The 115,343-nt window shown below is 69.8% G+C and carries 84 protein-coding genes, 3 tRNA genes and 6 pseudogenes (1 of these 93 running past the window's edge); 42 read left to right on the top strand and 51 right to left on the bottom strand.

The window, feature by feature from the left end:
• Positions 1 to 196 carry the 3' portion of a hypothetical protein gene (locus tag ACZ43N_RS31365; protein WP_468102423.1) on the top strand. 170 nt of this gene lie to the left of the window's left edge, so 196 of the gene's 366 nt are visible here — the last part of the coding sequence; the start codon falls outside the window, past its left edge; it ends in the stop codon at positions 194 to 196.
• Here the strand turns inward: ACZ43N_RS31365 and ACZ43N_RS31360 are convergent.
• The 5 genes from ACZ43N_RS31360 to ACZ43N_RS31340 form a co-directional block, all read right to left on the bottom strand.
• Positions 181 to 1,593 (bottom strand): condensation domain-containing protein, encoded by a 1,413-nt coding sequence (locus tag ACZ43N_RS31360; protein WP_468102422.1) that lies wholly within the window; start codon positions 1,591 to 1,593, stop codon positions 181 to 183. The two genes, ACZ43N_RS31365 and ACZ43N_RS31360, sit on opposite strands and share 16 nt — an antisense overlap.
• A gap of 127 nt (positions 1,594 to 1,720) precedes the next feature.
• Positions 1,721 to 3,046 (bottom strand): glycosyltransferase, encoded by a 1,326-nt coding sequence (locus tag ACZ43N_RS31355; RefSeq protein WP_468102421.1) that lies wholly within the window; start codon positions 3,044 to 3,046, stop codon positions 1,721 to 1,723.
• 73 nt (positions 3,047 to 3,119) lie between these two features.
• Positions 3,120 to 4,277, bottom strand: coding sequence for an alkaline phosphatase PhoX (locus ACZ43N_RS31350; protein ID WP_468102420.1), 1,158 nt, complete (start codon positions 4,275 to 4,277; stop codon positions 3,120 to 3,122).
• 254 nt (positions 4,278 to 4,531) lie between these two features.
• Entirely contained in the window at positions 4,532 to 6,187 is a 1,656-nt protein-coding gene (locus ACZ43N_RS31345; protein WP_468102419.1) for a sensor histidine kinase, read from the bottom strand.
• Positions 6,184 to 7,392 (bottom strand): response regulator transcription factor, encoded by a 1,209-nt coding sequence (locus ACZ43N_RS31340; RefSeq protein ID WP_468102418.1) that lies wholly within the window; start codon positions 7,390 to 7,392, stop codon positions 6,184 to 6,186. The genes ACZ43N_RS31345 and ACZ43N_RS31340 overlap by 4 nt, the downstream gene beginning before the upstream one ends.
• Positions 7,393 to 7,668: 276 nt before the next feature.
• Here ACZ43N_RS31340 and ACZ43N_RS31335 point away from each other — a divergent pair, with 276 nt between their 5' ends.
• The 3 genes from ACZ43N_RS31335 to ACZ43N_RS31325 all read left to right on the top strand — a co-directional run bounded on the left by ACZ43N_RS31335 (position 7,669) and on the right by ACZ43N_RS31325 (position 11,689).
• Positions 7,669 to 8,328, top strand: a complete 660-nt coding sequence (locus ACZ43N_RS31335) for a carbonic anhydrase (RefSeq protein WP_468102417.1) — start codon at positions 7,669 to 7,671, stop codon at positions 8,326 to 8,328.
• 269 nt (positions 8,329 to 8,597) lie between these two features.
• On the top strand, positions 8,598 to 10,559 hold the full coding sequence (locus tag ACZ43N_RS31330; RefSeq protein ID WP_468102416.1) for a SulP family inorganic anion transporter: 1,962 nt from the start codon (positions 8,598 to 8,600) through the stop codon (positions 10,557 to 10,559).
• A 197-nt stretch (positions 10,560 to 10,756) separates the two neighbouring features.
• A complete protein-coding gene (locus ACZ43N_RS31325) occupies positions 10,757 to 11,689 on the top strand; it encodes an oxidoreductase (protein ID WP_468102415.1) in 933 nt (310 codons plus the stop codon).
• A 107-nt stretch (positions 11,690 to 11,796) separates the two neighbouring features.
• Here the strand turns inward: ACZ43N_RS31325 and nirD are convergent, their stop codons facing one another.
• Genes nirD through ACZ43N_RS31310 form a run of 3 tightly spaced genes read right to left on the bottom strand, consistent with a single transcriptional unit; the run spans position 11,797 to position 15,973 of the window.
• Positions 11,797 to 12,147 (bottom strand): nitrite reductase small subunit NirD, encoded by a 351-nt coding sequence (gene nirD, locus ACZ43N_RS31320; protein WP_468102414.1) that lies wholly within the window; start codon positions 12,145 to 12,147, stop codon positions 11,797 to 11,799.
• Positions 12,144 to 14,759 (bottom strand): nitrite reductase large subunit NirB, encoded by a 2,616-nt coding sequence (gene nirB, locus ACZ43N_RS31315; RefSeq protein ID WP_468102413.1) that lies wholly within the window; start codon positions 14,757 to 14,759, stop codon positions 12,144 to 12,146. Before nirB ends, nirD begins: the two co-directional genes overlap by 4 nt.
• Entirely contained in the window at positions 14,756 to 15,973 is a 1,218-nt protein-coding gene (locus ACZ43N_RS31310) for an NAD(P)/FAD-dependent oxidoreductase (RefSeq protein WP_468102412.1), read from the bottom strand. Before ACZ43N_RS31310 ends, nirB begins: the two co-directional genes overlap by 4 nt.
• A 290-nt stretch (positions 15,974 to 16,263) precedes the next feature.
• Here ACZ43N_RS31310 and ACZ43N_RS31305 point away from each other — a divergent pair, with 290 nt between their 5' ends.
• The gene (locus ACZ43N_RS31305; RefSeq protein WP_468102411.1) at positions 16,264 to 17,049 is read left to right on the top strand and encodes a sulfite exporter TauE/SafE family protein; all 786 of its coding nucleotides are present in this window, start codon (positions 16,264 to 16,266) and stop codon (positions 17,047 to 17,049) included.
• Between the two features lie 222 nt (positions 17,050 to 17,271).
• On the opposite strand, the pseudogene ACZ43N_RS31300 reads toward ACZ43N_RS31305, so the two are convergent.
• Positions 17,272 to 17,813 (bottom strand): annotated as a pseudogene (locus ACZ43N_RS31300) (hypothetical protein).
• A 348-nt stretch (positions 17,814 to 18,161) separates the two neighbouring features.
• On the opposite strand from ACZ43N_RS31300, the gene ACZ43N_RS31295 reads away from it, so the two are divergent.
• Positions 18,162 to 18,710, top strand: coding sequence for an NADPH-dependent FMN reductase (locus tag ACZ43N_RS31295; protein ID WP_468102410.1), 549 nt, complete (start codon positions 18,162 to 18,164; stop codon positions 18,708 to 18,710).
• A 289-nt stretch (positions 18,711 to 18,999) separates the two neighbouring features.
• On the opposite strand, the gene ACZ43N_RS31290 is transcribed toward ACZ43N_RS31295, so the two are convergent.
• Positions 19,000 to 21,090 (bottom strand): sigma-70 family RNA polymerase sigma factor, encoded by a 2,091-nt coding sequence (locus ACZ43N_RS31290; protein ID WP_468102409.1) that lies wholly within the window; start codon positions 21,088 to 21,090, stop codon positions 19,000 to 19,002.
• A 274-nt stretch (positions 21,091 to 21,364) separates the two neighbouring features.
• On the opposite strand from ACZ43N_RS31290, the gene ACZ43N_RS31285 reads away from it, so the two are divergent.
• Both ACZ43N_RS31285 and ACZ43N_RS31280 read left to right on the top strand, forming a co-directional pair.
• A complete protein-coding gene (locus ACZ43N_RS31285) occupies positions 21,365 to 22,426 on the top strand; it encodes a permease (protein ID WP_468102408.1) in 1,062 nt (353 codons plus the stop codon).
• A complete protein-coding gene (locus tag ACZ43N_RS31280) occupies positions 22,423 to 23,301 on the top strand; it encodes a TIGR03943 family putative permease subunit (protein WP_468102407.1) in 879 nt (292 codons plus the stop codon). Before ACZ43N_RS31285 ends, ACZ43N_RS31280 begins: the two co-directional genes overlap by 4 nt.
• A gap of 42 nt (positions 23,302 to 23,343) precedes the next feature.
• Here ACZ43N_RS31280 and ACZ43N_RS31275 read toward each other — a convergent pair whose 3' ends face one another.
• Complete coding sequence (locus ACZ43N_RS31275; protein WP_468102406.1) at positions 23,344 to 24,258, bottom strand: aminoglycoside phosphotransferase family protein; 915 nt, start codon at positions 24,256 to 24,258, stop codon at positions 23,344 to 23,346.
• A 187-nt stretch (positions 24,259 to 24,445) separates the two neighbouring features.
• Between ACZ43N_RS31275 and ACZ43N_RS31270 the strand changes: the two genes are divergently transcribed.
• On the top strand, positions 24,446 to 24,868 hold the full coding sequence (locus ACZ43N_RS31270) for a gamma-glutamylcyclotransferase family protein (RefSeq protein ID WP_468102405.1): 423 nt from the start codon (positions 24,446 to 24,448) through the stop codon (positions 24,866 to 24,868).
• A 31-nt stretch (positions 24,869 to 24,899) separates the two neighbouring features.
• On the opposite strand, the gene ACZ43N_RS31265 is transcribed toward ACZ43N_RS31270, so the two are convergent.
• The gene (locus ACZ43N_RS31265; protein ID WP_468102404.1) at positions 24,900 to 27,095 is read right to left on the bottom strand and encodes a molybdopterin oxidoreductase family protein; all 2,196 of its coding nucleotides are present in this window, start codon (positions 27,093 to 27,095) and stop codon (positions 24,900 to 24,902) included.
• A gap of 317 nt (positions 27,096 to 27,412) precedes the next feature.
• On the opposite strand from ACZ43N_RS31265, the gene ACZ43N_RS31260 reads away from it, so the two are divergent.
• Together ACZ43N_RS31260 and ACZ43N_RS31255 are read left to right on the top strand one after the other, a co-directional pair.
• A complete protein-coding gene (locus ACZ43N_RS31260) occupies positions 27,413 to 27,898 on the top strand; it encodes a hypothetical protein (RefSeq protein ID WP_468102403.1) in 486 nt (161 codons plus the stop codon).
• A 621-nt stretch (positions 27,899 to 28,519) separates the two neighbouring features.
• Complete coding sequence (locus ACZ43N_RS31255) at positions 28,520 to 29,056, top strand: hypothetical protein (protein ID WP_468102402.1); 537 nt, start codon at positions 28,520 to 28,522, stop codon at positions 29,054 to 29,056.
• 49 nt (positions 29,057 to 29,105) lie between these two features.
• On the opposite strand, the gene ACZ43N_RS31250 is transcribed toward ACZ43N_RS31255, so the two are convergent.
• On the bottom strand, positions 29,106 to 29,819 hold the full coding sequence (locus ACZ43N_RS31250; RefSeq protein WP_468102401.1) for a SanA/YdcF family protein: 714 nt from the start codon (positions 29,817 to 29,819) through the stop codon (positions 29,106 to 29,108).
• Between the two features lie 227 nt (positions 29,820 to 30,046).
• Here ACZ43N_RS31250 and ACZ43N_RS31245 point away from each other — a divergent pair, with 227 nt between their 5' ends.
• The 5 genes from ACZ43N_RS31245 to ACZ43N_RS31225 all read left to right on the top strand — a co-directional run bounded on the left by ACZ43N_RS31245 (position 30,047) and on the right by ACZ43N_RS31225 (position 37,344).
• On the top strand, positions 30,047 to 30,928 hold the full coding sequence (locus ACZ43N_RS31245) for a sirohydrochlorin chelatase (RefSeq protein WP_468102400.1): 882 nt from the start codon (positions 30,047 to 30,049) through the stop codon (positions 30,926 to 30,928).
• A gap of 170 nt (positions 30,929 to 31,098) precedes the next feature.
• A complete protein-coding gene (locus ACZ43N_RS31240) occupies positions 31,099 to 32,421 on the top strand; it encodes a deoxyguanosinetriphosphate triphosphohydrolase (RefSeq protein ID WP_468102399.1) in 1,323 nt (440 codons plus the stop codon).
• A gap of 133 nt (positions 32,422 to 32,554) precedes the next feature.
• Complete coding sequence (locus tag ACZ43N_RS31235; protein WP_468102464.1) at positions 32,555 to 33,826, top strand: NAD(P)/FAD-dependent oxidoreductase; 1,272 nt, start codon at positions 32,555 to 32,557, stop codon at positions 33,824 to 33,826.
• A 29-nt stretch (positions 33,827 to 33,855) separates the two neighbouring features.
• Positions 33,856 to 35,757: a DNA primase gene (gene dnaG, locus ACZ43N_RS31230; protein WP_468102398.1), complete on the top strand. Its 1,902-nt coding sequence runs from the start codon at positions 33,856 to 33,858 to the stop codon at positions 35,755 to 35,757.
• Positions 35,758 to 35,961: 204 nt separating this feature from the next.
• Positions 35,962 to 37,344 (top strand): RNA polymerase sigma factor, encoded by a 1,383-nt coding sequence (locus ACZ43N_RS31225; RefSeq protein WP_468102397.1) that lies wholly within the window; start codon positions 35,962 to 35,964, stop codon positions 37,342 to 37,344.
• A gap of 221 nt (positions 37,345 to 37,565) precedes the next feature.
• Here the strand turns inward: ACZ43N_RS31225 and ACZ43N_RS31220 are convergent, their stop codons facing one another.
• The 4 genes from ACZ43N_RS31220 to ACZ43N_RS31205 all read right to left on the bottom strand — a co-directional run bounded on the left by ACZ43N_RS31220 (position 37,566) and on the right by ACZ43N_RS31205 (position 43,232).
• The gene (locus ACZ43N_RS31220) at positions 37,566 to 39,503 is read right to left on the bottom strand and encodes an ABC transporter ATP-binding protein (protein WP_468102396.1); all 1,938 of its coding nucleotides are present in this window, start codon (positions 39,501 to 39,503) and stop codon (positions 37,566 to 37,568) included.
• Complete coding sequence (locus ACZ43N_RS31215) at positions 39,503 to 41,236, bottom strand: ABC transporter ATP-binding protein (RefSeq protein WP_468102394.1); 1,734 nt, start codon at positions 41,234 to 41,236, stop codon at positions 39,503 to 39,505. Before ACZ43N_RS31215 ends, ACZ43N_RS31220 begins: the two co-directional genes overlap by 1 nt.
• A 148-nt stretch (positions 41,237 to 41,384) precedes the next feature.
• Positions 41,385 to 42,839 carry an FGGY family carbohydrate kinase gene (locus ACZ43N_RS31210; protein ID WP_468102392.1) on the bottom strand — a complete coding sequence of 485 codons (1,455 nt, stop codon included), beginning with the start codon at positions 42,837 to 42,839 and terminating at the stop codon, positions 41,385 to 41,387.
• An 87-nt stretch (positions 42,840 to 42,926) separates the two neighbouring features.
• Positions 42,927 to 43,232 carry a YtxH domain-containing protein gene (locus ACZ43N_RS31205; RefSeq protein WP_468102390.1) on the bottom strand — a complete coding sequence of 102 codons (306 nt, stop codon included), beginning with the start codon at positions 43,230 to 43,232 and terminating at the stop codon, positions 42,927 to 42,929.
• A gap of 175 nt (positions 43,233 to 43,407) precedes the next feature.
• On the opposite strand from ACZ43N_RS31205, the gene ACZ43N_RS31200 reads away from it, so the two are divergent.
• The 3 genes from ACZ43N_RS31200 (at position 43,408) to ACZ43N_RS31190 (ending at position 43,810) form a co-directional block, all read left to right on the top strand.
• Positions 43,408 to 43,480: transfer RNA gene (locus ACZ43N_RS31200), tRNA-Asn, on the top strand.
• A 5-nt stretch (positions 43,481 to 43,485) separates the two neighbouring features.
• Positions 43,486 to 43,558, top strand: a tRNA-Asn gene (locus tag ACZ43N_RS31195).
• Between the two features lie 178 nt (positions 43,559 to 43,736).
• Positions 43,737 to 43,810, top strand: a tRNA-Ile gene (locus tag ACZ43N_RS31190).
• A gap of 1 nt (position 43,811) precedes the next feature.
• Here the strand turns inward: ACZ43N_RS31190 and ACZ43N_RS31185 are convergent.
• On the bottom strand, positions 43,812 to 44,393 hold the full coding sequence (locus tag ACZ43N_RS31185; RefSeq protein ID WP_468102388.1) for an alcohol dehydrogenase catalytic domain-containing protein: 582 nt from the start codon (positions 44,391 to 44,393) through the stop codon (positions 43,812 to 43,814).
• On the bottom strand, positions 44,354 to 44,563 hold the full coding sequence (locus ACZ43N_RS31180; protein ID WP_468102386.1) for a hypothetical protein: 210 nt from the start codon (positions 44,561 to 44,563) through the stop codon (positions 44,354 to 44,356). Before ACZ43N_RS31180 ends, ACZ43N_RS31185 begins: the two co-directional genes overlap by 40 nt.
• Positions 44,564 to 45,268: 705 nt before the next feature.
• Here ACZ43N_RS31180 and ACZ43N_RS31175 point away from each other — a divergent pair.
• The 10 genes and pseudogenes from ACZ43N_RS31175 to ACZ43N_RS31130 all read left to right on the top strand — a co-directional run.
• Positions 45,269 to 46,573, top strand: a complete 1,305-nt coding sequence (locus ACZ43N_RS31175; protein ID WP_468102384.1) for an ABC transporter substrate-binding protein — start codon at positions 45,269 to 45,271, stop codon at positions 46,571 to 46,573.
• A 4-nt stretch (positions 46,574 to 46,577) separates the two neighbouring features.
• Positions 46,578 to 47,339, top strand: coding sequence for an ABC transporter ATP-binding protein (locus tag ACZ43N_RS31170; RefSeq protein ID WP_468102382.1), 762 nt, complete (start codon positions 46,578 to 46,580; stop codon positions 47,337 to 47,339).
• Positions 47,336 to 48,073 carry an ABC transporter ATP-binding protein gene (locus tag ACZ43N_RS31165; RefSeq protein ID WP_468102380.1) on the top strand — a complete coding sequence of 246 codons (738 nt, stop codon included), beginning with the start codon at positions 47,336 to 47,338 and terminating at the stop codon, positions 48,071 to 48,073. Before ACZ43N_RS31170 ends, ACZ43N_RS31165 begins: the two co-directional genes overlap by 4 nt.
• Complete coding sequence (locus ACZ43N_RS31160) at positions 48,070 to 48,942, top strand: branched-chain amino acid ABC transporter permease (RefSeq protein ID WP_468102378.1); 873 nt, start codon at positions 48,070 to 48,072, stop codon at positions 48,940 to 48,942. The genes ACZ43N_RS31165 and ACZ43N_RS31160 overlap by 4 nt, the downstream gene beginning before the upstream one ends.
• Positions 48,939 to 49,958, top strand: a complete 1,020-nt coding sequence (locus ACZ43N_RS31155; RefSeq protein WP_468102376.1) for a branched-chain amino acid ABC transporter permease — start codon at positions 48,939 to 48,941, stop codon at positions 49,956 to 49,958. Before ACZ43N_RS31160 ends, ACZ43N_RS31155 begins: the two co-directional genes overlap by 4 nt.
• A gap of 53 nt (positions 49,959 to 50,011) precedes the next feature.
• On the top strand, positions 50,012 to 50,512 hold the full coding sequence (locus ACZ43N_RS31150) for a MarR family winged helix-turn-helix transcriptional regulator (protein WP_468102375.1): 501 nt from the start codon (positions 50,012 to 50,014) through the stop codon (positions 50,510 to 50,512).
• Positions 50,513 to 51,364: 852 nt separating this feature from the next.
• Positions 51,365 to 51,598 carry a type II toxin-antitoxin system VapB family antitoxin gene (locus ACZ43N_RS31145; protein WP_033530157.1) on the top strand — a complete coding sequence of 78 codons (234 nt, stop codon included), beginning with the start codon at positions 51,365 to 51,367 and terminating at the stop codon, positions 51,596 to 51,598.
• Positions 51,595 to 52,002 (top strand): PIN domain-containing protein, encoded by a 408-nt coding sequence (locus ACZ43N_RS31140; RefSeq protein ID WP_468102373.1) that lies wholly within the window; start codon positions 51,595 to 51,597, stop codon positions 52,000 to 52,002. The genes ACZ43N_RS31145 and ACZ43N_RS31140 overlap by 4 nt, the downstream gene beginning before the upstream one ends.
• A 516-nt stretch (positions 52,003 to 52,518) precedes the next feature.
• Positions 52,519 to 52,818: a hypothetical protein gene (locus tag ACZ43N_RS31135; RefSeq protein WP_468102371.1), complete on the top strand. Its 300-nt coding sequence runs from the start codon at positions 52,519 to 52,521 to the stop codon at positions 52,816 to 52,818.
• A 165-nt stretch (positions 52,819 to 52,983) separates the two neighbouring features.
• A pseudogene (locus ACZ43N_RS31130) lies at positions 52,984 to 53,919 on the top strand (transposase); the annotation flags it as partial.
• A 226-nt stretch (positions 53,920 to 54,145) separates the two neighbouring features.
• On the opposite strand, the pseudogene ACZ43N_RS31125 reads toward ACZ43N_RS31130, so the two are convergent.
• A pseudogene (locus ACZ43N_RS31125) lies at positions 54,146 to 56,076 on the bottom strand (Xaa-Pro dipeptidyl-peptidase).
• 472 nt (positions 56,077 to 56,548) lie between these two features.
• Between ACZ43N_RS31125 and ACZ43N_RS31120 the strand changes: the two are divergent.
• The 4 genes and pseudogenes from ACZ43N_RS31120 to ACZ43N_RS31105 all read left to right on the top strand — a co-directional run.
• A pseudogene (locus tag ACZ43N_RS31120) lies at positions 56,549 to 56,656 on the top strand (SIMPL domain-containing protein); the annotation flags it as partial.
• A gap of 88 nt (positions 56,657 to 56,744) precedes the next feature.
• On the top strand, positions 56,745 to 56,840 hold the full coding sequence (locus ACZ43N_RS31115; RefSeq protein WP_390945609.1) for a putative ATP-grasp-modified RiPP: 96 nt from the start codon (positions 56,745 to 56,747) through the stop codon (positions 56,838 to 56,840).
• 225 nt (positions 56,841 to 57,065) lie between these two features.
• Complete coding sequence (locus ACZ43N_RS31110) at positions 57,066 to 58,334, top strand: heparan-alpha-glucosaminide N-acetyltransferase domain-containing protein (RefSeq protein WP_468102368.1); 1,269 nt, start codon at positions 57,066 to 57,068, stop codon at positions 58,332 to 58,334.
• A gap of 239 nt (positions 58,335 to 58,573) precedes the next feature.
• The gene (locus ACZ43N_RS31105) at positions 58,574 to 60,229 is read left to right on the top strand and encodes a sensor histidine kinase (protein ID WP_468102366.1); all 1,656 of its coding nucleotides are present in this window, start codon (positions 58,574 to 58,576) and stop codon (positions 60,227 to 60,229) included.
• Between the two features lie 46 nt (positions 60,230 to 60,275).
• Here ACZ43N_RS31105 and ACZ43N_RS31100 read toward each other — a convergent pair whose 3' ends face one another.
• On the bottom strand, positions 60,276 to 60,503 hold the full coding sequence (locus tag ACZ43N_RS31100; RefSeq protein ID WP_468102364.1) for a response regulator transcription factor: 228 nt from the start codon (positions 60,501 to 60,503) through the stop codon (positions 60,276 to 60,278).
• A gap of 2,334 nt (positions 60,504 to 62,837) precedes the next feature.
• Here ACZ43N_RS31100 and ACZ43N_RS31095 point away from each other — a divergent pair.
• Positions 62,838 to 64,715: an RICIN domain-containing protein gene (locus tag ACZ43N_RS31095; protein WP_468102363.1), complete on the top strand. Its 1,878-nt coding sequence runs from the start codon at positions 62,838 to 62,840 to the stop codon at positions 64,713 to 64,715.
• 107 nt (positions 64,716 to 64,822) lie between these two features.
• On the opposite strand, the gene ACZ43N_RS31090 is transcribed toward ACZ43N_RS31095, so the two are convergent.
• The 5 genes from ACZ43N_RS31090 to ACZ43N_RS31070 all read right to left on the bottom strand — a co-directional run bounded on the left by ACZ43N_RS31090 (position 64,823) and on the right by ACZ43N_RS31070 (position 73,059).
• A complete protein-coding gene (locus ACZ43N_RS31090; protein WP_468102361.1) occupies positions 64,823 to 67,099 on the bottom strand; it encodes a discoidin domain-containing protein in 2,277 nt (758 codons plus the stop codon).
• Positions 67,100 to 67,205: 106 nt separating this feature from the next.
• Entirely contained in the window at positions 67,206 to 68,090 is an 885-nt protein-coding gene (locus ACZ43N_RS31085; RefSeq protein WP_468102359.1) for a carbohydrate ABC transporter permease, read from the bottom strand.
• A 6-nt stretch (positions 68,091 to 68,096) separates the two neighbouring features.
• The gene (locus tag ACZ43N_RS31080; protein WP_468102357.1) at positions 68,097 to 69,077 is read right to left on the bottom strand and encodes a carbohydrate ABC transporter permease; all 981 of its coding nucleotides are present in this window, start codon (positions 69,075 to 69,077) and stop codon (positions 68,097 to 68,099) included.
• A 58-nt stretch (positions 69,078 to 69,135) separates the two neighbouring features.
• Positions 69,136 to 70,434 carry an extracellular solute-binding protein gene (locus tag ACZ43N_RS31075; protein WP_468102355.1) on the bottom strand — a complete coding sequence of 433 codons (1,299 nt, stop codon included), beginning with the start codon at positions 70,432 to 70,434 and terminating at the stop codon, positions 69,136 to 69,138.
• A gap of 75 nt (positions 70,435 to 70,509) precedes the next feature.
• Positions 70,510 to 73,059, bottom strand: a complete 2,550-nt coding sequence (locus tag ACZ43N_RS31070; RefSeq protein ID WP_468102353.1) for a beta-glucosidase — start codon at positions 73,057 to 73,059, stop codon at positions 70,510 to 70,512.
• 154 nt (positions 73,060 to 73,213) lie between these two features.
• On the opposite strand from ACZ43N_RS31070, the gene ACZ43N_RS31065 reads away from it, so the two are divergent.
• Positions 73,214 to 73,849, top strand: a complete 636-nt coding sequence (locus ACZ43N_RS31065; RefSeq protein ID WP_468102351.1) for a TetR family transcriptional regulator — start codon at positions 73,214 to 73,216, stop codon at positions 73,847 to 73,849.
• Positions 73,850 to 74,106: 257 nt separating this feature from the next.
• On the opposite strand, the gene ACZ43N_RS31060 is transcribed toward ACZ43N_RS31065, so the two are convergent.
• The 4 genes from ACZ43N_RS31060 to ACZ43N_RS31045 all read right to left on the bottom strand — a co-directional run bounded on the left by ACZ43N_RS31060 (position 74,107) and on the right by ACZ43N_RS31045 (position 79,158).
• Positions 74,107 to 75,069, bottom strand: coding sequence for a carbohydrate kinase family protein (locus ACZ43N_RS31060; protein ID WP_468102349.1), 963 nt, complete (start codon positions 75,067 to 75,069; stop codon positions 74,107 to 74,109).
• A gap of 151 nt (positions 75,070 to 75,220) precedes the next feature.
• On the bottom strand, positions 75,221 to 76,693 hold the full coding sequence (locus ACZ43N_RS31055; protein WP_468102347.1) for a glycoside hydrolase family 32 protein: 1,473 nt from the start codon (positions 76,691 to 76,693) through the stop codon (positions 75,221 to 75,223).
• Positions 76,686 to 78,065, bottom strand: a complete 1,380-nt coding sequence (locus tag ACZ43N_RS31050) for a glycoside hydrolase family 172 protein (RefSeq protein ID WP_468102345.1) — start codon at positions 78,063 to 78,065, stop codon at positions 76,686 to 76,688. Before ACZ43N_RS31050 ends, ACZ43N_RS31055 begins: the two co-directional genes overlap by 8 nt.
• Before the next feature lie 91 nt (positions 78,066 to 78,156).
• Positions 78,157 to 79,158, bottom strand: a complete 1,002-nt coding sequence (locus ACZ43N_RS31045; RefSeq protein WP_468102343.1) for a LacI family DNA-binding transcriptional regulator — start codon at positions 79,156 to 79,158, stop codon at positions 78,157 to 78,159.
• A gap of 438 nt (positions 79,159 to 79,596) precedes the next feature.
• Between ACZ43N_RS31045 and ACZ43N_RS31040 the strand changes: the two genes are divergently transcribed.
• The 4 genes from ACZ43N_RS31040 to ACZ43N_RS31025 all read left to right on the top strand — a co-directional run bounded on the left by ACZ43N_RS31040 (position 79,597) and on the right by ACZ43N_RS31025 (position 84,246).
• A complete protein-coding gene (locus ACZ43N_RS31040; RefSeq protein WP_468102341.1) occupies positions 79,597 to 80,937 on the top strand; it encodes an ABC transporter substrate-binding protein in 1,341 nt (446 codons plus the stop codon).
• 62 nt (positions 80,938 to 80,999) lie between these two features.
• A complete protein-coding gene (locus ACZ43N_RS31035; RefSeq protein ID WP_468102340.1) occupies positions 81,000 to 81,875 on the top strand; it encodes a carbohydrate ABC transporter permease in 876 nt (291 codons plus the stop codon).
• Positions 81,872 to 82,777 carry a carbohydrate ABC transporter permease gene (locus ACZ43N_RS31030; protein ID WP_468102338.1) on the top strand — a complete coding sequence of 302 codons (906 nt, stop codon included), beginning with the start codon at positions 81,872 to 81,874 and terminating at the stop codon, positions 82,775 to 82,777. The genes ACZ43N_RS31035 and ACZ43N_RS31030 overlap by 4 nt, the downstream gene beginning before the upstream one ends.
• 287 nt (positions 82,778 to 83,064) lie before the next feature.
• Positions 83,065 to 84,246, top strand: coding sequence for a NosD domain-containing protein (locus ACZ43N_RS31025; protein WP_468102336.1), 1,182 nt, complete (start codon positions 83,065 to 83,067; stop codon positions 84,244 to 84,246).
• A gap of 702 nt (positions 84,247 to 84,948) precedes the next feature.
• Here the strand turns inward: ACZ43N_RS31025 and ACZ43N_RS31020 are convergent.
• From ACZ43N_RS31020 to ACZ43N_RS30990, 7 genes are all read right to left on the bottom strand, one after another.
• Complete coding sequence (locus tag ACZ43N_RS31020; protein WP_468102334.1) at positions 84,949 to 85,362, bottom strand: PIN domain-containing protein; 414 nt, start codon at positions 85,360 to 85,362, stop codon at positions 84,949 to 84,951.
• Entirely contained in the window at positions 85,359 to 85,622 is a 264-nt protein-coding gene (locus tag ACZ43N_RS31015) for a type II toxin-antitoxin system VapB family antitoxin (protein ID WP_468102332.1), read from the bottom strand. The genes ACZ43N_RS31020 and ACZ43N_RS31015 overlap by 4 nt, the downstream gene beginning before the upstream one ends.
• Positions 85,623 to 85,886: 264 nt before the next feature.
• Entirely contained in the window at positions 85,887 to 86,564 is a 678-nt protein-coding gene (locus tag ACZ43N_RS31010; RefSeq protein WP_468102330.1) for a zinc-binding dehydrogenase, read from the bottom strand.
• A gap of 178 nt (positions 86,565 to 86,742) precedes the next feature.
• Positions 86,743 to 88,395, bottom strand: a complete 1,653-nt coding sequence (locus ACZ43N_RS31005) for a glycoside hydrolase family 13 protein (protein ID WP_468102328.1) — start codon at positions 88,393 to 88,395, stop codon at positions 86,743 to 86,745.
• Between the two features lie 48 nt (positions 88,396 to 88,443).
• Positions 88,444 to 89,286, bottom strand: a complete 843-nt coding sequence (locus tag ACZ43N_RS31000) for a carbohydrate ABC transporter permease (protein ID WP_468102326.1) — start codon at positions 89,284 to 89,286, stop codon at positions 88,444 to 88,446.
• A gap of 2 nt (positions 89,287 to 89,288) precedes the next feature.
• Positions 89,289 to 90,209 carry a carbohydrate ABC transporter permease gene (locus ACZ43N_RS30995; RefSeq protein WP_468102324.1) on the bottom strand — a complete coding sequence of 307 codons (921 nt, stop codon included), beginning with the start codon at positions 90,207 to 90,209 and terminating at the stop codon, positions 89,289 to 89,291.
• Positions 90,210 to 90,214: 5 nt separating this feature from the next.
• A complete protein-coding gene (locus tag ACZ43N_RS30990; protein ID WP_468102322.1) occupies positions 90,215 to 91,606 on the bottom strand; it encodes an ABC transporter substrate-binding protein in 1,392 nt (463 codons plus the stop codon).
• A gap of 302 nt (positions 91,607 to 91,908) precedes the next feature.
• Between ACZ43N_RS30990 and ACZ43N_RS30985 the strand changes: the two genes are divergently transcribed.
• Positions 91,909 to 92,928: a LacI family DNA-binding transcriptional regulator gene (locus ACZ43N_RS30985; protein WP_055538617.1), complete on the top strand. Its 1,020-nt coding sequence runs from the start codon at positions 91,909 to 91,911 to the stop codon at positions 92,926 to 92,928.
• 362 nt (positions 92,929 to 93,290) lie between these two features.
• On the opposite strand, the pseudogene ACZ43N_RS30980 reads toward ACZ43N_RS30985, so the two are convergent.
• From ACZ43N_RS30980 to ACZ43N_RS30965, 4 genes and pseudogenes are all read right to left on the bottom strand, one after another.
• Positions 93,291 to 93,703, bottom strand: a pseudogene (locus ACZ43N_RS30980) (PIN domain-containing protein).
• Positions 93,704 to 94,127: 424 nt separating this feature from the next.
• On the bottom strand, positions 94,128 to 94,685 hold the full coding sequence (locus tag ACZ43N_RS30975) for a TIGR03086 family metal-binding protein (protein WP_468102320.1): 558 nt from the start codon (positions 94,683 to 94,685) through the stop codon (positions 94,128 to 94,130).
• Positions 94,686 to 94,687: 2 nt separating this feature from the next.
• Entirely contained in the window at positions 94,688 to 95,221 is a 534-nt protein-coding gene (locus tag ACZ43N_RS30970; protein WP_468102318.1) for an SRPBCC family protein, read from the bottom strand.
• Positions 95,218 to 95,580 carry an ArsR/SmtB family transcription factor gene (locus ACZ43N_RS30965; protein ID WP_468102316.1) on the bottom strand — a complete coding sequence of 121 codons (363 nt, stop codon included), beginning with the start codon at positions 95,578 to 95,580 and terminating at the stop codon, positions 95,218 to 95,220. Before ACZ43N_RS30965 ends, ACZ43N_RS30970 begins: the two co-directional genes overlap by 4 nt.
• A gap of 307 nt (positions 95,581 to 95,887) precedes the next feature.
• On the opposite strand from ACZ43N_RS30965, the pseudogene ACZ43N_RS30960 reads away from it, so the two are divergent.
• Positions 95,888 to 96,233 (top strand): annotated as a pseudogene (locus ACZ43N_RS30960) (transposase family protein).
• A gap of 115 nt (positions 96,234 to 96,348) precedes the next feature.
• Here the strand turns inward: ACZ43N_RS30960 and ACZ43N_RS30955 are convergent.
• From ACZ43N_RS30955 to ACZ43N_RS30920, 8 genes are all read right to left on the bottom strand, one after another.
• Positions 96,349 to 96,606: a hypothetical protein gene (locus tag ACZ43N_RS30955; RefSeq protein ID WP_468102314.1), complete on the bottom strand. Its 258-nt coding sequence runs from the start codon at positions 96,604 to 96,606 to the stop codon at positions 96,349 to 96,351.
• 365 nt (positions 96,607 to 96,971) lie between these two features.
• The gene (locus ACZ43N_RS30950) at positions 96,972 to 99,908 is read right to left on the bottom strand and encodes a discoidin domain-containing protein (RefSeq protein WP_468102313.1); all 2,937 of its coding nucleotides are present in this window, start codon (positions 99,906 to 99,908) and stop codon (positions 96,972 to 96,974) included.
• A 92-nt stretch (positions 99,909 to 100,000) separates the two neighbouring features.
• Positions 100,001 to 101,473 (bottom strand): glycoside hydrolase family 32 protein, encoded by a 1,473-nt coding sequence (locus ACZ43N_RS30945; protein WP_468102312.1) that lies wholly within the window; start codon positions 101,471 to 101,473, stop codon positions 100,001 to 100,003.
• A gap of 118 nt (positions 101,474 to 101,591) precedes the next feature.
• Entirely contained in the window at positions 101,592 to 103,889 is a 2,298-nt protein-coding gene (locus ACZ43N_RS30940) for a glycoside hydrolase family 3 N-terminal domain-containing protein (RefSeq protein WP_468102311.1), read from the bottom strand.
• Between the two features lie 67 nt (positions 103,890 to 103,956).
• Entirely contained in the window at positions 103,957 to 104,844 is an 888-nt protein-coding gene (locus ACZ43N_RS30935; RefSeq protein ID WP_468102310.1) for a carbohydrate ABC transporter permease, read from the bottom strand.
• A gap of 13 nt (positions 104,845 to 104,857) precedes the next feature.
• Entirely contained in the window at positions 104,858 to 105,664 is an 807-nt protein-coding gene (locus ACZ43N_RS30930; protein ID WP_468102309.1) for a carbohydrate ABC transporter permease, read from the bottom strand.
• Between the two features lie 261 nt (positions 105,665 to 105,925).
• Positions 105,926 to 107,224: an extracellular solute-binding protein gene (locus tag ACZ43N_RS30925; protein WP_468102307.1), complete on the bottom strand. Its 1,299-nt coding sequence runs from the start codon at positions 107,222 to 107,224 to the stop codon at positions 105,926 to 105,928.
• Positions 107,225 to 107,619: 395 nt separating this feature from the next.
• Positions 107,620 to 108,627 carry a LacI family DNA-binding transcriptional regulator gene (locus ACZ43N_RS30920; RefSeq protein ID WP_468102306.1) on the bottom strand — a complete coding sequence of 336 codons (1,008 nt, stop codon included), beginning with the start codon at positions 108,625 to 108,627 and terminating at the stop codon, positions 107,620 to 107,622.
• A gap of 541 nt (positions 108,628 to 109,168) precedes the next feature.
• Here ACZ43N_RS30920 and ACZ43N_RS30915 point away from each other — a divergent pair.
• Positions 109,169 to 111,733 carry a GH32 C-terminal domain-containing protein gene (locus tag ACZ43N_RS30915; protein ID WP_468102305.1) on the top strand — a complete coding sequence of 855 codons (2,565 nt, stop codon included), beginning with the start codon at positions 109,169 to 109,171 and terminating at the stop codon, positions 111,731 to 111,733.
• 519 nt (positions 111,734 to 112,252) lie between these two features.
• Here ACZ43N_RS30915 and ACZ43N_RS30910 read toward each other — a convergent pair.
• The gene (locus ACZ43N_RS30910) at positions 112,253 to 113,224 is read right to left on the bottom strand and encodes a succinylglutamate desuccinylase/aspartoacylase family protein (RefSeq protein WP_468102303.1); all 972 of its coding nucleotides are present in this window, start codon (positions 113,222 to 113,224) and stop codon (positions 112,253 to 112,255) included.
• A 212-nt stretch (positions 113,225 to 113,436) separates the two neighbouring features.
• Positions 113,437 to 115,343, bottom strand: a 1,907-nt coding sequence (locus tag ACZ43N_RS30905) for an aminotransferase class III-fold pyridoxal phosphate-dependent enzyme (protein WP_468102302.1), incomplete at its 5' end; no start/stop codon positions are given.

Here is a 115,343-nt window from a genome sequence, read left to right as displayed (position 1 = left end):
GCGGGACTGGAACGTGAAGCACAGCGGGGCCGGGTTCGTGACCCGGTTCGAGGTCGACACCGGATTCCTGCGCCGGTATCCGGTGCGGCAGGCCGGCGGGGAGACGATCCTGGAGCTGTGGGTGCCCGCCGAGGAACTCGACGAGTTCAACGCGCACATCGTGGGCGCGATCGAGGTCACTCACGAGTTCCGCTGAGCGTCCCCGATCTCCCGCAGCACGCCCACGAGTTCGTCGTGCTGCGCGTCATTGATCTGTTGTGCCTCGGGTGTGTCGACATGCAGCGTGTTGACGTACAGGCCCGCCGCGGTCCGGTGGAACCAGTGGCTGATGCCGTTGCCGCAGGCCGCCCACACGTGCAGCCTGGGATTCCACTGGGGGTGCCGCTCGCCGCCGGGAGCCCTGCGGAAGTCGATGTACGAGAAGAAGTTCGCGGCGTACGGCCAGTGGTGCAGGGAGAAGGTCTCCGGGGCGAGCAGCTGCCAGGCCCGTACGAACGGCACGTCCACGTGCCGTTGCATCTCGGTGTAGGCGGCGCTCGCCCCGGCGATGGTGCCGGCGTGGCCACCGGCGCCCTCCTCGCCCACCTCGAACTCGATGGGCATGGTGTTCACGAACCAGCCCACGGAGTGCTCCCACACCTCCGCGTTCCTCTCACTGACCGGCATCAGGCCCCGGTACACCGCGGGGCCTCCCAGTCGGCGCAGCGCCGTCGCGGCCGCCGCCAGGACACCGGTGAAGACGCTGCCCCCTGCCGCCCGGGTGCCCGCCGCGAGGGCGTTCGTCTCGTCGGCGTCCAGCAGACGGCGGCTCCGGTTCGCCATGGGGTACAGGCGGTCGTCCGCCACCCCGATGTCGAAGGGGAACCGGGGGAAGAACCCGCCGTTCCGGGCGATGAAGCCCTTCCAGTACTCCAGCCGGTCGTCGTCGGCCTGCAGGGACGACCAGCGGCGCCGTTGTGCGTCCCCGAAGGTCAGATAGCTGGCCGCGGGCGGGAGTTCGGGGAGACGACCGGCCGTGTGCGCCGCGTATGCCGTCTGGATCTCGTTCACCACCACGGGCATCGACATGCCGTCGCACACGAGATGGTCGAAACAGAGATAGACGGTGGAACGCGATTCCCGGACCACCGCGCCCATCAGGAGCAACGGCCAGGAAAGCGTGTCGAGACTCTTGAACTCTTTGTCCAGATGGGTGTGCAGTTCCTCCGAGGTGTGGAAATGGCCGACCTGCTCCGCCTCCAGTGAGATGGACTCGGGGGAAAGGGCGGTGCAGGTCAGATCACCGGCCAGCCGCCGGAATTCACAGCGGAGCACCTCATGGCGGCGTACGAGGAGCAGGAGGGCGGATTCCAGGGCCGGAATGTCGAGGCGGCCGTCGATCTCGAAGGTGATGGTGATGGAGCTGGCGACGCAGTCACTCGTGCTCCGCGTCGCCTGGAACGACGAATGGTGCTTGTCCTGGTTGAAGGAGGCGGACTTGGACGCGGCGGCGGGATCGTCCTCCCTGGAACTGGGGGAGCGCTTGGTGCGCAGGGACCAGGAAATGACGGTTCCGGGCGCGATACTGGCATCGGCGAAAGGAATCTGTAGCACTCCGAGGCTCTCTGTTCGTATGTGTGGGGGGATCGGGGGATCGGGGGGATCGGGGGGTTGGGGGATCGGTGGGGGGTGTCGGCGGTGCGGACGCCGGGAGGCGAGGTCCGGGGGTGATCGGGGAGCGTCAAGTGAGGCAGGCCAGCAGGGAACTCACCGCCGCGTCGACGCCGTTCTCGGAGCGGATCAAGGGGGCCATCTCCGTCGCCCGATACCACAGGTGGCGGTCCTCCACCGCCCGGCCGATCGCCTCCGCCAGCCTCGCCGCCGTGAGGTGCCGGGCGGCGAGGGGAGCGTGGGCCACGCCCAGCGCCCGCATCTGTTCGGACCAGTAGGACTGGTCGCCCATGTGGGGGCAGAGGACCTGGGGCCGGCCGGCGGCGAGCGCGGCGCCCACGGTGTCGGGGCCGCCGTGGTGGACGACCGCCGCCGCGCGCGGGAAGAGCCAGTCGTGCGGCGCCTCCTTGATCGTCAGGACGTCCCGGGCGGGGGAAAACGGTTCGGCGCCGCCCCGCCCCGTCGCCACCACGGCCCGGACCCCGGCGAGCCGGACCGCCTCCATGACCAGGGCGTTGTTCCGGGGCGTCCGGGTGCCGGCCATGCTCCCGAAGTCGACGCAGACTGGCGTCGGCCCCTCGGCCAGAAACCGGATCAGCTCAGCGGGCGGTGTCCAGTCGGGACGCGCCGGCAGGAACCAGAAGCCCGTGGTGCGGACGGCGTCGCCCCAGACCGGGTCGACGGGCATCACATGCCGGCTGAACGACTGGAGGACCGGCCGCCGCTTGCCCTCGGGGTCGCGCAGCCACCGCCGGGCGCCGTGTCTGCGCGCCGCGAGTCCCAGTTCCGTCGTCCGCCAGCGCTCCACCTCACGGGACCGCTGGGTCGCCGTCACGACGGCGTACGTGCTGCGGTTCAAAAAGCGGGGCACTTTCGGCAACGGCAGGAGGGGGCAGGGGAATTCATCCGTGGGAATCCAGCCGGGCTGCAGGGCGACGACGACGGCGGGCACCTCCAGCATGTCCGCCACATGCTGGGCGGGAAAAGCCGCCGAATGCACCACCGCGGCCACATCCCCGTGGTCGTGCGCGATCGCGGCGACATCCCGCAGGGGGGGAATCAGCAATTGCTTCAGCCGGACGACCGTTCTTGCGGCCGCGATGTTCCCGCGTACTCCCAGCAGTCCGTGGTCGATGATCCGGCGGGTTTCCGGCTCGTCGAGAATGCGCGTGGGTCCGTCGTCGATCGCCGCGAAATCCACCCCGTACGCGGCGGCTTCGGCTGCGTAGGACGACGGGGCGGCCAATAACGGTGTGTGGCCGTGGCGACGGAGCGCCACGGCCAGTGCGAGGAAGGGGTGCACGTCCCCGCGAGTACCGCATGCCGCGAGGAGAACCTTGCGCGGGCGGATGCCGACTCCAGGGCTCGCCGGCCCCGATTCTTTGGGCAAGAGCACGCGCTGAACCTAGCAGAAGGGAAATCGAACGAGTTTGGCGTGGAAATGGGTTCGAAATTCCCTGGGGGAATTCTCAGGTGCGGAACGGCCCCGTCACCTCGTACGTGATGCCGCCCGACGAACTGCCGCTGGTGCCGCGCTGGCTGGAGAAGTACAGACGGCGGCCGTCGGGGGAGAAGGCGGGGCCGGTGATCTCGGAGGAGGACTGGCCCTCGATGCGGAGGAAGGGCGCGATGACGTCGTCCGGGGTGATCACGCAGATCTCCATGTTGCCGCCGTCCTCCGCGACGAAGAGATCACCGGAGGCGGTGCCGGTGACGTTGTCGACGCCGGTGAGCGGGGCCGTGCCACCGGTCACCAGAGAGTCGTCGTAGGCGAGTTCGATGGTCTGCGCGGCCGCGTCGTACTGCCAGACGCGATTGTCGCCCTTCGTCGTGAACCAGCAGGTGTTGTCGGCGTAGTAGCAGCCCTCGCCGCCGTTGAAGCGCTTGGCGCCGGACACCTGGTTGCGCGTGGCGGTCGCGCCGGACGGGTCGGGCACCCTCGACCAGGTCACCGGGCCGCTGGTGCCGGTGCCGCCCACCAGGACCTCCAGCGTGCCCGCCGACAGATCGCCCCACGTCGTCGGCCGGAAGCGGTAGAAGCAGCCGTCGGAGACGTCCTCCGTCATGTAGACGACCCCGCGTGTCGGGTCGGCGGCAGCCGCCTCGTGCTTGAACCGGCCCATCGCGTCCCGGCGCACCGCCGCCTTCGCGCCCCACGGGTCGGTCTCGTAGACGTATCCCCGGTCGACCTCCTCGCACGACAGCCAGGTGTTCCAGGGCGTCTTGCCGCCCGCGCAGTTCGTCCGGGTGCCCGAGAGGATGCGGTATGCCGAGGTGACCGCGCCCGTCGACGAGAACCGCACCGCGCTCGCACCGCCGGACGGGCTGATCTCCGAGTTGGAGACATAGATCCAGCCGCTGCCGTCCGCGTAACAGGCCCCGCCGTCGGGCGCGTTGTGCCAGGTGTACGACGTGCCGGGTACCGTCTGGCCGGAGCGGGCGATCACCCGGCTGGTGAAACCGCTCGGGAGTCTGATGCCGCCCGCGTCCGGCGCGCCGAGGGCGCCGTACGGGCCCGCGCCCGGCTGGGCGGGCGCGGCGTACGCGGCGCCACGCCACAGGGTTCCGCCGAACGCGGTGGAGGTGCCGCCGAGGACGGCCGCGCGTAGCAGGGTACGACGTTCCACTGTCGCTCCAAGGGTGCGTTGACCGGCCCGCCTGCCGGTCGGCGGCGGGGTCGCGCGGTGATGGAACTTAGGGGAGCGTGATGGACGGCGCATGGACAGCCCATGACATGACCGTGCGGGGGCGTTCCCGGACGCCGACTGCGCCGGGCGTGCGCGGCCGCCGGCAGCGCGCGGGGGGTACGCGGTCGCCGGCTGCGCGCGCCGGGTACGCGGTCGTGGGGCGACGCGCACCCCCGGGCCCGTGAGGTGCCGGCTCACGCGGGCAGGGGCGGCGCCTCGCGCTTGCGCGGACCGGGCCGCGTACCGAAACCGTGGCCACCTGTCTGGGCCGGAGGCTCCGCCGAGGGCAGGCGGACGACGGCGTCCAGACCGCCCGTGGCGGCCTCGTGGAGCGAGACCACGCCGCCGCTGGCGTGCGCGAGACGCTGGACGAGGGAGAGACCGAGCCCGGTGCCGCCCTTGGGGGCGCCGGGAGCGCGCCAGAAGCGGTCGAAGGCGCGGGCCCGCTGCTCGGCCGTCATACCGGGTCCCTCGTCCGTGACATGCAGGTCGACCCAGGCGGGGCGGGCGTCGCGCAGGCCCCGGCGGGCGGGGACGAGCAGCCGTAGTTCCATGGTGACCGTGCTGTCGGACGGCGAGGCCCGCAGCGCGTTGGAGAGCAGGTTGTCGAGGATCTGCTCCACGGCTCCGGGCAGCGCCGTCACCGGGCCCACACTGCCCGCGAAGAGCACCAGCGAGACCCCGTCGCGGGCGAACAACGGGCCCCAGGTGCGGTGCCGTTCCGCGCAGATCGCGCCCACGTCGACCTGGACCGGGATGGCCGCCGCCTCCTCCAGGCGGGCCATCGCGAGCAGTCCCTCGACCATCCGGGCCAGCCGGTCGGTCTCGGTGACGGCGGCGTCGAGGCTCGGCCGGGCGTGCCGGGCGATGTCCGGCTCCAGGTTCTCCAGGCGCAGCCGCAGCGCCGCCAGCGGTGTCTTCAGCTGGTGCGAGGCCTCGCCGGCGAAGGCCCGCTGGGAGGCCAGCAGGTGTTCCAGCCGGGCGGCCGTCGTGTTGAAGGCCGCCGCCAGGCTGAGTACCTCCGGCGGGCCCGAGGTGACCTGCACGGAGGCAGCCGCCCCGCCCTCCGCGAGACGGTGCGTGGCCTCCTCCAGCTGCCGGATCGGCCGCCCCGCCCAGTGCGCGAACGCGAACGCCACCACCGCGACACCGGCGAGCACAGCGAGCCCGGCCAGCACCAGCAGCAGCCACACCGCGAACACCCGTGCGTGCACCATGGCCGTGGGCAGGGTGACGCGGACGGCACCCCGGGGCGCCTCGGCGGACGCCGTACGCCCGGCCGCACCCGAGTTCGTACGCCCGGCCGCACCCGGGCTCGTACGGGTACCCGTCAGCGTGTCCGTGCTCCGGGCCGCGTCGGCGCCCGCGGCCCCGACGGCACCGGCGTGCGTAGCGGCACCGGCGTCCGTGACCGTCGAGGTGGCCGTCGGTGTGTGCCCCACCGGGGCGGCCACGGACAGGTAGCGCACCCCGCCGGTCGTCGTCGTGCGGACGTCGGTGGTGGCGTGGCCCTTGAGCGCGGCGGAGATCTCGGGGAGGGAGGCCAGGTCCCGTTCCTCGTCCTCGGACAGGTCGTGCGAGGTGGCCAGCAGGTTCCCCCGGGAGTCGACGATGACCACCTTGCCGCCGATGCGCTCGGCGCAGTGCTCGGCCCGTTCGGCGAGTTCGTCCGGACGCCGGGCCGCGAGCGACAGCGCGGCGAACGCGGCGACCGACTCGGCCTCGTCGTTGGCGGAGTTGACGATCCGCTCGCGTTCGGCCCTCGAGTAGACGAAGCCCAGCGGGATCTCCAGGCCCAGGAGGACGAGCGCGGCGAGGCTGAGGTAACTCAGCAGCAGGCGGCGGGTCATGACGCCGTCGCCTCGGGCGGGTGCTGCCGGACAGGACCGGCTCCCGGCCCCCGGCCCTGCCCCGGCCCGGGGGCGCGGACGGCGAGCCGGAAGCCGACACCCCGCAGGGTCTGGATCCACGCCGGGTCGCCGAGCTTGCGGCGCAGGGTCGCGACATGCACGTCCAGGGTCTTGGTGGGGCCCTGGTAGTGGTCGTCCCAGACCCGGTTGAGGATCTGCTGCCGGGAGTAGACCGCCCCGGGGTCCTCGGTGAGCAGCGCCAGCAGTTCGAACTCCTTCGGCGTCAGCGCGACCGGCACGTCCCCCACCCACACCTGCCGCGTCCGCCGGTCCACGACCAGCGGTCCGGGCGACGGTACGGCACGGTCGCCCACGGCAGCCGGGTCGGAGGCGTCACGGGGTTCGGCCGGGGCCTGTTCGTAGGCAGGCGGTTCGTAGGCGGGCGGTTCGTAGGCGGGCGGTTCGTAGCCGGGAGACTCGTGGACGGGGGTGCCGTGTGGGGGAGTGCCGAAGGGCGGGCCCGCGAAGAGGCGGCCTCCCGGGGCGGGGGTGCCGTAGCCGGGGGTGCCGTGGGGCGGGGTGCCGAACGCCTGGGGGTGTTGCACGGAGGCCACCCGAGCCGGCGCCCCCTGTGCCGGCGTCCCGTGCGCGGGCGTCTCGTTCGCCGTCGCCCAGTCGTACTCGGGTGAGGCGCCGGCGCCGGTCCGGGCGCCGGCACGCGGCCCCGCCTCCCCGGTCCGGGGCACGGCCGGGGTCCCGGACACCACCTCTCCCCGTACGGTGAACTCCTCTCCCCGGAGCCCGGGGTGGGCGAACGCGTCGGCCGGTGCTCCCTGGCCCGGCCCCGGCCGTTGATGCCGTCGGGACACCGCCCGTATCCGGGCCACCAGCTCGCGGATGCTGAATGGTTTCGCCAGGTAGTCGTCGGCGCCCAGCTCCAGCCCCAGGACGCGGTCGGCCTCCTCGCCCCGCGCGCTGAGGATGATGATGGGGACGTCCGAGGACCGGCGGATGCCACGGCAGACATCGATGCCGTCCATGTCGGGCAGACCGAGGTCCAGCAGGACGACGTCGCCGTGTGGACCTCTCAACCCGTCCGCGCCGGTGGTCACGTGGTGGACCGCCAGGCCGAAGTGGCGCAGCCCGTCGGCGAGCGGTTCGGCGATCGTCTCGTCGTCCTCGATGAGCAGCACTCGTACGCCCATGGCGTCCTGTCTCTCCAAAGGGGTCCGTACAACACGGTTCCCGTGCTGTGGGGTCGACCACGCTACAAGAGACCGAACAGTAATGTGCAGGGAATCCGGAGCATTGTGAAATCACCCTCAGAAACCGCTTGTATTCAGCCGGTCGAGCTATGGAGAAGGGGCGTCTGGCTGAAATCTATGGAAACCCTGGCGGCGTTTTAGTGTTCGCTTAACCTTCCTCTGGTCATCGCCCCCCTACGGTCGTAACACCTGGTCGGAAGCAGCAAGGAGGGCAAGATGAAGGCGTTGCTGGATCGCGCCCGGTCGTTCAGGCGCCGGGTCGACTTCGAGAGCGACGAATACCGGAAACTCGCCGTCGGGCAATTCCCCGAGGCGCTGTTCATTACCTGCTCGGACTCACGGGTGATACCCGCGCTGATCACCGGAGCGCGCCCCGGCGAGATATTCGAGCTACGGAATGCGGGCAACATCGTGCCGCCGCACGACGCGTACGGAGCGGCCTCCGGTGAGGCCGCCACCATCGAGTACGCACTGGAGGTGCTCGGCGTTCAGGACATCGTCGTCTGCGGTCACTCCCACTGCGGGGCGATGGGCGCGCTGAAGTACCGCGCCGACCTGTCCGGCCTGCCCAGGGTGGACGCCTGGCTCGACTACGCCCGCCCCGCGCTCGAACCCGTCCTGGGCGACGGCGGCGCGGCGGACGGTGTGGCCGGCGGGCCCGCCGTGGGGATCGCCGCCGCGTCCGACGACCCCTCGCTGCGCGAGGTCGTCCAGCTCAACATCCGCAGCCAGCTCGCGGTGCTCCGCGAGTACCCCGTCGCCCGGCAGCAACTGGACGCCGGGCGGCTGCGGTTGCACGGCTGGTACTACGAGATCGACACCGGCACGGTCCACGAACTCGACGAGGACGGCGGCTTCCGGGTGCACGGCTCATGAGCGGCGCGCACGGCCGGCACGCGGCGGGCGCCCGAAGGGCCGCCGCCCCGGGTGAATCGGGCGGCGGCCCGCGGGGAGCGGAACGGGGGGCGAAGGTGCCCGGCCCGCAGGTGTCCGTCGAGGGCCCCGGCACCCGCAGGCGCGCGGGAGGCTCCGGTTGGGCCGGGGCCTTTGGGTGGGCGAGCGGCTCGCGGCGCGCGGGTGGCTCCGGACGGGTGGATCGCTCGGAGCGGATGGATGACCGGGAGCGGATGGATGACCGGGAGCGGATGGATGATTCGGAGCGGATGGGTGACTCGGAGCGGGCTGATGCGTCCCGGCAGGCGGGTGGGCCGGGGCAGGCCGGAGCCTTCGAGTGGGTGGGTGGCTCCGGGCACGGGGTTCCCGAGCGGGCCGGTGCCTTCGAGCGGGCCGGTGCCTTCGAGCGGGCCGAGGGATACGAGCGGACCGGTGGCTCGCAGCGGATCGGCGGCTCAGGGCGGGGCCGGGGTGCCGGGCGGATCGACCTCGGTACGGAGATCACCGCCTCCCTCGTCGTGTTCCTCGTCGCGCTGCCGCTCTGCATCGGCGTGGCCGTCGCCTCCGGTGTGCCCGCCGAGCTGGGCATCATCTCGGGGGTGATCGGCGGTCTGGTGGTCGGCGCGGTGCGCGGCAGCACCCTCCAGGTCAGCGGGCCGGCGGCCGGGCTCGCCGCGCTGGTCGCCGAGACGGTGACGGAGTTCGGCGTCGCCATGCTGGGCGTGATCGTCCTCTTCTCCGGCGTCTTCCAGATCGTGCTGGGCCTGGTGAAGCTGGGCCGGATGTTCCAGGCGATCTCCCTCGCCGTCGTCCAGGGCATGCTCGCCGGCATCGGACTGCCGCTGATGTTCAGCCAGTTGTACCCGCTGACCGACGCCAAGGCGCCGGGCACCCCCTTCGAGAACATGGCCGGGGTCCCGGGGCTGATCGCCGGCACCGTGACCGATCCGCAGGCGCTCATCGCCGCCGGGCTCGGAACCGTCACCGTCGTGCTGAGCTTCGTGTGGAAGCACATCCCTGGTCCGGCCGCCGTCAGGAAGATCCCGGCCGCGCTCGTGGCCGTCGGGATCGGTATCGCCGTCGCCTCCCTGCCGGGCGTCGAGGTGAAGACGCTCCAGGTGGGCAATCTGCCGGCCTCCGTGGACGTGCCCGGACCCGGACAGCTTGCCGGGCTCGCCGACGCGGGGATCATCACGGCGATCCTCACGTTCACGGTGATCGCCTCGGCGGAGAGCCTGTTCACGGCCGCCGCCGTGGACCGGATGCACAACGGGCCGCGCACCCGCTACAACACCGAGCTGATCGCTCAGGGAGCGGGCAACACGGTCGCCGGCCTTCTCGGCGCGCTGCCCATCACCGCCGTCGTGGCCCGGAGTTCGGCGAATGTGCAGGCCGGGGCCAAGACCCGGGTCTCCCGCACGCTCCACGGGCTCTGGCTGCTCGCGTTCGCGCTGCTGCTGCCGCAGGTGCTCGCCCTCATCCCGATCTCCGTGCTCGCGGGCGTGCTGGTGCACAGCGGCTGGAAGCTGTTCGCGCCGGAGGAGTTCCCGAAGATGTGGCGGCAGGACCGCGGGGAGTTCGCCGTCATGGCGTTGACGACACTCGTCATCACGGCGACGGCGCTGCTCGAAGGGGTGCTGTTCGGGCTTGCGGCGGGTGTGGTGCTGGCCGCGCTGCGGATGTCGCAGACCGTGGTGCGCCAGCACATCGAGGACGACACGGCGAAGGTCGTCATGGCGGGCAATGCGACGTTCCTGCGGTTGCCGCGGCTGATCGACGCCCTGGAGAACGCGGCGGCCTCCGGGAAGCCGCGGATCCGGCTCGACCTGCTGGGGGTCACGCACCTCGACCACGCCTGCCGCAGCCAGGTCGAGGAGTTCGTGACGCAGCAGCGGGGGGCCGGGGTGCGCGTCGAACTGCTGATGCCGGAGCTGACGGCGACGGGGGCGAAGGCGGTCCCCGAGGGGCCGGGGGCGGGGCGGTCCGCGGCGCCGGTGCCGCCGATGCCGGAGACGTCGCCGACGGCGCAGGTCCCGGTGGTTCCGGAGGTGCCGGCGGGTCCGGCCGTATCCGGGGCGGGCTGGGGGCAGGCGCAGGACCGGGATCTCGCGCCGGTGGGTGCGGGGGCCGGGCCGGGGCCCGATGCCGAGTGGTTCTATCTCGACACGAGGCCGATGCCGGGGAGTGCCGAGGAGTCCCGGTCGTCGTGGTAGGGCGCCTTCCGGCTCGGGGCGCGGGTGCGCCGGCATGTGCGGCGTCCGTCGTGGTCGCTCGCACGGTTCCCCGCGCCCCTGAGAGCAGGGGCCGCGCCCCGCTTCCCTCCGGCCCGCAGGGTCCCCCGAACCGCAGACAACCGGCCCGCCCCCTCATACGCTGAGGGCTTCGGAAACGCTTTCGAAAGGGCGGCGGCATGGCGGGTTGGAACGTGAACGACATCCCGGACCAGCGCGGCCGCGCCGCCGTCGTGACCGGCGCGAACAGCGGCATCGGTTACGTCACCGCCCGCGAACTCGCCCGGCGGGGCGCCCATGTGGTGCTCGCCTGCCGCAGCGAGGAGCGGGGCGTCGCGGCTCTGGAACGGATGAGAGCCGAGGTGCCCGGCGGCCACGTCGAACTGCTGCGGCTGGACCTCGGGGACCTCGCATCGGTGCGGCAGTTCGCCGTCGCGTACGAGAGGACGTACGAGCGGCTCGATCTGCTGATCAACAACGCGGGTGTGATGGCCGTCGCGGAGGGCCGTACCGCCGACGGGTTCGAGACCCAGTTCGGGACCAACCACCTCGGGCACTTCGCGCTCACGGGGCTGCTGGCGCCCCTGCTGCTCACCACCGACGGCGCGCGGGTCGTGACCCTCTCCAGCGGGATGCACCTACGGGCCGACATCGACCTCGACGACCTGGACACCGCGCGCAAGTACGGGCGTTGGCTGGCCTACGGCCGTTCCAAGACGGCCAATCTGCTGTTCACCCACGAGCTGGCCCGGCGGCTGGCGGCGGCCGGCTCCGATGTCGTCGCCGCGGCCGCCCACCCCGGCTACGCGGCGACGAACCTGCAGACCTCGGGGGCCAAGGCGGAGGGCCGCAAGGCGACCGAGCGGTTCATGCGGGTCGGCAACCGGTTCTTTGCCCAGTCCGCCGAAGCGGGCGCCCTGCCCACGCTGTACGCGGCCACCGCGCCCGGCGTCGCCCCCGACTCCTTCATCGGCCCCCGGTTCCTGATGTGGCGCGGTGCGCCCGCCAGGTCACCGCGCGCCCCGTGGACCCTCGACGACCGGGCGGGCGAGCTCCTCTGGGAGCGCTCGGAGCGGCTGACCGGGGTGTCGTACGACCAGCTGAAGTCCTGACCCGGGGCGACCGCAACCCGGGAGCGCGGCCCGGCGAACGCCGCGGCGCCGGAACGGTCCGTGCCCGTTCCGGCGCCGAATGGCGGGAGTCGCCGCCATGACGGGCGTTACGACGCCCGTACCTCGTACGTCCTGATCCGCACCGTCTCGTCGTCGAGGCACTGCCCGTTCTCCAGGTCGAAGCGCTGCTTCAGGAGGGGCGAGGCGACGAACGGCCGGCCCTGGTACGAGCCGGTGAGGCCGCGGGAGAGGACCGCCGCGCCGCTGAACGGGTCGCGGTTGTCGACGGCGTACAGGGTGCCCGCGCGATCGCGGAAGATGGCCACCTGCTCGCCGTCGGGCAGCAAGGCCGCCACACCGCGGCCCGGCAGCAGGGCGCTCAGGTCGCAGACCGTGAGCCAGTCGTCGGCGAGCCGCAGTTGGACCTTCAGGTCGGTCGTCTCGGGTGCCAGGGTCATCGCTGGGCGGTTCCTTCCAGGACGTCTTCGGCGGGGCGCAGGCCGATGGACAGAAGCGGCAGGTCGGGCTTGATCTGGTCGCGCTCGGGCACGAAGCCCACGACCGGGTCGGGGGTGTCCGGCGCGTTCACGAAGGACACGAAACGGGCGAGCTTCTCGGGGTCGTTGATGGTGTCGGCCCACTCGTCGCGGTAGTGGGAGACGTGCGCCGCCATCAGCGACTCCAGCTCCTCGCAGATGCCGAGGGAGTCCTCCACCACCACGTCACGCACGTGGTCCAGTCCGCCGGGGATCCGCTCCAGCCAGGTCGACGTGCGCTCCAGGCGGTCCGCCGTGCGGATGTAGAACATCAGGAAGCGGTCGATCAGCCGGATCAGCTCGGCGTCGGAGAGGTCCTGCGCCAGCAGGTCCGCGTGGCGCGGGGTGGCGCCGCCGTTGCCACCGACGTAGAGGTTCCAGCCGTTGGTGGTGGCGATGACGCCGAAGTCCTTCGACTGCGCCTCGGCGCACTCGCGGGCGCACCCCGAGACCGCCGACTTGAGCTTGTGCGGGGAGCGCAGGCCCCGGTAGCGCAGCTCCAGGTCGATGGCCATGCGGACGGAGTCCTGGACGCCGTAGCGGCACCAGGTCTGCCCGACGCAGGACTTCACCGTGCGCAGGGACTTGCCGTACGCGTGGCCCGACTCGAAGCCGGCGTCCACCAGCCGGGTCCAGATGAGGGGGAGCTGCTCGACGCGGGCGCCGAACATGTCGATCCGCTGACCGCCGGTGATCTTGGTGTAGAGGCCGAAGTCGCGGGCGATCTCACCGATGACGATCAGGCCCTCGGGGGTGATCTCACCGCCGGGGATGCGCGGGACGACCGAGTACGAGCCGTTCTTCTGGAGGTTGGCGAGGAAGTGGTCGTTGGTGTCCTGGAGGGCCGCCTGCTCGCCGTCCAGGACGTAGACGTCGGCGCCGATCGTCGGGGCCAGGGAGGCGATGATCGAGCCGACCGCCGGCTTGCAGATCTCGCAGCCGTCGCCGCCCCGGGCCTCCTCACGGCCGTAACGGTCCAGCAGGTCCTGGTACGTGTTGATGCGCAGCGCCAGGACGATCTCGTACAGCTCCTCGCGGGTCTGCGAGAAGCACGCGCACAGGCCCTTGTCGACGACGACGCCGCCGGCCTCCAGCTCGGCGTTGACCAGCTGGCCGAGGACCTTGACGCAGGAGCCGCAGGTCGTACCGGCCTTGGTGCACTTCTTCACCTCGGGCACGGTGGTGCACTTGTGCTCGGTGACCGCCTCGCGGATCGTGCCCTTGCGGACGTTGTTGCAGGAGCAGATGATCGCGTCGTCCGGCAGCGCGGTCGGGCCGAGCTGGGCGGACTCACCGGCACCGGCGGGCAGCACCAGCGACTCGGGCGAGACCGGCGGGACGGAACCGGTGAAGGCCTTCAGCGTGCCGTACGCCTCCGCGTCGCCGACCAGGATGCCGCCGAGGAGCGTGCCGTCCCGGCCGATGACCAGCTTCTTGTACAGGCCGGAGCGGGAGTCGGAGTAGACGACGTCCAGGCAGTCCTCGGTGGTGCCGTGCGCGTCACCGAAGGACGCCACGTCCACGCCGAGGAGCTTCAGCTTGGTGGACAGGTCGGCTCCCGTGAACGACAACTGCTCCGCCTCGTCGGCGGCGATGGCCGCGGCGGCCGTCTCGGCCTGCTCGTAACCGGGGGCCACCAGGCCGTACACCCGGCCGTCGGCGGCCAGCGCGCACTCGCCGATCGCGAAGACGTGCGGGTCACAGACCGTACGGCACTGTTCGTCGACGGTGATGCCGCCGCGCTCGCCGACGGTGAGACCGCAGTCGCGGGCGAGCTGGTCGCGGGGGCGGACACCGGCGGAGAACACCACCATGTCGGTGGCGAGTTCGGAGCCGTCGGACAGCTTCATACCGGTGACCGCGCCGTCCTCGCCGACGACGATCTCCTGCGTGCCCACCCCGGTGTGCACGGACAGGCCCATCTCCTCGATGGTCCGCAGCAGCGCGGCACCGCCGCCCTCGTCGACCTGCACCGGCATCAGCCGCGGCGCGAACTCCACGATGTGCGACTCGATCCCGAGACCCTTGAGCGCACCCGCGGCCTCCAGACCGAGCAGACCGCCGCCGACCACGGCACCCACCCGCGCCCTGCTCTTCGCGTACTCCTCGATCGCGAGCAGGTCCTCGATGGTGCGGTAGACGAAGCAGCCCTCGGCGTCCTTGTTCGGGACCGGCGGCACGAACGGGTACGAGCCGGTGGCGAGGACGAGGACGTCGTAGTCGAAGACCTGACCGGACCTCGCGGTGACCTTGCGGGCCTCGCGGTCCACGGTCACCGCCGGGTCGCCGATGTACAGCTCGATGCCGTGGCTCTCGATGAACGCCATGTCCGTCATCGACAGGTCCTCGGGCGTCTTCCCCGAGAAGTACGAGGTCAGTGCCACACGGTCATAGGCGGGGCGCGGCTCCTCGCAGAGCACGACCACGCGGTGCGTGGCGGTCAGGCCGCGCTCGGCGAGCGCTTCGAGGAAGCGCTGGCCGACCATGCCATGGCCGACGAGCACGATCGTGGGGTTCGCCCCAGTGGCGGTCATCGAGAGCCTCCATCGTTGGTGAGCAGGTGGAGCAGAGGGCCGTTGTCGGGGAGCGGCTCTGCTCCCTCCCAGGCGCGGGCGAGCGCGCCGACGGTGCCGAGTTCGCCGACGAGCACCCCGCCGACCAGGCGGTCGTCACGGACGACGACCTTGCGGTAGGTGCCACGGGTGGCGTCGGCGAGCTGGATGACGTCGTCACCGGGCCGGGCGTCGGGCTCGCCGAACGCGGCGAGATCGAGGAAGTCCTGACCGGCGAGCGTCAGCCGGGTCAGGGCGCGGGTGCCGGTGTAGCGGGAGCCCGTGTCCCCCGCGAGCAACGCGGCGAGTACGTCGGCCTGTTCGAGCGCCGGAGTGGCGAGCCCGTAGACCGTGCCCTCGAACTGGGCGCAGTCGCCGATCGCGTGGATGCGCGGGTCGGAGGTGCGCAGCTCCTCGTCGACGATGACGCCCTTGTGCACCGCGAGTCCCGCGTCCTGCGCGAGACCCACCCGGGGGTGGACACCGCAGGCGATGACGACGAGGTCCGCGTCGAGCGCGTACCCGTCGGCCAGCGACACCGATCGCACACTCCCGCCGACGCTGCGCACCGCACGTACCCGGGTCTCGGTGTGCACCTCGACACCGAGGTCTGCCAGATGCCGCCGGACCAGCCTGGACGCCGACGGGTCGAGCTGGCGCTCCATCAGCCGCTCGCCCTGCTGGGCGAGGACCACCTGGGCGCCGCGCTGGGCGAGCGCCCGCGAGGCGGAGACGCCGAGCAGCCCGCCGCCGATGACGACGGCCCGTACACCCGGCCGCACCGCCTTCGACAGCCCCAGGCAGTCGTCCATGGTCCGGAAGGCGTGCACACCCTCGGGGAACTCGTGCCGCTCGGGGTCCCACAGGCCGCGCAGCGGGGGCAGCACGGGGTTCGAACCGGTCGCGAGGACGAGGGTGTCGTACGCGACATCCTTACCGTCCGCGAGATGTACGGCTCTCATCTCGCGGTCGATGCGGACGACCCGGCCACGGGTCAGCCGAGGGGGCGCGGGCAGCGCGATGACCTCGGGCGCGTACCGCCCGGCCAGGACATCGGCGAGCAGCACCCGGTTGTACGGTGTGTGCTCCTCCTCGCCCACCAGGGTGGCGGACACACCGAGCTCTCCCAGCCGCCGGGCGAGACGTACGCCCGCAAGGCCGGAGCCGATCACCACCACACGCTCATTCGAGGTCATGTCCTTGAGCGTGCGGTGCCGGTGTTACCCGACCGCATCACCTCTGTTTCCCGTGGGGAACGCTGCCCTCCCCGCGGTTCGTGCCGGAGTGTGAGGGGTTTCCGAGGGGCCGGGGTGGGGTGTGAGAACAGCGCCCGGACCGCCGCTGACCAGGACAGACGACGGTCATGCGGGCGTATACGGCAGAGCGGGGGCCCGGTGGTGCCGGCCGACGGCGGGGCCGCCGCGGAACCTCAGAAAACCCTCAGGTCGATGGACGGCGCACCTATGTGCCCCCGTAGGGTCCGATCATGCCCGACATGTCGCTGACCATGGTGGTCGTCCTCTGCCTCGCGGCCCTCGCGGCCGGCTGGGTCGACGCCGTGGTGGGCGGCGGCGGGCTGCTGCTCCTGCCCGCCCTGCTCCTCGGCCTGCCGAACGGTGCCTCCGCCGCCCAGTACGCCCTCGGCACCAACAAGGCGGTCGCGATCGTCGGCACCACCGGCGCGGCGGTGACCTACGCCCGCCGCACCCCGGTGGACGTACGGATCGCCGTACGCATCGGCCTCGCGGCGCTCGCCGGCTCGACGGCCGGTGCCTTCGTCGCCGCCGGGATGAGCACGGAGATCCTGAAGCCGGTCGTCATGGTCGTCCTGCTGGGCGTGGGCGCCTTCGTGATCCTGCGCCCGTCCTTCGGCACGGCACCCGCCACCGGTCCGGTCTCGCCCCGCCGTGTCCTCGCCGCGATCGGCCTCGCGGGTGTCGGCATCGGTTTCTACGACGGTCTCATCGGCCCCGGCACCGGCACGTTCCTCGTCCTCACCCTCACCGCCGTCCTCCATCTCGACCTCGTCACCGCCTCCGCCACCGCCAAGATCGTCAACTGCTGCACCAACGCGGGCGCCCTCGCCACGTTCGCCTGGAAGGGCACGGTGTACTGGCAGCTGGCCGCGCTGATGGCCGTGTTCAACCTCGTCGGGGGGACGGTCGGCGCGCACACGGCGCTGAAGAAGGGCAGCGGCTTCGTCCGGGTCGTGCTGCTGACGGTGGTGTTCACGCTGGTGTCGAAGATGGCGTACGAACAGTGGGTGGCGTGAGCGTGGCATGGCCGCCATGAATGGTCCGGTCCGGTCAGGGGGCGCGGCTGCCGTGAGGCGGGCGAAGACGACGGCGTTCCCAGGCAGCCGGTCGAGCGGGAGTACCCGCCGCCGCAGGTGATCTTCCCTCCGTCCCGGTTCCTCCCCTCCGGGCCGAAGGGGCGGAGGCCCGGAGGGGAGGAGGGGACGGCGGTACCGGCCACGGACAGCGGAGGGTGTCGGTCAGATCCCGTCGCCTCTCGCCCGGCGATGCGGGAGCCAGGTACCGCCCACGGCGGCGACGGTCGGAGCCGTCACGCTCGCCGTGGTCCGCGCGGGGTCGGAGCCGAACGCGCCGCCGACCCCCGTCTTCACACCCCCCTCCGGCGCGTCGGCCCCGCGCTGTGGGCGCCGGCCAGCGAGACCATGAGGTCCCCGGCGACCCGGCGCCCGCCCCGCGCGTAGGTCGCGACGATCTCGTACGTGCCCGGCTGGGCGCTCGGCGGCACCTAGAACCGCCCGCTGGGCCACGGTTGCCCGGCGCAGGGCGCCAGCCGGAGGGAGCCGGCCCCGACCGCGCCGGCGTCGCCCGTGCCCGCACTGTCCGCACCGCAGGCCGCCGTGGCGGCGGTCGCCTCATCACCTGGGATGACACCGGCAGGGACCGGCTCCGGTCGCCCGCCGCCCTCCCCGCCGTACGCCGGGGCGGTGGCGAAGGCGACGGTGAGGGCCGCGGTGAGGACGGTGAGCGCGGTGCCGGTCAGCGGCCGGGCGGTACGTCGCATCGAGCCTGCTCCTCCCGAGAGTCCGCCTTGGCCTTCCGAGGTGAGGCGCGCACGGACCGAAGCGCTCCCTGAAGGCCCGTCGGAATGCGGGTGTACGGGCCTCGCGGAGAGCGGACACGCGCTGGGCGGGCGTCGTTCGGGCTGGTCATCGATGTGGCGGGCGGACAGGGCGCGAAGGACGGGGCGGGGGAGGTGTGAAGGGGTGACCCGGGGGGAGTTGACCTCAAGTGGAGTTGAGGTATGAGGGTGGTCGCCATGACGACCTCGACAGCAAAAGAGCAAGCCGTTCCCCACACCGCTCCCGGCTCTTCCTAGCCTCTCTCCGCCTCCGTCCCGGTCCGGGTGACGGTGGTCATCGGGAGCAACCGCACGGGGCGGTTCGGACCGGTGGTGGCCGAATGGCTCATGCGCCGGGTGCGTGAGCACGACGACTTCGAGGTGGACGTCGTGGATGTCGCCGAGAGCGACCTTCCGACGACGCTCGCGCCGACCCCCGAGGCGACGGCGCAGTTGGCGGAGGTCACGCCGAAGCTGGCGTCCGCCGAGGCGTTCGTGGTGCTGACACCCGAGTACAACCACTCCTACCCGGCGGCCCTGAAGAACCTCATCGACTGGCACTTCCACGAGTGGCGTGCCAAACCGGTCGCCCTGGTCTCCTACGGCGGCGTCTCCGGCGGCCTCCGCGCGACCGAGCACCTCCGCCAGGTCTTCGCCGAGCTCCACGCCACCACCGTCCGCGACACGGTCTCCTTCCACAACGTGCACGGCTCCTTCGACGAAACAGGCCACCTCAAGGATCCGGCCGGCCCCGACGCCGCGGCGAAGGTGATGCTCGATCAACTGGCGTGGTGGGGGAGGGCTCTGAGGGAGGCGAAGGAGAGGCGGCCGTACGGGTGATGGCGGCCGGACGCGTCGGGCGCGGGTGGTTCGTGGTTTCTCGCGCAGTTCCCCGCGCCCCTGGAGGAGTGGGCCTGCGGCCCGCCCTTCATCGGAAAGCACGGGGCCGCAGGCCCCTGCTTTCCAGGGGCGCGGGCGACTGCGCGCCCAGCCCCACCCACCCGCACCACCGCCGACGAACCCCGGACCCCCGCCCCCGAGGCGCCCAAGCGGGGTCGAAGGGGCGCCGGCCCCAGGGACGGGAACGGGTAGGGGCGGCCGGGGCGAAATGGTGCACCCCCACGCCCTCTCAACCCCCGCAACCGCCCCCGGACCCCCCATGCCCCGGCTCCCCGGGCGGCGGCCCGACCGGCCCGGGCGCCGCACCACCCGGCGAATCGCCCTCAGGAGTGCCCGGCGCCCCCGGATGGTCGGGGACGTCGGGGTTCTCCGGCGTGTCCGGCGCGTCCGGCGCCTCTGGGGTGTCGGGGACCTCGGGGTCGTCAGGTGTCTCCGGGGTGTCCGGGGCTTCCGGTGTGTCGGGGACGTCGGGGTTCTCTGGTGTGTCCGGCGTGTCCGGCGGCGCCGGGGCCTCTGGGGTGTCGGGGACCTCGGGGCCGTCAGGTGTCTCAGGTGTCTCCGGGGTGTCCGGGGCTTCCGGGGTGTCGGGGACGTCGGGGTTCTCTGGTGTGTCCGGCGTGTCCGGCGGCGCCGGGGCCTCTGGGGTGTCGGGGACCTCGGGGTCGTCAGGTGTCTCCGGGGTGTCCGGGGCTTCCGGGGTGTCCGGGACATCGGGGTTCTCCGGTGTATCCGGGGTGTCCGGCACCTCCGGCCCGCCCGGCGCTTCCGGAGTCACCGGTTCGTCCGGCTCCGTCGGCACATCCGGCTCCGCTGGGCCCCCCGGCTCACCCGTGTCACCCGGACCCTCAGGGGTGCCATCACCCCCGCCTTCATCCGCGCCCCCACCGCCCGGCTCGTCCCCGCCGCCCGTCGGCTCCTCCACGCCTCCTGAGTCCCCGCCGTCGGCCCCCTCGCCAGGCACCTGCACGGACTCCCCCTCATCCACCCCCGGATCCACGGCGGCGTCACCGTCACCCTCACCGCTGCCGACACCGTCACCCGAACCCGAACCGGCCCGGACAACGCCATCACCCCCGCGGACGCCACCACCCCCGCCGCCGGCCCACTCAGCCGCCCCCTCGCCGGAAGAGCCCACCGCATCCGTGTCGGCCCCCGCCCGCCCGACGCCTTCGTCCCCGGGCGCATCCGGCACCCGAGGCAACGGCGCCTCGGCCACCGGCACCCGGCGCGGCGGAACCGCCGAGGGGTCGAGGCCACCGAAGGCGATTCCCGCGGCGACTGCGGCGGCAGCGACGGCCGTGCCCATGGCGGCGACGGTCGGCCCCTTGGCCTTCACCCCACCCGTGGCGACCTGCCGCACGGAGTGAAGCAACTGGCCACCATGCCCACCCGAGGCCGCCCCCACGGCGCCACCGCCACCACTCGCACCACCGGCACCGGACACCCCGGCGGCGGCGCCACCCGCCCCGCCGGCCCCGGCGACGAACGACAGCAGGACCTTGCCCCCGGCCCCGCCCACGACAAAGAGGACCAGCGCCGGACCGACGAGCGCGGGAAGCCGGTCGTTCGTGCGCATCAGCACGGCGAGCCGCGTCCGGCAGTCATCGCACGCGTCCACATGGCTGAGCAGCTGCTCCGACTGCCGCGCGGTCGCTGTACCGCGCACATACGCCGGCATCCGCCCCCACCGCACCTGACACGCCGGATCGGCCGGCGCCCCCGGCTGTTCCCGCAGGAACGCCTGGCGCATCCCCTCCCGCGCCCGGTGCAACAGCACCGCCGTGGCGCCCTGCTTGGCGCCGATGCGCTGTCCGACCGCCTCCAGCGGCTGTCCCTCCGCCTCGGCGAGCCAGAGCGCCTGCACCCACCGCTCGGGCAGTTGGCCCAGCACCCGGACCAGCAGATCCACCGACGACACCTGCTCGGCCGGGTCCGCCGCGTCGTCCGCGCGGACGGCGGCCTCCGTCCGCTCGGGGGCGGTCGGATCCTCCGGCGTCTCCCGGGTCGCGCTCCCGGCGGCGGCCGCGAGATGCCGCACCGTCGTCATCAGATACGCCGGTACGTTGTCGATCTCGTGCCCCGCGGACAGCCGCCGCCAGACCCGGAAGTGCGCCTCGGCGGCCAGGTCCTCCGCCGTCCAGCTGTTCCGGGTGAGGGAGCGCGCGTAGGCGACCAGACGCGGATGCTGCTCCTCGTAGATCCGGGTGTACTCCGCGGTGGCGGACCCGGCGAGGGGGCCGGACGCGGGCAGGGAGCCTGGCGCGGACCCCTGGGCGGGCACGGTGGGCGCGGTCGGCGTAGGGGCGGGACCGTCGGTCATGGCAGGAACGCTCTCTTGTCGCCTGCTGATGGGACGAGGTCGATTTTGTATGCGTAGATGACAAAAATCTCAAGCAATCACGCAACGTGATACACGTCACACTGAGTTACCGTCCGAGTTGCCGCCCTGGCCGGCGTCCTCATGCTCCCCGCTCCGTTCCCGCCCATCGAACCACCCGCCGAACCGCCCGCCGCACGCGGTTCCGCCGACCCGGATCCCGTGACGCCGAAGCGCCCGCTATGTTCGATCCGATCATCCGACATTCGGAGCTGGCATGCAGAAGACAGACGGACCGGCCGGGGGGACGGCGCCGACGCGGGCGACCCGCTCGAACGTGACCGACCCGGACACGTCCACCGCGGCGAGCGCCCCCGAGCACTCCTGGCCCCGTCACTGGCCACTCCTGCTCCTCGGCGCGGCCGTGGTACCCGGTGCCGTGCTGTTCCTCGTCGGCCGGGGGCTGGAGGAACCGGCCGTGCAGGCATGGCGGACGGTGTGTCTGTCCATCGCCGTGCAGGCGCTGCCGTTCCTGCTGCTCGGTACGGCCCTGTCGGGGGCCATCAACGCGTTCGTGCCGGCGAGGGTGTTCAGCCGGGTGCTGCCCCGCAACCCCGCCCTGGCGGTCCCGGTGGCAGGCGCAGCCGGTGTCGTACTGCCCGGCTGCGAGTGCGCGTCCGTACCGGTCGCGAACAGCCTGATACGTCGTGGGGTGGACCCGGCCGCCGCGTTCGCGTTCCTGCTGTCGGCCCCGGCCGTCAACCCGATCGTCCTGATCGCCACGGCCGTCGCCTTCCCCGGCAGCCCCGAGATGGTGCTGGCACGGCTGCTCGCCTCGCTCCTCACCGCCGCCGCGATGGGCTGGCTGTGGCTCTGGCTGGGCCGGGCGGAGTGGCTGAAGCCGACCGCACGGCACACGGGACACCGGCCGGGGCAGAGCCGGTGGACGGAGTTCCGGCTCGGCTTCCAGCACGACTTCCTGCACGCGGGCGGCTTCCTGGTCGTCGGTGCGATGGCGGCGGCCACCTTCAACGTGGTGGTCCCGCGTTCCGTACTCGACACCTTCGCCGACTCGCCCTGGCTCTCGGTGCTGTTCCTCGCCGGGCTCGCCATCCTCCTGTCCGTCTGCTCCGAGGCCGACGCCTTCGTCGCCGCCTCCCTCTCCGGCTTCTCGCCCCTCGCGCGGCTGACCTTCATGGTGGTCGGGCCGATGGTCGACCTGAAGCTGATCGCCCTGCAGACGGGCACCTTCGGCCGGGCCTTCGCGATCCGCTTCTCCGCCGCGACCGTCGTCGTGGCGATTCTCGCCGGCGCCCTGATCGGAGGCGTACTGCTGTGAAACGACCCCTCCAGGCCCTCCTGCTCCTCCTCAGCGGCCTCGGCCTGCTCCACGCGACGGTGTTCACCGATCTCTACCTCAGATACGTGAAGGAGGGCATGCGCCCCCTGCTGATCGCCTCAGGAGCCCTGCTGCTCCTGCTGGGCGCGGCGGAGGCATGGTCGCTCCGAAAGCCGACCGTCCCGAACCCGGCCGTCCCGAACCCGGCCGTCCCGAACCCGGCCGTCCCGAACCCCACCGCCCGGGAAGCCGGCCCCGAAGCGACCCCCGCAGCCGGGACCACCGACCACGACACCGGCCCCGAAGGCCCCGGCACCCACGACCAGGATCACGACCACGCCCACGGCCACGATCACTCCACCCCACCCCGCATAGCCTGGCTCCTGCTGTTCCCCGCCCTGAGCCTGCTCTTCTACGCGCCTCCGGCCATCGGCGCGTACAGCGCGTCCCGTGAGGCGCCGAAGGCCGTGGCGGTCAAGGACCAGGACGAGTTCGAGCCGCTCCCCGCGACGTCCCCGCTCCCGATGACGCTGACGGACTTCACCACCCGCGTACAGCAGGACCGTGAGAAGGCCATCGAGGGACGAGTGATCCGCATGACCGGCTTCGCGACGCCCGACAAGAGCGGCGACGGCTGGTACCTGACCCGTTCGATCTTCAGCTGCTGCGCGGCGGACACCCAGTTCGTGAAGGTCCGCGCCCACGGCACCCCGGCCCCGCCCGCGGACACCTGGGTCACGGTCACCGGAACCTGGCACGCCGGCGGCACCCTCGGCACGAGCTCCGCCGACGTCGCCCTCGACGTCCGCACGCTCGAGAAGGTCGCCCGCCCGACGAACGGCTACACGGATGCCCTCCCGCCCCTGCCCGGCTGACGTCCGCCCCCGCACCCCATGGCCCCGACGTCCGCCCCCGGTTCACACCGCCCGCGCGAACGCCGCCTCCGTCAGCACCTCGTCGACGGTCCGCCGCCCGACCTCCGCGAGCACATGCCCCTTGTCGCGGTAGTAGTGCACGGCGGTGAGCCCGAAGCACAGGGCCCATCCCCGTCCACGTGCCCAGGTCGCGTCGTCGACGTCGCAGGCCGCACGGAACGCGGCGCGGGCGCCGCGGGTGAACAAGGTCCAGGCGGGCATCAGATCGCAGGCGGGATCGCCGACGCCGAGCCCGCCGAAGTCGATGACGGCGGTGAGGCGCCCGGCGTCCGTCAGCAGGTTGCCGGGCAGGAGGTCCGCGTGCACCCACACCGGAGCTCCCGCCCACTGGGGCAGCCGGAGGGTCTCCTCCCAGACGGCGGTCGCGAGCGCCCCGTCCACCGTCCCGTCCGCGCCGAGGTCACGGATCGCGTCCCGGACCATGTCGTCCCGTGTGCTCACCGGCCCACCGCGGAAGGACACCGGCCCGCCCGTGGCGTCCACCGTCCGCAGGGCCGCCAGGAACCCGCCCAGGTCCTCCGCCGCCCGGTCCTGGTCGGTGACCGGCGCGTCGTACGCGTTCTCCCCGTCCAGCCACCGCAGCACCGACCACGGCATGGGGTACCCCTCACCGGGCCGCCCCTTGCCGAGCGGTTCCGGTACGGCCAGGGGCAGCCGGGGCGCGAGCAGCGGCAGCCACTGGTGCTCCTTGTCGACGTGCCCGGCGTCACCGGGCTTGCGCGGCAGCCGTACGACCATGTCGTCGCCCAGCCGGTACATGACGTTGTCGGTGCCCGCTTCGGCCACCGCCGCCAGCGGCAGCCCGGCCCACTGCGGAAACTGTGCCGCGACCAGCCGCCGCACGAGCGCCTCGCCGATGTCGAACTCGTCGTCGTGCAGCTTCCCCTGGGATGACATGCGTCTCCGTACGTTCCGTGGCCGTGGGAGGACAGCGCCGGAGCGTATCCAGCCGCCCGCCCCCATGGCCAGGCAATTACGTGCCCGACCCATGGGTCTTCAGGGGACCGCGGTGTCCACCGCGGATGCAGGACGGCTCAGAATCGTTTCCGCAAAGCCCCGCACCCCACAGTTGGAGAGGAGAACGGTGCTCCCCTTCTTCGTCTACGGCACGCTGCGCCCCGGCGAGCACAACCACGACCTCTTCCTCCGGGGCCGCACCGGCTCCGAGGAACCGGCGACGATGCGGGGCCTCGCCCTCTACGACGGCCCCGGCTACCCGTACGCCGTCGAGGCCCCCGGCGAGGCGGCAGTGGTGACGGGCGACCTGATCACGGCACGCCCCGAGGCGTACGAGGCCCTTCTGCGGTCCCTGGACCGCCTGGAGGAGTACAGCCCCGGCGACCCCGCAAACCTCTACGAACGGGTCCGACGGGCCGCCGTGCTCGCCGACGGCACGCCCGTACACGCGTGGGTCTATGTGGCCGCGCCGACGGTCGCCGCGCGGCTGCGGGCACGGGGCACACGGATCGAGAGCGGCGACTGGTGGGGTGAGGGCCGGTCCGCGTGAGGGCCGCCGAGGAGACCCGCCCCCCGAGCCCTCACGCGCCCGAAGGCAACACGGCCTCCACCCGCACCGCACACGCCTTGAACTCCGGCATCCGGGACGTGGGGTCGAGCGCCGGATTCGTCAGTGTGTTGGCACGTCCTTCCCCCGGCCAGTGAAACGGCATGAACACGGTGTCGGGCCGAATCGCCGTGGTGATTCGTGCGGGCGCCACCGCCCGCCCCCGCCGTGACACCACCGCCACCGGGTCGCCCTCCGCCGCGCCCAGCCGCTCGGCCAGCCGCGGATGCAGTTCCACGAAGGGCCCCGGCGCCGCCGCGTTCAGCTCGTCCACCCGCCGCGTCTGCGCACCCGACTGGTACTGGGCCACCACTCGCCCAGTGGTGAGCAGCACCGGATACTCGTCGTCCGGCTCCTCGGCCGACGCCCGGTGCGAGACGGGTACGAACCGCGCCCGCCCGTCCTCCGTGGCGAACCGTTCGAGAAAGAGCCGCGGGGTGCCGGGATGCGCACCGGAGGCCCGGACGAGGTCCGCACCGGCGCCCGGCGCGAAGTCCGCCCCGCCGTCCGGTACGGGGTCCGCTCGGCCGCCCGGTACGGGGTCCGCTTCGCCGCCCGGCGCGGGACAGGGCCAGAACACCCCGTTCTCCTCCGCCAGCCTCCGGTAGGTGATCCCCGAGTAGTCGGCCACTCCACCGGCGCTCGCCCGCCGCAGCTCCTCGAACACCTCCTCGGGATCGGTCGGAAAGCCCTTCTCGACGCCGAGCCGGTCGGCCAGCTCGCGCATCACCTCCAGGTCGCTGCGGACACCCTCGGGCGGCGTGATCGCCCGCCTGCGCAGCAGTACCCGCCCCTCCAGGTTGGTCGTCGTGCCCGTCTCCTCGGCCCACTGCGTCACCGGCAGCACGACATCGGCCAGCGCCGCCGTCTCCGACAGCACGACATCGCACACCGCCAGGAACTCCAGCGACTTGATCCGCTCCTCGATGTGCGCGGCCCGCGGCGCCGACACCACCGGGTTGGACCCCATCAGCAACAGCGCCCGGATGTCGGTGCCCAGGGCGTCCAGCAGCTCGTACGCGCTTCGTCCGGGCCCCGGCAGGCTGTCCGGGTCGACGCCCCACACCTCGGCGACGTGCCGCCGCGCCTCGGGGTCGACCAGTTTGCGGTAGCCCGGCAACTGGTCGGCCTTCTGCCCGTGCTCACGCCCACCCTGCCCGTTGCCCTGCCCGGTGAGGCATCCGTACCCGGACAGCGGCCGCCCGGCGCGCCCCGTCGCCAGCGTCAGGTTGATCCACGCGCCCACGGTGTCCGTGCCCTTGGACTGCTGCTCGGGCCCGCGCGCGGTGAGCACCATCGCGTGCTCCGGCTCGCAGAACAGCCGTACCGCCTCGCGGAGATCGGGAACGGACACCCCCGTGATCCGCTCCACGTACTCCGGCCAGTGCGCCATGGCCGCGGCCCGCGCCTCCTCCCAGCCGCTCGTCCGCTCGCGGATGTACTCCTCGTCCGTACGTCCCTCGGCGACGATCAGATGCAACAGCCCGAGCGCCAGCGCCAGGTCGGTGCCGGGACGCGGCGCCAGATGCAGGTCGGCCTGCTCGGCGGTCCGGGTGCGGCGCGGGTCGATGACGACCAGCTTGCCGCCGTTCTCCCGCAGTTCCGTGAAGTAGCGCAGTGCCGGCGGCATGGTCTCGGCGAGGTTCGACCCCACGAGGACGACGCATCCGGTCCTCGGGATGTCCTCCAGCGGGAACGGCAACCCCCGGTCCAGTCCGAACGCCTTGATGCCGGCGGCCGCGGCCGAGGACATGCAGAAGCGCCCGTTGTAGTCGATCTGCGAGGTCCCGAGCACGATCCGCGCGAACTTGCCCAGCGCGTACGCCTTCTCGTTGGTCAGGCCACCGCCGCCGAACACTCCGCACGCGTCCGGGCCATGCTCCGTACGCGTGCGGGTGAGCTCCCCGGCGATCCGGTCGAGTGCCTCGTCCCAGGAGGCGGGCTCCAGGACGCCCGCCCTTCTGACCAGAGGCGTGGTCAGCCGCACCCGGGACGAGAGCACCGCCGGCGCCGTACGGCCCTTCCCGCACAGCGCGCCCCGGTTCACCGGGAAGTCCGCGCGCTCCGAGACCACAACGACACCGTCGGTCCCGTCCGCAGCGGGCGTCAGGTTCATCCCGCACTGCAGGGCGCAGTACGGGCAGTGGGTGGGCGTCGCGGAGTTCGGCATACCACTCAGCGTGCGTCGGACGTGTTACGTGCCGGGACGCCCTCCGTTACACGACCGGCACGGGGACCTCCCGCCGGGCTCCGGGCGGGAGTGAGGAGCGGACGGCCGGGGCGGTGAACGAACGGTTCGGGCGATGTCCCAGTTCTGTCACCGTGCGCGGCCGTCCGGGCGCTCACCGTCCAAGCGTTCGGTCCCGCGTGCTAAGAACTACGGGCGCACCGACACGGGGGCCGTGTCCTGGTCCCCGTGGTGTCGCACGTCCTGTCACGTGGCCCGTGAGGGCCGTAGGGGGAAGAAGGATCATCATCGTGAACCGCATGCGTACGACCGTCGCCGTTCTGGGCGCAGCCGGGGCCCTGACCGCCGCCCAGCTGGGCCTCGCCGGGACCGCCGCCGCGGCCGGCGCCGACACCCAGGCCGGCGGCTGCCCGCTCAAGATCTCCACCCCGAAGCGTTTCTACGTCGACGCCAACGGCTGGGTGACCAACGGCGGCCTCTACTTCGGCCTGAAGAACACCAGCAAGACGAAGAGCTTCTCCAGCGTCAGCCTCACGATCAGCAAGCCCAAGAACCTGACGTTCGGCTACGCGACGCCGACCAAGGGCAGCAAGATCACCAAGCGGACGACCAAGACCGTCACCGTCTTCACCAAGAAGCTGAAGGCGAAGGGCACCAGCGGCTTCCGCGTCAAGACGCGCATGGGCAACGTCAACAGGGACTACGAGGTCAAGCTCACCGTCCGCGGCAAGGGCTGGGACTGCGCGGTCGACCAGGGCTGGTGGGGCACGATCGACCACAACTAGGAGTCCGTCATTCGGATCACGCCTGGGCCGCGGGGCGGTCCACGGCACCGGTCCGGCAGTCGGCGTGATCCAAACGACGGACCCGGGCCCTTCCGGACCCGGGCCCTTCCGGACCCGGTCCCTTCCGGACCCGGTCCCTTCCGGACCGGTCCCTTCCGGATCCAGTCCCTTCCGGACCCGGGCCCTTCCGGAGCCGTGATTCCCGGACCGCACGCCGAAGCGGGGTGGCTGGTGGCGTGCGGACCGGGAGGTGATCGACGCGATCGCGTTCAGGCGGTCGCGGCGGGCTCCGTGATCGTGTGCCCGCCAACACGTGGCCGGGGCCTGGAAGAAGGGCCCCGGCCGACGCATGTCGGCGCCCACGCCGGCGGCGGCTCCCACCGCGGGCCGACCACGAAGCCCCCGCGCTGCCGACTCGGGCCGGGCCGTTGTCGGTCCCGCCACCGCCACGTCGGCGGCGAGGCGGTGGCACAGGCGGTCGTGAGGTGCCCGGCTCGTGTCCTCGGCACGCCACCAATGGGGCGCAACGCGCATGCCGGCACCGCGTGGCGCCCTGCTCTCCGGGAGCCCGCGGGTGAGCATGTGCCGATCCAGCCCCCCTTCCCGTACCGAGGCGATGCGATGCCCGACCGCGCCGGCCACGTCCGCACCGAAAGCGCCGCACCGGGGTGGATCTCACGGCACCGACCGCCGGAGCAGTCCCTGTTCAACGGCATCTACGGGCTGGTACTGGCCAGCGCCCTGGTGGCCGCGCTCGACGCGGCGGGTGAGAAGGCCGACCCCGGCCCGGACGCGCTGTGGGTCCTGCTCACCGCGCTGGCGTCGGGCGCCGCCCATGGGTACGCGCACGTCATCGCGCAGCGGGCGTCCGTCGACGGGGCGGTCACCACGAGCAGACTGCGGCTGGCGCTCGACGAGTGGCCGCTGGTGGCCGCCGTCCTGCCCACGGTGGCGCTCCTGCTCGCCGCGATGGCCGGGTGGTGGTCCGAGGCCGTCGCGGTGGACGTGGCCCTGCTGTTCAACACCGTCGCCCTGTTCGGCTGGGGCGTCGCGGCTGCCCGCACCGCCGGGTACGGATGGCCGTCCTCGTGCCGCGCGGGGGCCATGGACATGCTGATCGGCCTGGCGATCATCCTGGCGAACGCGCTGATCAAGTAGTGACGCCGGCCAGGTGGTGACGCGGCCGGCGCGGGACCGGGCCCCACGTCTAACGCGCTGACGCGAGCGCCCTCGCGACCCCCGGTTCCTCGGGCCCGAGGAACCGGGGGTCCGGCTCGAAGAGCGCGTCGAGGGATGCCTTGCCCGCGGCGAACAGTTCGCGGGTGGCGCCGTAGTACCAGGTCTCGTCGTGCCGGTCCTGCACCCCGACGCCGTACGACTCGACGCCAGCCTCCTGGCACAGCGCGACCGCCCGGCGTATGTGGAAACCCTGGCTGATGAGCACCGCCCGGTCGACGCCGAAGATCTTCTTGGCGCGGACGCAGGAGTCCCAGGTGTCGAACCCGGCGTAGTCGCTGACGATGTGCCGGTCGGGCACCCCGTGGCCGGTGAGATAGGCGCGCATCGCGTCCGGCTCGTCGTACTCCTCCCGGCTGTTGTCGCCGGTGACCAGCACCACCTCTATCCGGCCCGAGCGGTACAGCTCGGCCGCGGCGTCCAGCCGGCGCGCCAGATACGGCGACGGCTCGCCCTGCCACAGCCCCGCCCCGAAGACCATCGCGACATCCGTGCGCGGGACGTCGGCAGTGGTGCGCAGCCGGCCGTCGGCGGCGGTGAACATCCAGGTCGAGGGCAGCAGCGCCAGCACGCACAGCCCCATCACCATCTGCACCGCCCGCCGCCGCCCCGTACGGGTACGCGGCAGCCGGAGCACCCGCCTCACACGTCTCACCGCAAGCCCCCGTCCGTCGCACGCACGCATGTGTCGTGCCTGTTTCCGACGGACCCGACCGCGCCCGCCATTCCGACCAACGAAGACGTCATCCACAGTGATCCGGTTCACCGCGCAGCGTGACAAGTTTCACTCGATCGTGTTGAAATCCCAGGTCAAAGAGGTTCACACCGCCGCGGGGAGCGCCGTGAACCGCTGGAAAACACCCGTCACCACGGTGCAACGGGGAGGCAACCTCCCCCCGACACCATTGACGCATGACGGCGACGACGAGCATGACGACGAGCCAGTCGAACGCGGACCTCGCCAGTACGGCGCACCTCATGAACCGGATCGGTGACCAGTTGGCCAGCCAGCTCAGCCTCGTCTCGCTCAACGGGACCCGGCGCCCCACCCCGCCCGCCCCCGCTCTCGTCCTGGTGGCGCACGGCAGCCGCGACCCCCGTGCGCTGGCCACCGTCCGCACCCTCATGGACCGCGTGCGCGAGCAGCGCCCCGGCCTGTCCGTGCACCTCGGCCACATCGAGCTGAACGAGCCCCTGCTCCCCGACACCCTCGCCGCCCTCGGCGACCGTGAGGCCGTCCTCGTCCCCCTGCTCCTCAGCCGCGGCTACCACGTCAAGCGGGACATCCCGGAGATGGCCGCCGACACGGCGGTTCGCGCGCGCGTGGCCGCCCCGCTCGGCCCGCACCCGCTCCTCGTGGAGACCCTGTACGCCCGCCTGGTCGAGGCCGGCTGGCGCACACCGGCGGACGCCGGGACCCGCCGTACCAGCGCCGTCGTCCTCGCCGCCGCAGGCTCCCGCGACCCCGAGTCGAAGGTCGACACCGGCCGCACCGCCCACCTGCTCGCCGAACGCCTCGGCGTCCCTGTCGTCCCCGCCTACGCGACCACCGCCGCGCCCACGGTCCCCGACGCCCTGTGCGCCCTCGCCGCCCGAGGCCGCACCCGGGTCGCGATCGCCTCCTACTTCACGGCGCCCGGCCGCTTCGCCACGGAGTGCGCGGAGGCGGCCCCCTGGATCGCCTCCGCCCCCCTGGGCACCCACCCGGCGATGGCACGCCTGGTCCTCCACCGCTACGACGAGGCGCTGACGGCCCGGGAGAGGGCCGTGGAACGGGCCTTGGCGTCCGCGTAGGGCATCCACTCAGCGAGGGTGGCCGCATCGCCGCCTTCCGGGCGGGCGCGGGGAACAGCGCGACCAGCACGCCGCACCCCCACCCCCACCCGCACCCGCCCCGGACGCCAGCACCAGCCCGGCAGACGAGTAGGCACCCATTTGTCACACCCGCCGCTTACTGTCGAGACATGGAAGGCACACCCCACCCCCACGAGAACCACGTCCCACCCCCCGGCTATGACCCGACGTCAGTCGACCGCTGGGCCCCGGAACACGACAAACGCCCCGGCCGCACCGCCTTCCAGCGCGATCGCGCCCGCGTACTCCACTCCGCGGCGCTGCGCAGACTCGCCGGCAAGACCCAGGTGGTCACACCCGGCACCCGCACCCCCGCCTGGGACGCCAGCCCCCGGACCCGGCTCACCCACTCCCTGGAGTGCGCCCAGGTCGGCCGGGAGCTCGGCGCGGCCCTCGGCTGCGACCCGGACCTCGTCGAGGCCGCCTGCCTCTCCCATGACCTCGGCCACCCCCCGTTCGGCCACAACGGCGAACAGGCCCTGAACGAATTCGCCGAGGACTGCGGCGGTTTCGAGGGCAACGCCCAGTCCCTGCGCCTGCTGACCAGGCTCGAACCCAAACGCTTCGCGCGGTCCCCCGAATCCGGCGACCCCGTCAGCGTCGGTCTCAACCTGACCCGCGCCACCCTGGACGCCGCCACCAAGTACCCCTGGCCCCGGGGCGCCCACCCCACCGACCCGGCGTCCCCCAAGTTCGGCGTCTACGAGGACGACCGCCCCGTCTTCGACTGGGTCAGGAAGGACGCCCCCGACGGCCGTACGACCTTCGAGGCGCAGGTCATGGACTGGTCCGACGACGTGGCGTACTCGGTGCACGACGTCGAGGACGGCCTGCACGCCGGGCACATCGACCCGGGCTGCCTGCACGCGGAACCCGAGCGGCAGTCGGTGTTCGAGGTGGCGCTCGGCCGGTACGTGCCCGCCGACACCGACCCCGCCGAGCTGGCCGAGGCCCTCGACCGGCTCCTCGACCAGGAGTGGTGGCCGCACGGCTACGACGGGACGGCCGTCGCGCAGGCCCGGTTGAAGGACGCCACCAGCCAGCTCATCGGCCGCTTCTGCCTCGCCGCCGAGGGAGCGACCCGGCAGACGTACGGCAGTGGCCGCCTCACCCGGTACGCCGCCGCACTGGTCGTCCCGCGCGGCACCCGCCTGGAGTGCGCGGTCCTCAAGGCCGTCGCCGACCGGTATGTGATGCAGCGCGCGGAACAGGAGCGGCTCCGCGCCGACCAGCGTGTCGTCGTGGCGGAGTTGGCGCAGGCCCTCACCGCCCGCGCACCGGACGGACTCGACCCGCAGTTCCGCGCGCTGTTCGACACCGCGCCGGACGACCGGGCCCGCAAGCGGGTGATCGTCGATCAGATCGCCTGCCTCACCGACGCGTCGGCCCGCTCGCTGCACGCGAGACTCACGGGCGCGCCCGGCAGGATGTGATGCCCGATGTGACCGACGGGGCGCATGGGGCATCCATGTGACCCTCCGTGGCCTGATCGGGTCACTACCTCTTCCCGCATCACGCTGTGTGCGGGAGGCTCGCATGTGGACGCACCCTCAGGAGGAGGCATCAGTGGTCGACGCGGATCAGACATTCGTCATCGTCGGAGGCGGTCTCGCCGGCGCGAAGGCGGCCGAGACGCTCCGAGCGGAAGGCTTCACCGGCCGCGTGATACTGATCTGCGACGAACGCGACCACCCGTACGAGCGCCCGCCGCTCTCCAAGGGCTTTCTGCTGGGCAAGGAGGAGCGCGACAGCGTCTTCGTCCACGAACCGTCCTGGTACGCGAGCAACGACATCGAGCTGCACCTCGGCCAGACCGTCGACAAGATCGACCGCTCGGCGAAGACCGTGCACTTCGGTGACGACGGCACCTTCGTCCACTACGACAAGCTGCTGCTGGCGACCGGCGCCGAGCCCCGCCGCCTGGACATCCCCGGCACGGACCTCGCGGGCGTCCACCATCTGCGCCGCCTCGCCCACGCCGAACGCCTCAAGGGCGTCCTCGCCGCCCTCGGCCGCGACAACGGCCACCTGGTCATCGCGGGCGCCGGCTGGATCGGCCTGGAGGTCGCGGCGGCGGCCCGCGAGTACGGCGCCGAGGTCACCGTCGTCGAGCCGGAGCCCACGCCCCTGCACGGCGTCCTCGGCCCCGAGCTGGGCAACCTCTTCGCCGAGCTGCACCGCGAGCACGGAGTGCGCTTCGCCTTCGGCGCGAAGCTCACGGAGATCGTCGGACAGGACGGCGTGGTCCTCGCCGCCCGTACGGACACGGGTGAGGAGCACCCGGCGCACGACGTCCTCGCCGCGATCGGCGCGGCGCCCCGCGTCGCTCTGGCCGAGGCCGCCGGGCTGGAGATCGCCGACCGCTCGCACGGCGGGGGAGTGGTGGTCGACGACCGGCTGCGCACCTCCGACCCCTCGATCTACGCCGCCGGTGACGTGGTGTCCTTCCCGCACACCCTGTTCGACACCCGGCTGCGGGTCGAGCACTGGGCCAACGCGCTGAACGGCGGCCCGGCCGCCGCCCGGTCCATGCTCGGCAAGGACGTCACCTACGACCGGGTGCCGTACTTCTTCTCGGACCAGTACGACATGGGCATGGAGTACTCGGGGTGGGCGCCGCCCGGCTCGTACGACCAGGTGGTGATCCGCGGTGACGCCGGGAAGCGGGAGTTCATCGCGTTCTGGGTGCGGGAGGGGCGGGTGCTCGCCGGGATGAACGTGAATGTGTGGGACGTCACGGAGCAGATCCAGAAGCTCATCAGGTCACGGGCCCGGATCGACGTCGACGCGCTCTCCAGCCCCCAGGTGCCCTTGGAGGGGCTGATCGCGACCCCGTAGCTGTCGGTCCGCCCCCGTAGAATCACCGCGTGGCAGGACGGATCAACGACGAGGACGTGAAGGCGGTACGGGACGCGGTCCCGATCGACGCCGTGGTGTCCGAGTACCTCCAGCTGCGCAACGCCGGCGGGGGGAACCTGAAGGGGCTGTGCCCCTTCCATGACGAGAAGTCGCCGTCCTTCCAGGTCAGCCCGAGCAAGGGACTCTTCCACTGCTTCGGCTGCCAGGAGGGCGGCGACACCATCACGTTCGTGATGAAGGTCGACCACCTCTCCTTCTCGGAGGCCGTCGAGCGGCTCGCCGCCCAGGCGGGCATCACCCTGCGGTACGAGGAGGGCGGGTACAACCCCTCGCACCAGCGTGGCGAGCGGATCCGCCTCGTCGAGGCGCACAAGATCGCCGCCGAGTGGTACGCGGAGCAGCTCGCGACCAGCCCCGAGGCCGACACCGGGCGGATCTTCCTCGCCGAGCGCGGCTTCGACCAGGCCGCCGCCGTCCACTTCGGCGTCGGTTACAGCCCCCAGGGCTGGGACCACCTCACCCGCTACCTCCGCGGCAAGGGCTTCACGGACAAGGAACTGGTCCTGTCCGGGCTCGCGCAGGAGGGCCGCCGGGGCCCCATCGACCGGTTCCGGGGCCGGCTGATGTGGCCGATCCGCGACATCGGCGGCGACGTCGTGGGCTTCGGCGCCCGCAAGCTGTACGAGGCGGACAACGGCCCCAAGTACCTGAACACCCCCGACACCCCGATCTACCGCAAGTCCCAGGTGCTGTACGGCATCGACCTCGCGAAGAAGGACATCGCCAAGGCCAGCCGGGCCGTGGTCGTCGAGGGCTACACCGACGTCATGGCTTGCCACCTCGCCGGCGTCACCACCGCCATCGCCACCTGCGGCACGGCCTTCGGCGGCGAACACATCAAGATCCTCCGCCGGCTGCTGATGGACAACGGCTCGGCCCGGGTGATCTTCACCTTCGACGGCGACGCGGCCGGTCAGAAGGCCGCCCTGCGCGCCTTCGAGGACGACCAGAAGTTCGCCGCCGAGACCTACATCGCCATCGCCCCCGACGGCATGGACCCCTGCGAGCTGCGCCTGGCCAAGGGCGACGACGCGGTGGCCGAGCTGGTCGAACCCCGCACCCCGCTCTTCGAGTTCGCCCTCCGTCACATCGTGGCGCGGTACGACCTGGAGACCGCCGCCGGGCGCGCCGCCGCCCTCGACGAGGCGGCGCCCGTCGTGGCCCGCATCAAGAACAGCGGCGCCCAGCACGAGGTCGCCGTGCAGCTCGCCGGCATGCTCGGCATTCTCGACACCCAGTTCGTCGTCAAGCGTGTCGCCCAGCTGGCCCGCTGGGCCCGCGACCGCGGCGGCAAGGGCCCCGCCCCCACGCCGCAGCACCCCCAGCAGCCGTACGAGGCCGCCGCCCGCCGCCCCTCGGGCCCCGCCCTCAACCTCCGCAACCCCGTCTACGCCACCGAGCGTGAACTCCTCAAACTCGCCCTCCAACGGCCCGAGTTGGTCGCCCCCGCGTTCGACGCGTACGGGGTCGACGAGTTCACCGCCGCGCCCTACGCGGCCGTGCGCGAGGCCATCATCGAGGCGGGCGGCGTCGAGTTCGGCGTCGAGGACCCGCAGGAGTACCTGGTCCGGGTCCGGGAGGCCGCACCGGACGACGCGGTACGGGCCATGGTGACCGAACTGGCGGTCGAGGCGATCATGCGCAAGACGGTCGACGAGATCTACGCCGGCGCCCAGCTGGTCACCGTCCGCCGCCGCGCTGTCGAGCGCCGCGTACGCGACGTCCAGAGCAGCCTCGCCCGCCTCGGCGCCCACGGCGACCCGGCCCAGCTGGCCGCCGTGCAGAACGAGTTGTGGGTCCTCCAGCAGTACGACCAGGCGCTGCGCGAGAGGGGCGCAGAGGCGCTCTAGAAGGGGTGAACATCCCCCGCGCACTTGCCAATCACGCATGGGGTCCCCGCAGGTCGCCCCGGTCCCGTATGCGGTTCAAGCTGTTTCACGCCCTGTCAGCGGCCCACTCGTCCGTCAGAGTAATCGCGAGGTCACGGACCGGACGCAAAAAGTCACCGCACGCCCCTCGTGGCGGCTGTGTGTCGTACTCCACACTGGGTTCCGGTGCCTGAGTCCTCGGAGCGCGGCCGGCCCGTCCCCCATGGGTCCGAGATCCCCGCGGTTCCGCTCGATGAGTACGGGATGGAGGGTGGAGAGGCCGCCCGCGCCATCCCCGACATACCGCTGCCGTACGCCCCAGCAGCGACATCCCTGGAGGTCGCCCCCGTGCAGACCCAGACCCTCGTACAGAACGAGAGCAGTACGGCCCTGAGCAACGACGGCGCGGAGCCGGGCGTTCAGACCGGTGGCATCACCGCGGTCCCCGCCCAGAGCCGCGCCGTGCACCACCCCGAGGTGGCGCCGGAGCCCCCGGCCGACGCCGACGAGCCGCCCGCGGCGGCCGTGGAGGCCATCGAGACGGCCGCGCCGGAGCCCCCGGCCGACGCCGACGAGCCGCCCGCGGCGGCCGTGGAGGCCATCGAGACGGCCGATCCCCCCGAGCCCGTGGAACTGCCGCGCCGCACGGACACCAGCGGCCCGTCCTCCGACCTGTTCCGCCAGTACCTGCGGGAGATCGGCCGCATCCCGCTGCTGACGGCGGCGGAGGAGGTGGAGCTGGCCCGCCGGGTGGAGGCCGGCCTGTTCGCCGAGGAGAAGCTCGGCAGCACCCCCGACCTCGACAGCCAGCTCGCCCTCGACCTCGACCGGCTGGTCGTCATGGGCCGCGTGGCCAAGCGCCGTCTCATCGAGGCGAACCTGCGGCTCGTGGTGTCCGTGGCCAAGCGCTACGTCGGCCGCGGCCTGACCATGCTGGACCTGGTGCAGGAGGGCAACCTGGGCCTCATCCGGGCCGTCGAGAAGTTCGACTACGCCCGCGGCTACAAGTTCTCCACGTACGCCACCTGGTGGATCCGCCAGGCCATGTCCCGCGCGCTGGCGGACCAGGCCCGCACCATCCGCGTCCCGGTGCACGTGGTGGAACTCATCAACCGCGTCGTCCGCGTCCAGCGCCGCATGCTCCAGGAACGGGGCTACGAGCCCACGCCCGAGGAGGTCGCCGCCCACCTCGACCTGCCGCCCGAGCGGATCAGCGAGGTGCTCCGCCTCGCCCAGGAGCCGGTGTCCCTGCACGCCCCCGTGGGCGAGGAGGACGACGTGGCCCTCGGCGACCTCATCGAGGACGGCGACGCGGCGAGCCCCGTGGAGTCCGCCGCGTTCCTGCTGCTGCGGGAACACCTGGAAGCGGTGCTGTCCACGCTGGGGGAGCGCGAACGCAAGGTGGTGCAGCTGCGCTACGGCCTCGCCGACGGGCGACCCCGGACGCTGGAGGAGATCGGGCGGATCTTCGGTGTGACCCGGGAGCGGATCCGGCAGATCGAGTCCAAGACGCTGAACAAGCTGAGGGACCACGCGTTCGCGGACCAGCTGCGGGGTTATCTGGACTGAGAGCGCCTGGTAGCTCGGGGCGCGCCCTTGTTCGGCGGGTGCGGGTGGTGTGTGGTTTCTCGCGCAGTTCCCCGCGCCCCTGGAAGGTCGGGCCTGCGGCCCGCCTTCCCCTGAAAGGCACGGGGCGCAGCCCCGGAAGCGTTTCAGGGGCGCGGGGAACTGCGCGACCAGCCCCCCACGCACCGCACCCGAGAACGTCGCGCCCCCAGAAGGCCGGCGCCTCAGTCCACCTCGGCGACCGCCTCCGCGAACTGCGCCTGGTACAGCCGCGCGTACGCCCCGCCCGAGGCCAGCAGCTCCTCGTGCGCGCCCTGCTCGACGATCGACCCGTTCTCCATCACCAGGATCGTGTCGGCGTCCCGGATCGTCGACAGCCGGTGCGCGATGACGAACGACGTACGCCCGTGCGCCAGCTTGGCCATCGCCTTCTGGATCAGCACCTCGGTCCGGGTGTCCACGGAACTCGTCGCCTCGTCCAGTACCAGGATCACCGGGTCCGACAGGAACGCCCGCGCGATGGTGATGAGCTGCTTCTCACCCGCGCTCACCCCGGTCCCCTCGTCGTCGATCACGGTGTCGTACCCGTCCGGCAGCGTCCGGATGAACCGGTCCGCGTGCGCGGCCCGAGCCGCCTCCTCGATCTCCCCGCGCGTGACCTTGCGCGTGGTGGACGCCCCGTACGCGATGTTGTCCGCGATGGTCCCGCCGAACAGCCAGGTGTCCTGGAGGACCATCCCGATCCCGTCCCGCAGCTCGTCCCGGGACATGGACGCGATGTCCACCCCGTCCAGTGTGATCCGCCCGCCGGTGACCTCGTAGAACCGCATCAGCAGATTCACCAGGGTGGTCTTCCCGGCGCCCGTCGGCCCCACGATCGCCACCGTGTGCCCGGGCTCGACCACCAGCGACAGATCCTCGATCAGGGGCTTGTCCGGCTCGTAGCGGAAGGAGACGTTCTCCAGCGCCACCCGCCCGCGCAGCTCCTCCGGCCGCACCCCGGGCACCGCGTCCACGGCCTGCTCCTCCGCGTCCAACAGTTCGAAGATCCGTTCGGCGGAGGCGACACCCGACTGCACCAGGTTCGCCATGGACGCGACCTGCGTCAGCGGCATCGAGAACTGCCGCGAGTACTGGATGAAGGCCTGCACATCGCCGATGGACAGAGCACCGGTGGCCACCCGCAGTCCGCCGACCACGGCGACCAGCACATAGTTGATGTTCGACACGAAGAACATCAGCGGCTGCATGATCCCGCTGTTGAACTGGGCCCTGAACCCGGCCTCGTACAGCCGCTCGTTCTCCTCGGCGAACTGCTTCGCCGACTCCTCCTGCCGCCCGAACACCTTCACGAGGGTGTGACCGGTGTACATCTCCTCGATGTGCGCGTTGAGCTTCCCGGTGGTCCGCCACTGCGCCACGAAGTGCGGCTGCGACCGCTTGCCGACCCGCGTGGCCACCACGAACGACAGCGGTACGGTCACCAGCGCGACCAGTGCCAGCAGCGGCGAGACCGAGAACATCATCACCAGCACACCGATGATCGTCAGCAGCGAGTTGACGAGCTGCCCCATCGACTGCTGCAACGTCTGGCTGATGTTGTCGATGTCGTTGGTGGCCCGGCTGAGCACCTCACCGCGCTGCCGCTTGTCGAAGTACGACAGCGGCAGTCGCGACAGTTTCGCCTGCAGCTCCTCGCGCATGCGGTACACGGTCCGGTTGATGGCCCGGGTGGAGAGCCGAGTGGCCCCCGCCATCAGCAGCCCCGCGACCAGGAAGATGCCGAGGGCAACCAGCAGAACGCCGCCGACGGCCTCGAAATCGATGCCCTTGCCGGGCGTGAAGTCCGTGCCGGACAGCATGTCGGCGACACCGCCGTCACCGCGCTCGCGTAGCCCTTCGAGGACCTCGGCCCTGGTCCGGCCGGCCGGCATCTCCCGTCCGACGACCCCTGCGAAGACCAGGTCGGTCGCCCTGCCGAGGATCCACGGGCCCAGCACCGACAGACCGACGCTGATCACCGCGCACACGATCATCGCGTACATGGTGAACCGCTCGGGCCTGAACTGTGCGAGCAGTCGTTTCCCGGACCCCTTGAAGTCCATGGACTGCTGATCGGGGCCGCCTCCGACTCCCGCCATCCGCGCCAACGGCCCGGCCATCAGGCTGCCTCCGCTTCCGTCAGCTGGGAGAGCACGATCTCCCGGTACGTCTCGTTCTCGGCCATCAGCTCGTGGTGCCGTCCGGTACCGACCACGCGCCCCTCGTCGAGGACCACGATCCGGTCGGCGTCGCGGATGGTCGCCACCCGCTGGGCCACGATGACGACGGTCGCCTCGGCTGTCTCCTGCGAGAGCGCCGCCCGCAGCGCCGCGTCCGTCGCGTAGTCGAGCGCGGAGAACGAGTCGTCGAACAGGTAGATCTCCGGGCGCTGCACCAGCGTCCGCGCGATCGCCAGCCGCTGCCGCTGACCGCCCGACACATTGGTGCCGCCCTGGGAGACGGGGGCGTTCAGCCCGCCCTCCAGCCGCTCGACGAACTCCTTGGCCTGCGCCACCTCCAGAGCGTGCCACAGCTCCTCGTCGGTGGCGTCCGGATTGCCGTACCGCAGATTCGTCGCCACGGTCCCCGAGAAGAGATACGGCTTCTGCGGCACCAGGCTCACGGTCCTGGCCAGCAGGTGCGGATCGAGCTCGCGCACATCGACGCCGTCCACGAGCACCTCGCCCTCGGTGACGTCGAACAGCCGTGGGATCAGTCCCAGCAGCGTCGACTTCCCGCTGCCGGTCGACCCGATGACGGCGGTCGTCTCACCCGGCCGCGCCACGACCTCGATCGACCGGAGCACCGGCTCCTCGGCCCCCGGATAACGGAATCCCGCCCCCCGGATCTCCAGGAACCCGTGCCGCCGCAGCTCCCGTACGGGAGAGGTGGGCGGCACGACACTCGTCCCGGTGTCGAGGACCTCCTGGATGCGCTCGGCGCACACCTCGGCCCTCGGCATCGTCATGAACATGAAGGTCGCCATCATCACCGCCATGACGATCTGCATCAGATAGGCGAGGAAGGCGGTGAGCGCGCCGATCTCCATCCCGCCGCTGTCGATCCGGTGGGCGCCGAACCACACCACGGCGATCGACGAGAGATTGACGACCGTCATCACGATCGGGAACATCAGCGCCAGGATCCGGCCGGTGCCCAAGGACACCTCCGTGAGCTCGGCGTTCGCCTGGCGGAAGCGGTCCTTCTCGTAGTCGTCCCGCACGAAGGCGCGGATGACCCGGTTGCCGGTGATCTGCTCACGCAGCACCCGGTTCACGATGTCGAGCCGCTCCTGCATGGTGCGGAACAGGGGGCGCAACCGGCGCACGATGAGGCTGACGGAGATACCGAGCACCGGGACGACGGCCAGCAGCACTCCCGACAGCGGCACGTCCAGACCGAACGCCAGCACAATGCCGCCCACACACATGATCGGCGCGGACACCACCAGCGTGAACGTCATCAGCACCAGCATCTGGACCTGCTGGACGTCGTTGGTCGTCCGGGTGATCAGCGACGGCGCCCCGAAGTGACCGAGCTCACGCGCCGAGAACGACTGCACGCGGTCGAACACGGCCGCCCGGATGTCCCGGCCGACCGCCGCGGCCGTGCGGGCGCCGTAGTACACGGCCCCGATGTTGCAGACCACCTGGACCAGCGAGATCCCGATCATCAGCGCGCCGTAGGCCAGGATGTAGCCCGTGTCCCCCTGCACGACACCGTTGTCGATGATCTCCGCGTTCAGCGTGGGCAGGTAGAGCGTGGCGCACGTCTGCACGAACTGCAGCAGCACCAGCAGGGTGATGGGTTTCTTGTACGGACGTAGATGACTTCTTAGCAGTCGTATGAGCACGCGAGATCTCTCGGAGTCGGCGACGGGACGGGATGCACCACCCCCCATCGTCGAACACCGCACCCGCGTTACCTCAACCGAATTAACCCAACGGTGAAGGATCGATGCCGAGTCTTTGAAGCTCGAGGGGCGCATCCCGCCGGGAAGTTCACCCCCGGAACGCCCCCGGGTGCGTCTGCTCGCGGACCGCCACGTACTGCTGCCGCACCGCCTGCCCCACGGCCAGTTCCTCGCCCGGCTCCAGCACCTGTGCGGCCGCCCCGGGCCACATCGGCGGCGTACGCGGGTCGAGCGTGCCCTGGGAGACCCCGAGCGCCCAGGCCGCCTGCCGCGCCGCGCCGACCGCCGCGTAGTCCGCGGGCTGGGGCACGACCACCTGCACCCCGAACAGCGCCGGCGCCGCCGCCTGCACCGCGGGCAATTCGGCCGCCGCACCGAGCATGAAGATCCGCCGGACGTCCACGCCCCGCCCCCGCAGCACGTCCAGCGCGTCCGCGAGCCCGCACAGCATGCCCTCGAACGCGGCCCGCGCGAAGTGCTCCGGCTTCATCGACTCCCGCCGCAGCCCGGCCAGGGTCCCCGCCGTGTGCGGCAGGTTCGGCGTCCGCTCGCCCTCCAGATAGGGCAGCAGCACCAGCCCGTGCGACCCAGGCGTCGACTTCAGCGCCAGGTCCGACAGACCTTCCAGATCCGGCACCCCGAGCATCTGCGCGGCGCCGCGCAGTGTCCGTACGGCGTTGAGCGTGGTGACGACCGGCAGATGCATCCCCGTGGCGTCCGCCAGTGAGGTGATCATCCCCGAGGAGTCGACGAGCGCCTCGGTGTGCACCGCCATCACGGACCCGCTGGCCCCCAGCGACACCACCGCGTCACCGAGCCCGATGCCGAGACCGAAGGCGGCGGCCATGGTCTCGCCGGTGCCGGCGGAGATGAGGAGCCCCTCCGGCGTCGTCCCGGCGGCGTCCGAGGGACCCAACACCTCGGGGAGCATCACCTGGTGGCCGAGAGCCATCTCGACGAGATCGGTCCGGTACTGGCCGGTAGCCGCGTTCCAGTACCCGGTGCCCGAGGCGCCACCCCGGTCGGTGGTCCGCCTGACGGGCCGCCCCAGCAGCTGCCAGACCAGCCAGTCGTGCGCCTGCAGCAGCACGGCCGTCCGCATGGCCGCGTCCGGCTCCGTACGGCTCATCCAGCGCAGCTTGGTCACCGGCTGCGCGGCCCCCGGCACGGACCCGACGGCCTCCGCCCACGCCCCGCGCCCCCCGAGCGCGTCGATGAGGTCGGCCGCCGCGACCTGCGCGCGCTTGTCACCGCCGACCATCGCCGGACGCACGGCGTTGCCCTGCGCGTCCAGCGCGATCAGCCCGTTCTGCTGCGAGGACACGCCGATCGCCTGCACGCCCTCCAGCAGCCCGCCGCCGGCCGCCTCCCCCAGGGACAGCAGCCAGGCCTGCGGATCGACGTCCGAGGGACGCCCCCCGTGCGGCGCCGGCTCCAACGGGTGTGGGGCATACCCCTGCCTGAGCACGGCCCCTGTGTTCGAGTCACAGACCACAATGCGCGTAAATTCGGGCGAACTATCCAGCCCGGCGACTATCCCCATGACAGAAATTCTGCCGCACGGGGAGGGGTGGGGCGTGCCGCGGAACCGGGGTCAGGGCCCGGGGCTCCGCCCCTCCGTGTCGGGCGGCTACGTGTTGCTGGTGCCCCAGTCGTCCGGTCCCGCGCCGTTCGTGTTGCGTTCCCGCAGGGAGCGGACCCGGTCGGCAACGGACTCCGGCACACGGTCGCCGACCTTCTCGCTGACCGCGTGGTACGCCTTGCCCGCGAAGACACGGCCCTGCTGGGCCGCCGACTCCGCGGTGTTGCGCACGGCCGGGTTCTGTGCGATCTGCCGGGCGGACTTCTTCAGCTGTTCGTAACGCTCGCGTCCGGCGCGTGTGCCCAGGACGTAGCCCAGGGCCAGTCCGGCAAAGAACGTGAGCCGATACCGCATGGCGGCCACCCTTCCCTTACGTCTGCGTCGGTCCCTTGCGTTGCCCTGCGCGGGCGTCGGGCGTGGGGGATACCGATTGGCGGAGCACCCCCCAGCTTGCGCTAATGTATGTGTCGCAGCGAGCGCACGCCCCCTGGCGAATACCCAGGTAGGTACGTTCGATGCAACGAGGCATTCCTCCGTAGCTCAATTGGCAGAGCAGCCGGCTGTTAACCGGCAGGTTACTGGTTCGAGTCCAGTCGGGGGAGCTCGGTCCTCCGTAGCTCAATTGGCAGAGCAGCCGGCTGTTAACCGGCAGGTTACTGGTTCGAGTCCAGTCGGGGGAGCAGCCTGAACGAGGACCCCGCCGGGGTCCTTTTTCATGTCCTGGGGAACCGCGCGGGTCGCCTCGCGGTCTCCAAGGTCAAGAGGCGCACGCGTGAAGCCGACCATCCGAAGCAGGAGATCGTATGAGCGGCTATGCTGCGGCAGACGGCGCGCACAAATGTGCGCGACACGCCGTACGGGGCGGTAGCTCAGCCGGTTAGAGCAGCGGACTCATAATCCGTCGGCCGTGGGTTCGAGTCCCACCCGCCCCACCTATGCAGGCCTCTGACCTGCGGAAACGTTCATTTTGTCCTGTCGGGTGGTCAACTTCGCTTGAACGGACGGAATCCGCTGCGCGCAAGTTCGGCCTTGTTGCCGGTGTCGGGAGTGTGGGCGCTCCTGACCTGCACGGATGTTCCAGTTCATAGCGGTTGAACTTGCGGTATATGGCTCCTGTGGTCGGCTGGGCACTGGAGTCTGGACGCTGGCTGGACGCGGGGAAACCGGAAGTGGTCGCTCCGGTGCTGAGCCATTCACTCTGCCAGGGGCGGAGAAGATGCCGGTGCACTGCCGCCAGTCCCGCGGAGCCGGCCGTAGATCACGAGACTGGAGCCTGTCTCTGGACGCGGCGTGTTCAAGACGGCGCCTGCGCCGGTCGACAGCCCGTTGGCGGGGGGTCCGAGCAGGTCGAGCAGCAGGTCGAGCAGGAGGTCGGGCGGGACCTTCACAAGGCTGTTGGCCCGCGTGGCACTCGCCGCACCAGGTCCAGCCGATGACGACGTGGTCACCCTCCCGCACCGACGGGACACCGGGACCTACCGCGATAACGACACCAGCGCCTTCGTGGCCGAGCACCCCGAGGGCGGGAAGGGAAGATCACCGCAACGTGCCAGGCCGTCGCTGTGGCAGATGCCGGTGGCCGCGACCTGCACGAGGACCTGGCCCGCTCCCGGCTCATCAAACTCGACGTCCTGGAGCTGGAACGGGCCGTCCCGCTTGTCGAACACGGCGGCTTGTACACGCATGGCGGCCTTCCGCGCACAGGGAAACATTGTTCGCATGGTGAAGTAATCTCCACACGCCTGGCGCCGTGAGTCTGCGCGCGTCCGGAGCCGGTGTCAATGAAAAGAGCCCATGCTGTCCCGCATGAGGACGCTCTTGAGCCTCTCCCGCACCACACTCGGGCCGCTTCACGCAGGTCAACGCGGCGCCGGCGGCCCCGTCGGAACGCGAAGTCGCGAGGCTCCCCGCGCAGAACCAGCGCAGCAGCTTCGTGATTGCGACGACGTCGGCGGCGAGGATGAAGGCGGTGGACGGGAGGTGGCGGCGGGCCTTTGTGCCGATCTGCCTGCGGAGTTCGGGGCCGACGGTGCTCGCTGTGGCCGTTGGGCCAGTCGAACTCGGCGACGAAGGCCCGCCGGAGATCGTCTCCGTCTGCCGACAGTTGGGCATCAGTGAGAGGCGTCAAGTCCTTCGCCGCAACTTTTCCGCTGGGTGGCGGGATGGTGCGCGCAGGTCACGCCTCGGTAACCCCCTTGTCATCCGGCGTCGGTGTATGCATCATCATGGCCATCATCAGGGTTCCTGATATTGGGATGCTGCCCCGCCCCACCGGTGCGCTACAGGACCCGGCACCGCTTCCCGCTTCTTCCTGCCGGTTCGGCCTTCCTGCAGGTTTCACCACCCCTGCTTCCCCCTTGACGTGCCCGGAGGTATCCATGAGTGCACCCATGAAAAGTGATTTGTCCCGGAGATCCGTTCTCCGGGGCACGGCCGGAGCGGCTGGGCTGCTCTCCGCAGGGGGTCTGCTGACCGCCTGCGGCGGCATCAAGGAGTCCTCCGCGCAGAGCGACGCGGTGCTCCGGATCGGCTACGTCTCGCCCAGCACGGGCCCGGCCGCTGGCTTCGGCGAGCCGAACGCCTATCTCCTGAAGAGGGTGCGCGCCACCCTCAAGGACGGGCTGAAGATCGGCGGCAGGAAGTACTCCGTCGAGATCATCGACCGCGACAGTCAGTCGAACCCGCAGACCGCCGCGCAGGTCGCGACCGACCTGATCAACGGTGAGAAGATCGATCTGATGCTCGTCACCTCCACGCCGGAGACGGTCAACCCCGTGGCCGACGCGTGCGAGGCGGCCAAGATTCCCTGCCTGTCGACTGTCGTGCCGTGGGAGGCCTGGTACTTCGGCCGCGGTGCCACCCCCGAAAAGCCGTTCACATACACCTACCACTTCTTCCTGGGCGTCGCCGAGCTGCATGCCGCGTACACCTCCCTGTGGACGAAGGGCGGGGTGGAGACCAACAGGCGGGTCGGCGTCATGTGGCCCAACGACCCCGATGGCAAGGCGATCCGAGAGGGGCTCGGGCCGCAGCTGAAGAAGAGCGGGTTCAGGATCGTCGACCCGGGGGCGTACGAGGACGGGACGAACGACTTCTCGGCGCAGATCGCGGCGTTCAAGAAGGCGGACGCGGAGATCTTCAACACTTTCCCGCTGCCCCCCGACTTCGCCACCTTCTGGAGGCAGGCCCGGCAGCAGGGTTACCGGCCGCGCATCGCGAGCATCGCCAAGACCGGCCTCCTACCCTCCCAGGTCGAGGCGCTCGGCTCGCTCGGACATGGCCTCACGGCCGGCTTCTGGTGGTCGCCCAAGTTCCCGTACTCCTGCACCCTCACCGGCCAGACGGCCCAGCAACTGGCCGACGACTACGAGAAGTCGACAGGCAGGCAGTGGACCCAGATCATCGGATCGAACATGGCGCTTTTCGAGGTCGCGGTTCACTCCCTGAAGGCGACCTCCGACCCCAAGGACCGCAAGGAACTGGCGGCCGCCCTCGGCGAGGCCAAGCTCACCACGGTCGCCGGGCCGCTCGACTGGACGTCCGGGCCGGTGAAGAACGTGTCGACGGAGCCCCTGGTGATGGCGCAATGGCGCAAGGCCACGGGGAGCAGCAAGTTCGAGGTCGAGCCGGTCATCGTCGACAACGGCGCCTTCCGTGACATCCCTCTCGGAGGCAGCCTTGAGCCCCTCCGTTGAGCCGATGACCGCGAGCACCGACGTGGTGGTGCCGGCCGGCCAGGCTGCGCCGGTGCTCTCGGCGACCGGTATACATCGTCGCTTCGGGAGCCTGGTCGTCCTCGAAGGTCTCGACATCACCCTCGCCCCCGGCGAAGCTCTGGGCATCGTCGGCCCGAACGGCGCCGGGAAGACGACGCTGCTCGACATCCTCTCCGGGGCCCAGACGCCGTCCGATGGCAGCGTGACGTTCCGGGGCCAGGATGTGACCCGCTGGAAGGCGGACCGTCGTTGTCGCAGCGGCATCGGGCGCTCCCACCAGGTGCCGCGCCCCTTCGCCGGCATGACGACGTACGAGAACGTGCTGGTCGCGTCGGTGCAGGGCGGATCGCACCGTCGCCGGGCGGCCCAGCGGCACGCTCTCGCCGTACTCGAACGCTGCGGCATGCTCGCGCAGGCCAACCGGCCCGCTGCCGCGCTCACCCTGCTGGAGCGCAAGCGGCTGGAGATGGCGCGGGCGCTGGCGACCGATCCCCAGGTGCTGCTGCTGGACGAGATCGCCGGTGGTCTCACCGACGCCGAGACGGACGAACTGATCACCACCATCCAGCAGTTGCGTGCCGACGGCATCGCCATCATCTGGATCGAGCACGTCCTCCACGCACTGCTGCGGGTGATCGACCGGCTGGTCTGCCTCGCGCAGGGCCGGGTCCTGGCCGAGGGCGAACCGGACGCCGTCATGTCCGATCCCCGTGTCGTCGAGGCGTATCTCGGGAGCGCGGCATGAGTCTGCTGTCGGTAGAGGGTGTCGAGGTGCGGCACGGTCTGCTGCGCGCGGTCCGTGACGTGTCGTTCACCGTGGACGAGGGCGAGGTCGTGGCGGTGGTCGGCGCCAACGGCGCCGGCAAGTCCACCCTCATGCGGGCCATCGCCGGAGCACACCGGCCGGCCGTCGGCCGTATCGGCCTGGACGGTGTGGATGTGACGGCCCGAAGGGCCCACGACCGCGTCGCGGCCGGCATCGCACTGGTCCCGGAGGGGCGGCGGCTCTTCGCCGATCTCACCGTGAAGGAGAACCTGCTGGTCGCCTCCCGGGTAGGGCGATCAGGACCATGGGATCTGGCTGCCGTCGTGGCCGCCTTCCCCCTTCTCGACGGGCTGCTGAAGCGGCGTGCCGGCAACCTCTCGGGCGGTGAGCAGCAGGCTGTGGCCATCGGCAGGGCGCTGATGGCCAACCCCCGGCTGCTGCTGCTCGACGAGGTCTCGCTGGGCCTCGCGCCCATCGTGGTCGACACCCTCTACGAATCGCTCGGCACGATCCTGTCCGGCGGTACGACGGTGCTGCTGGTGGAGCAGGACCTCGGCCGCGCCCTGGGGGTCGCCCGGCGCGTGCTGTGCATGCTCGAAGGCCGCGTCGTCCTGGACGAGCCCGCCGACGCCGTCAGCCGCGAACAGGTCGTCGAGGCGTACTTCGGGCTGAGCCGCGCCGCGGCCGCCACCGTGCGGGAGGAGTCGGCATGAACTGGATCAACGCCATCGTGCAGGGCGTCATGCTCGGCGGTGTCTACGCCCTCTTCGCCTGCGGCCTGTCCCTGATGTACGGCGTGATGCGGACGGTCAACCTGAGCCACGGCGACCTCGCGGTCCTCGGCGCGTTCCTCGTCGCGGTGCTGGCCGCCGCCGTGGGCATCAGCCCGTTCTTCGCGGTCCTGCTGGTCCTGCCCGTGATGGGCCTGGTCGGAGTGGCCTTGCAGCGGGGCATCCTCAGCAAGGCGCTGCGCACCGGCGAGATGTCGTCGATGCTGGCGACGTTCGGTCTCGCCATCGTGCTGCAGAACGTACTGCTGGAGATCTTCAGCGCCGACTCCCGCTCCCTGGACGTCGGTTCGCTGGCCACGTCCGGTTTCCAGCTCGGGTCGTCGGTGAGCGTCCCGTACCTCGGCCTGCTCACCGTGACGGTGGCGGTCGCGCTGCTCGGCGGGCTCCAGGTGCTGCTGGCCCGTACGGGAATCGGCCGGGCGATCCGCGCCACCGCCGCCGACGCGGACACCGCCGAGCTGGTCGGTATCGACAGCCGCCGGGTGTACGCCTGGGCCGCCGCCATCGCTGTCGCCACTGCGGGTCTGGCGGGCGCGTTCTTCGCGATGCGGTCGTCGTTCAGCCCGTCCATGGGACCGACCCAGCTGCTCTTCGCCTTCGAGGTCGTCGTGATCGGAGGGCTCGGTTCGCTGTGGGGGACGCTCGCCGGGGGCATGGTCCTCGGCATCGCCCAGACGGTCGGTGCACAGGCCGATCCGCGCTTCTCCATCGTGGCCGGTCACGCGGTGTTCCTCGCGGTCCTGGCCTTCCGCCCGCAGGGACTGCTCGGCATGAGAAGGAGCCGCACATGACCACCGCATCACCGGTGACCCTCACCACCGCCACCGTCCACCGGTGGACCCCCGTCTCCCGTACGGCGTCCGGTGCCCTGACCGCCCTGCTGCTCGCCCTGGCGTTCGCGCCCCTCGTCTTCGCGCCCGAGGTGACCGCGAAGCTGACGGTACTGTTCGTCCTCGTCATCGTCGCGGCCATGTGGAACGCGCTGGCGGGCTACGCCGGTCTGGTCTCCGTCGGCCAGCAGGGCTTCATCGGTCTCGGCGCGTACGGTGTCTTCCTCCTCGTCGACCGAGGAATGAGCCCTTTTCCCGCGGTCGTCCTGGCGGCCCTGCTCGTCGGCGCCGTCGCCGTCCCCACTTCACTGCTCGCGTTTCGGCTCACCGGCGGGCAGTTCGCCATCGGCATGTGGGCGATCGCCGAGTTCTTCCGGCTGGTCGTGGTGAACACCCCTTCGCTGGGCGGCGGTTCCGGTCGCTCGCTCACCGATCTGTCGGCCACCGACCCGGCGGTGCGGCAGGCCCAGGTGTACTGGCTCGCCCTGGCACTGATGAGCCTGCTGCTGCTCGCCGTGTTTCTCCTGCTGCGCAGCAGGACAGGGGCTGCGCTGGAGGCGATCCGCGACGACCCGGTGGGCGCGGCCTCCGTCGGCGTACGGGTCACCTCGGCGAAGCGGCTGGTCTTCGTCCTCGCGGCGGTGGGCTGCGGGGCGGCCGGCGGACTCACCCTCGCCAACACCCTGCGTGTGCAGCCGGATTCCATCTTCGGGGTCCACTGGTCCGCGTACATGATCTTCATGGTGGTCATCGGTGGTCTCGGCACCTTCGAGGGACCGATCATCGGAGCGATCGCGTTCTTCCTGGTGCAGGACTGGTTCGGCGACAGCGGAGGCACCTGGTATCTGATCGGGCTCGGTGCGCTGGCCATCGGCATGACGCTGTGGATGCCCCACGGCCTGTGGGGTACCGTGGCACGCCGACGTGACCTGGAACTACTACCTGTCGGCCATCGGGTGAGGACACCAGCCGCCTGACTTCGTCACGGACTGGCCCGACCTCCCGACGACCGACCAAGAAGGTGCGCACGATGGCGGAGGCAGCCGATCGGGATCCGGCTTCGGGGGCGGGTCCGGACTCCGATCCGGACCCGCAGGGCCGCAAAGGTCCGCTGACGATCTATCTCGTCAAACAGCTCGAACTGGCCATCCGTTCCTTCATGGACGAGGCCCTGCGACCCTACGGGCTCACGACGTTCCAGTACACGGCCCTGACGGTGCTTCAGCACCGAGGCGGGCTCTCCTCCGCCCAGTTGGCCCGCCGCTCATTCGTCAGAGCCCAGACGATGCACGAGATCGTGCGGTCGCTGGAGGAACGCGGACTGATCGAGCGCGCCCATACGGCGGGCAACCGGCGGATCATGGAGGCCCGGCTGACGCGGAACGGGGAGGAACTGCTGGCGGCCTGCGCACCCGCGGTGCAGAAACTGGAGGACCGGTTGCTGCTGGACATGCCAGAGGAAGAACAGTCCGCTTTCCGGCAGGGCCTGGAGGACGGGTTCGCCTCCTTGACGGGGCGGCTTCACACCTGACGGCTGGGATCGCGGCCAGGAAGTCCGGGTCCGACACACGGGAAAGAGACGTCGTGACGACAGGGGGAGCCTGTCCGCTCGGCAAGCGGAGGCGCGAGACGCCGGACGCGACCTCACCGGGGTGAAATGGCACTGCCGCACTTCGACCTGTCAGTCGGTCGGCAGCAACGCCCGTAGGGCTGTGGTGGCGTGCGCGAAGTCCGATTCGGCGCAGTGGCGCAGGTGCTCCCAAGGAACCCGGAAGGCGACGCGACGCCATGCGCACCGCAGGATGCATTCAGGCGGTCCGGCCGAGGGTGATCTGAGCGGCCGGCCGCTGTCCCCGTCAGAGGTGGTGGCCGTGGCCTGTTCGGCCCCTCCCCGGTGGAGCTGAGCAAGGGCCAGTTGGGCGGTGACGAGCGCGCCACCAGCCACTGAGAGGGCGTCCGACGTAGGGCCTGAAGGAGCGTTGAGGCCGCAAGGACAGGCACAGACTGACCATCCGTCGGCCGTGGGTTCGAGTCCCACCCGCCCCACCACTCGCCAGGCGAGGAGAAACCTTCTGATCAGGCGTTTTCCTGGTCCGGGCGAGAGTCTGTGGGTCATGGCGGCCCGTGATGATCACGATTTCTTGATCGTCTGGACAAGGACTGGACGCCGATTCCGGTTAAGTCGGTCATGGCGCTTATGGGGCGTTTCGTGTCGGCGTCGGGCAGCTCTTCGCCGGCCCGTCCCGCAGTGAGAAGTGGGTCCATGTGGACGCCTTGACGACGGCGCGCCTCCCCTGCGGGGCCTGTTTGTGATTGATGGTCGCGCTCGATGTTGGTGATGTATCCTGGATGCATACATCGTGGATGTTGGTGGAGGTGTCCGGTGTCCGTCACGCAGATCGATCTCGACGACGAGGCGCTGGCCGAGGCCATGCGGCTTATGGGTGCCACGACGAAGAAGGAGACCGTCAACGCGGCCCTTCGGGACTACGTGGCGCGGATCAGGAGGCTGGAGGCCGCGGAGAAGCTGGCCGCGCGAGGTGAGCGCGGCGAGTTCGAGCAGGCCGCAGCGGCGCATGAAGCCGAGAAGCGTGCGCGGCGCGAGGCCTTCGAGTGATCACGTATCTGGTCGACACCTCGGCTCTGTGGCACCTGTTCCGTACCCCAGGTGCGCTACGCCCCTGGGAGGGACACATCGCCGCCGGGGTATTCCACCTCTGCGAGCCGACACGTACCGAATTCCTGTACTCGGCGACCAGCCCGTCTCACCGAGATGAGCTGGCAGAGGAACTGGACGCGCTCTGTCTGCTCTCTCCGGTTCCGAAGAACGCCTGGCGGTGGGCCGACACCGCCCAGTACAAACTGACCCAGAGGGGCCAGCACCGGGCGGCGGGAGCGATCGACCTGTTGGTGTGTGCGACAGCTGTGCACCATGGGCACACCGTCCTCCACGTGGACAATGACTTCGCGACGGTGGCCGGAGTCCTCAAGGAAGTGCAGCAGCGAGACGCACGAGCCTGATCTCCTGAGGCAGGAACACGTCTGTCGGCTTCTGACCTCGGTGATCGATGTCTCCGGGGTGCATCACTACGACCTATCCCCACATGCGCGAGGCCGATGGCTACGGCGCACCGAACGAGCCCGCCAACTTCGAGCTGTCCCCACGTGCGCGGGGCCGAGCGGCGGGCATTCGGAGGCGGCAGGAAGAACATGGAGCCATCCCCGCCCAAGCGGGGATGGCTTCCTGCGCGGAGACGCGGTATTGGCGTTCGCCGGGTCGTTTTGCGCACGCGGGGATGGCCTCGCCTACACGGGCGGAGTCTGCAGCAGCGCCGAGTGCTAGCACGATCGAGTCCCGTTGGCACCGACCGTGTCATGGGACGGAAACCGCCCCACTGCCCCCCATCGAGCGGTGATGGCCGATCGGCTCGATGTCCTCTGCCGTTCGGCGGGGGCGGGTCTGGAAGCTCGGCAGACGCGTCAGGGCGTGCGGACCACGCATGATCCCATCGACAACACAACGTCCTTGGAGGCACCATGCGCACTCGCACAGCCGCCTGCGTCGTACTGCTCGCCGTCACCGCCTTCACCACCGGCTGCGGAAGCTCCGAGAGCACCAACAAACCGAGCAAGCCCAGCAGCACCCCGGCCACCGCCGGCACCACACCGGCAGCCGCCAGCGCCGAAGACCTGAAGGCCTGTACGAAGGCCCTTAAGGCCGCAGTCGATGCGGACCCCGAGATCGACCAGTTGAACAAGCTCCCCGAGTGCGACGGCCTCAGTGAGAGCGACTACGAGAAGGCCGCGGCTGGAGTCATCAAGGACTTGAAAGGCTGAGACGCACTCCAGGACGCCATCGACGAGCCTCCACGACCGCTCCAGCCCTGGCCGGCCCCGACGAGCCGTGCACGAGCCGGCCCGACCGTCGAGGGCTGAAGGCCCCTGCTTCGCCCACACCTTCCGTTCTGGTGGTCGTCGCAACACCCCAGTTCAGGGGATGCGATGGACTTCGAGATTCGGAAGGTACGGAGCCCTCAGGGCCGCAAGAAGCTCTCTGCTGAGCGAGCTGCATACTTCCAGCTCACGCAGCAGGGTGTGAGCAACGAGGACGCGGGCCGATTCGTCGGGGTGAACTCGAAGACCGGCAGGCGCCGGCGCAACGGACGCAGACCGTCCGGCCGGGAACAAGGCGGCATCACTGATTCGTCCGGTGGTGCCGCCGTCCGCTTCTTCGTCGCGATGCCTGAGCCAGGACGAGCGATCTGCATCGCCGACCGGTGCGGGAGAAAGCGCCGGTCAGGGCCATCGCCGTTGAGCTGGGCCGCAGCCCGTCGACCGTCAGCCGCGAGATCCGCCGCAACCGCACCCCGGGCACCACCGGCCAGTGGCACTACCAGCCCTACGCCGCTCAAGCCCGTGCGGACAGCCGCTGCCCCCGCACCAGGCCCCGGAAGATCCACCAGAACCCCGAGCTGCGGGTCTTCGTCCAGGCCGGCCTGGACCGCCGGTGGAGCCGGAACGGATGTGCCTCGCTCTGAGGGCACAGTGTCCCGACCGGCCGGAGACGCATGTGGTTCACGAGACGGTCTACCAGGCCCTCTACGTCCAGGGCCGCGGGGGAACTGCGCCGTGAGCCGGCTCGCGCACTGCGCTCGGGACGGACCCGCCGCAAGCCCCAGCGGCAGACCCGCTTCCCGGACCCCATGGTCGTGATCAGCGAACGTCCCAGCGCCAGAAGGCGCTTCGGCGATCGGCACCCTCGTCGAACGCGCCACCCGCTGCGTGATGCTCCTGCACCTGCCCGACGGCCGCAGCGCCGAACATGTCCGGGACGCCCTGGTGGACACCGTCCGGACGCTGCCCGAACACCTGGTCCGCTCTCTCACCTGGGACCAGGGCGCAGAGATGGCCACCCGCAAGAGCTTCAGCATCTCTTCCTGCCCGGCACCTCCTCCGTCGGCGTCCCGGCCCGTTGTCGTGGCCGGGACGCCGACGGAGGCGTGGATGCTCTGGGTGTCCAGGACCACCAGGCTCGCCGCTCGGGTCGGCTGATCGTTTCCGTTTCTCCCGCAGCTGCCAGCGCAGCAGGTCGTGGATGATCCCGGACTCTCAGAACAAGCACCGCGGCCCTGGAAGGCTCGGTGGGTGCCGGCGCCCGAGCCGGTCAGTTGCCGGGGACGCGCTGGGCGGTGTGCGGTGCCCGCACGCCGTCCAGGACGCTGGCCTCGTGTGCGGCGGAGGTGCCGCCCGAGGTGGCGCGGGTGAACGCTGCGGTGCCGCCGAGGAGCGGGACGCGAACCGATGTACGGGCCAGGTCGAGGGTGAGCGTCGGGGTGGTGGACGGCGGGTCGATGAGGTTCTTGTCGGTGCCCGCGATGATCAGGGCCAGGCGGTGGCCCTTGGGGACGACGTGGTCGGTGGCCGCGAGGTCGAGCGTGATGGTGTAGGCCTTGCCCGGGGTGAGCCGGGCCCCCTTGCGGTCGGAGGCGTGGTTGCCGAGGTCGGCCCACCCGCGGCTGAACACGGTGTGGTCGACGGACTTCTTCTTCGTCCGCGTTGCTTTGAAGCAGGCGCTGTCGCCCCTGGTGCTGCTGCCCCAGCAGGTGCGGTTGGTGAGGGTGGTGATGCCCTCGGCCTTGTGGGCGTAGTCCCGGATGGTGGCGGGGCCGAGGTCGACGAGGACGGCGGAGAGATGGGCTGTCGAGGTGGTCGGGGTGGCGGTGGCGGTGACCTTGGTGGAGCCGGACAGACGCAGGTCGCTGGTGAGCGGCTTGGTCAGGAAGCCGGCCTTCTCGGGCGTCGTGCTGCCGATGTGTGCCGCCCAGTCGGTTTCGCTGCGCGCCCGGTTGTCTGTGAACGTCTCGGTGCCGGTGCCCTTGTTCAGGCCGAGGGTCCCCACGCCCGGCCGGCTGCCGGTGCCCGGGTACAGGGTGGTGGTGTGCGTGGCGCGCGGCGGCCAGAGCTTCGAGGTGACCCACTGGGCGGGGTGGCGCTCGATGTCGGCCATGGGCTCACGGTCGATGCCGTTGTCGTAGCCGAGGAGTTCGTGGTCGAACCAGCGGTGCAGGGTATGGACCCAGTCTGCGCGCCGGAAGTCGAAGGGGTCGACGTGACCGGTCTGGGAAAGCCAGATCTTGCGCTCGACGCCGTTCTTGGCGAGGGCTGCCCACCACTGCCCGAAGTGCTTGGCGCGGACGTTGAGGTCCTGCGTCCCGTGCACGAGGAACACGCTCGCGCGTATCTTCGCCGCGTCCTTGACGTAGTCGCGCTGGGTCCACAGTGGCGTCCAGTCACCGCTGCGCGGGGCCCCGTTGATGAGCTTGCGGTCCGTGGCCGCACAGTGTCGGGAGGCGTCGTCGCTCTGCACTGCGAAGGACAGCCAGTCGGGGCCGAACTCGGACAGCGGGGCACCCTTGGCGAAGTAGTAGTCGTACCAGGAGGAGATGGCGCCGATCGGGACGATGGTCTCCAGGCCCTCGACGCCGGTGGCGGCGACGCCGTTGGCGATGGTGCCGTCCCAGCTCTTGCCGATCATGCCCGTGCGGCCGTTGGTCCAGGTCGCCTTGACGGCGGTGCCGCCGCGGCGGCTGGTGTAGGCCCTGGCGCGGCCGTTCAGCCAGTCGATGACGGCCTTCGCGGACCGGATGTCGCTGCGGCCGCCGACATCGACGCACCCGTCGGAGCGGTTGGTGCCGGCGAGGTCGACGCCGACGAAGGCGTAGCCGCGGGGAACGAAGTAGTTGTCGTAGAACAGCGGCATCCGGCTGACGCGACCGCGCGTGTCGTACGTCTTCTTCTGGTCTTCGTTGCCGCGCCCGCAGCAGGAGTAGTACGGGCTGGCGTCCATGATGACGGGGACCTTGCGGCCGAGCCGGGCGGGTTCGCGGGGCCGGACGATGTCGGCGGCGACGCGGTCGTTCCTGCCGTCGCCATCGCCGTCGAGTCCGGTGTCCACCCAGACGGACTCACGGACGGCATGGGCTAGGAGTAGACCGGTCGGCTCTCCTTCGGGGCGGGGGCGGCCTGGGCCGCCGCCGGGGTGAGGAGGGCGGCCAGCAGGGCGGCGACCGACACGGTCGCGTATGTTCTGATCATGCGCCCAACGTCGCCGGTCCGGACGCCCTGACGCCTCTGCCAAGCTTCCGGACCACGCCCCGACGAATGGCGGAGGACGCGGAGCCGATCGGCCATCACCGGGAGCGACTCCGGTGCCGCAGCGGGAGCCGAGACGCGCCTGCATCGTGCCCTCGCAGCCCCTCCGTCCGGGCCGGTAGCCCGCGCCGTGCAAGAGGCGTGGGCCGTAGTCGGCGCGCACACCTGGCATGACGATCAATCAGAACGACGACAATCCAGAGCACGAGTACTGCACCGGACACCGGCCTCGACGGCGATGGCGGCGACGATGCCGCCGGTAGAGCCTGGAAGAGCACCGCAGTGATCAGAGTGTGGGAACCCTGGGCTGGCCCGCCCGGGCAATGCTCAGTTCCGCTGTCCCGTTGGCAGGCGTGCACCCAGTGGGCGGGCGGCAGCCTTCTGAGCGGCGTCGACGGCGTAGGCCGACGGGGCAGCCCAACTCACCGACTTCACCGCCCTCGGCGAACTCACCACCCGCCTCGCCGAGCTCGACCTCACCAGCGTCGACGGTCCCTGGTGGGCCCCCGACAGATCGTCACCGCCCGAGTCGAAGCCCACATCGTCATGACCCCACCACGACTGCGACCGGAAGCCGCTCCACTCTCCGGCGCTCACCAGAGGGCCGCACTGTGCAAGACGACACAGAAGTCACCGACGCCGCCGGTCAGGTGGTCGAGATGGGCAAGCACCGTACGTCCCGAACGACCGGCACGGCGTCACCGTGAACCACCCGGGGGGTGTGGTACCGACCGCGGACTTCATCGCGTCAGCCCCTCCTGCCCTTTGCCGGCTGTCGCGGGCGGGAGATGGCGCCGCTTGTCCGGGCCGAGGTCGAACGTTCACTGGTGCTTGGTGATGGCCGATCGGCTCGGTGTCCTCTGCCATTCGGCGGGCGTGGTTCGGAAGCTTGGCAGAGGCGTCAGGGGGTCCGGACCGGCGACGTTGAGCGCATGACTCAGATCGAGATCTCGCACGAAGCGCCGCCTCCGCTGCACGGGGCACCGGTTGAGCCCGCCGGCGTGGTCGAGCAGGGGCCGTCGGTGGGGCGGTTGGTCGGGGTGGACCTGGCCCGCGCGCTGGCGGTGTTCGGCATGTTCGCGGTACACGTCGCCCCACCTGCCGAGGACGTGGGTGGCTTCGGCGGCCGGCTGCTGGAACTGACCGAGGGCCGGTCCTCGATCCTGTTCGCCACCCTCGCCGGGTTCTCGCTGATGCTGATCGCCGGCCGGCGGGAGCCGAAGACGGGCCTGGCCGGCCGGCAGGCGAGGGCCCGGATCGTGATCCGGGCTGTGGTCCTGCTGGTACTGGGCACCGTGCTGACGATGCTCAAGACCGGCATCCTGGTGATCCTCGCCTTCTACGGGGTGTACTTCCTGCTGGCACTACCCCTGATACGGCTGCGGGCCAGGACCCTCGCGATCATCGCGGCCGTGCTCGCGGTCGTCGGCCCGCAGGCGGCGTTCGGCCTGAAGTGGCTGCTGGGGGAATCGACGGCGAAGAGCATCGACGCGTACGACCCGATCGCCCGGCTCGGCGGCGACGGACTGCTGAGCCTGCTGCTCCACGGTTACTACCCCGCGATCACCTGGATGCCGTTCGTGATCGCGGGCATGACACTGGCCAGGCTCGACCTGGCCGCCGTCACGGTGCAACGGCGGCTGGCCGCGCTCGGCCCCGCGCTGATGGCGCTCGGATACGGCACCGCCTGGCTGACGGTAAGGCTGTACCCGCCCATTCAGGCGGACAAGGCCGCTCTGAAGGACATCTTCGCGAACCTGGATCCGAACTCCATCGAATCCCTGCGACCGGGATCGCCGGCCTACGACTACATCCACAACAAGGTTACGGACAGCGCGAACTCGGCCGCGTCGCTGCTGGGAGCCGAGCCGCACAGCGGTACCACCTTCGAGATCATCGGCGGCCTCGGCGTGGCGATCACCGTGCTCGTCTGCGCGACCGTGGCCATGGCCCGGCTGACGTGGCTGCGCCGGCTGGCGAGCCCGCTGATCGCCGTGGGCACCATGTCCCTGACCCTCTACGTCGCCCACGTCGCCGCCTACGCCATGCTGCCCGACGGAGCCACCGCCACCTTTGTGCCGCTGCTCGGGTTCATCGCCGGGGCCATCCTGTTCGCCACCGTCTGGTCGCAGTTCTTCCGCCGCGGACCGCTGGAGTACCTGCTCAACAGCACCACCAAACTGGCGAAGTTCGTCCGGTGAGACGCGGCGAGTCAGGGCACGTTCGCCCTTCGCCCGAACCAGTTCGGCCCTGGCCGGGTCCGGATACGATGACCACGGGCCCCGTCCTCGGGCACGGTCGGCGCCCATCACGGGCTACCGGTCATCACCGCTCCACTGCTGCGGCTGGTGACCCCGGCCGGCGTGGCCCGGAGGCGGCTGCGCCCATCGGTCGGGCGACCGCCCGGCTCGCCGGCCACCGCCGCCGTCGTGGAGGTGCCGTGACAGGCCACGCAAAACTCGCCGAGGTCGTCACCGCCGAGGTGGTGACGGCCTGGCAGTACCTGGCAGGACAGGGCAGGTTGCTGCTGGCGTGGTGGTTGTTCCTGCCCGCCACGGCGATCGTCATGGCCGTCATCAACGTGCCCGGGCAGCCCGCAACAGCGATCGGCCTGTTGGCCGCCGCTGTTGCCCTGCTGTGCCGGTTCACCTGGCCGATCACCTCGCTGCTGGCCGGGACCGGCGTCGCGGCAGTGGCGTTGATCTTGCAGAGCACGACCCTGTTGGCTTTTATCTGGCCGGTGAGCGTGATGCTCGCCTATGCGGTGGGCCGCCAGGTCCCGGACACCCGCCTCGCCGTGGCCGCTCTGGCGCTCGCCACCGGCGTGCAAACCGCGGCCGGCCTCGTCGAGCTCGCCGGGCTGACGGTTGACCTTCAGGATGTCGGCCTCATCGTCGTCATCACTGTGCTGCTGGTGGTACTGCCGGGCGCCATCGGTATGCGGCAAGGGGAGCGAGCCCTGGCCATGGATGCCCTGCACGAACGCAACGCCCTGCTGGAACGCGCCAACCTGCTCGGCGAGTCGCAGGCCCGGATGCAGGAACGGGCGCGCATCGCCGGTGAGATGCACGATCTGCTCGGGCACCGGCTCAGTCTGATCGTCCTGTACGCCGGGGCACTGGAGATGCGCACCCGCACCGTGGCCCCCGAGATCAACGAGCAGGCCGACCTGCTACGGGCCACCTCCCGGACCGCACTCGAGGAGCTTCGCACCGTGCTGGGCATCCTGCGCCTCGACGGCGCCGAACCACCGGACGGCACCGAATCGGTGGTCGGCACGCGCGAGGATGTCACCAACCTGGTCGCCGAAGCCCAGCACGCGGGCCTGCCCCTCACCCTGTCCTGGCGCGGCGGCGACCTCACCGACGCCGACATCGGCATCCGCCGAGCGGTCAACCGCATCGTGCGCGAAGCCCTCACCAACGTGCACAAACACGCCCCGGGTGCGCCAACCCGGCTGACCGTCACCGTCGACACCGAAAAACTCACCATCAGCGTACGCAACGCCGCACGCCCGCCCGCCGTCCCACCGCCCAGCAGCGGCCTGGGACTGGCCGGCCTGCGCGAACGCGCCCGCCTGGCCGGCGGCGGCTTCACCGCCGGCACAGACCCGCTCACCGGCAACCACACCCTCACCGCCACCCTCCCCCTACGCCATAAAAGCCCCGGAGCCATGAGCCCCACCATCGAGCAATCCGCCCCGGCCGACGCGCAGATGCTCCCCTCCCGTACCGGGGCCGCAGACGGGCCCCACCACGACGCATCACGAAGGAAGACCAAGACGGCCTTCCTCGCCCTCGCTGGAGCCGCCGTCGTGGTCTGCGGCGGCCTCGGCTTCAGCGTCCACGACTACTTCCAGTCCGCCGTCTCGCCGCACACCTACCGGCAGATCAAGATCGGCGACACCCAGCACAGAGTGCGCGAGCTGACCGGCGGCGACAACATGACCGCCCGCGCAGCGGGCCAGGCAGAGCAACCGGCGGCGCCGGCCGGCACCACGTGCGAGTACACGCTGGCCGAGAGCTTCGGGCACGTGTTCCGGTTCTGCTTCAAACACGGCAAGCTCACACAGAAGGACGAGCTTGGGAGGTCGTAGGCGGAACCCGGCAAGCCGCCGCTTCGCGTGGGCACGACAAGACGGATCAGGAACGGCTGCCCGGCGGAAGAACTCCGGCATCGTGCGCCAGAATCGCCGCCTGAACCCGGTTGGTGCAGCCAAGGACGCAGAGAATGCGATTGCGAGCGAGCTCGACGGCGCCCGCACCGTCGTCCGCCTCGGCCACGATCTCGATGTCATCGGCGACCTCGAGCACGAACCGGATCCCGGCGCGGATCAACACCTCGTCGTCGGCCAGGAGCACCCGAATCACTTGCCACCCCCCTCAGCCAGCCGACGTCCCCGACGGCCGACGCGCGAGCCGACTCCGGTCAGAACGCGGCGAGTGCCGCAGGGGTTGGCACCGCACCCAATTATCGGCGGACGGCATGGCCGGGCGCACCGAACGGCAAAGGGCGGCATTGCAGGCTGGTCTGATGGCCATTTCGCGCCCCGTCGCGCCGGCACCGCACCAAGGGTCAGCTCCCCGCCGGTCATGCGGTGCGCCGAGCCGGCGTGGTCGCCCCGGTCAGCCGGCGCCGTGTCACCGCGGTCATCGCCCAGTACATACTCGCTGGGGCGGTGTGCGTGGTCGTCCAGCGGCAGGGTTGCACGGCACCAGGTCGTGCGGGTCGTGTGTCCATTGCACGTGGCCTGGTGGACCGGCGGGGGCCTGTGGGTTCTCGCTCAACGCTGCGCCTCCAGCTCACGGGCAGCGACTTCCCGCACCACCTCTGGCACACCGGCACCGACGAGAACCCTGGCTCGCGGTACGGGGGCGCCCCAGTACTCAGATGCTCTCCGCAGGCGGCGGTCTGCGCAGCCATCTGCGGCTCACCGTGCTCGACATGGAGGAATGATGCCCACGCTACCCAGGTCGTACTGACCGCGCGGGACGGCGAAGAACTCCGGGTCCAACTCCACGAGGCCGCCGGAGCGCCGACGGAAAAGATGCTCCGCTTCGACTCCCGTGTGGAGCTTCAGCGGATCGGAAGGGGAACCCGCTGCTCGCAGTTTCGGAGCCCTTCTCTCACCCGCAGGGACGGAGGCTTCGGCATCTGAAATCGCTTATCCGGGACGCGTTCTGGACGCAGGTTGGACACAAGGATCGGAAAAGACTGACAAGGGCCGAGAAGGTCTGAGGCGCCAGACCTCGTCTGACCTGGGAAAACGACCAGGACGAGCATGGATCGACAAGGGTCACCAAGATCCTCAAAGGACTCATAATCCGTCGGCCGTGGGTTCGAGTCCCACCCGCCCCACCAGTCACATCCGTGACCTGCGGAAACGTCTCAGCGGGCGTGCGGATTCAGGGCTTGGCGTGAACGGACTGAATCCGCTGCTCGTGAGTTCAACGGCGATGCGGTGAGCTGCAGTTGGGCGCTGCGTTGACCTGCGGTCATGCCTCGTGCGGAAGCTCTCGCGGGCTGGATCGGACGCTCTGATCGGCGGGCGAGAGCCGTGGTTGGGACGCTGATGGGACGCAGGGAATGGGAAGTGGCTGCCTTGGGCCCATCCTGTTGACGTCGGCCGGTGGAAGACAGCGGAAGGTGTCGGTAGCAGCAGACACAGTGCTCCACGCCTCCCGAACAAAGCCGCTCGCCGTGACTGGCTGCTGTGCGTAAACGGCCCGTACTGAAACGGCCCAGCCGGTCTGCGGGCAAGCTGACCTTCCCGCCAGGGGGCATCGTCGCGGAACGGAAACCGGACGGGTCGAGCCATCGTCGTCGATGCTCTTCCTGCGCGGCGGATTGGGGCCGGTGGCGTCCAGGCTGATCACCGCGAGCCGCGTCCCGGGCGGCGTGCCAGGTGTCGCACGCCTGCTCGGGCGGGATGCCCGACATGGTGGTCCTTGCTGAGCCGCAGGATGTCCGCGAGGCCGCACCACTGTTTCAGCCGTCGTGGGAGCAGGTGGGCCGCCGAGAAGTGCGTGTCGATCGGGATGACAGCCAGGTCTCCGCCATCGGCGTGCTCGTCGTTGGTGCATAGAGTCGGTGGGGATCGCTGCCGCCGGACACGAGTTCGACCACGCCGTCTTCGCCGAGGCCGAGGATCACGGTGGCGGAGCGGAGGGTCCGGGTGGCGAAGTCGTGGTGCCGGGCGTCCGCAACGCACACCGGCGACACAGGCAACCGCCCCCTGGAGCCGGGCAAGCAGCTCGCACTCGCAATCGAAACTGAGCTCTTGATTTACGCCCCCCACCACTTACTAACTACTCAGTAAGCGTGCTTTCATGTCACCGTCACATGGTTGAAACCCCACCGTCATGGGTGGAAGGGATCCGCATGCCCTCCATGTCGCCCCCAGTTGCTCCTGCGCCGGTCGGAGTGGGCCCGCCTGCCGACCAGACAGTCGACGAGAGCCGATGGGCTGTGCTGATCGGCGTCCTTGACCTCACCTCGATCGCGCGCCCACCACCACTGGCCAGAGTTTCGCTCCTCTTGGCGTCGCCCCGGCCGTCGCCACGCCGCCGCCAGGCGAACACTCCTGGGACTCCTGAGTTCCGCGTGCACCCCCTTCGAAGCCCCGGCCCATCCGCAGCGCCCACCCGCGCCCGAGTGGGCCGGTGTACCGCTCCCATCAGGTCGAACCGAAGGAGAGCCGCACCATGTCACCCAGAACCACAGTCCGGGCTCGCGCCGCCGGCGCCGCCCTTGTCCTGGCCGTCGGCGGGCTCGGCGTCGTCGGCGCCGGCACCGCGCGGGCAGCCGATCCCACCGCGCAGGTGTGGGTCACCACCCCGGACGGCGCGAAGAAGCTGGCCGCTGAGGGCAGCGTCCCGTTCACCAGCACGCCGCAGGCCATCGACATACCTATCGACACCGCCAGCAGGGGCCAGCGGTTCACCGGTGCGGGTGCCTCGGTCACCGAAGCCTCCGCCCACCTCATCCAGGGCCTGCCCGCCGACAAGCGCGCCGACCTGATGAGGTCACTGTTCTCCGCCGGTGCGGGAATCGGGCTGAACTACCTGCGCCAGCCACTCGGGAGCACGGACTTCAACGCCACGAACAGCTTCTCCACCTACGAGGACACACAGGGGCAGTTCTCCATCGCCCGAGACCAGGCGGAGATCATCCCGGTCCTCCGGCAGGCCATCGCGGTCAACCCGGCGATCCGTTTCATGGGCTCTCCGTGGTCGCCGCCCGCCTGGATGAAGACCGGTAACTCGCTGGGCGGCGGGAGCCTGAAGACCGAGTACCGCCAGTCCTACGCCGACTACCTGGTCAAGTCCATCAAGGCGTACGAGCAGCAGGGCATCACGCTCACCGACCTCACGGTCCAGAACGAGCCCGAGTTGGCCACCAGCTACCCGTCCATGTCGATGACCTCCGCCGAGCAGGCCGAGTTCCTGAAAGTGCTCGACAGCACCTTGAGTGCCAACGGGCTGCCGACGAACATCCTCACGTACGACCACAACTGGGACCACCCGAACTACCCGCTGGATGTGTTCTCCCGCACGTCGGGCATCCGACGCGTCATCGGCGCCGCCTTCCACTGCTACGGCGGCACCCCCGCCGCGCAGCAGCAGATCGTCGACGCCGGCAAGCGCGTCTTCTTCACCGAGTGCTCCGGCACCGACAGCGCGGACGCGTCCAGGACCTTCGGCGACACGCTTCGGTGGCACGCCGAGAACCTGGTCGTGCAGAACATGCGGAGCGGCGGCGAGACGGTCGTCAACTGGAACCTCGCCCTCGATCAGAACGGCGGCCCTCACCAGGGCCACTGCGGCAACCGCTGCAACGGCGTCGTCGAGATCGCGAACGGCAACGTCACCCCCAGCGCCGAGTACTACGTCCTCGGCCACGTCACCAAGTTCATCAGGGCCGGCGCCACCCGCATCGGCTCCACCAGTCAGGGCAGCGGAGGCGTTCAGAACGTCGCCTTCCAGAACCCCGACGGCAGTCGAGCCACCTTCGTCGTCAACACTGCCGCCGGTGCACAGCGGTTCTCCCTCACCGAGAACGGCAAGTCCCTCTCCTACACCCTGCCCGCAGGAGCGGTCGCCACCTTCGTGTGGAACGGCACCGATGGCGAGCCCACCGAGCCCATCGACCCGACCGCCTGGTACCGCGTCTCGGGCGAGAACAGCGGGGCATGCCTCGACGCGGCCGACTGGGGCACCGGCAACGGCACCGCGCTACAGCAGTGGGCCTGCGGTACGGGAGCCAACCAGTCCTGGCAGTTCCGACCCACCAGCGATGGCTTCTACCAGGTCGTCAACCGGCACAACACCAAGGTCTGGGACGTGGACGGCGGCCCCGGCGCCACCGCCGACGGAACGAAGGTCCACCTGTGGAGCTACGAGGGCGGCACCAACCAGCAGTGGCGCCCCGAGCCGGCCGGCACCAACGGGCAATACCACTTCACGGCCCGCCACAGCGGCAAGTGCCTCACCGTCGACAACGGCTCCACCGCCAACGGCGCCCGGCTGTCCCAGCAGCCCTGCACCAACTCAACCGCCCAGACGTTCACCCTGACCGGCTGATCCCAGCCCAGTGACGCGCTGGCGGGGAGGGCGAGGGCCCGCGCAGATTCGTCTGCGCGGGCCCTTGGTGTCTGAGCTTCATACAGACGCTTTCCGCAGGCGTGCGGTCAGGCAGGCCGTGTGGTGAGGATCGCGGCGGCACCGGCGGGCAGCCGGTAGCTGTACGTCGTGTCGCCCCACGGGACGTCGAACGTGGCGGTTCCGCTCCCGGAGTTGTACGTCGCCGACAGTCGGGTGCCGTCGGGGAGTTGAGTGCTCTTGCGCTGAACGCCCTTGCCGATGTGGGAGTTCGGGGTGGCCTTGCCGTTGGGGGCGAGGACGGAGAGGTCGTGGATGGACCACCAGCTTCCGGAGTTGGACTTGTTGACCACTCGGATGTAGCGGGCGGTGGTGGAGGGCAGCAGAATCCGGGTCACCGTGCTGCCCGGCCCGGTCGCGATCGGCTTGCCCCACGTGGAGCCGTCGTCGGAGGCGTACAGCTCGTACTGGCGGGCGAAGTCACCGGACGAGGCGCTGGTGTCCAGGACGATCTGGTTGAAGGTCTGTGCGGAGCCGAGGTCGAGCTGGAACCAGTCCCCGGACTGCATGCCGTGGCCGGAGCTCCAGCGCGTGGCGGCGTCGCCGTCGATGGCCTTGGTGGGCGGGTCGTCAGAGCTGCTCGCGGAGGCCGTTGCCTGCCAGCCGTCACGGGACAGGGGCGTCTCACCGGTGGGCGGGGTGAGCGATGCGCCGGTGGGCAGGCTGTAGCCGAGCCACCTCTCGCCGATGCGGACCTGGGGCTGTCGGGCGAGCAGCTTGCTGTCGTAGGTGATCAGGGCCTTGCTGCCGTCGGGGTTGCGGAACGGGATGTCGACCGAGCCGATGGCGGCCGGGGCGGTGCTGCCCTGCTGGGTGCCGGTCCACGTGAAGGTCGCGGCCGCCCCTGCGGCCAGGGTGTAGGTGAAGTGGCGGTTGCCCCAGCCGACGGTGAAGGTGCGTGCCGTGCTGCCGGAGTTGTAGGTGACCAGGGCGGTGGAGCCGTCGGGGTTGGTGAAGGCGACGTCCTCGATGCTGCCCTTGCCGAGGGTGTTGGAGGCGACCCTGTGGGCGCCCGGCTGGACGAACTTGCCGGCCTGGGCGAGTCCCCAGTAGTCGGCCGTCGGCGTGTACGACCACGTGCCGTCGGCGTCCTGGGAGACGGTCACCACCGGGCGGCAGCCCTGGCATCCGTTGTTCCTGGGGCCGCCGTCGGCGTCCAGGGCGATGTTCCAGCGGACGATGCTCTGAACCCAGTTGCGGGGGCCGTTGATGACGTTGTCCATGACGCCGGCGAAGGCGCCCCGCGCGTCGCCCTCCCAGCTGCCGCCGGAGCACTCGGTCTGGAAGGCCGGCTTGTTGGGGTAGTCGTTGTGGACGGCGGTCTGGTTCACGACCAGCTCGGCGCCGGCGTAGCAGTGCCAGGCCGTACCGGCGACGTTCCGGGCGGACGCCGGGTCGGCGTAGAAGGATTCGGGATAGCTGGTGACGTCCCAGTTGTGGTCGTAGCCCAGGATGCCCGTGGACAACCCCTGCTTTCTCAGGGTCGGGGCGAGGTTGCGGGTGACGAAGGTCTTCGCCTCGTCGGCGGACAGGAGCATGCCCGGGTAGGTCGACGGCTCGTGCAGCGGCTCGTTCTGCGGGGTGACGTAGCGCACCGGAACACCGGCCGCCGCGTACGCCTTGAGGAACTTCGCGAAGTAGTCGGCGTACGGCTGGTAGGCATCCGCTCGCAACCGCCCGGCGACCATCGAGTCGCTGGTCTTCATCCATCCCGGCGGGCTCCACGGGGTGGCCATCACCGTCAGTTTCGGGTTGAGCGCGCGGGCCTGCTTCAGAAGGGGGATGGTGTACGCCCGGTCGGGGGCGATCGAGAAGTTCGCCAGGGAGGGATCGCTCTGGCCGGCGGGCATGTCGTCGTAGGAGTAGTTGCCGTTCACGGTGAAGTCACTGGCGCCCATGGGCTGGCGCAGGACGCTCAGGCCGATGCCGTCGCGGCGGCTGAACAGATCGCGCATCAGCGCGGCACGCTGTGTCTTGTCCAGCTTGGTACCGACCAGCCAGGCGGACGAGTCGGTGAACGACGCCCCGAAGCCGGTCATCGGCTGGTACCTGCGGGTGGTGTCCACGGTGATCGTCGAGCCGGATGAGCCGGATGAGCCGGACGGGACGGGTCCGGCCTTCCAGGCCACGGGCTGCTGCTTGGCGAGGTGAGTGTCGGTGGACAGGTCGGTGAGCCAGACGGACGCCTTGGCGGGCGCGGCCCCGGCTGCGGCCGGGGCGGCTGCCGGTAGGACGGGGAGCGTGGCGAGCAGGGTCGCGGCGGCTGTCAGGGCGGTCCGGCGCCGTTGCCGGGTGGTGGTTCTCATGGTGCGGCTCCTTGCGTGCAGGACTGCCATGCACGACAGGTGTGCATGACGGCGGTGGTGCGAGACCGGCGCGTGGGGGCCGGGACGGGCGCCGGAGCTGAGGTGCCTACTTCAGGCCGGTGGTGGCGATGCCGGCGACGAAGTGGCGCTGGAAGAGGAGGAAGACGACGGTCACCGGGAGGAGGACGACGACGGCGCCGGCGAGGAGGATGCCGAAGCGGGTGAAGTCCTGTCCGCTGCTGGCCAGGGCCAGTCCGACGGGGAGGGTGTACTGGCTCTCGTTCTGGGCCACGACCAGCGGCCACAGGAAGTTGTTCCAGGAGCCGAGGAAGGTGATGATGCCCAGCGTTGCGAGGGCCGGTTTGGCCAGCGGAAGGATGATCTTCCAGAAGATGGCCAGTTCGCGGCAGCCGTCGACGCGGGCGGCGTCGATCAGTTCGTCGGGCAGGGTGGAGATGAACTGCCGCATCAGGAACACCCCGAAGGGGGTGGCCAGGAACGGCAGGATCAGCCCGAGCAGGGAGCCGGTCAGCTGCAGGTTGGCCACGAGCACGTACAGCGGTACGAAGGTGACCAGGCCGGGGACCATGAGGGTGGCAATGACCACGGTGAACACGGCGCGCTTTCCGCGGAACTCCAGCTTCGCCAGGGCGTATCCGAGCATCGAGCAGAAGAGGAGATTGCCCGCGGTGACGGCGAGGGCCACGATCACGGAGTTGGCGAACATGCTGGTGAAGTCCAGGCTGCCGAACAGCTCACGGTAGTTCGCGAGCGTGGGCCTGGCGGGGACCAGGTCGGGTGGGATCTTGCGGATGTCGGCCTCGGGCTTGAACGACCCGGACAGCATCCACAGGAACGGCGTGACCATCAGCAGCAGGAGGCCGGTGAGCGGCAGGTACAGCCACGGGCGGCCCCACTCCTGGCGGATGCGGCGCCGCCGCAGGACCTGGTCGGTGGCCGGTCGTGTGGGCGTGGGAGCGAGGGTGGTCATGGGGCATCAGTCCTTGTCGCGCAGCATGCGGAACTGCAGCACGGTCAGCGCGATGATCAGAACGAAGACGACGTAGCCGGCCGCCGACGCGACGTCGTAGTTGCCGTTGCCGAACTGCTTGTAGGCGTACAACGTGGCCGACAGGGTGGAGTCCAGCGGTCCGCCGTCGGTCATGACGAACGGTTCGTCGAAGAACTGCAGGTAGCCGATGCCGGTGGTGACGGCGGTGAGCAGCAGGGCTGGACGCAGGAGTGGGAAGGTGACGCGCCAGAACCGCTGCCAGGGGCCGGCGCCGTCGAGTTCGGCCGCTTCCATCAGGGACTGGGGGACGGACTGCAGACCCGCCAGCATGATGATCATGACGGTGCCGAGGTTGCGCCACACCGCCATGAGGATCATGACGGGCAGGGCGAAGCGGGTGTCCGCCAGCCAGGCCGGGCCGTCGATCCCGAACCAGGCCAGCGCCGTGTTCACCAGTCCCGCGCGAGGTTCGAGGAGCGTCTTCCAGACCACGGCGACGGCCACGATGCTGGTGATCACCGGCAGGTAGAAGCCGACCCGGAAGACGGCGCGGAAGCGGCGGATGCCGCGGTCGAGGGCGACTGCCGCGGCGAGCCCGGCGGCCAGCGTCAGGGGCAGGGCGGCCAGGACGAACACGGCCGTGTTGCGCAGGGCGGTGAAGAACTGCGGGTCCTGGAAGAGGCGTACGTAGTTGTCGAAGCCGACGAACGCCACGTTCAGCGGCGTGCGCAGGTCGGCGCTCTTGGTGTCGGTCAGGCTCATCAGCGTCGACCAGACGACCGGCAGCAGCATGAAGGCGAGGAACAGGGCGAGGAACGGCGCGGCGAGAAGCCACGCGGCGCGGGCCTGGCGGCGGCCCCGCGCGGTGCGTCGCCGCAGCGAAGGAGTGCGGCGGCGCACCGCCGGCTGCTTGCCGGCGGTGTCACGCTCCTGGGTGCCCTGCCCGGCGATAGTGGTCGGGGGCATGGTGGTCATCCGTCCGTACGAGGGATACGCGCGTACGAGAGATGCGCGCGGCGGCGCTTCAGCGGCCGGTGCCGATGCTGGTGGCCTTGGACTGCAGGGTCTTCTGCACGTCGGCGACGCTCACCTTGCCGTAGGCGAGCTTCTCCAGCTCGGAGTCGATGGTGTCGGCGATCTGCTGCCAGGTGGTGATGGCGGGCGGGGCCTTGGTGACCTTCAGCTGGGTCTCGAAGGCCGCCATCTTCGGGTTCTCACGCAGGTCGCCCTCCGACCAGGACTGGACGGCGGCGGGCAGGTTGCCGCTGGCTTCCGCGTACTCGGCCAGGTTCTTCGGCTCGGTGAGGAACCGGATGAACTTCCAGGCAGCGTCGGCGTTCTTGGCGTCCTTGAAGACGGCCAGGTCACTGCCACCTGCCAGCCCGGCGGACTGCGTGCCCTTCGGCAGCGGCATGGTCTGCCACTTGCCGTCCAGGTCAGGGGCGTTCTTGTGGAGGTCGCCGCCCATGCTGGGGCCCTGCTGCACGGTGCCGATCAGCCCGTTCTGAAGGTTCTGACGGGAGTCGGTCTTGTCATTGGGCGTCAGCTTCTCCTTGAAGAAGCCGCTGTAGTACTCCAGGGCCTTGGTGACCTCGGGCGAGTCGAAGGTGAACTTCTTGCTGCTCTGGTCGTAGATGTCACCGCCCTGCTGCCACACCATCGGCAGCCAGAACAGCCAGGAGTTGAAGCCGACCTGCAGCTGGGTGGCGTTGCGCAGCTTGGGGTTCTGCTTGCCCGCGGTGGCCTGGATGGCTTTCAGATCCTTGAGGTAGCCGTCCCAGTCGCCGGCCGGGGCGCCCTTGATGCCGGCCTTGGTGGTGATGTCGGTGCGGTAGTAGATCACCGAGGTGTCGGCCGTGAACGGGACGCCGTAGGGGGTGTCCTTGTACTTCGTGGTGTCCCACTGGCCGGGGAAGAACGTGGACGCCTCGAACGATGACGGGGTGGCCTGGAAGCCGTTCATGGCGGCCATCTCGGCCATCCAGGTCGAGCCGATCAGGGACATGTCCGGGGTGTTGCCGCCGGCGATCGAGGTGGTGAGCTTCTCGTGGGCGGCGTCCCACGGCACCGCGGTGATCTGGACCGTCACGTCCGGGTTCTGCTGCTCGAACTTCTTCGCCAGGCCCTGAAGGTCCTTGTCGGCCTTGTCGCCCATGGACCACATGACCAGCTTGCCCTTGGCCTTGCCGCTGCTGATCTCCGCCGGAGCCTTGTCGGCGGCCGAGGAGTCGTCGCTGCGGCCGCAGCCGGTGGCCAGCAAAGCTCCCGCGACGGTGGCGCAGGCTATCTGGAGGGCTCTGGTGGTGGGACGGGTGATGTGCATGGTTGCGGCTCCTTGCGGTCGTGCTGGACAGGGCGCGGGGGGTGGCTGGGACAGAAGGGGCTGTGGTCGGGTGGGTCAGCCTGCGGGGTGCGGGCGGCTGTCGTCGACGGTCACCTCGGCGGTGAGGCGCGGGTCACGGCTGGAGCGTCCGACGTGGAGGCGGTAGCGGCCGGGCGGGGTACGCCACGCGCGAGTTTCGCTGTCCCAGATCTCGAAGGCGCGTTCGGGCACGTGTACCTCGGCGGTGACGCGGGCGCCCGGTGCCGCCTGGACCAGGGCGAAGCCGGCGAGGAGGCGCACCGGACGGTCGGGGCCGTCCTGCGGCGGCTCCAGGTAGACCTGGACGACCTCACGGCCGGCCCGGGGGCCGGTGTTGGTCAGCTCCACGGTCACGTCGAGCCCGTCTCCGCCCGCGGGGCTGGGCAGAGTGGCGGAGACGGGAGTTGGGGAGAGGGTCACGGACTCGTACGTCCACCGGGTCCAGCCGAGCCCGTGGCCGAAGGGGAACGCCGGGACGAGGCCGCCCTTGTCCCAGGTCCGGTGACCGATGTGGACGCCTTCGCTGTAGTGGACGATGCCGTCGCGGGGGCGGGCATCGGGGACGGGGACGTCTTCGGCGCGGGCGGGCAGCGTCCACGGCAGTCGGCCGGACGGTTCGATGCGGCCGAGCAGTACGTCGGCCAGGGCGTGCCCGGCCTCCTGGCCCGGCAGCCATGCCCACAGCAGGGCGGGCGCCTCGTCGGCCCAGGGAAGCAGCACCGGGGCGCCGGCGTTGACGACCACGATCGTGCGCGGGTTGGCGGCGAGCACTTTGCGGACGAGCTCGTTCTGGTGGCCGGGCAGGTCGAGGGAGGCGCGGTCCCAGCCCTCGGACTCGACCTCCTCGTTGGTGCCCACCACGACGACGGCCACATCGGCCGCCTGGGCCGCGGCGGCGGCTTCGGCGATCTCCTCGTACGGCGTCGGCCCGGGCGGTGCGTGCCGAACCTGGGCGGTGACGAAGCGGCCGTAGCCGCCGGCGTCCACGACGGTCAGGTCGAGGCCGAGAGCGAGCCTGCGCCCTTCCGGCCCCACCTCGACGTCGATCCCGCGCAGGGGCGGGTGGTTGTGGCTGGATTCCAGTACCAGTTCCACGCCGCGCTCGTCGTCCCCGGTGAGGACCTCCTCGCCGTCCACGCTCAAGCGGAAGCGCCCCGCGCAGCCGAACTCCAGGCGGTGGGTGCCGGGTTCGGTGAGGGTCAGCTCCGTGCGCAGCACCACCCGGTGCGTCGCCGGGTCGAAGCCGTCGTACGTGGTCCAGTCCCCGGTGGCGCGGACCTCGCCGGTGATCCGGTGTCCGTCGGCATCCAGATGATCGGCGCGCACCCCCGTCGCACCGGTGTCGGGATCGGCGAGTAGCGCGGTGGAGGCGAACGGCAGGCGCAGGCGGGCATCGCCGCCCCGGTGCACGGTCAGCCGTACGCCCTGGGGCAGCGCGGCCCGCAGCCCCTCCTCGAACGACACGGTGCGCACCGCCGGGACGTAGGCGCTGCCGCCGCCCTGGAGGTACGGCGCCACGGCGTTGGGGCCGATCAGCGCGACGCTGCGGATGCCGTCCGGCGCCAGCGGCAGCAGGTCCGCCTCGTTGCGGAGCAGAACCGTGCCTCGGGCGGCGACCTCGCGCAGCAGACGGAACTCCTCCGGTGCGGGCTCGGCCGGAACGGCGGACGGCGGTACAGCTGTCGGCCCCGGCTCGTCGAGCCGGCCGACGTGGCGGGCCAGCCGCAGCAGCCGCAGCACCTTGTCGTCGATGAGCCGCTCGTCCACCTCGCCCGCGCGCACGGCCGCCACGAGGGCATCCCCCCACGGTCCGTCGGGGCCGGGCATCACCAGATCCAGACCGCCGGCCGCCGAGGCCACGGTGGATCGGGTCGCGGCCCAGTCGCTGACCACGGGCCCGGCGAAACGCCACTCTCCCTTCAGCACCTCGCGCAGCAACCGCGTGTTCTCGGTCATCGGCGCCGATTCGGTTCCGTCGTCGACGCCTGAGTAGGCGGCCATCACGCTCCACGGCGCCGCCTCGGCGAGGACCTGCTCGAAGGGGGCCAGGTAGACCTCCCGCAGCGTCCGCTCGTCCAGCCGGGCGCGGTAACGGGTGCGGTCGGTCTCGGTGTCGTTGGCCACGAAGTGCTTCAGGCAGGCGCCCACACCCTGGCTCTGCAGACCGCGCACCTGGGCAGCGGCCAGGGTGGCGGTGAGCAGCGGGTCCTCGGAGGAGTACTCGAAGTGCCGCCCGGCCACCGGGGTGCGCTGCAGATTCACCACGGGAGCGAGCACGACGTCGACACCTTTGCGGCGTGCCTCCGTCGCGAACAGCGTGCCGAGCCGCTCGGCGAGCTCGGTGTCCCAGGTGGCCGCCAGTGCGCTGGGAGCGGGGGCCAGGAGCCCGGTGGCGGAGGGGTCGTCACCGGTCCCGCGCACGCCCTGCGGGCCGTCGGACATCGTCACCGCCGACAGACCGAGCCGGGGCTCGGCCGGAAGTCTCCACAAGGTCGCGCCGGTCAGCAGCCGGATCTTGGACGGGAGGTCCAGGGCGCGGATGCGGTCACGAAGCTCGGTGTCATCAGGGAGGGCAGGGCGGCTCATGCTCGTCCTTCCAGGCCGCGACGCGGCACGAAGCGGGTGGAACGGGAGCAGGAAAGCACACTTACTAAGTACTTAGTAAGTCCTTGTGTGCAAGTTCTTTCCAGGCTTTGATGAGAAGGTGACCACTGATCGACAGCCCCGTAGACTCCGCACGATGAGCGAGAGCAGGCCGAACGGGGAGCGGCAGCCCCGCACAGGGAAGAGCCTCAAAGCCCAGCAGCGACGGCAGGAGATCCTGCAGATCGCCATGGACACGTTCGCCGCACGCGGCTACAACAACGCCTCCCTGCAGGAGATCGCCGACCGCGCCGGAGTCACCCAGGCCGGCGTCCTGCACTACTTCCGCTCCAAGGCCCAGTTGCTCACCAGCGTCCTCGCCCTGCGCGACGAAACCGACATCGAACAGCTCGGCCCCGAGCGCCCCCGGGGGTTGGCCTTCCTGCGCCACCTCGTCGACACCGTCCGCCGCAACGCCGAAAGGGAAGGCATCGTCCGCCTCTACGCCGTCCTGTCGGCGGAGAGCGTCACCGAAGGTCACCCCGCGCAGGACTACTTCCGCGACCGCTACACCGGACTGCGCGTCTTCGTCACCGAGGCCCTCGCCGAAGCAGGCGAACTCGGCGAGATCCGGGCGGATGCGAACCTCGAGGACGCGGCCAACGCGATCATCGCCGTCATGGACGGCCTCCAGATTCAGTGGCTGCTCGCGCCCGGCTCCGTCGACATGGCCGCCTCCACCGACCGCGTCATCTCCGCGATCCTGGCAGACCTCACCGAATCCGCCCCCTGAGGCGGTTCTCCGCGGGGGCCGTCCGGGTGGGTGCTAGCCGACCGCACGTTGGTGGGCCGTGCAAACAGCCCCGCGTGGGACGGGCCGCCACGGCCCCATCCCACGCGGGGTTCGTCCCACACAGGGTTCACTCACAGATCACCGGCGCGGCTTCGGGAATGATCTGCTGGGCCGGCGGCGCGAGCCGCCCGCGCCCCTCACCGTCCCGGCCCGGGGACGACCTGTCGGCCAGGATTGCACCGGCTGCGGCTTGTTCGTCATACCTCACCGGCGGTCGCGAGTTGCGCCAGCTGGCGCTGCCACGGCGGGTTGGGGCCAGCGACCGAGCAGGTCAGGGCTGCGACGCGGGTGGCGAACCGGCAGGCTTCCGCGACGTCGTCGAGCCGGAGTTCGGCCAGCCGCCCACCGAGGAGCCCGCGAGCGCCAAGGTGGTGCAGCAGTCCGGCGGTGAAGGAATCTCCCGCACCGACAGTGTCGACGACCTGCGTGGTCACCGCGGGCACCCGCACTCGTTCCCCGTCGAGTGAGACGAGGGCGCCGTCGGCGCCGAGAGTGATCACTACAAGCCGTGCTCCGGCGACGTGCCAGGTGTCGCACGCCTGCTCGGGTGGGGTGCCCGGCAGCAGCAGTTCCAGGTCGTCCTCGCTCAGACGGAGGACGTCGGCGAGGCGGCACCAGTGGGCCAGCCGGTCGCGGTAGAACTGGGGATTCACCAGCAGCGGTCGGACGTTGGGGTCGATGCTGATGGTGGCCTGCGGAGCGGCTGTCGCCAGGAGTTCCTCGACGACCGCCGCACCGGGCTCACGGACCAGTGCCAGGGAGCCGGTGTGCAGACAGGCTGTCCCGGACAGGTCCACCTTCACCAGTTCTTCCGCGGTCCACTGCCAGTCGGCGGTGTTGTGTGCGTGGAAGGAGTATGTGGCTTGTCCCGTGGCGTCCAGTTCCGCCACGGCCAGCGTGCTGGGCTCGGCGGCGGCGACGGCGTACGACAAGTCGACGCCGGACGCCTCCAGGTGGGCCCGGAACAGGCGGCCGAACACGTCGCCGGACAGCCGTGCGAGGAAGCGGGCCGGAGTGCCGAGGCGGGCCAGGGCGACCGCGGTGTTCGCGGGTCCGCCGCCCGGCAGTACCCGCAGCGCGAGTTCGTTCACGGCCCCTGGAAGTTCGGTGAAGGCGTCAGCGACGCACTCTCCCAGGACGGTGATCTGGCATGGGCTCATGGGGTGCTCGTCTTTCGGAATACGGATGAAGGGGCTTCGCGGCCTCGCTGCCCGCTGCGCGGACAGCGGCTACGGAAGTCGACGTCAGTCGGCCCCATATGACAGGCCCCGCCGAGGTCGCTGTGCGTCGGCGGGGCCTCTCGTGTCGGTGTCAGGTGTCGGCGGGCCGGCCATCGTGTACTTCGGGCCGTGTCAGGTCCCATGCTCCGGCCGTGTACGCGGCGGCGTCGACGCCCGCGGCGTCCATCCGCACGTGCCAAGGGCCGTCGCCGACCGGGTAGAAGCGCACGGTGAGGGTGCGACCGGACGCGGTGAAGATCTCCGCGACCGAGTGGTCCAGCAGCAACCGCAGGGTCGCGGTGGGCCCCTCGGACGGGAGGCGCCAGCTGCCGCCCTTCGCGCGCGGGTCGAGGGAGGCGTGGTCGCGGTCGACGACCAGTTCGCCGCTGACCGGGTGGTGGACGATGTCGAGGTACTCGGTCCCGTCGGGTGAGGTGAGCAGCCGAAGGCGGCCACCGCGCTCCAGGGTCACCGTCAGGTCGGTGGCCCGGGACACCTCGCCGAGATCCGCGGGCTGCTCGGCGCTCGCCTTGCCCGCGGCGGCGATCCGCCGTTCACCCCGCAGGGCGAGCAGCTCGCGAGCCGGCCGCTGGATCAGTTCACCGTTCGGGCCGGGGGTCAGTTCGCGGGGCAGGGAGAGCATTCCGGCCCAGCCGGCCTCGTCGGTCCAGGTACTGGGGGCGCCGACGCGTTCTTCATCCCGGGCCTCCCAGATCCAGGCCCACATCAGCCAGCGTCCGTCGGGGGCGTGGAGCAGGGCGGGGGCGTAGAAGTCGGGGCCGTGGTCGAGGAGGTGCGGCGTCGCTGCGGCCTGGAACTCGCCGGCTTCCTCACGCCCCGGCCAGTAGATCGCGCAGCTCGCCCCCTCCTGCGGGTCCCAGGCGCTGGCGAGGACCGCGCCGGCACCATCGGGGAAGGCGGCGTACTGGGCGCACTCCCAGCCCTCCTCGGTGTTGCGGCCGTCGCGCAGGGGGTGTGGCGGGCGGGCCAGGAAGACGCCCTCGTACGACCAGTCGTCGAGGTCGGCGGAGGTGTACTGCAGAGCTGCGCCGCGCCCGTCGGCCAGGGCGGCGCCGACGAGCATGCGCCAGCGGTCGCCGTCCCTCCACACGTACGGGTCGCGGAACATCGTCGTGCCCTCGGTCGCGTCCGGGATCAGGAGACTGCCGCGCTTGGTGAAGGTCGTACCGCCGTCGACCGACACCGCCGAGGTCACCGGCTGGTGCCAACGGTCGTCCCGCTTGGCGGAGTAGAAGGCGGTAAGCCGGCCGTCGTGCGAGACCGCGTTGCCGGACCACACTCCACCTTCGTCATCGCCGCCCGACGTGGGGGCCAGGGCGACCGGCAGCAGCTCCCAGTGGATCAGGTCGCGGCTGCGGTAGTGGCCCCAGTGCATGTCGGCGTGGCGGGCGCTGTGCGGGTTGTACTGGAAGTAGACGTGGTAGTGGCCGTCGTGGAAGACGAGGCCGTTGGGATCGTTGATCCAGTGGGCCGGCGGGCGGAGGTGGACCGCCGGGAAGTGGGTGTCGCGCGCCACCGCCGCGCGGGTCTCGGTCTCAGTCATTGCCGCGCTCGTCGTAGCGGCGGCGGACGGCGGCGGCCTGCTTGATGTTGGCCGCGGACTCCTGCAGCGAGCGTTCGCCGCGCTGTCGGGTGCGCTCGGCGAGGTTGTTCATGTGGCGTTCGAAGCGGGCCTGGTACCGCTCGCGCATCACGGCGATCTCCTCGGCCACCACACCGGAACGCGCAGCGGGAACCGGCATCGGCTGACCAGCCGGCCGTACGGGCAGACGCTGCTCCAGCGGCAGGATCGTCGCCTTCGGAGAGGGCAGGGTCTGGTACCAGTACGCCGTCGACGCCCAGTCGTCGGAAAGGTGATTGCCGTGGCCGTGCTCGATGGAGACCTTGATGCGTTCCTCGAAGCGGATCGGGTCGGCCACGTGGAAGCGGTAGTTGACGGAATAGCCGGGGACGTCGGCCTCGTGGAGGATCGCGCCGTGGTAGAGGTAGGCGTTCTTCTGCATGCCCCAGGCATGGTTGAAGTAGTCCTCGGTGCCGGTGCCGTGCAGGGAGGGCGGCCAGCTGGTGGAGCCGTCGGGCAGGAAGTCGTCGTCGATCCAGATCATGTCGTTGCCCTCGCCCCACCAGCTGCCCTGCCGGTGGTGGACGGAGAGGCTGCAGCCGACGTAGTGGCCCTTGCCCTCGGTGTCGAGGATGACGTAGTTGTCCTCGCCGGTGATGTCGACGATGTTGACCTCGGGGCTGTTGGTCTGGATGTCGGGAGCCCAGCCGTTGCACGGGTTGCTGCGGTTCCAGCGGGCGTGGAAGTAGAGGGTGTCCTCGGGGAGGTCCTCGGGGAACAGCTCGTAGTCGATGTAGAAGTATTGCTGGATGGGCAGGTCGTTCTCGTTGACCAGCTCGATGCGGGCGCGCTTGTTGAACGGCATCGGCGCCCAGCAGTTCAACGCGGCGCTGCCACCGAAGATGAGGGACTCCTCAGGCTTGGCGGAGACGGTGAACAGGGCCGACTGGTAGCTGTTGGGCATGCAGTGGCCGATGCCGAAGAAGTCGCCGAGCGGGACGAGGACGGCGGGCTCCTCCTCGTCGTCCCAGGTGATGCGGATGAGGACCTTGCGGTAGTAGTCGGGGTCCGGCTCCTCCCAGTTGACGCCGAGCGCATTGTGGATCTCCATCACGGGGGCGACGGTGTCGGCTTCGAGGGGGTCGATGAGGCCGGGGCCGAGGGTGCGGCGGCAGAACTGGGTCATCCAGATATGGGTGATCCGGCCCGGGCCTTCGAGGTCGGCCAGGACGCGGCTGGAGTGGGCGGGGGTCGTCCAGTAGTCCTGGTTGCGGCCCCGCTGGTCCCAGCTGGAGACACGGGCGGTTCGGGCCCGGGTGGGGCGAGTGAGGTGTTCGAGGGCGTGCGAGGGCATGGGAGACTGACCCTTTCAGTGATGGTTCGCTGAATTCGGGCGGCGGGAGACTGGACCTCTCCCGTCGCCCCCTTGCTGTGGTGGATGTGGCTCAGGCCGGGCAGCCGCAGGACTCCCGGTAGGTGATCTCCGGCTCCAGGCGAATGGTGCGGGGGCGGGTCGTGAGGCTGCCGTCGATACGACTGAGCAGCAGCTCCATCGCCGTGGCACCGATCTCGTGGGCAGGCTGGGCGACCGCGGTGATGCCGGGACGGAACAGATCGGTGTGCGGGAAGCCGTCGAAGGTGGCGAAGGCGAAGTCCTCGGGTGTCGTCAGGCCGAGGCCCTTGGCCGCAGCCAGCACACCCACCGCGGTCTCGGTACTGGCGGCGACGACCGCCGACGGCCCCTGCCGTAGCACGCCCGTCATGCGTTCGCGGGTGTCGTCCGCCCGGCCGCTGCCGGTGACGATCAGGGTGTCGTCGACGTCGATCCCGGCCTCGTCGAGTGCTTCGAGGTAGCCGCGCCGCCGCTCCGCGATGGTGGACACCGCAATGTCGCCCGCTGCCAGCGCGATCCGCCGGTGGCCGTGCCGTTCCACCAGGTGCAGCACCAGCTCCCGCATGGGCGCGGTGTTCTCCACACCCACTTGGTCGGCCTTGACCCCGCCCAGACGGTCGATCAGGACGACCGGTGTGCCCTGGTCGATCACGGCGGTGATCGCATCCCGGTGGGACCGGGCGACGGGAGCGATGAGCAGGCCGTCGACCCGGCGCTCGGCGAGGACCTCCAGCGCCCGGGCCTCCAGCTCCGCGTCCTCGCCCGAGTTGGCGAGCAGCACGGTCAGGCCGGCGGCCATGGCCTCCCGTTCGACCCCGTGGGCCATCGCCGCGAAAGCCGGCTCGGCGACGTCCGTGAGGATCAGCCCGACGGAGTCTGTGCGGGAGCGGCGCAGGGCGCGGGCGAGGCTGTCGCGCCGGTAGCCCGTGGCCCTGATCGCCTCCTCGATCCGGGTGCGGGTCTCGTCCCGGACCGGCCGTGTGCCGTTGATGACGTGCGACACGGTGGACGTGGAGACGCCCGCCATCCGTGCTACGTCGGAGATCGTGGCCACTGCCGCTCGCCGCCTCCTCGTGTCGTCGGACCCGATCTCTGATCGGTTCCGTAACTGCATAACCCCACACGGTCCACCGGTCCATGCGGTTGGCCGGTTCTCCGTCCACTCGTTTCGCGCAACTTCAGGTCCATCGAAACGATTGCGCAGACCTTCGCACGTCGTCACGCAGCCAGTCAATGGCTGTGGCCAGCACGAAGTGGCTCATCCCTGGAAACTTCTCCGTCACATGGTATTGACATGCCGAGGTTCGCAAGGCACCTTTCATCGAAACGTTTGCGTCACGAGCGCAGAGCCGCCCCTTTGGCGAGCATTCGACCACACCGGACATCCGAGCCGGAACAGGCGGCCTGCACCAATACCGAACATCTCCCCGGAGCCCTGTCACCCCCACGCCGGTTCCGCCTCCCCATCCAGTTCCCGGAAGGCAACAGCACCATGGCGACCTCCCCTCAGCCCGCGCCCCAGACGCCGAGACGACCCTTCGGCATCTCGCGCCGACTCCTTCTCACCGCCACCGCGAGCGCCCTGTTCGTCACCGCCACGGCCTGCGGCTCTGCGGTGAACACGGCGGGCGAATCGTCGCCAGACGGACTGATCACGCTGTCCATGCACAACCCGGACAGCAAGACCCAGGACCCGGCGACCTGGCAGATGGTGCAGGAGTTCCACAAGAAGCACCCCGACATGAAGATCAAGCTGGAGGGCCAGCCGGTCGACCAGCACGAGCAGCGCATGACCATCGCCGCGCAGTCCGGGACGCTGCCGGAGATCTTCTGGGTGTACGACTCGCTCGCCAAGACCATGGTCAAGAGCGATGACCTGCTGGACCTGAGCCCGATCCTCGCCGAGAACGACCTCAAGTCGAAGTTCGCCCCGAGCATGCTCGCCGGCTTCCAGCAGAACGGCGTCCAGTACGGCCTGCCATACCAGGCGCTCGTCACGGGCTTCTACTACAACAAGGCCATCCTCGACGAGCACAAGATCGCCGTCCCGGAGACCTTCGAGGATCTGCTCGCCGCGGTGAAGAAGCTCAAGGCCGCCGGCGTGGCGCCGATCGCGCAGGGCGCGAACAACTCCTCCTTCAGCGTCTGGGCCTTCCTGACCATGCTCGACCGCTTCGGCTACGAGTCGAAGTACCAGGACATCCTGTCCGGCAAGGCGAGTTACGACAACGCCGACTTCCTTCGCCTGTACAAGCACGTGGAGGAGCTGGCGAAAGCCGGCGCGTTCCCCTCGAACATGAACACCCAGACCTACGCCCAGGCCGTCGCCTCCTACACGGACGGCAAGGCGGCCTTCCTCGACGCGGGTGTCTGGGAGGCGGCAAAGATCCAGAAGAGCGGCGTGGGCAAGGACACCGGCTTCTGGGCCGGGCCGACCTTCTCCGACGGTGTCGGCGAGCAGAAGCTCGTGATGAACGTGCCCTCGGCGCCGTTCGTCGTCAGCGCCAAGGTCAAGGACGACAAGAAGAAGTACGCCGCGGTGAAGGCGTTCATCCAGTTCTACTACAGCGACGCGGGCCAGAAGATCCTCGTCGACAACGCCCAGCCGCCGGTCACCACCTACAAGCCGGAGGTCGACGCCGCCAAGAACTCGGTGTTCGCCGCCGTCCTGGCCGAGGCATCCAAGCCGGGCTGGAAGAGCCCCAAGGCGCAGCCCGACCTGGTGGTCTCCGCGGCCACCGCGAGCGCCATGTACGACAGCTTCTACGGCGTGATGGGCGGCAGCCTCAGCCCCGAAGAGGCCGTGAAGAACGTCCAGAAGACCATCAAGTAGTCACGCTGCCGGCGCCCGCGTGCCGCACGGGGCGGCGCGCGGGCCCGGACGACGGGAACAGCATGAACTGGCTCACCACGCGCCGGCACTTCACCCTCATGGTCGCGCCGGCCCTGATCATCTACAGCCTGTACATGATCTATCCGATCCTGTACTCGCTGTACTACAGCTTCACCAACTTCGACGGCGTCTCCGCGAACGGCTTCGCGGGCCTCGACAACTACGAGCAGATGGGCCAGGACGACGCCTTCTGGACGTCGATGCGCAACACCGGGATCATCCTCGGCATCGCCCTGTTCCTGCTGATCCCCCTGGGCTTTCTGCTCGCGATCCTGCTCAGCGGCCGGGTGAAGGGCAGCGGCGCGATGCGGGCGCTGGTCTTCGCCCCGGCGATCATCGCGCCGATCCTCGTCGGACTGGTCTGGATCTTCATCCTGGACCCGAAGATCGGCCTGGTGAACGCCTTCCTGCTGGCGATCGGCGTGCCCGCCCACCCGCAGTGGATCGGCGGTCAAACGCTCAGCCCGTACTCGATCGGCTTCGTCTACCTCTGGCAGCAGATCGGCTTCGTACTGACCATCTTCTACGCCGGCCTGCGCATGCTGCCCCGTGACGTGATGGAGGCCAGCAGCCTCGACGGCGCCAGCCGCTGGCAGCAACTGCGGTACATCCAGATCCCGATGATGCGCGAGACGTTCGGCATCGTCACCGCGCTCGTCGTCACCGGCGTCTTCAAGGTCTTCGAGCTCGTCTACGCCCTCACCGGCGGCGGACCCGTCCACCTCTCCGAGGTCATGGTCAGCTACATGTACCACATCACCTTCACCACCCAGCAGTACGGCTACGGCATGGCCCTGGCAGTGGTGGTGTTCGTGGTCGGCTCACTCGCCTCCGCGGCCACGTTTTTCGGCAACCGCCGTAAGGGAGCAGTCCGTTGAGCATCGACACCGAGGTCAAGACGTCCCACACGTCCTCAACTGCTTCCGGCGAGGCCCCGAGCAGGCCGCGACGCCGCAGCCGCGGCAGGATCATGGTCTCGGCGATCGCCTACCTGATCACCTTCGTGATCCTGTTCCCGCTGCTGTGGATCATGCTGTTGTCGTTCCAGAGCAACGACAACATCCTCAACGACCCGTTCTCGCTGTCCGATCTCACTCTGGACAACTACCAGCAGGCTATGGAGACCCTGAACCTGCTGGTGATGTACAAGAACACCTTGATCCTGGCCGTCGTGTCGGTCACGGTCGGGCTGGTCATCTCCTACATGGCCGCGTTCGCGCTCACCCGCATGGTCTTCCGCAGCGGTAAGCGCCGTACGCAGACCACCCTGCGCTTCTACTTCCTGGCCGGCCTCGCCATCCCGGTGTACATCCTGCTGTTCCCGGTGTACCGGCTGGACATCGCCTTCGGCCTGTTCGGTACCTATTTCGCGTTGATCCTGCCGTACATCGCGGTCACCATCCCCTTCAACATACTGCTGCTGACCGGGTTCCTGCGGGACTTCCCCGAGGAGATCGAACAGGCCGCCGTGATGGACGGCGTCGGGCTGTGGCGCATGGCCTGGAAGGTCGTCTTCCCGCTCATGCGGCCGGTCATCGCGACCCTCGCGATCCTCAACGTCATCTACGTCTGGAACGAGTTTCCCTTCGCGGTCACCCTCATCAACGACCCGAACATGACCACCGTCTCCCTCGGCGTCTCCCAGTTCCAGGGCGTCTACAGCGTCAACTACGGCGCCATGATGGCCTCCGCCACCCTCGTCCTGCTGCCGCAACTGGCGATCTACGCGGCCTTCCAGAAGCAGGTCATCGCGGGCATGACCGCGGGCGCCGTCCGCTGACCCCCACGCACAACCACTCCCCAGTTCGCGAGGAGCCGTCATGCACCCTGCCCAACCACTACCCGCCCCGTCCCGCCGCGCCCTCCTCCGAGGCGCCGCCGCCACAGCCCTGACGACCGTGGCGTTCCTGGCCGCCGCACCAGCACAACCCGCCGCCGCAGCCGTCCCGGAAATCCCCCAGTCGGCTGTGCCTCAGGCCGACCCGCCAGCGGATTACGACGCGATCGTCGGCCTCCTCTGACCGCCCTCCCCAGCGCGCAGCAACCTTCAACCGGAAGGACACCCCCGTGGCCCGCACCGTCTACGACGTCACCACCTTCAACGGAAGCGTCTCCCCGCACACCGACATCGGCAAGGTGATCAACGAGATCATCGCGGACATCAAGTCGAAGCAGAAGACCCAGAGCACCAGACCCGGCGCCGTCATCTACATCCCGCCGGGCCACTACGACCTGCTCACCCGCGTCGTCATCGACATCAGCTTCCTGACGATCAAGGGCTCCGGGCACGGCTTCATGTCCGAGGCCATCCGCGACGACACCTCCGACACCAGCAAGTGGATCGAGATCCAGCCCGGCTCCAGCCACATCCGGGTCAGGCACACCGACGGCAACAACGAGGCATTCCTGGTCAAGCGCACCGGCGCCCCCACCGAGATCGGCCGGCTCAACGGGATCGTCTTCCAGGACTTCTGCATCGACGGAGTGGAGGACACCAAGCCGTACGTAGAGGGCAACCACAAGATCGGCATCTCGGTGCAGTCGGACAACGACTCGTTCCGCTTCGAGGGGATGGGCTTCGTCTACCTCACCCAGGCCATGCTGGTGAACGGTGCCGACGCCTGCAGCTTCACCAACAACTTCGTGGCGGAGTGCGGCACTTCGATCTCCCTCACCGGTGCCTCGCAGGTCGCCAAGATCACCAACAACTACCTGATCAGCGCCTGGGCAGGCTACTCCGTCTTCGCCGAGAACGCCGAAGGCATCCTCATCACCGGCAACACCATCCTGTGGGCCTGCAACATCACCCTCATCAACGCCAACCGCTGCAACATCTCCGCGAACAAGCTGCTCAGCAACTTCCCCAGCATGATCGCCCTGACCAACGGCAGCTCGGAGAACCTCATCTCCGGCAACCACTTCCGCCGCGTGTACGGCGACGGCACCAGCACCCGCTACGACGACCTCTACGGCCTGGTCCACATCAACGGCAACGACAACTCCGTCACCGCCAACCAGTTCTCCTTCTCCGTCCCAGCCGCCAACATCACCCCGTCCGGAGCCGACCCGACGGTCATCCTCGTCGCCGGCGGTGCCCGGAACTACCTGGCCACCAACAAGATCAAGGCCAACCTCGACATCAAGGTCGTCCTCGACTCCTCCACCACCAAGACCAAGATCCTCTACAGCGCCGAGGAATCCGAACTGCAGGCGTACACCGAAGACTACAAGCTCGTAGCCACCCCCTGACCCTGCCCCCAGCAAGGGCACCGACAGCACCAGCAATCAACCGAAGTGGCTCCGCCCCGACACAGAGGGGCGGAGCACTGCGCGTTGGAAAGTGAATCCGCTGCGGAAGGGTTCGAACCTCGCCTCCGCGCTGGCGTTATCGCCCGAAACTCCGGTCTTCCTGGCCCGTCCGGCACAGTGTCGGGACGCAGTTGGGACGCAAGGACAGGAACAGACTGGCAAAGGCTGAGGGGCGAAGGCATAGCGCGCCCCAGCTGACCAGCAAAAACGTCACGAACGGGCACTGATCGGCCAGGCCCGCCAAGATCCTCAAAGGACTCATAATCCGTCGGCCGTGGGTTCGAGTCCCACCCGCCCCACCAGGCACGCCTGTGACCTGCGGAAACGTCTCATCTGGCGTGCAGATTCGGGACGTTGGTCCACGGGGCTGAATCCGCTGCTCGTGAGTTCAACTCCGTAGCCGTCAGTGTGCGTTGGGATCGCTTTGACCTGCGCAGTCGCATCGGCCTACGGCTGGAGGATGGCGTCGTGGGTGGGCTGTGCGAGGGTCTGGACGTCGAATTCTGGACGCTGGCTGGACATGAGGATCCGGAAGTGGTGCCCGGTGACCCTGGGGGTCGGGAGACGATCCAGGCCACCGCGGGCTGACCGTCAGGCGGCCGGGTCGGCAGAAGCTCGGTGCCCGTCGGCACCGCGCGAGCTCTACTGCCTGAGGTCGATCGTGCGGACCGGCTGCCCTGTCGTGCGGGCGATGGTGTCGAAGTCCCTGTCGTAATGGAGCAGGGTGAGTCCCGCCTCTTCCGCGGCGGCGGCCACCAGGAGGTCAATGGGGCCCGCGCTGCGGTGCTCCCCTTTCGCGGTCAGTTGTTCCTGGACGACGCGGGAGCGGCGGTAGACACCGTCCGGCATGGGGCACCAGGCGTAGTGGGCGTCGAGGGCTGCCTTCAAGCGGGTGCGGTCCTGGGTCGAGCGGGCCGAGTAGAGGACTTCCAATTCGGTGAGGTCACAGATCGCAACGAGGCCGGCGCCGATCCTGTCGTCCCATTCGGCGGTGTTCTGGCGGAGCAGGACGCGGGCGAGGGCGGAGGTGTCGATCAGGTAGTCGGCGACGGTCACGCGTCCGCTCCGGTGCCGCGGTCTTCGGTCGCGACGCCCGCGCTTGTGGGGCGGTAGGCGCGCTTGTCCAGCAGCAGGCCCATGTCCAGGGCGCCCTCGGCCACCAGTTCACGGGCTTCTTCAAGTGCCCGCAGGCGCCGGTACCGGGCCGTGACTTCCCGCAGCGCGGTGTTGATGGTGTCGCGCTTGGTGGTCGTACCGAGTTCTCTGGCGGCTGCTTCCAGTGCCTCGTCGTCGAGATCGATGACCGTCCGACTCATGATGGCCTCCTCTGCTGGGATGTATCAGTCGGAGTCTATCAAGATACATGATCCTTTATATATTGCTGCTTCCGCGGATGCGTGACGGCGATGGGCCGGTCCGGGACGGTGAAATGGGCAGAGGTGCCCGCTGCCCTCGCGGTGATGGGAGTTCCTGCGCTTCCATCGGTCACGAACAGCGAGGCACCTCTGACCTGGAGATCTCGTGCGCCGACCCGGCAGCCTCCCGCGAGCTCGCAATGCGGTGCTGAGGTAGGACAGTTCTCATTCCATGGTGAGGACGATGCGGCCGCGGAGCCCGCCGGCTGCCAGGCGCGCGTGTGCCTTGGCGGCCTCCTCCAGCGGGTAGGTCTCGGCCACGCGCAGTGCCAGCTCTCCGGCGGCGGCCAGGTCGGACAGGGTGGTCGGCATGGCGCCGTCCGCACCGACCTGCGTCACCCGCAAGCGGATACCGCGCTCGGCTTCGGGCATGGCGTCGGGCCGTGTGGTCACGAAGGTGCCGCCGTCCGCGATCGCCCCGATGACGGTCTGCCCGAGCGTGGCCGTGTCCAGAACGGCGTCCACACCTTCGGGATACCGGGCGCGGACGGCCCCGACCAGATCCCCGCCGCGGGGTACGTACGCGTCGGCACCGGCCACCTCGGTGGCGAACTGTCCCTCGGCGGACAGGTCGCTGGCGATGACCACGAGTCCCCGGCGCTTGGCGAGTTGCACGGCGTAGCCGCCGACGGCCCCTTCCGCGCCGGTGATGAGAACCGTCTGCCCGGCCTGGAGGCCCAGGAACTCGACGGACTGCGCGGCGGTCAGCCCGTTGAGCGGGATGGTCGCCGCATGCACCGGGTCGATGCCTGCGGGCGCGTGGGCGATCGCCTCGCTGGGGACGACGACGTATTCGGCCTGCGCCCGGTTCATCCCCGTGAAAGCGCGGCTGAGGGCGATCACCGGCTGCCCGGGCTCCCACACCACAGGCTCGGGCCCGTCTCCGGCAACTCCATCCGGCTCCTACAGATGGACCAGGGCCTGTCCGGTCGGTGGGGAGGAACACCGGACAGGCCCTGGTGGATCAGGGGGGCGGGAGGGCTGTGGGCCGGTGTCGCCGGGGTGACCTGGTCGCGGTCCGTCAGTCGCGGTAGAGCAGGGCGGCGGTGTCCGGGGGCAGTAGTCCGTTCTTGTCCAGGGGGCCTGAGATGAGGAGGGGGCTGTGGCCGGCGGGGAGGGGGACGGGCTGGTCGGTGAGGTTGACCGCGCACAGCAGGCCCTCGCCCCGTTCGAAGAGCAGCGTGCCCTCCGGGCTGTCGAGCCAGCGGAACTCCTCGCCGGTCAGACCGGGGTGGGTGCGGCGCAGGCGTAGGGCGGTGCGGTAGAGCTGGAGCATGGAGGTGGGGTCGGCCTGGTTGGCTTCGGCGGTGTACTCCTTCCAGTCCTCGGGCTGGGGGAGCCACGGGGGTGCTCCGGAGGTGCTGAAGCCGAAGGGCGGGGTGTCGCCGGTCCAGGGGAGGGGGACGCGGCAGCCGTCGCGGCCTCGGACGGTGTGGCCGGTGCGTTCCCAGATGGGGTCCTGCAGGAGCTCCTCCGGGATGTCCTCGACCTCGTAGAGGCCGAGTTCCTCGCCCTGGTAGACGTACGCGCTGCCGGGCAGGACGAACATCAGGAGGGCGGCGGCGCGGGCGCGGCGGGTGCCGAGGGCGCGGTCGGTGGGGATGGGCTTGTCGCGGAACAGGGCCTGGACGCCGGTGTCGGCGCGGCCGTAGCGGGTGACGTGGCGGGTCTCGTCGTGGTTGGACAGCACCCAGGTGGCGGGGGCGCCGACGGCGGCGAGGCTGGTGATGCTGCGGTCGATGACCTCGCGCAGCTTGCCGGCGTCCAGGGGGCACTTGAGGAAGTCGAAGTTGAAGGCCGTGTGGAGCTGGTCCGGGCGGAGGTACTCCGGCATGCGGCTGGGGAGGACGTGGGCCTCGGCGACGAAGACGCGGGGGTCGGGGTAGCTGTCGGCGATGGCGCGCCAGCTGCGGAAGATGTCGTGGAGGCCGTCGCGGTCCCAGTGCGGGTGGTCCTGCTGGTCCTCCCCGGTCAGGACGGAGAACTCGGTCAGGCCGAGGTCGGGGAGAGTGGGGTCCTTGATCATGCCGTGGGCGACGTCGATGCGGAAGCCGTCGGCGCCGAGGTCGAACCAGAACCGCAGGATCGACTCGAACTCGGCGCGGACCTCCGGGTTGTCCCAGTTGAGGTCGGGCTGTTCGGGGGCGAAGAGGTGGAGGTACCACTGGCCGTCGGGGGTGCGGGTCCAGGTGGGGCCGCCGAAGGCGGCGTGCCAGTCGTTGGGGGGCTGGGAGCCGTCCTCGCCCTTGCCGTCGCGGAAGATGAACCGGTCGCGTTCCGGTGAGCCGGGTCCGGCCGCCAACGCCTCCTGGAACCAGGCATGCTGGTCGGAGGTGTGGTTGGGGACGATGTCCAGGATGACCCGCAGGCCCACCTCGTGCGCCTCGGTGATCAACTGCTTCGCCTCATCGAGGGTGCCGTAGACCGGGTGGATGTCCCGGTAGTCGGAGACGTCGTAGCCGCCGTCGGCCAGCGGCGACGGGTACCAGGGGTTGATCCAGATCGCGTCGACACCGAGGTAGGCCAGGTACTGCAGGCGGGAGCGGAGACCGGCGATGTCGCCGGTTCCGTCGCCGTCGCCGTCGGCGAAGCTGCGTATGTAGACCTGGTAGATCGCGGCCGTACGCCACCAGTCGGCGTCGGGGTGCGGCGAGGTGGGGGTGGGGTTGGTCATGGTGCTCGGTCCTGACTGTCTCAAGAAAAAAGGGTTGGGGGGTGGGGGTCAGCCCTTGACCGAGCCCTGGAGCAGCGCCTTGACGAAGTGGCGTTGCAGGAACAGGAACACGAGGATCGTGGGGGCCATGATCAGCAGGGCGCCGGCGTTCAGCAGCACCTGGTCGGTGGCGTACTTGGTGGTGAACGCCTGTAGCGCGCCGGCCATCGTCCGCTTGTCGGGGTCGTCGATCAGCACCAGGGCCAGCAGGAACTGGTTCCAGGTGGAGAGGAACATCAGCAGCGACAGGGAGGCGATCGCGGGGCGGGCGAGCGGGAGGTGGATGTGGAACAGGGCTCGCCACGGTCCGGCGCCGTCCATGCTCGCCGCCTCGGACAGCTCCTTCGGTACGCCGGCGAAGTGCGCCCGCATCCAGAACACCGCGAACGGCATGTTCATCCCGATGAGCGGGAGAATCAGTGCCCACTGGGTGCCCAACAGGCCCATGGCTTTGGTCTGTTCGTAGAGCGGGACGATGACGATCTCGTACGGCAGCGTCAGCGTCATCACCAGGATGATGTAGAAGACGCGGCCGAGGGGAATCTCCAGGACCGCGATCGCGTACGCGGCCATCGTGGAGATCAGGACCGCCACGGGTACGACGCCGAGCACGATGAGCGTGCTGGACTTCAGCAGCGTCGTGATGTTGGCGACGTTCCAGGCGTCGACGAAGTTGTGCCAGTGCGGATCGGAGGGCCAGCTCAGGCCCGAGGGGAAGGTTCCCTGGGGTGCGAGGGCCGCACTGACCATGCTCAGCAGGGGGACGACCGAGTAGAGCGCGGCGGCCGTGATGAGGACGAGTCCGGGGGCACGTCGGCGCAGAGCCCGTGCGGTCTGCGTGCGTTCGGGCATGGTCACTTCTCCCGGAACAGGCGCTGGAGCGGTACGACGACGGCGATCACGACCAGGGCGAGGACGACGGCGAGGGCGGAGGCCGCGCCGAGGCGGGCGTCGTTGAAGGCCAGGTTGTAGACGGCGACGCCGGGGACCATGGTCTGGGTGCCGGGTCCGCCCTGGGTGGAGAGGTAGACGACGTCGAAGCTGGCGAGGGCGGCGATGATCGTGATGGTGACGCAGACGCCGATCTCGTTGCGCAGTCCGGGCAGGGTGACGGCCAGGAACTGGCGGATCGGTCCGGCGCCGTCGATGCGGGCGGCCTCGTACAGGCTGCCGTCGATCTTGCCGATGCCGGAGAGCAGCAGCATCGTGCACAGCCCGGTGGACAGCCAGGTGCCGATGAAGCCCACGGCGGTCAGGGCCCAGGTGAAGTCCGCCAGCCAGGGGCGGGCGACGTCGTCGAGTCCTACGGCACGCAGGAGCTGGTTGATCACGCCGTTGTCGGAGTACATCCAGGTCCAGGCGACGCCCGCCGCGGCTCCCGGGATGATCTGCGGGAGGAAGAGGAGCGTGCGGGCCAGGGCTCCGGTGAAGCGGCCCTCCAGCTGCCTCAGGACGGAGGCGGTGATCAGGGCGATGGTCACCGGCAGGACGGTGAAGAAGAGGATCAGGTAGAAGGCGTGGAGCAGGGTGGTGAACTGCTCGGAGTCGGTGAAGACCGCCGTGTAGTTCTCCAGGCCCACCCAGGTGGAGGCGCCGACGCCGTCCCAGTCGTAGAACGAGTACTGGATCGACAGCAGGACGGGGTAGAAGTTGAAGACGCCGTAGAAGGCGAGGGCGGGGAGGGCGAAGAGCCAGCCGGCCCACCGCCTCGCCCGGAGCCTGCGGCGGCTCCGGGCGGCGACGGCGCCCACCGTGGTCGGTCGGGTCGAGGACATGATGCTCAGCTGCTCTTGAGGGCGTCGGTGTAGGTGGTCTGGAGTGTCTTGACCATCGCGGCGGGCTGGACCTTGCCGGAGACCAGGAGCTGGAGCTGCTGGGTCAGCTTGGTGCCGACGGCCGGGGCGGAATTCTGCAGCCAGCTGTCGAAGCCGTTGTCGGCGGCGATGGCCGCGTAACCGGTCTGGATCTGCTCGGTCAGCGTGCCGGAGAGGGAGGGCTCGGCCGCGTCCGACGCGCCGGAGGTCAGGGCGGCGTATCCGTTGTCGACGGCGACTTCCGCGGCCTTGGGGGTGGTGAGGAAGTCGAGGAACAGCGCGGCGGCGTCCTTGTTCTTCGAGCGGGCGGCGATGGAGAAGGCGAGCGTGTTGCTGGTCATGCCCGCGTACTTGCCGCCCTTCTCGGCGGGCGGCATCGGGAAGACGCCGTACTCGCCCTTGAAGTTCTGGTCGAGGGTCTGGGTGATCCAGCTGCCCTGGAAGAAGAACAGGCCCTTGCCGCCGGTGAACTTGCCGTACGACGCCTCCTGGTTGAGGGCGTTGACGTCGGACGCGAAGTACCCCGCCTTGATCCACTTCTGGAGCGTCTTGGTGGCCTTGACGGCCTCCGGGGTGTCCAGGCTCGCGCCCGGCTTGTGATGGACGAGGTCGCTGAGTGCCTGGGCGCCCATGTAGTCGCCGAGCAACAGGTTGTAGAAGTGTCCGATCAGACCGTCCTGGTTGGAGGCGACGATCGGGGTGACCCCGGACTTCTTCGCCTTGGCCATCACGTCTTCGAGCTCGGAGATCGAGGAGGGCACGGTCTTCATGCCGACCTTGTTCGCCAGCTCCTTGTTGTAGAAGACGCCGACGAGAGGGCCGGCGGAGCCGCCCGCCTGGTACAGCGGCCCGGAGCCGATCACGCCGTCGGACACCCGGCCCGGGGCGAGGGCCGACGCCGGGACCTTCCCACTCCAGCCGTACGCCTCGTCGTAGGCGTTGAGGTTGGTGAGCAGGTTGTCCTTCACGCCTCCGAGGAGGTCGTAAGGCTGGACGATGTCCGGCGTGGAATCGGAAGCGAGAAGCCGCGGCAGCACGGTGTTGTAGTTGTTGTCCGCCTCGACCCGCAGCTTGACCTTGATCTTCGGGTACTTGGCCGTGAAGGCGTCCGCGAGGCCCTGCTCGTACTTCTCCAGACCGGCCGCGGAGAACAGCGTCAGGGTCGCGGACTTGTCGGCGACGGCCGTGTTCACGGCGGTCGGGGTCGCGTCCGCCGAGCCGGAGTCCGAGTCCGAGCCGGGGGCTCCGCACGCGGCCAGGGTGACCAGCGCGGACGCGGCGGCCACGGCTGCCAGCGGGGTGCGCAGACGGCGGCGGGCGGTTCTGACGGGGGAGGTGGGGTGCTGCTGCTTGGGCATGATGCCTCCTCGCATCCATGCGGCTGCCGCTCCACATCAATGGTCGGCAGACAGAGGGTCGGCGCGCTTCCCCTGACTGGACCGCTGGATGCGTTGAGCAGGTTTCGGAAGCGTTTCCGTTGCCGAAAGATTGAGCGGATCAACCCGACCTGTCAAGTAACGAAAGCGCAACATGCGTGTGACATGCGGCAATGATCAGATGTCCGTGCGAGATGGCCTTCAATGTCACCCGCGACATCGGAAGCCCTTTCAAAAATCTCGGAAGCGTTTCCGAAACCCAGGAAGTGGGTTAGCCTTCCCGCATGACGCAGAGCTCCCAGAAGATCAACATGGCGGACGTGGCCCGTGCCGCCGGCGTCTCGATGGCCACCGCCTCACGCGCGCTCAACAACGACTACGGCGTATCCGAGGCCACCCGCCGCCGCGTCCTCGCGGTCGCCGAGGAGCTCTCCTACGTCGTCTCTCCCGAGGCGTCCCGCCTGGCCGGCGGCGACACCGGCCGCGTCGCGGTGGTCGTACCGCACATCTCCCGCTGGTTCTTCGCGGCACTGCTGGAGGGCCTGGAGTCAGTCCTGCGGGCCGCCGACCTGGACGTTCTCCTGTACCACGTCGACGGCATCGAAGACCGGCATGACTTCTTCCACCGGCTGCCGGCGAGGCGAAAGGTCGACGCGGTGGTCGTGTTGGCCTTTCCGGTCGGTGAGGAGGAGCAGCGGCGCCTGGAGCTGATGGGCGTGACGGTCATCGCTGCGGGCGGTCAGCACGCGCCCTATCCGAACGTCTCCATCGACGACGAGACCGCAGGCCGCCAGGCCATGGACCACCTGCTCTTCCTGGGCCACCGCCGTATCGCCATGATCGCCGCGGTCGACCCCGACCAGCCGGACGAGGTGCAGCCGTCGGGCCGCTCGAACGCGTACTACGCCGCTCTGCGCGACGCGGGCGTACCGATCGACGAACGCCTCGTCGTCACCGTCGACTGGGGCGGCGCCCAGGGTGCCGACGCCATGGCCAAGCTGCTCAGCCAGCCCGAGCCGCCCACCGCCGTGTACGCCCACTCCGACGAAGTCGCCCTCGGTGCGATCCGCACCCTGCGTCGCGCTGGCCTGCGCATCCCCGAGGACATGTCCGTCATCGGCATTGACGACCATCCCGTCGCAGAACTTTCCGATCTCACGACCGTCCGCCAGCCCGTCCGGGAGCAAGGCGAGCTCGCCGGACGCATGCTCCTGAGCATTCTCGGCGGCGAAGACACTGACCACGACGTTCTCGTTCCCACCCAACTCGTTATCCGGGGAAGCACAGCGCCACCGCGGGCGTGACCGCGACGCGATGGAAGGGGAATCCGCTGCTCTCGGTTCTGGAGCCTGTCTCTCAGCTGGGGCGACGGCTGTTGCGGCAGTCGGACGTGTCCATCCGGGACGGGTTCGGGAAGCAGGTTGGACACAAGGATCGAAAATGACTGGCACGGCCCGAGAAGGGCTGAGGCGCCAAGCCTCGTCTGACCTGGGAAAACGGCTAAGTTGAGCCTGATCGACAAGGGTCGCCAAGATCCTCAAAGGACTCATAATCCGTCGGCCGTGGGTTCGAGTCCCACCCGCCCCACTGTGCAGGTCTTTGACCTGCGGAAACGTCTCAGCGGTCGGCGAGTGGCTTGGTGTCCGTCCGTGTGACCGCGCAGGCTCTACTGTCTGAGGTCGATCATGCGGACCGGCTGGCCTGTCGTGCGGGCGATGGTTTCGAAGTCGCGGTCGTAGTGGAGGAGGGTGAGTTCCGCTTCCTCCGCGGCTGCGGCCACCAGGAGGTCGACGGGGCCCGCGCTGCGGTGTTCTCCTTGGCGGTCAGCTGTTCCTGGATGATGCGGGAGCGGCGGTAGACGCCGTCGGGCATGGGGCACCAGGCGTAGTGGCCGTCGAGGGCCGCCTTCAATCGGGTGCGGTCCGTGGCGGAGTGGGCCGAGCAGAGGACTTCCGGTTCGCTGAGGTCGCAGATCGCGACGAGGCCGGCGGCGATCCTGTCGTCCCATTCGGCGGCGTTCTGGCGGAGGAGGACGCGGGCGAGGGCGGAGGTGTCGATGAGGTAGTCGGGGACGGTCACTCGTGCGCTCCGGTGCCGCGGTCGTCGTCCGCCGCGCCCGCGTTCGTGGGGCGGTAGACGCGCTTGTCCAGCGGCAGCTCCAGGCCGAGGGCGCCGTCGGCCGGGCGGCAGCGGGCACACCGACCGCTACCTGGTCAACACCCACCTGCACGGCACACAGTGAGGTCTCCGTAGCGGAACCGTGGGGCCGGCGGCGGGGTGTCCCCGTGTCGGCGCCCTGTGCCTGGACGGTCAACGCCTTTCATGTCGCCCACCTCGACCTGCTCCGCCGCCTCAGCCGCACGACACAGGCGGCGGAAGCGTACGAGAAGGCGGTGGAACACACCGACAACGCCGCCGAGCGGGCGTACCCGTACCGCCCCCCATGTCTTCCTGCACCGCCTCCCATGTCTTGCTGACCCCGCCGACGGTGCCTTCCGGCTCGTCAGGGCTTGCGGCCGATGAAGGCGAGCAAGCGGGTCTGGACGTCGGCTCTCTCCGGCACATCGACCCTCGGTCCGTACTGCCCACTCGCACGGAGCACGTCGTCGAGCGGCAGCATCCCGTCGAGCAACTGGGCGCATTTGGCGGGATCGAGGTGTTCGTCCTGGCCGGTGGCCCGTGCCAGGTCCCAGGTGTGCATGAAGACATCAGTGGTGTAGAACCGGTCGACCGCCTGGGCCAGTGGGATCTCTCCGATGTGCGGGTTCGACAGCAGCTTGTGTGCGGTGGTCGGATCGTCGAGGAGGGCCTGCACTCCATCGCGGTGCGTCGCCCAGGCGGCCACCGGGTCATCGTCCACCGAGGGCCCTTTCGGCAGTTCGACTCCGGCGCCGGCTTTCACGAAGGCGGGGAACCACTCGACGAGGTGACGGACGACGTCCCGGGCGGCCCACCCCTCGCACGGCGCCGGGTTGTCCCATGCCTCGGGATCCGTGCCGCGCACGCGGTCGGTGAATACACGTGCCACGGTGCGGTGCTCATCGGCTGGTGTGCTCACCATGATCAAGATTCCTTTTCTGTGTGCCGGTCGGCGTTGTCGCTCAGTTGGCCGCCGAGCAGTTCGTCAAGCCGCTCGTAGCCTTCTCGGACGCCGTGATCCATGCCGCTCTTGAGCATCGAGTCGCGGGCTTCGATGGATTCCATGAGTGACTTGCCGGTGACGCGAGTGCGACCGCCGAGGTCCTCGAACACGGCCGTCTCCAGGCTGACGCCGTCCGGAAAGCCCTCGTAGGTGAAGGTCTGCACGATGCGCTCGTTGGGGCGCACCTCGTGGAACACACCGTGGAAGCCGTACTCGGTTCCGTCATCGTCGCGATGCACATAGCGATAGGAGCCACCGCTGCGCGCGTCGTAGTGGTCGATCCGCATCGTGAGCCGGCGCGGGCCGAGCCACTGGACGACCAGATCGGGGTCGGTGTATGCGCGGAACACGCGCTGCGGCGGAGCGTCGAACTCCCGGATGATCAGGATGGTGGGCAGATCCGGATCGGCCACGATCCGCGTCTCGTTGTGGTGGTGCCTGTCGGTGGTGCTCATGATGCCGCCTCTTTCGTCGGGGTGCCCGTCGCCGGCTGCTCGCCCATCTGTTCAAGGAGGGCGTCGAGACGGCGGAAACGGTCCTCCGCCTCGCGTCGGTAGCGTTCGATCCACTTCGTCATCAGGTCGAAGACCTCTGCCTCGAGGTGGCAGGGCCGTCGCTGGGCGTCTCTGCTGCGACTGACCAGGCCCGCGTCCTCCAGGACCCTGATGTGTTTGGACACGGCCTGCACCGTGACGTCGTACGGCTCGGCCAGTTCGTTGACCGTGGCGTCCCCGGCGGCGAGCCGGGCCACGATGTCGCGCCGAGTGGGGTCGGCCAGTGCGGAGAACACCAGCGACAGCCGGTCGTCGGCCACCTTGCACCTCTCGTATTCAACCGATTGGTTAAATACGCTACGGCCGGATTCCCGGCTTGTCAACCGATCGGTTGAATAGCAGGTTGTCATCAACGCCCGGCAAGAAGCGCAGAGGCATGCCAGTCCCTCGGCGACGCGAACGACGTGACGGACCTCGATCCCCCGATCACGCCGACGTGCTGGGGTCGGCTGGCCTGGCCTGGCCTGCGGCAGTCGGCGGCCGAGGCGCGGCGGCGTGGCCCGCGGCTGGGCGGAGCGGTGTCTGAGCATGAACGTGCAGGTCATTGCTGATCCGCAGGGGCGTCTGATGTGGGCTTCACCAGCCTTGGCCGGCGCCGTTCACGACGTCCGTGCCGCGCGTGAGCACGGCATCATCGAGGTACTCGCCGCGGCCAACATCAGCTGCTGGGCAGACAAGGGCTACCAGGGCGCAGGCGGCACGGTCCGTCTCCCTCACCGCGGCCGATGGGGCAGCCTCTCCACCGGTCAGCAGGCCGTCAAACCGGTCCCACGCAAAGATCCGCGCACTGGTCGAGCAGGCCATCGCCACTCTCAAGTCCTGGCGCCCCCTCCGTGAACTCCGCTGCTCGACGACCCGGATCACCAGCCTCGTCCAAGCCGTCCTGGTCCTCCAGCTCACTGCCACGGGCTGAGATCAACCCGCAGCATTCACCAAGTCCGTCAATTCGGCTTCCGTCGTCCCGGCCCGCACAGGGACGTCGAAGGTGTAACCCTCATCGCAGAACACCAGGTCGAGGTCCAGAGGTGTCAGCCTGCGGAAGACGATCGCCAACCAGATGGCGTCTTCTGCCGGACGTCCATGTACAGGCAGTTACCGTCCTCGTGCAGATACGCCTCACCGGGACCGTCCTCGGTCTCGAACTGCCATATGAGGCTGCGCACTTCGCTGCGTTGCGTCGAGTCGATCTCGACCCCGGACCACCGGGCACGGATCGCGTCAGTCAGACCATGCCGATCGATGCGCCATCCGCCCGCATCACCCTCGACCACCGCCAAGAACGTCATAACCAGGGTCTACCAGACGCCCGTGGCACAGCGTCGATCGGCTGTCGCCTGAAGTTGGAATGGGCTCAGTGTTCCTCACCGTGGACGGAGCGGTGACGACGAGCGTCCGCAGCTCGTTGGTGGTGGGTGCTGGCCTTGATCATGCGCCGAGGAGCCGGTCCCCTTGCCCCGATGGCGGGATGTCCTCGAGTTGCTCGGTAGTCGGGTGCGGACAGTGACGCGACGGAGGAGAGTCAAGGCCACGGGCTATGCCGTGGGCCTTGCCTCACCCCTCAGGCGTCGGCATGCCGGCCTTTGCCGGGCAAGGGCCGGCCGTCCGTGAAGGTCGCTGGTCACCAGGCGGTGGAGGAGACCGCCGCCCGAGGTCAGTCGTAGACGTTGAACTCCGCGACTGACCACCAGCTGCGCGCGACATTTCCGGTGTTGACGACCTTGATGTAGCGAGCTGTCTGCTTCGGGAAGGAGATCAGGTGGACGCGTTGGCCGTCCGCTACGGAAGAGACCTTGGTCCAGTCGGTTCCATCCGTGGACACGTGTACGTCCGCGCTCCGCGCGTAGTCGCTCACGCTGGCGCCGACGTCCAGCACGATCTTGTCGAAGGTCTGCGTCTGTCCCATGTCCACTTGGATCCACAGGCCGTCGTACTGCCCTGTCCCGGAGCTGTAGCGAGTGTCGGAATTGCCGTCGAGCATGTTTCCGGGCGCGTCCCCCTGGCTCGCGTCCGAGGCCGTCGCGGTCCAGCCTGTGCGCGGCAGCGCGGGGCCCAGATTCATGACGTCGAACGACGATCCGCCCGCGTCCGCTCCGCTGGCTCCCTTCACGGAGACCCTGACCTTCCCCGCGGGCAGCCCCTTCGGAACGTAAGCGGTGATGCTCGTGTCCGACCAGGTGTCAATTTCGGCATAGCTCGATCCGAAGTACACCGTGCCCAGCCCCTGCGCATCGCCGAAACCGGAACCGCGAATCGTGAACCTGGAGCGCGGCATGCCTCGCTCCGGCTTCAGATCGTTGAAGGTCGGCGAGGGGAAGCTCGACAGCTTCTTGGTCGTGAACATCGCCGAGGTGCCGCCCGGCAACGTGTAGGTGTACGACCCGTCGGTGGACATCTTGAAGCTCTTGCTCTCGGTGGTCCCGTTGAAGACCACGGCGACCTGCTCCCCCTTCCTGCTGGTCCAGGTCTTCAGTTGGAGGCCGTTCGATACCGCTGTCGGAGCTGTGATCGAGCCGGTTCCGCGCGAGGACCCGTACACCTCGATGTCGCCGATGGCCCACCAGAAACCGGATGCCGCAGTGCTGACGATGCGAACGTACTGTGCCGTTCGCGTCGGCAGTGTGACGGCTGTCTTCCCGATGCCCCCGCTGCCGCTCGCGATCGCGCTGCCCCAATCGGCACCGTCGTCCGACACGTAGATCTGGTACTTCGTGACGTAGTCGAACGAATTGTTCACGCCGGTGTCGAAGACGATCTTGTTGAAGCTCGTGGGGCTCCCCAGGTCGATCTGGAACCAGTCGCCGCTCGTCGTCCCGTGCCCGAGGCTCCATTTGGTGTTGATGTCGCCGTCGATCGCGTTCGCGGCCCTACCCCAGTCCGGCTGCGCGGAAGCCGTGGCGGTCCACTTGGCACGGCTCAGCGCCCGTCCTGTCGTCTGGACGGAGGCTCCGACCGGAAGGGAGTACGTGACCAGCTTGTTTCCGGTACGGACGGAGTTCTGATGGGGCAGCAGTGCCGGGTCGTACGTGACAGTGACCGGACCGGACGCCGACTTGAACGTGAAGTCATGTGTCGGGTCCGGGACCTTGGTCGCCGCGGGGGTGTGGCCGCTCTGCGCGGGCCCGGAGTACGTGAAGGTGACGGCGTCGCCGGCGTTCAGGGTGTAGTCGAACGAGTGTGTCCCGTCCGCGACGCTGAAGGTTTTCGCCGTCTTTCCCGAGTTGTGCGCGATCAGGACCTTCGAGCCGTCCGGGTTCTGGAACGCGACGTTCTCTATGCTGCCTTCCCCGAAGGTGTTCGAGTAGATCCGGCGGGCTCCGGGCTTGACGAACCTGCTGGCGTGAGCAAGGGCGTGGTAGTCCACGTTGTAGGACACTCGGCCGGCGGCCGGATCGATGGTGAGCAAGCCCCGAAGCATGGGGATGCCGGACGTGTCGCTGTTGAGGGGGCCCCGATCGGGGTCGAGTGCGATGTTCCACAGCATCACCCCGTTGGCCCAGTTGCGCGTGCCGTTGATGATCCACGTACCCAGTGCTTCGGTGAACGCCGTCCGGTTGCTGTCCTGCCAGACGCCTCCGGTGGCTTCCGTGATGAAGGTTTCCTTGCCCGGATAGTCGTTGTGGACCAGCGTCTGGTAGGTCGGGTCGCCGCTGTAGATGTGCCATCCGGTTCCCGCGGTGTACTTGGAGGCTGCGGGGTCGCTGAAGATCGTCTCGGGGTACGAGGGCACGTCCCAGTTGTGGTCCCAGGCAAGGATCTTCGTGGAGATTCCGTTGGCTTCGAATGCCTTGCCGATCTTCTGGATCAGTTCGGCTTCCTGGTACGCGGACAGAAACATTCCGGGCCAGGTGGGGGTGCCCATGGGTTCGTTCTGCGGGGTGATGTAGGAGATGGGCACGCCGGCTTCGCCGTAGGCTTGCACGAACTTGACGAAGTAGTCGGCGAGCGCGGAGACGTGCTCGCTCTTGAGGGTGCCTCCGATCAAGGAGTCGGAGGTCTTCATCCATCCTGGTGGGCTCCACGGGTTGGCCATGACCTTGAGGGACGGGTTGAGTGACAGGGCCTGCCGCAGGGCCGGAATGATGTACGGCACGTCATGCTGGATGGAGAAGTTGGACAGCGCCGGGTCTGCCTGGCCGGCGGGCATGTCGTCGTAGGAGTAGCTTCCGGACGCGTTGAAGTCCGTGGCGCCCATCGGAGAGCGGAGCAGGCTGAGGCCGATTCCCTTCGAGGGATCGAACAGCTTCTTCATCAGCCTGGTCCGCTCGGCAGGGGCCAGTTTGTGGATGAGCCAGGCGGCGGAGTCGGTCATGGCCGCGCCGAAGCCGTGAACCTTCTGGTACTTGACGCTGTCATCGATCTTGATCGTCAGTGGGTTGGCCGTTCTCCTCGCCTTGAACAGCACGTCGTCCTGGCCGGCGACCCACTTGTCGGCCGATACGTCCGTCAGCCACACACGGACGGAATTGTCACGTGAGGCTTGCTTCAGTGGCGGGGCGGCGATGGACTTCCCGGAAACCTGGGTCCACGCGGCGGCGACGCCGACCGCGGTGGCCAGGAACCGGCGTCGTCCGAGACCGTACGAGCTCATGGAAGATCCTCCTTCGGACCAGCTTGTTCTGTACTTGGGTGAGGGGATGGGACACGGTGCCGAGGTGGGGGATCGACCGGGTGGAGTCGGTGCTACGGCGACGTCGGCGCCGACTTCGCGGCGCTGGTGCTCGGCTCCTTGATCACGAGCGGGTGCAGTTCCCAGGCGTCGACCGCGAAGCCGAGGCGCGTCCCCGGTGCGGTGCGGGCCCGCAGTCGCCAGGGGCTCTGCCCTGTGGGGTAGAAGCGCAGGGTGAGGACCTGGCCGGTGGTGATCAGGAAGATTTCGGCGATGGAGTGGTCGACGACCACGCGCAGGTCGACGGGCCGGTCCGCCGGGCAGGGCATCCGGTGGGAGCCGCCGCGGGCTCTGCTGTCCAGTGAGGAGTGGTCGCGGTCGACGACCAGTTCATCCGCGTCGGTGTCGAGGCGGATGTCGAGGTACTCGGAGCCGTCCGGGGTGGTGACCAGCCGTAGGCCGGCGTTTCCGGTCGGCTCCAGACGTGCTGTCAGGTCGAAGGCGCGGCCCACGGTGCCGAGGTCCACCGGCCACGGGCCGTCCGTCGTGCCCACGGCGTTCAGAATGTGTCGGCCGCGCAGGGCGAGCAGCTCGGCGGCGGGCTGCTGGCGCAGTGTGCCGTCGTCGTGGACGTGGATCTCGCGGGGCAGCGTGAGCACACCGGCCCAGCCGTCCGCGACGGCCCAGCCTTCGTCGCGGGCCTCCCATGACCAGGCCCACAGCAGCCACCGGTCGCCCGGTGCGCGCAGCAGGGCCGGTGCGTAGCAGTCGGGGCCGTGGTCGGCGGGTACCGCCGGGCCGGCTTCGAAGTGGCCGTCGTGTTCTTCGCCGATCAGGGCTGCGACGCTCAGCGGGCCGGTGGGTTCGGTCCATGTGCCGAAGATGAGGGCGCCGCGCCCCTCGGCCGCCGGAAGGTACTGGGGGCACTCCCAGCCCTCGCCGGAGAGCAGCTCGGTGTCGCCGACGGGCTCAGGGCGGCGGGCTGCGAAGGGCCCTCGATAGGTCCAGATCTCGAGGTCGGGCGAGTCGTACAGGAGGGCGGCGGCGCGGCCGTCCCTGAGGGCGGCGCCGACTAGCATCCGCCAGCCGTCGCCGTCCCGCCAGACATACGGGTCGCGGTACATGGTGCAGCCCTCGGGCAGCTCGGGGATGAGCAGTTCGCCCCGCGGGGTGAAGGTGCGGCCGCCGTCGCGAGAGACGGCGGCGGTGACCGGCTGGTGCTGGAAGGAGCGGTCCTCGCGGTGCGCGGAGTAGAAGGCGACCAGATGTTCGCCGTCGGAGACGGCGTTGCCGGAGAAGCAGCCGTCGGCGTCCGGGCCGCCTGGGGTCGGGGACAGGGCGATCGGCAGCGGTTCCCAGGTCAGCAGGTCGGGGCTGCGGAAGTGGCCCCAGTGCAGGTTCGCGTGGGTTGCTCCGTACGGGTTGTACTGGTAGCTGACGTGGTAATGGCCGTCGTGGAAGACCAGGCCGTTGGGGTCGTTGATCCAGTTGTGGGGCGGGCGCAGGTGCGCCACGGGGCGGTGCGGATCACTGGGTGTGGCGGACACACGCGTGCCTTTCGGTGGGTCTGAGGGCCCGCCCCGCCGGCCCTCGATTCGGCGGGGCGGCTGGGTCGGCGGGGCGGGGGTCTTCGAGTCCGCGTACGGCCTTGTGGTGCGGAAGCGGTCAGGTTCGGATGCGGAACCGTGCGCTCAGCTGCTGCTCCCGTCGTGAGCTGGGCCCGACGCGGAGTGCGAACTCGCCCGGTTCGACCACTCGGCGGTTGTCGGCGGTGACGAGTGAGCACTGCGCGGCGGGGATGCTGAGGGTGGCGTCCAGGCTTTCGCCTGGAGGGATCTCGACCTGGGTGAACCCCTTCAGTTCCTGCTCGGCCCAGGTGACGCTGGTGGTCAGGTCGCTGATGTACGCCTGGACCGTTTCCAGGGCCGGGCGGCTGCCGCTGTTGGTGAGTCGTACCGTCGCGTCGACGGTGCCGTCGGCGGGGATGTCCGGGTCGTGCACGACGAGGTCGGAGTAGGTGACCGTGGTGTAGGTGAGGCCCTCGCCGAACGCGAAGAGGGGTTCCTGGGTGAGGTCGGCGTAGCGGTTCCCGTGCTGGCCTCGCACCTGGTTGTAGAAGACGGGCTGCTGTCCGACGTGGCGTGCGAAGGAGACGGGCAGCCGGCCGCCGGGTTCGATGAGTCCGAGGAGCAGTTCGGCGACGGCGCGGCCACCGCGCATGCCCGGGTTGAACGCCTCGACGAGTGCGGCCGCGTTCAGTGCCGAGTCCGGGAGGGTGCTCGGCTTGGACTGGGCGAGTACGACGATCATGGGTGTGCCGGTGGCGGCGACCGCGTCCAGCAGCGCGATCTGGCCTCCTTGGAGGTCGAGTGTGGCTGTCGACCGCACCTCTCCGGTCAGGGCGATGGTGTCGCCCACGACCACGACGGCGTAGTCGGCGGCCTCTGCGGCGGCGATGGCCTCCCCAAGTTGTTCCTGGTCGACGGGGGCGGGAGTGAAGACGTCCGGCTGCGGTTGGCCGTCGGGGCCGAGGGACCACCCGGTGTCCTGGTGGGGGCTTGCGATGTCGGCTCCGCGGGCGTGCGTGATGGTCCAGTCGGCGGGTGCGACGGCGCGAAGGCCGTCGAGGACCGTCTCCACCGACTCCCGCGGATGGCCTTCGGGCATCCACGGGACCTGGCCGGTGGCGCCCGCCCAGTCGCCGAGCATGGCTTCGGTGCTGTCGGCGTTGGGGCCGATGACAGCGATCGTCCGCGGAGTACCCCGGCTCACTGCGCGGCCGGTTCCGTCCGAGGTCAGCCCGCCTTCGAGGGGCAGGATGCCGTCGTTGCGCAGCAGTACGAGGGAGCGTCGGGCGGTCTCCAGGTTGAGATCGGCGTGGGCGCGGCAGCCGATCACTTGCGCCTGCCGCTCGGGGTCCGGCGTGCGCGGGTCCTCGAAGAGCCCGAGCTCGAACTTCAGCCGCAGCACCCGCCGTACCGCGTCGTCGATCTGCTTTTCCTCGACCAGGCCGCGGGCGACCGCCTCCTGCGCGCCTTCGAAGAAGGCGGGGGTGGCCATGATGAGGTCGTTGCCGGAGTTGACGGCGACCGCCGCCGCCTCGGCGTAGTCGGCGCAGGTCCGCTGGTCGTAGACCATCCGGCCGACGTTGTCCCAGTCGGTGACCAGCGTGCCGGTGAAGCCCCATTCTCCCTTGAGTACGTCGTTGATCAGCCACTCGTTCGCGGTGATGGGCACCCCGTCAATCGACTGGTAGCCGAGCATGAAGGCCCGGCAGCCGGCCCGGGCCGCCTGTTCGAACGGGGGAAGGAACCATGAGCGCAGCTTGCGTGGGCTGAGATCGGCTTCGCTCGCGTCGCGCCCACCCAGGGTCTCGGAGTAGCCGGCGAAGTGCTTGGCGTACGCCAGTACGGCGGTCGGGTCGCTGAGGCCCTCGCCCTGATAGCCGCGTACCATCGCCGCCCCGAGTTCACCGATCAGGAAGGGATCCTCGCCGAACGTCTCGTTGATCCGGCCCCAGCGCAGATCCCGGGTGATGCACAGCACTGGGGAGAACGTCCCGTGGATTCCGGTCGCCGCGATCTCGGTCGCGGCCGCACGGGCCACCCGGTGGACCAAGGAGGGGTCCCAGCTGCAGGCCATGGCCAGCTGGGTCGGGAAGATCGTCGCACCGGGCCAGAACGAGTGCCCGTGGATGCCGTCGTCGGCGGTCAGCAGCGGAATGCCGAGCCGGGTCCGCCGGGTGAGTTCCATGGCCTGAGGCATCAGGTCGGGTGACACGTGCAGGACCGATCCGGCCAGCTTGGCCGACACGATGTCGTCCAGGTCCCCGTGTTGTGCGTCGAGCATCAGCAGCTGCCCGACCTTCTCCGGCAGGGTCATCCGTGACAGCAGGTCCTCGGTTCTCGCTTCCACGGTCGCTTCCGGGTCCAGGTACACGGCAGGGCGGACCGGCTGTCCCACGTTGTTCTCCCAGTGATCGAGTGGTGAGGGGCGGAGTGTCGAAGTCCGGCGGCGGGGCGCCGGGGCGTCACTTCAGGCCGGTGGTGGCGATGCCGGCCACGAACTGGCGCTGGAAGAGGAGGAAGACGAGCATCACCGGCAGCAGGACGACCACGGCGCCGGCGAGCAGGATGCCGAAGCGGGTGAAGGACTGTCCGCTGCTGGCCAGGGCGAGGCCGACGGGGAGGGTGTACTGGCTCTCGTTCTGGGCCACGACCAGGGGCCACAGGAAGTTGTTCCAGGAGCCGAGGAAGGTGATGATCCCCAGGGTGGCGAGGGCCGGCTTGGTCAGCGGAAGGATGATCTTCGCGAAGATGGCCAGTTCGCGGCAGCCGTCGACGCGGGCGGCGTCGATGAGTTCGTCGGGAAGGGTGGAGATGAACTGCCGCATCAGGAACACCCCGAAGGGGCCGGCCAGGAACGGAAGGACCAGCCCGACCAGGGAGCCGGTCAGCTGCATGTTGGACACCAGCACGTACAGCGGTACGAAGGTGACCAGGCCGGGGATCATGAGTGTCCCCATGACCAGCAGGAACACGGCGCGCTGTCCGCGGAACTCCAGCTTGGCCAGGGCGTATCCGAGCATCGAGCAGAAGATGAGATTGCCCGCGGTGACGGCGAGGGCCACGATCACGGAGTTGGCGAACATGCTCGTGAAGTCGAGCGTGCTGAACAGCTCACCGTAATTGGCGGTCGTGGGCGCCGTCGGGATCAGGACCGGCGGTACTCGGCGGATGTCGTCCTCGGGCTTGAAGGAGCCGGAGAGCATCCACAGGAACGGCGCGATCATGAGCAGGAGGGCGCCGGCGAGCGGCAGGTACAGCCAGGGTTGGCCCCAGGTGCGACGGATGTGGCGGCGCCTCAGGGTGCGCTCCGTGCCCGGGGGTGCCGTCGGCAGGGCGGAGAGGGTGCTCATGGGGCATCAGTCCTTAATCCACGGATCGCAGCACGCGGAACTGCAGTACGGTCAGCGCCACGATGAGGACGAAGATGACGTAGCTGGCCGCCGACGCCATGTCGTAGTTGCCGTTGCCGAACTGGTTGTAGGCGTACAACGTGGCCGACAGCGTGGAGTCCAGCGGCCCACCGCCCGTCATCACGAACGGCTCGTCGAAGAACTGCAGGTAGCCGATACCTGTGGTCACGGCGGTCAACAGCAGAGCCGGACGCAGCAGCGGGAAGGTGACCCGCCAGAACCGCTGCCAGGGCCCGGCGCCGTCGAGTTCGGCCGCCTCCATCAACGACCGGGGCACGGACTGCAGACCCGCCAGCATGATGATCATGACGGTGCCGAGGTTGCGCCACACCGCCATCACGATCATGACGGGCAGGGCGAAGCGGGTGTCGGCCAGCCACGCCGGACCGTCGATCCCGAACCAGCCCAGGACGAGGTTCACCAGACCCGCGCGCGGTTCCAGGAGCGTCTTCCACACCACGGCGACGGCCACGATGCTGGTGATCACCGGAAGGTAGAAGCCGACCCGGAAGACTGCCCGGAAGCGGCGGACGCCCCGGTCGAGGGCGACGGCAGCGGCAAGCCCGGCGGCCAGCGTCAGAGGCAGGGCCACCAGGACGAACACGCCCGTGTTGCGCAGGGCCGTGAAGAACTGGTCGTCCTGGAAGAGCCGTACGTAGGTGTCGAAGCCGGTGAACGAGACGTTCAGGGGTGTGCGCAGGTCGGCGCTCTTGGTGTCGGTCAGGCTCATCAGCAGCGACCACACCACCGGCACCAGCATGAAGACCGCGAACAGCGCGAGGAACGGGGCGGCAAGGATCCAGGCCGCCCGTGCCTGCCTGCCGCGCGCCGGGCTCCGGAGCCCGGAGTGCCGGCGACCGGCACTCCGTTCCGGAGCCGGGCTCCGGAGCCCGGAGTGCCGGCGACCGGCACTCCGTTCCGGTCCTGCCGTGCTCTGCTTATGGGTGTCGCCCCGCCCAGGGAGCGTTTTCGTGGACATGGATGTCATCCGTCCGTACGAGGGGTCCTCACCTGGCGGCTCTCAGCGGCCCGTGCCGATGCTGGTGGCCTTGGACTGCAGCGTCTTCTGCGCCTCGGCGACGGTGGCCTTGCCGAGGGCCAGCTTCTCCAGCTCGGAGTCGATGACGTCGGCGACCTGCTGCCAGGTCGTGATGGCGGGCTGTGCCTTGCTGACCTTGAGCTGCTCCTCGAACGCCTTCATGTTCTCGTCCTCCGTCAGCTTCCCCTCGGTCCATGCCTGGGGCGAAGGAGGCAGGCTGCCGGTGACCTTGGCATAGGCCGCGAGGTTGGCGGGCTCGGTCAGGAACTGGGCGAACTTCCACGCCGCGTCGGGGTTCTCGGCGTCCTTGAACACCGCCAGGTCGCTGCCACCGGCGAACCCGGCGGGCTGCTTGGTGTACGGCACCGGGATGGTCTTCCACTTGCTGTCCAGCTCGGGAGCGTCCTTGTGGAAGCTGCCTCCGGCCCACGCGGCCTGCTGGTAGACGGCGATCAGACCGTCCCGAAAACCCTGCAGGTCGTCCGGCTTCTCGGTCGATGCCATGCCCTCCTTCGGAACGCTCGCGTAGTACTCCAGCGCCTTGGCGACCTCGGGCGAGTCGAAGGTGAACTTCCCGGTCTTGGCGTCGTAGATGTCACCGCCCTCCTGCCACACCATCGGCAGCCAGAACACCCAGGAGTTGAAGCCCAGCACCAGCCCGGTGGCGTGGCGCAGCTTGGGGTTCTCCTTGCCGGCGGTGGCCTGGATGGCCTTGAGGTCCTTCAGGTATCCCTCCCGATCACCTGCCGGGGCCCCCTTGATACCGGCCTTCGCGGTGAGGTCGGTCCGGTAGTAGACCACCGTGGTGTCGGCGATGAACGGGACGCCGTAGGAGGTGCCCTTGTACTTCGTGGTGTCCCACTGGCCGGGGTAGAAGTCCGACGGCTTGATCGCTGCCGGGGTGGCCTGGAAGGCGTTCATGGCGGCCATCTCGGCCATCCAGGTGGAGCCGATCATGGATATGTCCGGAGTGTTGCCGCCGGCGACCGCGGTGGTCAGCTTGTCGTGGGCGGCGTCCCAGGGAACGGCGGTGATCTTGACGTCGGCGTCCGGGTTCTCCTGCTCGAACTTCTTGGCCAGGTCCTTCAGGTTCTCGTCGGGGTCGCCCATGGACCACATGACCACCGTGCCCTTGGCCTTGCCGGCGCCGAGCTTCGCGGGCGCATCGTTGCCGGGCCCGGAGTCGTCGCTCCGCCCGCAGCCGGTGGCCACCAGGGCTGCTGTGACGGTGACGCACAGGGTCTGGACGGTTCTGACAGCGTGACGGGTGGTTATACGCATGATGCGGCTCCTAGCCGTTGAGCGATACAGAGGCGGGGCGGCGAAGGGTGGGAGCGGGCGGACGCCCTGATGGGGCAGCACACGAGTGGAGACCGTCTGCGACGGCAGCGGCATCGGCGGTCAGCCGCAGGTCGCGGCTGGAGCATCCGATGCGGAGTGTGCAGCGCCTGGGCGGGTGGCCAGGCGCACCGTTCGGTGTCCCGGATCGGGAATGTGCGGGGGGAAAGGTGCATGTGGGCGGTGCTGCGCGAACGCAGGCGCAGCCGCCCGGAGTTGTGAGGAAGGCGAGGGCGAAGAAGTTGGCCGGGGTTTCAAGGAGACGGGAGCGGTGCGTCACCGGCAACGCACCGCCCGGCTGCGAGGCACCGTCCTTTGGGCATCGCGCTGACGTCGCGTCAGTTCGAGCGTGGCTGTGACGTCGAGCGACGGACCACGAGGCTGGTGGGAACGATGCGCGAGGAGGCGGCCTCCGGCGATCTCCGCACGTGGTCGAGCAGCAGACGGGCCGCGGCCTCGCCCATTTCCCGCATCGGCTGGCGGATGGTGGTCAGGGCCGGGTAGGTGTACGACGCCAGCTCGACGTCGTCGAACCCCACCACGGCGACATCCTGCGGAATCCGAAGACCGGCCTCGTGCAGGGCCGCGAGCACGCCGGCCGCCAAGGGGTCGTTGTGCCCGAAGACCGCGTCGAACTCCACGCCGTCCGCGAGAGCCCCGGCGACCGCGCTCCGACCGTCGTCGAACAGGAAGTCACCGCAGATGATTCTGCGCTGGTCGAGATCGATCCCGGCCTGCGCGTAGACGTCGACGAAGCCGCCCAGCCGTTCCTGAGTACAGCCGTACTCCTCGGGACCGGTCACCACCAGAGGGCGCCGGCGGCCGATGTCCAGCAGGTGGCGCGCCGCCTGCTCACCGCCCTCCCGATTGGTGGTGGCCACGTAGGGGAATCCCGGCCGCTGGAAACGGTCGTCGATCAGCACCACCGGCAGCCCGGCTTCGTGCAGTTCCGTGATGGCTCCCAGGGCCCCCTCGGGCTCTATCACCAGCAGACCGTCGAACGATTTGGCGGCGACCTGCAGGCCCAGCCTGCGCAGCGACTCCTCACCGCGGTTCACGGTCAGCACGCGCAGCCCGAAGCCCTCGGTCTCCAGCGTTTCGACGACCGCCTGCACGATGCCGGCCCAGGCCCAGGCCATATCAGGGACCAGCATGCCGATCATCTGCGTCGTGCCGCGTGCGAGACCCACAGCTCCGGCGCTCGGCACATAGCCGAGCTCCGAGATCGCCTCGCGGACCTTCAAGACGGTGTTCTCGTTGATCTCGCCCTTGCCGTTCAGCACCCGCGAGACCGTCGTCTTGCTGACTCCGGCCCGTGCGGCCACGTCGGCGATAGTGACTCCCATGTCACCTCCCCTCCCTTCCTGCAGAGGCGGAAGACTTCCTCCCGCACCGAAGGGCCGATCGTACAGAGACCCTTGGAACCGGTACCGGAATCGGTCCCGGAACCGGTTTCGGTACCGGTTCCGGAAGTGAAGCACCGAGAGGCCCGACTGGTCAACAGGCCGGAAACAACTCGTTAATCTGACCGACCTGGATCGCGACCAGGTCGCGGAAGCCTGCCGCTTCACCACCCGGGTCACCGCTCTGACCTGCTCGTTTGTCGACCTGAACCCGTCATGGCGGAAGCGGTGGGCGCAGTCCGCGACCTCGGAGTCGCCTGACTGAACGCAGGCTCGTACCGGAGCAATCGTGCCCAGACCGTTGACGCACTGGCCGGATCGCGCCTCATAATCGGGCACTCGATGTCATCGATGACACAAGTCATCGTTGACATCTCGATCGGCGGCGTGGACGACGACGCCGACCTGAGACGTCACTTTTCGGTCCGTCCGTGCCGGGGCCGCAGTCACCGCTGCCCGGACGACCGCGGGACAAGGAGACACCATGAGCTCTGTACGCGTATCCCGGCATGCCCGCATACGGATGATGGCGGCGGTGGCGACCGTCTGCGCCCTGTCCGCGGCCCCGCTCGCCCCGCAGTCGGCGGTCGCGGCTGACACCCCGTCGTACGCCGAGACCTACAGACCCCAGTTCCACTTCACCCCGGAGAAGAACTGGATGAACGACCCGAACGGGCTCGTGTACTACAAGGGCGAGTACCACCTCTTCTACCAGTACAACCCGAACGGCAACTCCTGGGGCGACATGTCCTGGGGGCACGCGGTGAGCAAGGACCTCGTGCGCTGGGAGGAGCTGCCGCTCGCCCTGTCGCACGACGACGAGGAGATGGCGTTCTCCGGCAGCGCGGTCGTCGACTGGAACAACACCACCGGCTTCGGCACGAAGGAGAACCCGCCGATGGTGGCGATCTACACCAGTGCCTACAAGAACGGCGGCAAGCAGGCCCAGTCCCTCGCCTACAGCACCGACCGGGGGCGCACCTGGACCAAGTACCGGGGCAATCCCGTCATCGACATCGGCTCCAAGGACTTCCGCGACCCCAAGGTCCAGTGGTACGCGCCGACCAAGAGCTGGCTCATGACGGTCTCGCTGTCCGAAGAGCACAAGGTGCGGTTCTACTCGTCCAAGAACCTCAAGGACTGGAGCCTGCTCAGTGAGTTCGGGCCGGCCGGCGCGACGGGCGGCGAGTGGGAGTGCCCCGACCTGTTCCCCCTGGCGGTCGACGGGGACAAGAAGAACATCAAGTGGGTCCTGGTCGTGAACATCAACCCCGGAGGTATCGCGGGCGGTTCGGGCTCGCAGTACTTCATCGGCGACTTCGACGGCAAGAAGTTCACCGCCCAGGACAAGGGCACCTACATCCCGCCCACCGGCACGGTGGTGCAGGACTTCGAGAGCACCGGCTTCGGTGAGTGGACGACGACCGGCACGGCGTTCGGACAGGGACCGGCCGCCGGGGCAGTCGACTGGCAGGGGCCCGTTACCGGCTTCGAGGGCAAGGGCCTGGCCAACAGCTTCCACAACGGAGACGGCACCACCGGCACCCTCACCTCCCCCTCCTTCACCGTCGACAGCCCTTACCTGAACTTCAAGATCGGTGGCGGGCGGCATCCGCACGAAGCCGGAACCGTTCTGGACGCGTCTCCGCCCGAGGGCACGGTCCTTGCCGACTTCGAGGGCGGAACGTACGGCGACTGGACGGCGGCCGGGGACGCCTTCGGCACCGCACCGGCCACCGGCACCCTCCCCGACCAGGGCCAGGTCTCCGGCTTCCTGGGAGACGGGCTGGCCAACACCTTCCTGAACGGCGACTCCACCACCGGCACTCTCACCTCGCCCGAGTTCACCATCGACAAGAAGTACGTCAACTTCCTCATCGGCGGCGGCAACCACCCGGCTGGCTCCGCCAACCCCACTGCGATCGAGCTCCTCGTGGACGGCGAGGTCGTCCGCAGCGCCACCGGAAGGGACGCGGAAGCGCTCAACTGGGCGACCTGGGACGTCGGCGACTTCGCCGGAAAGAAGGCGCGGATCAGGATCGTCGACGACAACACCGGCGGCTGGGGTCACCTCAACGTCGACCACATCGTGCTGTCCGACACCAAGGCGCCGCGGGTCTCCACGGAGACGTCCGTCAATCTGATCGTCGACGGCGAGGTCGTACGCAGCGCCACCGGCACCGACAGCGAGACCCTCGACTGGGCCTCCTTCGACCTGCGCCCCTACGCCGGCAAGCGGGCACGGATCCAGGTCGTCGACATGAACACCGGCGGCTGGGGTCATGTCCTGGCCGACCGGTTCACCGAAGCCGACAAGCCGGCCAAGTCCGCGCTGCAGCGAGCCGACTGGACCGACTACGGCAGGGACTACTACGCGGCCGTCTCATGGGAGAACGCGCCGGCCGGCAAGCGCTACATGATCGGCTGGATGAACAACTGGGACTACGGCCTCTCCATCCCCACCTCCCCCTGGCGCGGCGCACAGAGCATCCCCCGGGAGATGGCCCTGCGCACGGTCAACGGCCGGATCCGGTTGACCAGCAAGCCGGTGGGCAGCCTGGAGTCCCTCCGGAACAAGCGTCCGGTGACGGCGTCCGGCGTCACCGTCAAGAACACCTCCAAGCCCCTGCTCAGTCGTACGGCCAAGGGCAAGGCACTCGACATCGAGGCGACCTTCTCCCTCAAGGACGCCGAACGCTTCGGCCTGAAGGTGCGCACCGGCGCGGGCGGAGAGGAGACCGTGATCGGCTACGACGCCACGACGCAGGAGCTGTACGTCGACCGCTCCCGCTCCGGCGCCGTGGACTTCCACAACGCCTTCTCCACCGGCGTCCAGACCGCCCCCCTGAAGCCCAGGAATGGCAAAGTAAAGCTGCGCGTCCTCGTCGACTGGTCCTCCGTCGAGGTCTTCGGCGGCAACGGCGAGGCCGTGATCACCGACCAGATCTTCCCCGACCCGTCCAGCACCGGCGTCGAGGTCTTCGCCGAGCGCGGCACCGCCACCCTCGACCAGCTGCGGGCGTGGCAGCTGAGGTCCATGTGGAGGTGAGGAGCCGTCAGGGTCGGGTGCCAGGCGGCTGAGCCGACAGCCGGGGTCGTGCTCCACCTCGGCGACGTCCAGGTCCGCCTGGCCAGGGGCCCGACGAACACCAGCACGTCATGGCCTGGAACGGGCTCGTCGAGGACGCCGAACCTCAAGCCCGGCCGACCGGATCCTCAACGGTGCCAGCGGTGATGTGGACGAAGCCGTCGTACCGACCCGCCCGTATGCCCGGCGCCGATGTCGTAGGCACTTGCGGCGCGACCTCGATACGCCGTGCGGCTGCCATAAGACTTGTCGAGGGTCCAGATCGTGCCGCGGAAAGAAGCCCTTCTCAGATGAAGAGCGAATCGGGTCGTAGCCGTGTTGAGGGCAGCCGTCGTGGAGCCGGTCTCCCAGGCCGGGGCCGTGCTGTTGGTGGAGACAGTCCGCAAGACCGGCTTGGATACGCGATTCTCCTGGAAGGAGCGAAATGGGGCCATTTCGGTGGGGTAGGGGGATGGGATCAGTGGGCGGGCGTGCAGTCCGTCAGTGGTGCGGGGTGGCGATGGCGGCGAGATGCGTGCCGGGGCGGACGGAGAGTCCGTTCATGCCGTAGATGATCGTTCCGGTGGCGATGGCGGTGACCTTGTGCTCGGCGCCGTCGACCGGGTCGATGATGCGGCCGATGGTCTGTCCCTCGGTCACCTCGTCACCGGTGACCGCGTCCGGGTACCAGAGGCCTGCGGCCGGAGACTCGACGTCGCCCGTCCAGATCCAGTCCCGCGGCTGCACGGTCGCCGGCTTGAGGTGCTCCGACGCCTCGATGACGCCGAGGTGGTGCAGGATCCGGTACAGGGCGTCGAGCAGCCTGTCCACGGTGGCCGGGTCGCGGTCGCCGAGTTGCCCGGTCTCGACGAGGATCGCGGGGATACCCTGCCGGTTCGCCGCGGCGTGGCTGTTGCCGCCGTCCGGGCTGGTGCCGAAGACGACCAGCTCGTATCCGACCGCGTGGGCCATCGCCCTGTTCTTCGCGTCCAGCTCGTCGTCGCCGGTCAGGCGGTAGCCGACGAAGTCGAGCAGGTGCTGGTCGATGCCGCCGCTGTGCAGGTCGATGTAGGCGTCGGCGCCGTCGATCAGGTTCTCGAACAGCCAGGCCGCCATCCGGTCGGTGGGGCCGCCGTCCTTGTCGCCGGGGAAGACGCGGTTGATGTTGACGCCGTCCAGCGGGGAGATGTTGAGCCTGCCCCCGTAGACGGCCGGGGGGTTGGACACGGGGCAGATCACCAGCTGGCCGGCGATCTCGTCCGGTTCCAGCAGCCCGGCCAGGCGGGTGGTGGCGTCGAGGCTGATGAACTCGCCGCCGTGGACACCGCCGGTGATCACCACCCTGGGACCCGGGCGGGAGCCGTTGACGAGGATCAGCGGAACGTCCACCGTCGTGGTGCCGAGGTCGACGGACAGGCTCCCGCGGGTCTTCTGGCCGGGCTCAGCCCTCAGCGCGCCGATGGTCAGGGTCATGTGATTCCTCTTTCTGACTCAGGCCGCGGAGCGGCCGTTTGCGGTGATGAAGTCGATCGACTGGGAGGTGCGGCGCTCCGGGGCGAGGTCCGCGGCGATGCCGCCCATGGCGGGCGAGGGCTTGAAGGCCTGGCCGGAGCAGCCGGCCCGCGGGGCGCTTCTCGCTTTCGCGGGCCGCTCTCGTTCGCTGTCTCAGTGGACGGTGGTCCGTCTCAGGGCTGAACGGCCGAGCGCAGTTCGGGCAGGGACAGGACCTCGTCCAGCGCGTCGACGTAGAGATCCACGTGTTCGCGGCGGAAGGTCATGGGCGGTTTGATCTTCAGTACGTTGTCGTGCACGCCGTTGGGGAAGACGATGACGCCTCGCTCCTTCATGAGTTCGGTGACCAGGAAGGCCTGCTCCGTGGCCGGCATCTTGGTGGTGCGGTTGCGGACCAGTTCGACGCCGAGGTAGAGCCCTTTTGCCCGCACGTCGCCGATGAGCGGTTGGCGCTGCTGGAGTTCACGCAGCGACTGGGCGAAGTACCCGCCCACGCTCACGGCGTTCTGCCTCAGCCCGTCCTGCTCGACGATGTCGAGCACGGCCTCGCCGATCGCGCAGGAGACCGGGTTGCCGCCGAAGGTGTTGAAGTACTTCATGCCCGTGTCGAACGCGTCGGCGATCTCCCGGGTCGTGACCACCGCCGCGAGGGGGTGCCCGTTGCCGAGTGGCTTGCCCATCGTGACGATGTCCGGGACCACCCCCTGGAGCTCGAACCCCCACCAGGGCCCCAAGCGTCCGACGCCGACCTGGACCTCGTCGGAGATGCACAGGGCGCCCGCTCGCCTGGCAGCGGTGAACACGCCGTCGAGGTAGCCGTCGGGGAACACGATGTTCCCACCGGATCCCATCAGGGACTCGGCGATGAAGGCGGCCGGGGGTCGGCCGTCGGCCGTGATCCGCTCGATGACGGCCGCGGCGTCGCGCGCGTACTTGGCTCCGGCGTCCGCGTCGTCGTACCCGTAGGTGCTGCGGTAGCGGTCCGGGATGACGACCTCGTGGGTGGTCGCGGGCGCGCCGGCGCCGCCGGGGCCGTTGTAGCGGTTCGGGCTGATCCCGGTCACCACGCCGGTGTTGCCGTGGTACGCGCCGTCGATGTTGACGATGTGCCGGCGCCCTGTCACCTGGCGGGCGATCCGCAGCGCCAGGTCGTTGGCCTCGCTGCCCGTGCACACGAGGAAGACGACCTCGAGCGGGTCGGGCAGGGTGGCTACCAGCTTCTGTACGTAACTGGCGATCTGCGGGTAGACGAAACGGCTGTTGGTGTTGAGCTTGCGCAGCTGTCGTGTGGCGGCGGCCGTCACGCGTGGCTCGGCATGGCCGACGTGGGTGACGTTGTTCAGCGAGTCCAGATAGGCCAGGCCGTCCTCGTCGTGGAACCACACGTCCCGCCCGCGCACCAGGTTCATCGGGGTGCGGTAGTAGTTGCGCTGGGAGCGAGCGATGTGGCGACGGCGCACCGAGACGACGTCGTCGATGGTGGGGGCCGCGGCGGGGGACTCGGTGAACCCGAGGAGCCGGGCGGGGTCGGGTGACAGGTGGCTCCACACCTGCCGTGCGGAAGGCGGCACGACACGAGGCGGCGGCCACGTGGCCATCCGCGCGGTGCGGTGGACCTGCACCTGGACGCAGGATCCGAGCGGGTCCTTCTCCTCGCTCGCGGCGGCGCGTCCCAACAGCGCCCCGGCCGGGACCGTCGCCGCAACGGGCGGCGTGTCGTCGAGTCCCCACCAGCACGTCCAGAACTCCAGCCCCTCGACCGTATGTCGCAGCACCAACGGCATACCGGCGCCACCGCGGGCTTCGACGACGCCGGGCAGCGGGCTGGCAACCTCCTCGGCCTCTGCCAGGATCAGCGAGCCGCCGACCTGAACCGTCGCGGGCTCGTCGGCTCCCGGGCGGCGCCGGTCCCCCAGGAGCAGCGATGCGCTGAGGTGGGGCACGTAGCCCCGTCGCCGTCGTCTGTCGAGGACGTCGTCGATGCTCGCGCGCACCGCCCTCGCGTCGTGCCAGTCGACTTCGTCGTAGAGATCACTTGCCGGTCGCAGGTCGAGCAGCTGCGGGACCGGTGCCTGCGGGG

It is taken from the genome of Streptomyces sp. NPDC030814, from assembly GCF_055572155.1.
This window is presented reverse-complemented; position numbering and strand designations above follow the sequence as displayed.

What these genes read in the sequence shown, in the direction of transcription:
- ACZ43N_RS31345 (WP_468102419.1), bottom strand. Translation starts at nt 6,187, where the DNA reads ATGACCCGCCGCCTGCTGCTGAGTTACCTCAGCCTCGCCGCGCTCGTC.
- ACZ43N_RS31340 (WP_468102418.1), bottom strand. Translation starts at nt 7,392, where the DNA reads ATGGGCGTACGAGTGCTGCTCATCGAGGACGACGAGACGATCGCCGAA.
- ACZ43N_RS31335 (WP_468102417.1), top strand. Translation starts at nt 7,669, where the DNA reads ATGAAGGCGTTGCTGGATCGCGCCCGGTCGTTCAGGCGCCGGGTCGAC.
- ACZ43N_RS31330 (WP_468102416.1), top strand. Translation starts at nt 8,598, where the DNA reads ATGGATGATTCGGAGCGGATGGGTGACTCGGAGCGGGCTGATGCGTCC.
- ACZ43N_RS31325 (WP_468102415.1), top strand. Translation starts at nt 10,757, where the DNA reads ATGGCGGGTTGGAACGTGAACGACATCCCGGACCAGCGCGGCCGCGCC.
- nirD (WP_468102414.1), bottom strand. Translation starts at nt 12,147, where the DNA reads ATGACCCTGGCACCCGAGACGACCGACCTGAAGGTCCAACTGCGGCTC.
- nirB (WP_468102413.1), bottom strand. Translation starts at nt 14,759, where the DNA reads ATGACCGCCACTGGGGCGAACCCCACGATCGTGCTCGTCGGCCATGGC.
- ACZ43N_RS31310 (WP_468102412.1), bottom strand. Translation starts at nt 15,973, where the DNA reads ATGACCTCGAATGAGCGTGTGGTGGTGATCGGCTCCGGCCTTGCGGGC.
- ACZ43N_RS31305 (WP_468102411.1), top strand. Translation starts at nt 16,264, where the DNA reads ATGCCCGACATGTCGCTGACCATGGTGGTCGTCCTCTGCCTCGCGGCC.
- ACZ43N_RS31290 (WP_468102409.1), bottom strand. Translation starts at nt 21,090, where the DNA reads ATGACCGACGGTCCCGCCCCTACGCCGACCGCGCCCACCGTGCCCGCC.
- ACZ43N_RS31285 (WP_468102408.1), top strand. Translation starts at nt 21,365, where the DNA reads ATGCAGAAGACAGACGGACCGGCCGGGGGGACGGCGCCGACGCGGGCG.
- ACZ43N_RS31275 (WP_468102406.1), bottom strand. Translation starts at nt 24,258, where the DNA reads ATGTCATCCCAGGGGAAGCTGCACGACGACGAGTTCGACATCGGCGAG.
- ACZ43N_RS31265 (WP_468102404.1), bottom strand. Translation starts at nt 27,095, where the DNA reads ATGCCGAACTCCGCGACGCCCACCCACTGCCCGTACTGCGCCCTGCAG.
- ACZ43N_RS31260 (WP_468102403.1), top strand. Translation starts at nt 27,413, where the DNA reads ATGCGTACGACCGTCGCCGTTCTGGGCGCAGCCGGGGCCCTGACCGCC.
- ACZ43N_RS31255 (WP_468102402.1), top strand. Translation starts at nt 28,520, where the DNA reads ATGCCCGACCGCGCCGGCCACGTCCGCACCGAAAGCGCCGCACCGGGG.
- ACZ43N_RS31250 (WP_468102401.1), bottom strand. Translation starts at nt 29,819, where the DNA reads ATGCGTGCGTGCGACGGACGGGGGCTTGCGGTGAGACGTGTGAGGCGG.
- ACZ43N_RS31245 (WP_468102400.1), top strand. Translation starts at nt 30,047, where the DNA reads ATGACGGCGACGACGAGCATGACGACGAGCCAGTCGAACGCGGACCTC.
- ACZ43N_RS31240 (WP_468102399.1), top strand. Translation starts at nt 31,099, where the DNA reads ATGGAAGGCACACCCCACCCCCACGAGAACCACGTCCCACCCCCCGGC.
- ACZ43N_RS31220 (WP_468102396.1), bottom strand. Translation starts at nt 39,503, where the DNA reads ATGGCCGGGCCGTTGGCGCGGATGGCGGGAGTCGGAGGCGGCCCCGAT.
- ACZ43N_RS31210 (WP_468102392.1), bottom strand. Translation starts at nt 42,839, where the DNA reads ATGGGGATAGTCGCCGGGCTGGATAGTTCGCCCGAATTTACGCGCATT.
- ACZ43N_RS31205 (WP_468102390.1), bottom strand. Translation starts at nt 43,232, where the DNA reads ATGCGGTATCGGCTCACGTTCTTTGCCGGACTGGCCCTGGGCTACGTC.
- ACZ43N_RS31180 (WP_468102386.1), bottom strand. Translation starts at nt 44,563, where the DNA reads ATGCGTGTACAAGCCGCCGTGTTCGACAAGCGGGACGGCCCGTTCCAG.
- ACZ43N_RS31175 (WP_468102384.1), top strand. Translation starts at nt 45,269, where the DNA reads ATGAAAAGTGATTTGTCCCGGAGATCCGTTCTCCGGGGCACGGCCGGA.
- ACZ43N_RS31170 (WP_468102382.1), top strand. Translation starts at nt 46,578, where the DNA reads ATGACCGCGAGCACCGACGTGGTGGTGCCGGCCGGCCAGGCTGCGCCG.
- ACZ43N_RS31165 (WP_468102380.1), top strand. Translation starts at nt 47,336, where the DNA reads ATGAGTCTGCTGTCGGTAGAGGGTGTCGAGGTGCGGCACGGTCTGCTG.
- ACZ43N_RS31160 (WP_468102378.1), top strand. Translation starts at nt 48,070, where the DNA reads ATGAACTGGATCAACGCCATCGTGCAGGGCGTCATGCTCGGCGGTGTC.
- ACZ43N_RS31155 (WP_468102376.1), top strand. Translation starts at nt 48,939, where the DNA reads ATGACCACCGCATCACCGGTGACCCTCACCACCGCCACCGTCCACCGG.
- ACZ43N_RS31150 (WP_468102375.1), top strand. Translation starts at nt 50,012, where the DNA reads ATGGCGGAGGCAGCCGATCGGGATCCGGCTTCGGGGGCGGGTCCGGAC.
- ACZ43N_RS31135 (WP_468102371.1), top strand. Translation starts at nt 52,519, where the DNA reads ATGCGCACTCGCACAGCCGCCTGCGTCGTACTGCTCGCCGTCACCGCC.
- ACZ43N_RS31110 (WP_468102368.1), top strand. Translation starts at nt 57,066, where the DNA reads ATGACTCAGATCGAGATCTCGCACGAAGCGCCGCCTCCGCTGCACGGG.
- ACZ43N_RS31095 (WP_468102363.1), top strand. Translation starts at nt 62,838, where the DNA reads ATGTCACCCAGAACCACAGTCCGGGCTCGCGCCGCCGGCGCCGCCCTT.
- ACZ43N_RS31090 (WP_468102361.1), bottom strand. Translation starts at nt 67,099, where the DNA reads ATGAGAACCACCACCCGGCAACGGCGCCGGACCGCCCTGACAGCCGCC.
- ACZ43N_RS31085 (WP_468102359.1), bottom strand. Translation starts at nt 68,090, where the DNA reads ATGACCACCCTCGCTCCCACGCCCACACGACCGGCCACCGACCAGGTC.
- ACZ43N_RS31080 (WP_468102357.1), bottom strand. Translation starts at nt 69,077, where the DNA reads ATGCCCCCGACCACTATCGCCGGGCAGGGCACCCAGGAGCGTGACACC.
- ACZ43N_RS31075 (WP_468102355.1), bottom strand. Translation starts at nt 70,434, where the DNA reads ATGCACATCACCCGTCCCACCACCAGAGCCCTCCAGATAGCCTGCGCC.
- ACZ43N_RS31070 (WP_468102353.1), bottom strand. Translation starts at nt 73,059, where the DNA reads ATGAGCCGCCCTGCCCTCCCTGATGACACCGAGCTTCGTGACCGCATC.
- ACZ43N_RS31065 (WP_468102351.1), top strand. Translation starts at nt 73,214, where the DNA reads ATGAGCGAGAGCAGGCCGAACGGGGAGCGGCAGCCCCGCACAGGGAAG.
- ACZ43N_RS31060 (WP_468102349.1), bottom strand. Translation starts at nt 75,069, where the DNA reads ATGAGCCCATGCCAGATCACCGTCCTGGGAGAGTGCGTCGCTGACGCC.
- ACZ43N_RS31055 (WP_468102347.1), bottom strand. Translation starts at nt 76,693, where the DNA reads ATGACTGAGACCGAGACCCGCGCGGCGGTGGCGCGCGACACCCACTTC.
- ACZ43N_RS31050 (WP_468102345.1), bottom strand. Translation starts at nt 78,065, where the DNA reads ATGCCCTCGCACGCCCTCGAACACCTCACTCGCCCCACCCGGGCCCGA.
- ACZ43N_RS31040 (WP_468102341.1), top strand. Translation starts at nt 79,597, where the DNA reads ATGGCGACCTCCCCTCAGCCCGCGCCCCAGACGCCGAGACGACCCTTC.
- ACZ43N_RS31035 (WP_468102340.1), top strand. Translation starts at nt 81,000, where the DNA reads ATGAACTGGCTCACCACGCGCCGGCACTTCACCCTCATGGTCGCGCCG.
- ACZ43N_RS31015 (WP_468102332.1), bottom strand. Translation starts at nt 85,622, where the DNA reads ATGAGTCGGACGGTCATCGATCTCGACGACGAGGCACTGGAAGCAGCC.
- ACZ43N_RS31005 (WP_468102328.1), bottom strand. Translation starts at nt 88,395, where the DNA reads ATGACCAACCCCACCCCCACCTCGCCGCACCCCGACGCCGACTGGTGG.
- ACZ43N_RS31000 (WP_468102326.1), bottom strand. Translation starts at nt 89,286, where the DNA reads ATGCCCGAACGCACGCAGACCGCACGGGCTCTGCGCCGACGTGCCCCC.
- ACZ43N_RS30995 (WP_468102324.1), bottom strand. Translation starts at nt 90,209, where the DNA reads ATGTCCTCGACCCGACCGACCACGGTGGGCGCCGTCGCCGCCCGGAGC.
- ACZ43N_RS30990 (WP_468102322.1), bottom strand. Translation starts at nt 91,606, where the DNA reads ATGCCCAAGCAGCAGCACCCCACCTCCCCCGTCAGAACCGCCCGCCGC.
- ACZ43N_RS30985 (WP_055538617.1), top strand. Translation starts at nt 91,909, where the DNA reads ATGACGCAGAGCTCCCAGAAGATCAACATGGCGGACGTGGCCCGTGCC.
- ACZ43N_RS30975 (WP_468102320.1), bottom strand. Translation starts at nt 94,685, where the DNA reads ATGGTGAGCACACCAGCCGATGAGCACCGCACCGTGGCACGTGTATTC.
- ACZ43N_RS30970 (WP_468102318.1), bottom strand. Translation starts at nt 95,221, where the DNA reads ATGAGCACCACCGACAGGCACCACCACAACGAGACGCGGATCGTGGCC.
- ACZ43N_RS30955 (WP_468102314.1), bottom strand. Translation starts at nt 96,606, where the DNA reads ATGACGTTCTTGGCGGTGGTCGAGGGTGATGCGGGCGGATGGCGCATC.
- ACZ43N_RS30950 (WP_468102313.1), bottom strand. Translation starts at nt 99,908, where the DNA reads ATGAGCTCGTACGGTCTCGGACGACGCCGGTTCCTGGCCACCGCGGTC.
- ACZ43N_RS30935 (WP_468102310.1), bottom strand. Translation starts at nt 104,844, where the DNA reads ATGAGCACCCTCTCCGCCCTGCCGACGGCACCCCCGGGCACGGAGCGC.
- ACZ43N_RS30930 (WP_468102309.1), bottom strand. Translation starts at nt 105,664, where the DNA reads ATGCTGGTGCCGGTGGTGTGGTCGCTGCTGATGAGCCTGACCGACACC.
- ACZ43N_RS30925 (WP_468102307.1), bottom strand. Translation starts at nt 107,224, where the DNA reads ATGCGTATAACCACCCGTCACGCTGTCAGAACCGTCCAGACCCTGTGC.
- ACZ43N_RS30920 (WP_468102306.1), bottom strand. Translation starts at nt 108,627, where the DNA reads ATGGGAGTCACTATCGCCGACGTGGCCGCACGGGCCGGAGTCAGCAAG.
- ACZ43N_RS30915 (WP_468102305.1), top strand. Translation starts at nt 109,169, where the DNA reads ATGAGCTCTGTACGCGTATCCCGGCATGCCCGCATACGGATGATGGCG.
- ACZ43N_RS30910 (WP_468102303.1), bottom strand. Translation starts at nt 113,224, where the DNA reads ATGACCCTGACCATCGGCGCGCTGAGGGCTGAGCCCGGCCAGAAGACC.